The organism is Enterobacter sp. UNJFSC 003 (assembly GCF_036903355.1).
GTDB lineage: Bacteria > Pseudomonadota > Gammaproteobacteria > Enterobacterales > Enterobacteriaceae > Enterobacter.
Genome location: NZ_JBAKHK010000006.1, coordinates 1 through 115343 on the forward strand (window position 1 = coordinate 1; position 115343 = coordinate 115343).

102 protein-coding genes, 1 other RNA gene and 1 pseudogene (1 of these 104 running past the window's edge) are annotated in these 115343 nt (G+C 54.3%); 54 read left to right on the forward strand and 50 right to left on the reverse strand.

Annotation, left to right across the window (positions count from 1 at the left end):
* Positions 1-92 precede the first annotated feature (92 nt).
* The 4 genes from V5P19_RS15080 to V5P19_RS15095 form a co-directional block, all read right to left on the reverse strand.
* Positions 93-2207, reverse strand: coding sequence for a fimbria/pilus outer membrane usher protein (locus V5P19_RS15080; RefSeq protein WP_334404640.1), 2115 nt, complete (start codon positions 2205-2207; stop codon positions 93-95).
* 63 nt (positions 2208-2270) lie between these two features.
* Positions 2271-2699 carry a DUF1090 domain-containing protein gene (locus V5P19_RS15085; RefSeq protein ID WP_334404642.1) on the reverse strand — a complete coding sequence of 143 codons (429 nt, stop codon included), beginning with the start codon at positions 2697-2699 and terminating at the stop codon, positions 2271-2273.
* A gap of 62 nt (positions 2700-2761) precedes the next feature.
* A complete protein-coding gene (locus V5P19_RS15090; RefSeq protein WP_334404644.1) occupies positions 2762-5950 on the reverse strand; it encodes a transporter substrate-binding domain-containing protein in 3189 nt (1062 codons plus the stop codon).
* Complete coding sequence (locus V5P19_RS15095; RefSeq protein ID WP_334404646.1) at positions 5947-6576, reverse strand: response regulator transcription factor; 630 nt, start codon at positions 6574-6576, stop codon at positions 5947-5949. Before V5P19_RS15095 ends, V5P19_RS15090 begins: the two co-directional genes overlap by 4 nt.
* Positions 6577-6909: 333 nt before the next feature.
* On the opposite strand from V5P19_RS15095, the pseudogene V5P19_RS15100 reads away from it, so the two are divergent.
* Positions 6910-7281: pseudogene (locus V5P19_RS15100) on the forward strand (SymE family type I addiction module toxin); the annotation flags it as partial.
* Positions 7282-7326: 45 nt separating this feature from the next.
* Here V5P19_RS15100 and V5P19_RS15105 read toward each other — a convergent pair.
* The 6 genes from V5P19_RS15105 to V5P19_RS15130 all read right to left on the reverse strand — a co-directional run bounded on the left by V5P19_RS15105 (position 7327) and on the right by V5P19_RS15130 (position 21248).
* A complete protein-coding gene (locus tag V5P19_RS15105; RefSeq protein ID WP_334404648.1) occupies positions 7327-7779 on the reverse strand; it encodes a hypothetical protein in 453 nt (150 codons plus the stop codon).
* A 96-nt stretch (positions 7780-7875) separates the two neighbouring features.
* On the reverse strand, positions 7876-8124 hold the full coding sequence (locus V5P19_RS15110) for a hypothetical protein (protein ID WP_334404650.1): 249 nt from the start codon (positions 8122-8124) through the stop codon (positions 7876-7878).
* Between the two features lie 581 nt (positions 8125-8705).
* Positions 8706-9380: a hypothetical protein gene (locus tag V5P19_RS15115; RefSeq protein WP_334404652.1), complete on the reverse strand. Its 675-nt coding sequence runs from the start codon at positions 9378-9380 to the stop codon at positions 8706-8708.
* A 38-nt stretch (positions 9381-9418) separates the two neighbouring features.
* Positions 9419-10063 (reverse strand): hypothetical protein, encoded by a 645-nt coding sequence (locus tag V5P19_RS15120; protein ID WP_334404654.1) that lies wholly within the window; start codon positions 10061-10063, stop codon positions 9419-9421.
* Entirely contained in the window at positions 10053-19583 is a 9531-nt protein-coding gene (locus V5P19_RS15125) for a hemagglutinin repeat-containing protein (RefSeq protein ID WP_334405036.1), read from the reverse strand. Before V5P19_RS15125 ends, V5P19_RS15120 begins: the two co-directional genes overlap by 11 nt.
* 12 nt (positions 19584-19595) lie before the next feature.
* The gene (locus V5P19_RS15130; RefSeq protein ID WP_334405038.1) at positions 19596-21248 is read right to left on the reverse strand and encodes a ShlB/FhaC/HecB family hemolysin secretion/activation protein; all 1653 of its coding nucleotides are present in this window, start codon (positions 21246-21248) and stop codon (positions 19596-19598) included.
* A gap of 285 nt (positions 21249-21533) precedes the next feature.
* Here V5P19_RS15130 and V5P19_RS15135 point away from each other — a divergent pair, with 285 nt between their 5' ends.
* The gene (locus tag V5P19_RS15135; protein ID WP_334404656.1) at positions 21534-22703 is read left to right on the forward strand and encodes a DNA repair protein; all 1170 of its coding nucleotides are present in this window, start codon (positions 21534-21536) and stop codon (positions 22701-22703) included.
* Here the strand turns inward: V5P19_RS15135 and V5P19_RS15140 are convergent, their stop codons facing one another.
* Positions 22704-23468, reverse strand: a complete 765-nt coding sequence (locus V5P19_RS15140; RefSeq protein WP_334404658.1) for a siderophore-interacting protein — start codon at positions 23466-23468, stop codon at positions 22704-22706.
* A gap of 147 nt (positions 23469-23615) precedes the next feature.
* Between V5P19_RS15140 and V5P19_RS15145 the strand changes: the two genes are divergently transcribed.
* Positions 23616-24110 (forward strand): PadR family transcriptional regulator, encoded by a 495-nt coding sequence (locus V5P19_RS15145; RefSeq protein WP_334404660.1) that lies wholly within the window; start codon positions 23616-23618, stop codon positions 24108-24110.
* Here V5P19_RS15145 and V5P19_RS15150 read toward each other — a convergent pair.
* Both V5P19_RS15150 and V5P19_RS15155 read right to left on the reverse strand, forming a co-directional pair.
* The gene (locus tag V5P19_RS15150) at positions 24107-25666 is read right to left on the reverse strand and encodes a methyl-accepting chemotaxis protein (RefSeq protein WP_334404662.1); all 1560 of its coding nucleotides are present in this window, start codon (positions 25664-25666) and stop codon (positions 24107-24109) included. The genes V5P19_RS15145 and V5P19_RS15150 overlap by 4 nt on opposite strands.
* 337 nt (positions 25667-26003) lie before the next feature.
* Positions 26004-27524 carry a methyl-accepting chemotaxis protein gene (locus V5P19_RS15155; protein WP_334404664.1) on the reverse strand — a complete coding sequence of 507 codons (1521 nt, stop codon included), beginning with the start codon at positions 27522-27524 and terminating at the stop codon, positions 26004-26006.
* Between the two features lie 435 nt (positions 27525-27959).
* On the opposite strand from V5P19_RS15155, the gene ygjG reads away from it, so the two are divergent.
* From ygjG to pagP, 9 genes are all read left to right on the forward strand, one after another.
* A complete protein-coding gene (gene ygjG, locus V5P19_RS15160; RefSeq protein WP_334404666.1) occupies positions 27960-29336 on the forward strand; it encodes a putrescine aminotransferase in 1377 nt (458 codons plus the stop codon).
* 259 nt (positions 29337-29595) lie between these two features.
* The gene (locus tag V5P19_RS15165; protein WP_334404668.1) at positions 29596-30192 is read left to right on the forward strand and encodes a winged helix-turn-helix domain-containing protein; all 597 of its coding nucleotides are present in this window, start codon (positions 29596-29598) and stop codon (positions 30190-30192) included.
* A 90-nt stretch (positions 30193-30282) separates the two neighbouring features.
* Entirely contained in the window at positions 30283-30783 is a 501-nt protein-coding gene (locus V5P19_RS15170; protein ID WP_334404670.1) for a hypothetical protein, read from the forward strand.
* A gap of 626 nt (positions 30784-31409) precedes the next feature.
* Positions 31410-32087, forward strand: coding sequence for a winged helix-turn-helix domain-containing protein (locus tag V5P19_RS15175; RefSeq protein WP_334404672.1), 678 nt, complete (start codon positions 31410-31412; stop codon positions 32085-32087).
* Between the two features lie 122 nt (positions 32088-32209).
* Complete coding sequence (locus V5P19_RS15180; RefSeq protein WP_334404674.1) at positions 32210-33649, forward strand: basic amino acid/polyamine antiporter; 1440 nt, start codon at positions 32210-32212, stop codon at positions 33647-33649.
* A 21-nt stretch (positions 33650-33670) separates the two neighbouring features.
* Positions 33671-34930, forward strand: a complete 1260-nt coding sequence (locus V5P19_RS15185; protein WP_334404676.1) for an arginine deiminase — start codon at positions 33671-33673, stop codon at positions 34928-34930.
* Positions 34931-34942: 12 nt separating this feature from the next.
* A complete protein-coding gene (locus V5P19_RS15190; protein WP_334404678.1) occupies positions 34943-35413 on the forward strand; it encodes a glycine zipper 2TM domain-containing protein in 471 nt (156 codons plus the stop codon).
* Positions 35414-35557: 144 nt separating this feature from the next.
* Entirely contained in the window at positions 35558-35926 is a 369-nt protein-coding gene (locus tag V5P19_RS15195; RefSeq protein WP_334404680.1) for a PLDc N-terminal domain-containing protein, read from the forward strand.
* Between the two features lie 229 nt (positions 35927-36155).
* A complete protein-coding gene (gene pagP, locus V5P19_RS15200; RefSeq protein ID WP_334404681.1) occupies positions 36156-36797 on the forward strand; it encodes a lipid IV(A) palmitoyltransferase PagP in 642 nt (213 codons plus the stop codon).
* Between the two features lie 99 nt (positions 36798-36896).
* Here the strand turns inward: pagP and V5P19_RS15205 are convergent, their stop codons facing one another.
* A complete protein-coding gene (locus V5P19_RS15205) occupies positions 36897-37442 on the reverse strand; it encodes a YfaZ family outer membrane protein (protein WP_334404684.1) in 546 nt (181 codons plus the stop codon).
* An 80-nt stretch (positions 37443-37522) separates the two neighbouring features.
* Here V5P19_RS15205 and V5P19_RS15210 point away from each other — a divergent pair, with 80 nt between their 5' ends.
* The 3 genes from V5P19_RS15210 to V5P19_RS15220 all read left to right on the forward strand — a co-directional run bounded on the left by V5P19_RS15210 (position 37523) and on the right by V5P19_RS15220 (position 39826).
* Complete coding sequence (locus V5P19_RS15210) at positions 37523-37948, forward strand: hypothetical protein (RefSeq protein WP_334404686.1); 426 nt, start codon at positions 37523-37525, stop codon at positions 37946-37948.
* Positions 37949-37960: 12 nt separating this feature from the next.
* Positions 37961-38254 (forward strand): hypothetical protein, encoded by a 294-nt coding sequence (locus V5P19_RS15215; RefSeq protein ID WP_334404688.1) that lies wholly within the window; start codon positions 37961-37963, stop codon positions 38252-38254.
* A 123-nt stretch (positions 38255-38377) separates the two neighbouring features.
* The gene (locus tag V5P19_RS15220; RefSeq protein ID WP_334404690.1) at positions 38378-39826 is read left to right on the forward strand and encodes an alpha/beta hydrolase; all 1449 of its coding nucleotides are present in this window, start codon (positions 38378-38380) and stop codon (positions 39824-39826) included.
* Between the two features lie 64 nt (positions 39827-39890).
* Here V5P19_RS15220 and V5P19_RS15225 read toward each other — a convergent pair whose 3' ends face one another.
* On the reverse strand, positions 39891-40493 hold the full coding sequence (locus V5P19_RS15225) for a helix-turn-helix domain-containing protein (protein ID WP_334404692.1): 603 nt from the start codon (positions 40491-40493) through the stop codon (positions 39891-39893).
* Between the two features lie 42 nt (positions 40494-40535).
* Here V5P19_RS15225 and V5P19_RS15230 point away from each other — a divergent pair, with 42 nt between their 5' ends.
* Positions 40536-41225, forward strand: coding sequence for a phenylalanine--tRNA ligase beta subunit-related protein (locus V5P19_RS15230; protein ID WP_334404694.1), 690 nt, complete (start codon positions 40536-40538; stop codon positions 41223-41225).
* A 55-nt stretch (positions 41226-41280) separates the two neighbouring features.
* Here the strand turns inward: V5P19_RS15230 and lsrG are convergent, their stop codons facing one another.
* Genes lsrG through lsrA form a run of 6 tightly spaced genes read right to left on the reverse strand, consistent with a single transcriptional unit; the run spans position 41281 to position 46968 of the window.
* Positions 41281-41574: a (4S)-4-hydroxy-5-phosphonooxypentane-2,3-dione isomerase gene (gene lsrG, locus V5P19_RS15235; RefSeq protein WP_334404696.1), complete on the reverse strand. Its 294-nt coding sequence runs from the start codon at positions 41572-41574 to the stop codon at positions 41281-41283.
* Positions 41571-42458: a 3-hydroxy-5-phosphonooxypentane-2,4-dione thiolase gene (lsrF, locus tag V5P19_RS15240; protein WP_334404698.1), complete on the reverse strand. Its 888-nt coding sequence runs from the start codon at positions 42456-42458 to the stop codon at positions 41571-41573. Before lsrF ends, lsrG begins: the two co-directional genes overlap by 4 nt.
* A 12-nt stretch (positions 42459-42470) precedes the next feature.
* Positions 42471-43472, reverse strand: a complete 1002-nt coding sequence (lsrB, locus tag V5P19_RS15245; RefSeq protein WP_334404701.1) for an autoinducer 2 ABC transporter substrate-binding protein LsrB — start codon at positions 43470-43472, stop codon at positions 42471-42473.
* Positions 43469-44452 (reverse strand): autoinducer 2 ABC transporter permease LsrD, encoded by a 984-nt coding sequence (gene lsrD / locus V5P19_RS15250; RefSeq protein WP_334404703.1) that lies wholly within the window; start codon positions 44450-44452, stop codon positions 43469-43471. The genes lsrB and lsrD overlap by 4 nt, the downstream gene beginning before the upstream one ends.
* Complete coding sequence (lsrC, locus tag V5P19_RS15255) at positions 44453-45484, reverse strand: autoinducer 2 ABC transporter permease LsrC (RefSeq protein WP_334404705.1); 1032 nt, start codon at positions 45482-45484, stop codon at positions 44453-44455.
* On the reverse strand, positions 45481-46968 hold the full coding sequence (gene lsrA / locus V5P19_RS15260; RefSeq protein WP_334405040.1) for an autoinducer 2 ABC transporter ATP-binding protein LsrA: 1488 nt from the start codon (positions 46966-46968) through the stop codon (positions 45481-45483). Before lsrA ends, lsrC begins: the two co-directional genes overlap by 4 nt.
* A gap of 215 nt (positions 46969-47183) precedes the next feature.
* Between lsrA and lsrR the strand changes: the two genes are divergently transcribed.
* The 3 genes from lsrR to V5P19_RS15275 all read left to right on the forward strand — a co-directional run bounded on the left by lsrR (position 47184) and on the right by V5P19_RS15275 (position 51977).
* Positions 47184-48155: a transcriptional regulator LsrR gene (lsrR, locus tag V5P19_RS15265; protein WP_334404707.1), complete on the forward strand. Its 972-nt coding sequence runs from the start codon at positions 47184-47186 to the stop codon at positions 48153-48155.
* Positions 48156-48187: 32 nt separating this feature from the next.
* Positions 48188-49783 (forward strand): autoinducer-2 kinase, encoded by a 1596-nt coding sequence (gene lsrK, locus V5P19_RS15270; protein ID WP_334404709.1) that lies wholly within the window; start codon positions 48188-48190, stop codon positions 49781-49783.
* Positions 49784-49955: 172 nt separating this feature from the next.
* Complete coding sequence (locus V5P19_RS15275; RefSeq protein WP_334404711.1) at positions 49956-51977, forward strand: NADPH-dependent 2,4-dienoyl-CoA reductase; 2022 nt, start codon at positions 49956-49958, stop codon at positions 51975-51977.
* Here the strand turns inward: V5P19_RS15275 and rlmG are convergent.
* Complete coding sequence (gene rlmG / locus V5P19_RS15280) at positions 51974-53110, reverse strand: 23S rRNA (guanine(1835)-N(2))-methyltransferase RlmG (protein ID WP_334404713.1); 1137 nt, start codon at positions 53108-53110, stop codon at positions 51974-51976. The two genes, V5P19_RS15275 and rlmG, sit on opposite strands and share 4 nt — an antisense overlap.
* Positions 53111-53193: 83 nt before the next feature.
* Here rlmG and V5P19_RS15285 point away from each other — a divergent pair, with 83 nt between their 5' ends.
* From V5P19_RS15285 to sstT, 4 genes are all read left to right on the forward strand, one after another.
* Positions 53194-53697 carry a M48 family metallopeptidase gene (locus V5P19_RS15285; RefSeq protein ID WP_334404715.1) on the forward strand — a complete coding sequence of 168 codons (504 nt, stop codon included), beginning with the start codon at positions 53194-53196 and terminating at the stop codon, positions 53695-53697.
* Between the two features lie 70 nt (positions 53698-53767).
* Positions 53768-54766: a Gfo/Idh/MocA family oxidoreductase gene (locus V5P19_RS15290; RefSeq protein ID WP_334404717.1), complete on the forward strand. Its 999-nt coding sequence runs from the start codon at positions 53768-53770 to the stop codon at positions 54764-54766.
* A gap of 251 nt (positions 54767-55017) precedes the next feature.
* The gene (locus V5P19_RS15295) at positions 55018-55986 is read left to right on the forward strand and encodes a TerC family protein (protein ID WP_334404719.1); all 969 of its coding nucleotides are present in this window, start codon (positions 55018-55020) and stop codon (positions 55984-55986) included.
* A gap of 218 nt (positions 55987-56204) precedes the next feature.
* Positions 56205-57446, forward strand: coding sequence for a serine/threonine transporter SstT (gene sstT / locus V5P19_RS15300; protein ID WP_334404720.1), 1242 nt, complete (start codon positions 56205-56207; stop codon positions 57444-57446).
* 55 nt (positions 57447-57501) lie between these two features.
* Here the strand turns inward: sstT and V5P19_RS15305 are convergent, their stop codons facing one another.
* Together V5P19_RS15305 and uxaC are read right to left on the reverse strand one after the other, a co-directional pair.
* The gene (locus V5P19_RS15305; RefSeq protein WP_334404722.1) at positions 57502-58989 is read right to left on the reverse strand and encodes an altronate dehydratase family protein; all 1488 of its coding nucleotides are present in this window, start codon (positions 58987-58989) and stop codon (positions 57502-57504) included.
* Between the two features lie 17 nt (positions 58990-59006).
* The gene (uxaC, locus tag V5P19_RS15310) at positions 59007-60419 is read right to left on the reverse strand and encodes a glucuronate isomerase (protein WP_334404724.1); all 1413 of its coding nucleotides are present in this window, start codon (positions 60417-60419) and stop codon (positions 59007-59009) included.
* 475 nt (positions 60420-60894) lie between these two features.
* On the opposite strand from uxaC, the gene V5P19_RS15315 reads away from it, so the two are divergent.
* The 11 genes from V5P19_RS15315 (at position 60895) to V5P19_RS15365 (ending at position 68181) form a co-directional block, all read left to right on the forward strand.
* Positions 60895-62193: an MFS transporter gene (locus V5P19_RS15315; RefSeq protein WP_334404726.1), complete on the forward strand. Its 1299-nt coding sequence runs from the start codon at positions 60895-60897 to the stop codon at positions 62191-62193.
* 115 nt (positions 62194-62308) lie between these two features.
* The gene (gene exuR, locus V5P19_RS15320; RefSeq protein ID WP_334404728.1) at positions 62309-63085 is read left to right on the forward strand and encodes a transcriptional regulator ExuR; all 777 of its coding nucleotides are present in this window, start codon (positions 62309-62311) and stop codon (positions 63083-63085) included.
* 343 nt (positions 63086-63428) lie between these two features.
* A complete protein-coding gene (gene yqjA / locus V5P19_RS15325) occupies positions 63429-64091 on the forward strand; it encodes a DedA family general envelope maintenance protein YqjA (RefSeq protein ID WP_334404730.1) in 663 nt (220 codons plus the stop codon).
* A 2-nt stretch (positions 64092-64093) separates the two neighbouring features.
* A complete protein-coding gene (gene mzrA / locus V5P19_RS15330) occupies positions 64094-64477 on the forward strand; it encodes an EnvZ/OmpR regulon moderator MzrA (RefSeq protein ID WP_334404732.1) in 384 nt (127 codons plus the stop codon).
* A gap of 143 nt (positions 64478-64620) precedes the next feature.
* On the forward strand, positions 64621-64989 hold the full coding sequence (locus tag V5P19_RS15335; protein ID WP_334404734.1) for a DUF1090 domain-containing protein: 369 nt from the start codon (positions 64621-64623) through the stop codon (positions 64987-64989).
* A 29-nt stretch (positions 64990-65018) separates the two neighbouring features.
* Positions 65019-65324, forward strand: coding sequence for a YqjD family protein (locus V5P19_RS15340; protein ID WP_334404736.1), 306 nt, complete (start codon positions 65019-65021; stop codon positions 65322-65324).
* A 2-nt stretch (positions 65325-65326) separates the two neighbouring features.
* Positions 65327-65725 (forward strand): phage holin family protein, encoded by a 399-nt coding sequence (locus V5P19_RS15345; protein ID WP_334404738.1) that lies wholly within the window; start codon positions 65327-65329, stop codon positions 65723-65725.
* The gene (locus V5P19_RS15350; RefSeq protein WP_334404740.1) at positions 65722-66018 is read left to right on the forward strand and encodes a YqjK-like family protein; all 297 of its coding nucleotides are present in this window, start codon (positions 65722-65724) and stop codon (positions 66016-66018) included. The genes V5P19_RS15345 and V5P19_RS15350 overlap by 4 nt, the downstream gene beginning before the upstream one ends.
* A 239-nt stretch (positions 66019-66257) precedes the next feature.
* Complete coding sequence (locus V5P19_RS15355; protein ID WP_003862651.1) at positions 66258-66650, forward strand: DoxX family protein; 393 nt, start codon at positions 66258-66260, stop codon at positions 66648-66650.
* Positions 66651-66722: 72 nt separating this feature from the next.
* A complete protein-coding gene (locus V5P19_RS15360; RefSeq protein ID WP_334404742.1) occupies positions 66723-67709 on the forward strand; it encodes a glutathione S-transferase family protein in 987 nt (328 codons plus the stop codon).
* A gap of 106 nt (positions 67710-67815) precedes the next feature.
* Complete coding sequence (locus V5P19_RS15365) at positions 67816-68181, forward strand: DUF805 domain-containing protein (RefSeq protein WP_334404744.1); 366 nt, start codon at positions 67816-67818, stop codon at positions 68179-68181.
* A 38-nt stretch (positions 68182-68219) separates the two neighbouring features.
* On the opposite strand, the gene yhaJ is transcribed toward V5P19_RS15365, so the two are convergent.
* On the reverse strand, positions 68220-69122 hold the full coding sequence (gene yhaJ, locus V5P19_RS15370; protein ID WP_334404746.1) for a DNA-binding transcriptional regulator YhaJ: 903 nt from the start codon (positions 69120-69122) through the stop codon (positions 68220-68222).
* 104 nt (positions 69123-69226) lie between these two features.
* On the opposite strand from yhaJ, the gene V5P19_RS15375 reads away from it, so the two are divergent.
* Positions 69227-69928, forward strand: a complete 702-nt coding sequence (locus V5P19_RS15375; RefSeq protein WP_334404748.1) for a pirin family protein — start codon at positions 69227-69229, stop codon at positions 69926-69928.
* Between the two features lie 35 nt (positions 69929-69963).
* Here the strand turns inward: V5P19_RS15375 and V5P19_RS15380 are convergent, their stop codons facing one another.
* From V5P19_RS15380 to V5P19_RS15440, 13 genes are all read right to left on the reverse strand, one after another.
* Entirely contained in the window at positions 69964-71268 is a 1305-nt protein-coding gene (locus tag V5P19_RS15380; protein WP_334404750.1) for a serine dehydratase subunit alpha family protein, read from the reverse strand.
* 20 nt (positions 71269-71288) lie between these two features.
* On the reverse strand, positions 71289-72620 hold the full coding sequence (locus V5P19_RS15385) for a hypothetical protein (protein ID WP_334404752.1): 1332 nt from the start codon (positions 72618-72620) through the stop codon (positions 71289-71291).
* A 261-nt stretch (positions 72621-72881) separates the two neighbouring features.
* Positions 72882-73292, reverse strand: a complete 411-nt coding sequence (locus tag V5P19_RS15390) for a Spy/CpxP family protein refolding chaperone (protein WP_334404754.1) — start codon at positions 73290-73292, stop codon at positions 72882-72884.
* 153 nt (positions 73293-73445) lie between these two features.
* Positions 73446-75740: a formate C-acetyltransferase gene (gene pflB, locus V5P19_RS15395; protein ID WP_334404756.1), complete on the reverse strand. Its 2295-nt coding sequence runs from the start codon at positions 75738-75740 to the stop codon at positions 73446-73448.
* Between the two features lie 15 nt (positions 75741-75755).
* Complete coding sequence (gene tdcD / locus V5P19_RS15400; RefSeq protein WP_334404759.1) at positions 75756-76964, reverse strand: propionate kinase; 1209 nt, start codon at positions 76962-76964, stop codon at positions 75756-75758.
* Between the two features lie 30 nt (positions 76965-76994).
* A complete protein-coding gene (gene tdcC, locus V5P19_RS15405) occupies positions 76995-78326 on the reverse strand; it encodes a threonine/serine transporter TdcC (RefSeq protein ID WP_334404761.1) in 1332 nt (443 codons plus the stop codon).
* 9 nt (positions 78327-78335) lie between these two features.
* Positions 78336-79325, reverse strand: coding sequence for a bifunctional threonine ammonia-lyase/L-serine ammonia-lyase TdcB (gene tdcB / locus V5P19_RS15410; protein ID WP_334404763.1), 990 nt, complete (start codon positions 79323-79325; stop codon positions 78336-78338).
* A gap of 96 nt (positions 79326-79421) precedes the next feature.
* Entirely contained in the window at positions 79422-80342 is a 921-nt protein-coding gene (gene tdcA, locus V5P19_RS15415) for a transcriptional regulator TdcA (RefSeq protein ID WP_334404765.1), read from the reverse strand.
* Positions 80343-81006: 664 nt separating this feature from the next.
* Positions 81007-81385, reverse strand: an RNA gene (rnpB, locus tag V5P19_RS15420) — RNase P RNA component class A.
* A gap of 32 nt (positions 81386-81417) precedes the next feature.
* Entirely contained in the window at positions 81418-82563 is a 1146-nt protein-coding gene (gene garK / locus V5P19_RS15425) for a glycerate 2-kinase (RefSeq protein ID WP_334404766.1), read from the reverse strand.
* A gap of 60 nt (positions 82564-82623) precedes the next feature.
* A complete protein-coding gene (gene garR / locus V5P19_RS15430) occupies positions 82624-83514 on the reverse strand; it encodes a 2-hydroxy-3-oxopropionate reductase (RefSeq protein ID WP_334404768.1) in 891 nt (296 codons plus the stop codon).
* Positions 83515-83534: 20 nt separating this feature from the next.
* On the reverse strand, positions 83535-84305 hold the full coding sequence (gene garL, locus V5P19_RS15435; protein WP_334404770.1) for a 2-dehydro-3-deoxyglucarate aldolase: 771 nt from the start codon (positions 84303-84305) through the stop codon (positions 83535-83537).
* A 15-nt stretch (positions 84306-84320) separates the two neighbouring features.
* Complete coding sequence (locus tag V5P19_RS15440; protein ID WP_334404772.1) at positions 84321-85655, reverse strand: MFS transporter; 1335 nt, start codon at positions 85653-85655, stop codon at positions 84321-84323.
* Between the two features lie 412 nt (positions 85656-86067).
* Between V5P19_RS15440 and garD the strand changes: the two genes are divergently transcribed.
* Positions 86068-87639 (forward strand): galactarate dehydratase, encoded by a 1572-nt coding sequence (garD, locus tag V5P19_RS15445; protein ID WP_334404774.1) that lies wholly within the window; start codon positions 86068-86070, stop codon positions 87637-87639.
* Between the two features lie 33 nt (positions 87640-87672).
* On the opposite strand, the gene V5P19_RS15450 is transcribed toward garD, so the two are convergent.
* Positions 87673-88482, reverse strand: coding sequence for a DeoR family transcriptional regulator (locus tag V5P19_RS15450; RefSeq protein ID WP_334404776.1), 810 nt, complete (start codon positions 88480-88482; stop codon positions 87673-87675).
* Positions 88483-88729: 247 nt separating this feature from the next.
* Here V5P19_RS15450 and kbaZ point away from each other — a divergent pair, with 247 nt between their 5' ends.
* From kbaZ to V5P19_RS15495, 9 genes are all read left to right on the forward strand, one after another.
* The gene (kbaZ, locus tag V5P19_RS15455) at positions 88730-90025 is read left to right on the forward strand and encodes a tagatose-bisphosphate aldolase subunit KbaZ (protein ID WP_334404778.1); all 1296 of its coding nucleotides are present in this window, start codon (positions 88730-88732) and stop codon (positions 90023-90025) included.
* A gap of 20 nt (positions 90026-90045) precedes the next feature.
* Entirely contained in the window at positions 90046-90519 is a 474-nt protein-coding gene (agaV, locus tag V5P19_RS15460) for a PTS N-acetylgalactosamine transporter subunit IIB (RefSeq protein ID WP_334404780.1), read from the forward strand.
* A 10-nt stretch (positions 90520-90529) separates the two neighbouring features.
* Positions 90530-91309 (forward strand): PTS N-acetylgalactosamine transporter subunit IIC, encoded by a 780-nt coding sequence (agaW, locus tag V5P19_RS15465; RefSeq protein WP_334404782.1) that lies wholly within the window; start codon positions 90530-90532, stop codon positions 91307-91309.
* Complete coding sequence (agaE, locus tag V5P19_RS15470) at positions 91299-92177, forward strand: PTS N-acetylgalactosamine transporter subunit IID (protein ID WP_334404785.1); 879 nt, start codon at positions 91299-91301, stop codon at positions 92175-92177. The genes agaW and agaE overlap by 11 nt, the downstream gene beginning before the upstream one ends.
* 16 nt (positions 92178-92193) lie before the next feature.
* Positions 92194-92628, forward strand: a complete 435-nt coding sequence (gene agaF, locus V5P19_RS15475) for a PTS galactosamine/N-acetylgalactosamine transporter subunit IIA (RefSeq protein WP_334404787.1) — start codon at positions 92194-92196, stop codon at positions 92626-92628.
* Positions 92625-93758 carry an N-acetylglucosamine-6-phosphate deacetylase gene (nagA, locus tag V5P19_RS15480; protein ID WP_334404789.1) on the forward strand — a complete coding sequence of 378 codons (1134 nt, stop codon included), beginning with the start codon at positions 92625-92627 and terminating at the stop codon, positions 93756-93758. Before agaF ends, nagA begins: the two co-directional genes overlap by 4 nt.
* A 246-nt stretch (positions 93759-94004) precedes the next feature.
* On the forward strand, positions 94005-95153 hold the full coding sequence (locus tag V5P19_RS15485) for an AgaS family sugar isomerase (RefSeq protein ID WP_334404791.1): 1149 nt from the start codon (positions 94005-94007) through the stop codon (positions 95151-95153).
* 12 nt (positions 95154-95165) lie between these two features.
* Positions 95166-96038, forward strand: a complete 873-nt coding sequence (gene kbaY / locus V5P19_RS15490) for a tagatose-bisphosphate aldolase subunit KbaY (protein ID WP_334404793.1) — start codon at positions 95166-95168, stop codon at positions 96036-96038.
* 20 nt (positions 96039-96058) lie between these two features.
* Complete coding sequence (locus tag V5P19_RS15495; RefSeq protein ID WP_334404795.1) at positions 96059-97948, forward strand: enterotoxin; 1890 nt, start codon at positions 96059-96061, stop codon at positions 97946-97948.
* Positions 97949-97983: 35 nt separating this feature from the next.
* Here the strand turns inward: V5P19_RS15495 and rsmI are convergent, their stop codons facing one another.
* Entirely contained in the window at positions 97984-98844 is an 861-nt protein-coding gene (rsmI, locus tag V5P19_RS15500) for a 16S rRNA (cytidine(1402)-2'-O)-methyltransferase (RefSeq protein WP_334404797.1), read from the reverse strand.
* Between the two features lie 61 nt (positions 98845-98905).
* Here rsmI and V5P19_RS15505 point away from each other — a divergent pair, with 61 nt between their 5' ends.
* From V5P19_RS15505 to dolP, 4 genes are read left to right on the forward strand one after another with little or no spacing between them, the layout of a single operon-like run.
* The gene (locus tag V5P19_RS15505; RefSeq protein WP_334404799.1) at positions 98906-101056 is read left to right on the forward strand and encodes a penicillin-binding protein activator; all 2151 of its coding nucleotides are present in this window, start codon (positions 98906-98908) and stop codon (positions 101054-101056) included.
* Positions 101014-101409 (forward strand): YraN family protein, encoded by a 396-nt coding sequence (locus V5P19_RS15510; protein WP_334404801.1) that lies wholly within the window; start codon positions 101014-101016, stop codon positions 101407-101409. The genes V5P19_RS15505 and V5P19_RS15510 overlap by 43 nt, the downstream gene beginning before the upstream one ends.
* Positions 101410-101429: 20 nt before the next feature.
* Positions 101430-102020 carry a DnaA initiator-associating protein DiaA gene (gene diaA / locus V5P19_RS15515; protein WP_003861754.1) on the forward strand — a complete coding sequence of 197 codons (591 nt, stop codon included), beginning with the start codon at positions 101430-101432 and terminating at the stop codon, positions 102018-102020.
* Positions 102021-102029: 9 nt separating this feature from the next.
* On the forward strand, positions 102030-102605 hold the full coding sequence (dolP, locus tag V5P19_RS15520; RefSeq protein ID WP_334404803.1) for a division/outer membrane stress-associated lipid-binding lipoprotein: 576 nt from the start codon (positions 102030-102032) through the stop codon (positions 102603-102605).
* A gap of 36 nt (positions 102606-102641) precedes the next feature.
* Here dolP and V5P19_RS15525 read toward each other — a convergent pair whose 3' ends face one another.
* Together V5P19_RS15525 and V5P19_RS15530 are read right to left on the reverse strand one after the other, a co-directional pair.
* Positions 102642-103679, reverse strand: a complete 1038-nt coding sequence (locus V5P19_RS15525) for a permease (protein WP_334404805.1) — start codon at positions 103677-103679, stop codon at positions 102642-102644.
* 40 nt (positions 103680-103719) lie between these two features.
* Positions 103720-104364, reverse strand: coding sequence for an NAD(P)H-binding protein (locus V5P19_RS15530; RefSeq protein ID WP_334404807.1), 645 nt, complete (start codon positions 104362-104364; stop codon positions 103720-103722).
* Between the two features lie 128 nt (positions 104365-104492).
* Here V5P19_RS15530 and V5P19_RS15535 point away from each other — a divergent pair, with 128 nt between their 5' ends.
* Positions 104493-105011, forward strand: coding sequence for a type 1 glutamine amidotransferase domain-containing protein (locus V5P19_RS15535; protein WP_334404809.1), 519 nt, complete (start codon positions 104493-104495; stop codon positions 105009-105011).
* On the opposite strand, the gene V5P19_RS15540 is transcribed toward V5P19_RS15535, so the two are convergent.
* Complete coding sequence (locus V5P19_RS15540; RefSeq protein WP_334405042.1) at positions 104991-105425, reverse strand: YhbP family protein; 435 nt, start codon at positions 105423-105425, stop codon at positions 104991-104993. The two genes, V5P19_RS15535 and V5P19_RS15540, sit on opposite strands and share 21 nt — an antisense overlap.
* A gap of 14 nt (positions 105426-105439) precedes the next feature.
* On the opposite strand from V5P19_RS15540, the gene V5P19_RS15545 reads away from it, so the two are divergent.
* A complete protein-coding gene (locus V5P19_RS15545; protein ID WP_334405043.1) occupies positions 105440-105769 on the forward strand; it encodes a GIY-YIG nuclease family protein in 330 nt (109 codons plus the stop codon).
* On the opposite strand, the gene V5P19_RS15550 is transcribed toward V5P19_RS15545, so the two are convergent.
* Both V5P19_RS15550 and V5P19_RS15555 read right to left on the reverse strand, forming a co-directional pair.
* Positions 105756-106259 (reverse strand): N-acetyltransferase, encoded by a 504-nt coding sequence (locus tag V5P19_RS15550; RefSeq protein ID WP_334404811.1) that lies wholly within the window; start codon positions 106257-106259, stop codon positions 105756-105758. The two genes, V5P19_RS15545 and V5P19_RS15550, sit on opposite strands and share 14 nt — an antisense overlap.
* Positions 106253-106777: an SCP2 domain-containing protein gene (locus V5P19_RS15555; RefSeq protein WP_334404812.1), complete on the reverse strand. Its 525-nt coding sequence runs from the start codon at positions 106775-106777 to the stop codon at positions 106253-106255. Before V5P19_RS15555 ends, V5P19_RS15550 begins: the two co-directional genes overlap by 7 nt.
* Before the next feature lie 220 nt (positions 106778-106997).
* Between V5P19_RS15555 and V5P19_RS15560 the strand changes: the two genes are divergently transcribed.
* From V5P19_RS15560 to V5P19_RS15570, 3 genes are all read left to right on the forward strand, one after another.
* Entirely contained in the window at positions 106998-107993 is a 996-nt protein-coding gene (locus V5P19_RS15560; protein WP_088208470.1) for a peptidase U32 family protein, read from the forward strand.
* 7 nt (positions 107994-108000) lie between these two features.
* On the forward strand, positions 108001-108879 hold the full coding sequence (locus V5P19_RS15565) for a U32 family peptidase (RefSeq protein ID WP_334404815.1): 879 nt from the start codon (positions 108001-108003) through the stop codon (positions 108877-108879).
* Positions 108880-108957: 78 nt separating this feature from the next.
* Positions 108958-109959 carry a luciferase-like monooxygenase gene (locus tag V5P19_RS15570; protein WP_334404817.1) on the forward strand — a complete coding sequence of 334 codons (1002 nt, stop codon included), beginning with the start codon at positions 108958-108960 and terminating at the stop codon, positions 109957-109959.
* Between the two features lie 51 nt (positions 109960-110010).
* On the opposite strand, the gene mtr is transcribed toward V5P19_RS15570, so the two are convergent.
* The 5 genes from mtr to pnp form a co-directional block, all read right to left on the reverse strand.
* Positions 110011-111255 (reverse strand): tryptophan permease, encoded by a 1245-nt coding sequence (gene mtr / locus V5P19_RS15575; RefSeq protein WP_334404819.1) that lies wholly within the window; start codon positions 111253-111255, stop codon positions 110011-110013.
* 141 nt (positions 111256-111396) lie between these two features.
* Positions 111397-113295 (reverse strand): DEAD/DEAH family ATP-dependent RNA helicase, encoded by a 1899-nt coding sequence (locus V5P19_RS15580; RefSeq protein ID WP_334404821.1) that lies wholly within the window; start codon positions 113293-113295, stop codon positions 111397-111399.
* Complete coding sequence (gene yrbN, locus V5P19_RS15585; protein ID WP_097397692.1) at positions 113288-113368, reverse strand: protein YrbN; 81 nt, start codon at positions 113366-113368, stop codon at positions 113288-113290. The genes V5P19_RS15580 and yrbN overlap by 8 nt, the downstream gene beginning before the upstream one ends.
* A gap of 107 nt (positions 113369-113475) precedes the next feature.
* Positions 113476-114360: a lipoprotein NlpI gene (gene nlpI, locus V5P19_RS15590; protein WP_334404823.1), complete on the reverse strand. Its 885-nt coding sequence runs from the start codon at positions 114358-114360 to the stop codon at positions 113476-113478.
* Positions 114361-114467: 107 nt separating this feature from the next.
* A protein-coding gene (gene pnp / locus V5P19_RS15595) for a polyribonucleotide nucleotidyltransferase (protein WP_334404825.1) crosses the window boundary here: on the reverse strand, positions 114468-115343 show its end. It continues 1263 nt past the right edge of the window; 876 of the gene's 2139 nt are visible here — the last part of the coding sequence; its start codon lies off the right edge, out of view — the gene reads right to left on this strand; the stop codon is at positions 114468-114470.

Below are 115343 nucleotides of genomic sequence, written 5' to 3' on the forward strand. Positions count from 1 at the left end.
TGGCGAAACAGGAAATATGAAGAAAAACCAACCGACATTACTAACTGAAGGTTGTATCTAATCCTGGGGGCAGGTCACAGTTTGTTTTTATCTCAGTCAGACACAGGTTGAGGAAAGCGCAACAGAACGATCGCACCATCAGTAGGAACAGATTCCAGCTCCGTTACATCCAGCGTTGTGTTCTCCCGCAGGCTCAGACTGTCGACCGTAATCCGGTTCACGCGCCATGGTGTCAGATAGCTCACCAGCAGTTCGCCGTTGGCATTGGTGGTTGAGCCAAACTGGTTATAGAAGCCAATTCCCGGCGAGCCTGGCACGGCCACCAGCGCAGCGGTGCTGCCCAGCTGCTGGCCCAGCGTAACCCCGTCACCGTGTACCAGAATGCTGCCGCTGGTGTCAGCATGATAATCACGGCGTATTCCCCCGCGTACCATGCTGAGATTTAGCTCTCCCGCGTTGTACTGATAGCCCAGGTTCGCAGATAGCTCGTCATTATGGTGCACGGTATGCGTCGCCTTCAGATCGTACCGCAGGCTGTAATCACTTAACGCTGAACCATAGACATTAACCCCATGACTATCTTCCCCCCGGCTTGCTAGTTCGGTGGTATAGCCGACATTACTCGTCGTCCCCCAAAGGGAAAAAGGCACGCTGATGTTGATACCCACGGTGGTTTCGTCCGGGTTTTTGCCATAGCGCTCATATCCGCCGTACAGGCTATAATCCACGCTGTGCAAGGTCGTATTCATACTCAACGTCGCCCCCGTGCTGCCCCCGGCAGATTCGCGTGATTTTAACCCGTACCATGACAGGCTCAGGCTGGTGTCCTCGCCAAGATTTTGGTTAAGCTCCAGCTGCCCGCGAAGCGCCCGCTGGGTAACATCATCGTCCCAGCCATACCTGAGCAAATCCGCCCGCGAGATTTTTTCTTCCAGCGAACGGTAATGCTCGCCGCGCGGATACCACTGGAGCTGTGCAGTGAGGCTGGTTTCGGTCGTAAAGAACGCTTTGGCATAGCGCAGGCGCCACACCTTGCCCCTCAGGCTCGCCTCATTTTGCGTATAGCGAGCCGCGGTGACATCTCCGGAAAACGCGCCCCACAGCCCTAAGTTACCGCCAATACCTACAACCTGGCTGAAATAGTGCTCCCCTTGCTGCAGCCCGGCAAAAACGGTGACCTGCGGTGCAACCCCCCATGAGAATGTACTTTGCCAGAAGCGGTCCTTATCCCTGTCGATACCGTGAAAAGGTTTATAACGCCCGGCCGCCAGTTCGTAGCTAAAAAGTCCCTGATGCACCAGATTCGGCATACTGGAATAGGGCAGCAGGCGGGTACGCTCCGTACCATCGCTCTCCTGGATCGTCATTTCCAGGTTGCCGCTTGGATCCGGCGGATAAAAATCGCGAAGGGTAAAGGGGCCGGGGGGAACGTGTATACGGTAAACACGTACGCCGTTCTGGTGAATAGTCACTTCAGCCTCTGAACGGGCATAGCCGTTGATCCAGGGCGAATACGGCCGCCAGCTATCAGGATACATCGCCTCGTCACTGGCGAGTGATACCCCCCGAAACGTCAGGCTGTCGAACAAATTTGAAGACGTATTACCGTCACCCATGGTCAAACGCGAACGCAGCGGCGTAATGCTACGCCAGAGAGACATCGCGTTGCTGTACGAACCGTGTTGCCCCTCTTTATCACGCCAGACGGTGTTCTGATAACGCAGCCGCCAAGGACCTACGTTAAGGCCGTTGTCCAGGCTCAGCGTAGCCTCGGTGCCGGAATGCTCCCAGTCGTACTGTGCCTGACTGTTATCCGCATCCAGACGATAGTTAATAAACAGCGCGTTGATGCCATCATCCCAACGGCTTGTGCTGACCCCATTCTGCTGCGGGCTAATGGCTTCTTTCGGGAACAGGAGCGTAAGCAGTTGCGCTTCCGGGCGATACCAGTATTTGAGATTAAACTGCTCCGCTGACTGTGGCGTCAGGCAACCTTTGGTATCCCAGACCAGACGCGCAAGCACCGCATGCCGCACGCCCCACTCCTCCATCAACGGCTGGCTGAGGCAAGGACCCGACGCAGAAACATCAAACGAAATCGCCCCTTTGTAGAGGTTGTTGAGGATCACCCACGTCTTTTGGGTGGTCGCGCGACTCTCTGCCAGGGGGAACAACAGCATAAATCCGAGGATACGGAGTAGCGTCATGATGACAGCCAGCGCAAAAAGGTGAAGAGGCAAACGCCTCCTCACCTTTTTTACACATAAACGTTATTTCTGCAGGGCGGCGAGGGCGGCACGAGCACGGTTCAGTTCTTGCTGAATACCGCTCAGATCGCTCTGTTTTTCTGCCAGTTTGCGCTGATATTTCGCCACTTTCTTGCTGTCACCTTTGGCTTTCGCTTCACGCAGATCTGCCTGAACCTCAGCAATATCTTCACGTTTCTCAGCCAGTTTTTTCTCCAGCTTCTTCACATCTTTCTGCGCATCAGCCAGTACGCTTGCCGGGGTGCAATGCGCTTTAACTTCAGCCAGCGCTTTTTTCAGGCCGTTGACTTTATAGGTATTGCCGTACTGCTCGGCGATACGGATCTCTTTTTCCAGCGCGGCTGCTTTAGCGGAGCAGCTTTCTGCAGCCTGTGCGGAGGTGAACATACCTACAGAAGCGATAACGGCCAGTGCGGATACTAATTTTTTCATCGGGATATCTCCTTTATGTGTAAACGTCCTCGAAGGAAAGAGTACCCCGATGGAGGGGAAGATTACGCTGTACGCCCGTCCTCATTCAGCTGTAGGACCGTCTCGCCCGGCTGTAGTCCCGTCTCGCGCCAGTGTCGTAGCGCGTCCCTCAGTGCCAGAATGTCCTCCTCTAGCTGGCGGATACCCTCACTATTGGCAGCCAGCTCCTGCTCAAGGCAGCGCGCTTCCAGCGCTGACAGACCGAGCAGCTGAATTCCCCCACGCAGCCGGTGCAGCGCGTCATTCAGGGGGGTATTGGGATCGTTTCGCCACAGCGCGATACCGCTCAGCGTCTCTTCCAGCACGCTTATCTGGAGATCCAAAAACGTTGCCAGATGCTCACCGTCCAGCAGCGCTGCGGGTAGCGTCAGAGAAAGAGATGAAACAACAGGGGATTTCCTGCCCGGGGTCAGGGAGGAAATCAGGTTTTCCAGCGCCACAAGCGTGACCGGTTTAAAAATACAGTCGCGCATACCCGCTTCCCGCGCCTCATCCCGAACGGATTCACGCGCGTCAGCCGTCATCCCAAACACCACGACATCCGGGTAACGTTCACTCATGATGCGCGATAACGCATAGCCGCTCATTTCGGGCATGTTACAGTCTGTGATCACCGCATCCGGCCGTCGGGTCGCCAGGCTGTCGAGCAGCATTTTCGGGCTGTCATACTGGGTGACACAATGCCCCAACCACTCCAGCTGCTGGGTAAGCAGCATCCGCCCGACCGGATTATCGTCGATTACCATGATGGTCAGCGCAGACCGCTCGGCGGGCGATACGGCAGGATCGACCGCCTTCTCGGGCAGTGCGGCCATAACCGGCAATCTGAGCGTCACCGTGACCGTCGTGCCCTCGCCCGGCACGCTGCTTAACGTCAGGTCTCCCTCCATCATGTCGGCAAGTTGACGACAAATATAGAGCCCCAGCCCGCTCCCCTGAGCCATATTACGGCTCTCTCCCTGACTAAAAGGCTGGAACAGGCGCTGTCGCGTCGCGTCGTCAATCCCCTCCCCCGTGTCCGCTATCGTGAGTTCAAGCAGCATATCGTCGCCGTCCTGCCCTAGCGGCTGCGCGCGCAGCATCACCTGCCCGCTGTCGGTGAATTTAATGGCGTTCCCCAGCAGGTTGGTGACTATCTGGCGAAAACGCATCACGTCAATCAGGACATCCCCCTTCAGGGCCGTATCCATCTCAAGCAACAGTTTCAACGATTTCTGCGCGGCCAGCCCCTCAAACAGGGATACAGTCCCTTCTATCAGGTTTCGAAGCGAGGCGCGCTCGGGACGGAGCACCAGACGGCCGGATTCAATACGCTCCACATCCAGTATGTTACCGATGAGCAGCAACAGCGATTGCGCCGCGTCCCAGGCGACCCGTATCGACTGCTGATTTTGTGGCGCATTGTCGGGGCGTTTCATGACCAGCTCCAGCATGCCGGTGATGGCGCTAATTGGGGTGCGAATTTCATGGCTCATGGTGGCCAGAAAGGCACTTTTTCCACGATGGGCACGCTCTGCGCGATGTTTCGCCGCGCGCAGCGTCCGCATAAGCTGCAGGATGCGCGCCCGCCGTACGCGGTGCCTGCGGTAGATGCACCACGACACGAGCGCCAGCAACGCCGTGCCGGCGACGGTGGATCCCACTATCCACGCTTTCGGCAGCGCCGTTGTCGATACAGATGCAAAAACATTGCCCGTATTGCCGCCGCGCGTCAGGGCATGAAGATCCTCAGGCGGGATGTTGATCAGCGCTTTATTCAGAATGGTGATCAGCGGCCAGGCCTGCCGCGACGCGCCGAAGGCAAAGCGCAACGGTTCGGCATCGATGCTGGCTAAAATTTTCAGCGACGCAAATTCTTTACGGGTAAGCTGAGCATTCGCAATGATAAGCGGCACAACTATCATGTCGTTTTTGTCATTGACCACGCTGTTAAAACCTTGCCACCAGGTATCGACTTTCGCCGTCTGCCCGCTGTTTTGTCTCACAAGCCAGCTTTCTGGCGCTTCACCGCGCAGGCTTACTACTCTGGGCTGTAGCGCCTCCTTTCCCGGGAGCGCGCGTCCCACCATAACCCAGGAGTTGTACAGCCAGGTTCGGGTGGTGAGCAGATCCGCCTGCCAAATCCCTTCCTGACTCACACCGGCAATCAGGTCGGCCTCACCGCGGTTAATTGCCCTGAAGGCCGCGTCCTGGCTGGGGTAACGGCGGATTTCAAAGGTAAATCCGGTGCGCAAACGAAGTGCGGTAAGGAGATCTGCAAGGATGCCGCGCAACTGCCCGCGCGTGTTGAAAAAGGCAATGGGGGCATTATCCTGCGCCACCGCGACGCGGATCCGGGAATGCTCTTTGATCCATTTACGTTCGAGGGAGGTATAACGCGGTGGCTCCTCGCTCAGGGAGAGCGGGATCCCCCCGCTCCAGCGACGGTGGATCTCCACCCCCGCATTCTCCGGCAGCGCCATCAGCATTTTGTCCAGAATCGCGATCCAGACCGCCATCTTCGGCATCGCGGCGAACGAGAATCCTGATACCTCAAACGTGTCCACCACCGGGCGAATGCTGAGATTGCTTAAATTGGACTGACTCGCCAGGTAGCGCGCGGTGATTGCATCGCTGAAGAACAGATCGATTTTGCGAAACGCCAGCGCCTCCAGTGCATGCCGGGTGGAGGAGAAGTTCACAATGTCTGCCCCGGGATAGCGGGCCAGCACGTCGCTGCTGTTGTAGACAGGAGAAACGGCGATCCTTTTCACCGGCTCATCGGGCGAGGCATCAGTGTTGATCACCTCAACCGCAATGTTGTCGCTGTAGGGAACACTCAGTACCAACCCTTGTTTTTGCTGGTTCTTCCCCGCCTGGGGCATAAAATCCGCCTTTCCTGCCCGCAATGCGGCCAGAGCATCGTCATAGGATGGATAACGCACAACCTCGATCTCCACCCCGAGGTTTTCCGCCATCAGCCCGGTGAAATCCGCATTGATACCACCGTAATCGTTCAGCCCTGTGGTGATGTCATAAGGAGGCATCATCGGCTCCCAGACCGCCAGGCGGATTTTGCGATGTTCGCGCACCCATCGCCATTCGCTGGTGCTGAGCCCCGGCTCGATCACCTCTTCATGGCTACGCGCCAGCAAGCGAAGGGATTCCCCCGGTGGAGTGGCGGCGACGGAAAACGTGATACAAAAAAGCAGGATAAGGGAAACGATTCTCACGCGTCTGGCTCTGGTGGGGTAATAAGATCGAACAGGTGTTCAAACTGCTCAACGCCGCTTTTTTTCATCATCCGCGCCTTATAGGTGCTGATGGTTTTATTGCTGAGCGCCAGCCGCTCGGCAACCTCTTTGTTGCTTTTGCCCTGCCTGAGATAGTTCAGTACCGCAATTTCACGATCGGAGAAACTCGCCAGCAGCGTCTGGGGATCATTTTTTACCTCAGCAGCCTCAACAACGTGAGTGAGCGTCTCTTCCGGGAAACAGTGATAGCCATCCAGCAATAGCTGACAAACAGGCTCGACGCGATCCAGCGCCAGACTTTTATTAATGAACCCGCTCGCACCGGCCTTCAGCGTACGCAGCGCGTAGATCCCTGCGGGATGATTGGTATAAACCAGCACCTTGAGCGCGGGGAAGTGGTGCTTGATGCGCGGAAGAAGATCCAGCCCGTCGGCATTTTTGAGTTCAAGGTCGAGGATCAATAGCGACGGCAGCTCCCGGTGCAGCAGTGCCAGCAGGTTCTCCCCGGACGATGTCGTCACGGTAAAATCCGGATTTTTTTCGAGTAACACCTTGAGTGCAAAGCAGATTGCCGGATGGTCATCCACAAGCAGTATTTTCGTCATTGTTGTTTATTCTTCCCTGGGCATTAACGACTTCATTACGCGACATATACCATAGCCTACCACGTGCCGAATCAGGACAAGGTTTGTCTGTTTTGAGAATAATTCAGAATATTCGATGATAATGTGAAATGTTTACCTGGAAGACAGCGTGAAATCACTGATATTGTTATTTACCCGGAAATGCTCATGTAAATTACATTATTCCACCAGCAGGGAAGATGTATCCATACTTATATAGTCACCATAAAGTGTATTTTATTCACATCGGTATAGTTGGCGAAGAGATAATCTCTTTACAGTAAAGGGAGCATTTAAAGTATTGCTGAAAAAAGCGATCTAATAAGTAAAAATGACATCCGTCGTTTGCACGGGAACCGAACCGATACTGCCCCCGTTCATCCCCGAGCGGAAACGCAGGAAGACAGTTCTGCCTGCTGTGAGCTTTATTCACGAGTGGACTGTCGATACCTTCCTCTTAGCGGCAGGTGGCTCGCAAATGCAGGTTTCATTAACGGGATGCCTGTAAAAATCCGGGTGATGAAGGATTGTATTGTCATTACGCCGCAACATACACGTGAGTTATGGGGATGTCTTGAAGGCATGAGTGTGGTGAATATTAATAAAAAGAAAGTGGCGCAGTGGTTAAAGACATTTCCGGGAGCGCTGAATGATTTGGGGGATGTGCCAGTGATTAAGCGGGGGTAAATGACGTTTAAAAAGAAGATCCCGGCGTAAATGCCGGGATCACTATCAGTAAATAATTACCGGATAATCTCCGTGACTGGTAGTAATAACATAAGACTCAAATCCGTTATTTTCAGGATAGATATTTATATACTTTTCATTATCGAAGAAAAGACTCAATATTTCACCATCAAGAACAGAACACCTCCTGACTACTTGGTTAAGCAAGGGAAATAAAAAATTACTGGTCGATAAGTCCTCGCCATGCCCTGTAAGTAAATGCTCTTTTTCCCCACACTGAAATGGGCACTGGATCATTATTCTAGCGCCAGATGAAAACAGCAAAACTAAAGATCCCACACCCACCGTTACTCCGGTAAATATGGATTGTTCAAATTCATGAAGCTCAGCATCAGTAATCATATTGCTCTTACCTTTTTGGCGGCATAGAGTCTGCTCTGGTGGTACATGTGTTTCACCATGTGCCAGTGACATCTGTAGCAGGATGGTTTCCAACACCGACGATCTGCCAATAATCAAGCGCGGGAACGGGCATTGTTGGGAAGCCTGACGATTAAAAACAAGATCCCGGCTCGGTGGTCGGGATCTCTAACATCATGATTCTAATAATCGCAACCAATCATCAAAATCATCAATACCATACAAGTAATCTCGATCTGAGGACGGAAGATCGACAGCACCTAAGCTTTGTATCACTTTCCAGGCAACTTGATCTGTGATTCTAATATCATCCGCATCAATAATTGAAAAAGCCCATTGAACAACATTGGTTCTGTCTAGCGCACCCGATTTTAACTTATTAATTGCGCTAGCAATTTCATAACGCGATGGAAATACGTTCATACTTATCTCCTTCCTTGATAATTACCATCAGCATCAAAAATATGGTGGTTCTTATCATTGGTAACGGGTTTCGGAGCCACACAACGAATATTTCCAGCATGGTCGAGTGTTTCATACCAGGTTCTGGTTTGGCCTGTTTTTGGATCCCACTCTCTAACCTGTCTGGCCTCTGCCATTTACCCAGTTGTTCTGGATGGTGTCATATCACCATAAAAGCGATAATTTCCATTCTCTAGCTCCTTAACTCCAGCCTGCCCATATTTCTCAGCCTGTCGATAGTCTTCTTTTAGTTTCGCCCCTTCCAGGGAACTAACTGCACGGTTTCCACCTTTAGCTATCCCCCCCCTTTCAGCGGATCGCCATCAGCCCCTTCAATACCTATCTTCAGCATCGGGTTTATGTCAAAGATCTTATCCTTACTCAGCGAGTTATTCTCAACAACAACTCTCTCTGACGCGGATTGCAGGAATGAAGTCTATTTTTCCCTGTGCTTTCCGTCTGTTACAGCCGTTTTTGCCTGCTGTACTTTCGGCACTGTAACTTTTTGCCCTGACACGCCTTTTGGCTTCGGACAAACTATATCATTTATCTATGAGGGTGGTACCCAAACTCTTATACAGAGCCTTCATTTTCCTGACATTTTCCTCGTCATAAGCCATGAGATTGTCTGGTGACAGAGAATGGTAAGTAATAAATACTAAATATTTTGTCCCTTCTACGTTAACAAACTTCACATCTTTACTGAGATAACCACCATACTTTTTAGTCTCAACAACATCACTTACTGTTTCGACATCACCTGGTGAAGATTGCCAGACCAAGAAACGTTCGAACAAATTATCCCAGGCAGGCAATAATGCTTTGCTGGTATAACCGTGGTATCCCATACCACCACCTAAATCCGCGGCCAATCTGGCATACTCAGGTGGGTCTTCAATTCTTATCAACGTATTGTAATGATTATGATATTTTAGAGCCAACTCCGGTGTAAGGTTGACATATTCTAGGTCCGTACTGTAAAAATCAAAAGGTTCGATGCGTAACGATTTATAAACGGAATGGCAACTGGTTAGTAAAATTGAAGCCAGAAATACTCCGATAATAACAAAAGAATTTTTTTTCATATTTAACAGCCTGATAAATAACTTTTGGTCAAATATTAAACCAACCTTGCCAGTATGCTTAAAGTTCGGTAATTCCCGAAGCGCTTCTGGCGTGATAATTTTTACCCCGACGTGCCTTTTTCGCCTGAGCACGTTACCGCCCTACAGTGGCATCGGGGGCTACCAACTAATCATCCAGAAAAATCCACTCGCCTTAAAAAATTTATAATTTTAGGTTTAGCTATTACTACTACCTCTGAGGTTCTAAAATCCTCATCTCCTAGCAATATGAATACCACACCATCATCATTCAATACATAATTTATAACCTGAGAATACATTAAACCCTCAATATCGGAAATGAAATCGTTTATATTATAGTTAAGATGAGGAGAACAGAAGAAAAATGATCGTTCTTGATATGACACCTCATGGATGAGAATTTTTAATTCATCCATATCTAACTTAGCTACTCCTTTCATTTTCAGTTGGGTCCCTGAAGTTAAAACACTTTGCGCTTTACAAGATAAAAAATCATATTTTCTTGATTTATATGGTTTTAGGCCCCAATATCCTTTGTGACGATTTATTTTAGTGTCATTAAGCAGAAATGAAAATTCATTGTAATAATATACCTTTTGAGAGTCATCGACATGAATAGTTAGAAAAATCTTCTTTAAAAGATCAAAAAAACCATCCTCTCTATTATCATAATACTTTTCATAACTTATAGCCGCATATCCAGATGGCAGACTCTGAATGTAATCAAAGCAGATCACGTCATTCGTTTTAGTCAGATCATCAGCAACCCTAATTTTATATTCATTAATAGTCATAGTGATTTCCTTTGTCGTCATTGAAATGAGAACCTCTGTTTTGAGAATCATTCGCGCCGAAGAAATGACCTGCCGCATCATCTCGGATTTTTATAGTACTAACAGTACCATTTGGATTCCTAACATCAAATTCATAAGTTATGCCAGGCTGTAAATTACCTCGGCGATCATAATTAGGAGTAACTCTATCTGGCTGCTGAGTTACTGGAATGCCAGACTCTCGCTTTGCTTCGCGGAATGCTCCGTTTCTCCCTGCACCTTCAGGTGACATATTTACAGGCCGGTTACCAATCCCACCACCGCCTTTAAGCAGGTCGCCATTCGCATCTTCGATCCCGATTTTCAGCATCGGATTGATATCGATGATATTGACCGGTAGCTTGCCTTTCTTACTCAGCGAGTTATTCTCAACCGCATTCTTCCCGCCCTGCGCCCCCGCAGCTGCTGAAGCCGTGCTGTCTCCCGCCAACCCTCCGGCCATCCCCGCCGATATTGTCGCCAGCGTGCTGACCGTCTGCTTCTGCTCCTCACTCAGGTCGCTGACCGCTTTACCCGGATACATCGCCGCCATAATGGCACGCGCCGCAAGCTCACCCGTAGCCGCACCGGCCGCCCCCGCCGCTGCACTGTTCCCCTGCAGCGCCGCCACCGCGCCGCCCAGTATCGCGTGCGCTATGGTGTTGACCGCCGGGTTGCCCTCGGTTGATTTCAGCAAATGCGCCAGCTCCGGTGCCGAAGCCCCCGCCAGTGCACCGGCAATATCTCCCCCCGCCAGCCCCTGAAGCGCCGCCGTCGCCGCCTGAATACCACGCTGAATGGTGCTGCCCGTACCAAACTTCGCCTGTTCGTCCCGGTACGTCTGCGTCTCTTTCAGTTGCTCAACTGTCAGGTCAGGATGCTCCTTACGCGCTTCCTCCAGCGCATTTATCTCTCCCTGCGTTCGGGCAATGTCGGCCGCCTGTCCACCGATATCACTGATGGCACTCACCTGCGCAAGACGCTGCTGCTCCTTCTCCTTGTCAAATATCGGGCTGATGCTGTCGTTCGCGCGTTCCGTATCCCGGCTCAGGTTTGCCACATCCTGCTGCTGGTTCGCGGTATCCCGGATGGTGATGTTACCCTCACCCACCGCCGCCTGCGTCGTGCCTTCCGCATGACCGCTGCTGCCCGCTACCGATACCACACCGCCCGGCAGGTTGCCCTTGAATGCGTCGCCGCCAAAATCACCGCCGCCGCTGAGGCTGATACCGCTGTGGCTGACCTTGTAATCCGCCTCGTTGTGGATATCCCGGAAGCCCAGCGTTCCCGTATCGAGGCTGTTTTTATCCGCCGTCGCCGTCGAGGCAATCACCGCGCTGTCAAGCTGCGTGTGGCGTCCCACCGTTACATCAAAGCCGCCGTCACCCGCGAATAAGCCGGTTTGCTCCTGCACCGAGTCATACGTGCTCTTCATTTTGTCCTGGCTGGCGCTGATGTAGCCGGAACCCGTCATGCTGCCGAAGGTGAAGCTGCCGCCTGCCGCCATGCTGTTCTGCGTCGATTTATAATCGTTGCTGTCCTGCTGGCTGCTCATCCACAGGTCACGTCCGATACCCGCAACGATTTTATCGCCACTTACCTGCGCGCCGTTCAGAATGGCGTCCCGACCGCTGGTTATGGAGACCATCCCGCCGCTGTCGAGCGTTGTTTCCGTCCACGCCGTACCGTTGCCCTTTTCACTGCCTTTCGCGGCATTCACATTCGCAAACACGCCGATGCCGTAACCGCTCTTCCCGCCACCAATGCTGACGCCCGCACCACCACCGCTGCTGCTGTTCTTGCCGGTCGTCTGCTGCGTGCTGGCTGCACCGCCCAGCACAATGTCGTTCGCTGCGGCAAGCGTGGTGTCGCCGCCCGCCTTCAGCTGGCTGCCACCGATAAGGATATCGCCGCTGTTCTCCCCCTTCCCTTTTCCGGTCGCGGTAATGGACAGATTATTCCCCGCATTTAGCGTACTGCCCGCAACCGTGTCACTCTGCATGTGCTGCTCGGATTTCGATTTCTGCGAGGAGAGCGAAACGCTTACGCCAATTCCGCTGTTGGGATCGCCGTTAATCTGCGCCATTTCCGCACCCTGCGACGCCTGCACACCTGACAGCGCCGCTTTGGTGGCTTTCAGCGCCGCGAGGCGGTCATCGCTCTCGCCTTTCGCGTCGCGTGCCGTCTGCACCGCGCTGTTCACCGCACTCCCCGCCGCCCCCGACAGCGCCACCGTCAGACCGCTGCTCTTCTGCTCAAACCTCTCATCGCGGGTGCGTTTGTCATGCCCCGGCTCAATCACCACGCTGTCGCCGGTGAGGCTGATATCCTTCTGCGCGATGATATCCGCCCCGCCGATATGCGCCTGTTTGCCCGCGGTAAGGCTGACGTTACCGCCCGTTGAGCCGACAGTGCTGAAGCTCTCGCTCTGCGTCGTGCCCTGCTCGCGAAGGTCGTGGGTGGTTTTGCTGCTGCCGATGGTGAAGCCGATGCCGCCCGTACCCATCAGGCCGGACTTTTTGGTCTCCTTGAAGCGCCATGAGGTGTCGGTGTTGGTCGCCGCCACGATGTCCACGTTATTGCCTGCGGACAGGGCCACGTCGCCGTCTCCGGCGACCGCCGAACCTTTAACCAGTAGGTTGTTCCCTGCCGACACCGTCACGTTGTCGCCGCTCAGCAGCGAGCCTTTCTCCCGCGTCGCGCTGTCTTCCTCGATGGTGTGGGTGGTCTTTTTACTCAGGAAGCCGCTGCTGGTTTTGGTTTTCTCCCGGTAGCGGTAATCGCTCTCCGTCGCCGTCGTCAGGTTCACGTCGCGGCCTGCCGCCACGCCGATATCGCCCTGCGCCGTTACGTCAGCCGCCTGCGCGGTCACGTCGCGCCCGGCGAGGATCGCCGTATTACCCCCGCTGGCAATCTCCGTTCCCTGCTGACGAACAGACTCATCGATGGCGGTTTTTTTCTTCGACTGGCTGCTGGAGCGCTCCGTTGACGCTTCCGCCAGCAGGTTCACATCCCGACCGGCCTGAATGCCCACATCCCCTTCCGCTGCCATCGCCGCCGCACGGGCATTCACGTCGTTACCCGCCTGCAGGGTGAGGTCTTCGCCCGCGCTCAGGGTGCTGCCCTGATGCGTGACCGACGCCGTCTCCGTGGTTGCGCGGTTGCGCCCGGCGCGTCCCTCGCTCGTCGCAATCTCGTTGGCGGTGATGTTGATGTCATTACCCGCCGCCATACCCAGGCTGCCGCCCGCCGACACGTTTGCGCCGGTCACGTTGATATCCTGTCCGGCGCGCATCGTCAGCCCGTCGGTAGCGGTGATGGAGGCGATCCTGCCCACATCCGTGCCGCTAAAACGCACATTGCCCGCATCGACATTCCACTGCTGCGCGCGGGTCATGTTGTTAATGCTGCCCGTGACGCTCTCCAGCCCTACCGTTTTACCGCTGATGGTGGAGCCGATGTTGTTGATGTCCCCCAGCGCGCTCAGGTTCAGCCCGCCGCCTGCACTCAGCAGCCCGGCATTGAGGTTGCTCAGGCTATTGCTGCTGTCGATTGTCAGGCCATTCTGCGCCGCGATCGTACTGCCGCTGTTGATGACGTTACCGCCCGCCAGCTGGACGTTATTACCGCTAATCACGCTGCCGCTGTGAACGGTGACGTCCTTCAGTGAGAGGTAGACTTTCGGGATCATCACCGTCTGACCGTTAATGGTCGCCGCTTCCCACCACAGCAGGCTGTGGTCAAGCGCGGCAACCTGAGCCGCCGTGAGCGCCACGCCGAATTTCAGCCCCAGCGTTTTCTGTTGCGCGGCGGCACTGTCCATCAGGTAGCGCATCTGGTCGAGATCTGAACCGATGCCGTTGATATAGCGGCTGCCGGTCTGGTTCAGAATGGCGTTGCTGACGTAACGGGTATCAAACGCCGCGTCGCCGAGGAACCGGTAGTCGCGGTCCGGATTCAGGCCGAGCCTGTCCAGGAAATACGCCGAGCCGAGGAACTGGTTCCGATCGGTGTACGCGGTGTTGGTTTCACGCGGTGCGTCGCCGGGTTTTATGCCGAGCAGGTCATACAGTCCGTCAAACAGGCTGTCGTCCACGTTGCCGAGGCCATCGAGCTTCGGGTTCACCGTTATCAGATACGGGCTATCGGGATCGGTGGAGGGGACAAAATAGCCGTTGTTGCCGGACGGCAGTGGGTAGTTACCGCTGCTGGCGCTCTGATCGGAAAGTGATGAACTGCCGGAGATATCTTTCAGGGCGTCACTCAACGCATCACGCCATTGCGGCGTGGTGATGTCCTGCGCATCCGCTTCGACAAGGGACTGCGCCTGCTCGCCGTTGGCGATGGACTGGTTGCTGAGTGGGGTCAGCGTTGGGGCGGTAATGGTATTGCTAAAGCCGTCCGTATTCGCGGTGACGAGCGTGTTGCTGATGTCGTTAGTGAAGGTGGCTGAGACATTGCCGCCAGCCTGTATTACTGCCCTAACAACGTTAGCGGTATTTTCTGATTCGACCTCACGCCCAGTCAGAGTATAGGTTATACCACCGGCATTAATGGTTGATGCCGTGTAGACAAGATACTCCGTCTCAGAACTGGCCTGATAGCTTTGGTTGTTGAGTTGCGTACCTTTTAGGCTAATGTCGCTATTAGCAAGTATATTGCTACCGCTATTGTCGAGATAATTTGCAGTGATATTTAGATTATTAGCTGATGCTATGCGCGCTGCGTGGCCAGCACTGCTTACATCAACCTCAGTTCGTTTAATAGCAAAACGTTTAGTTTGACCCGAATTATTAATCCGGTAAGAGGTGGTAAAGAAAGGCTCATCCATCGTGCAGGCACCTGGATAAGTTGGGAAACTCATACAGCTTCCAACCCAGACATCCGTGCGATTTTTTACTGTTGAATAGCTTCCTTCCTCCATATCATCCAGGCTTACAACAAAGGATGAATCACCAACCCAGGAAGGGTTATCCAAATCAATTATCTGAGTATTCGAATTGCTTCCATCCCGCTCATTTAATAAATGGGCTGTAATGATCGTAATATCGCCCTTCTGCGTCTCAATATTCCCGGACGTGTTCACCACTTCACTGTTCGCCGCACCCGCCGCATTTTTCTGCATCCACAGGCTATTCCCTGCCAGAATATCGCCGTAGACGTTATGAATACGGTCGGCAAAGAGCTGCATATTATTGGCGGCATAAATCAATGCGGTATTGAGCAAGGTGCCCGCCGCATTCATCGTCAGGCTACCTGCCGTACCGGTAAAGCCATTTACGGTAATGTCGCTCAGGCTGTTAAACGCCACGTCGCCGCCTGCAGAGAGGCTACCGGCTGCATTGAGCAAAATACGTTGCGCGCTGAACGTGCTGTGACCGTTACCTGCAGTGACCTGTCCGTTATTGGTGAGCACGCCGCCAGCGCTCAGAACGAGGCTGTTTCCCTGCATCGTACCGTTATTGGTAATGTCCCCCTGAGCGGTGAGAGACAGGTTGTTGCTGGCGGCCAGCGTTCCACTGAACTCCAGCGCACTTAACAGGTGAAGCGTGACATCCCCCAGCGCCACAATCTGACCGGCGTTATTCAGCGTGCCGCTGTTGAGGGCGAGATTACCTGCGCTGAACAGCTTCCCGCTGGTACTATTCGCAATCGCATCGCCCTTCACCGTGAGCGCTGACGTACCGAGCGCCGTACCGCCGTTAGTGAGACGTTGATAGTTAATCAGCAGGTCTGCACCCTGCAGCGTGCCGTCGTTGGTAAGCGTCGTTCCCCGCAGCTCGGCGTTGTCGGTCGCAAGTATCCGGCCATTATTCACGGCGTTCACCACATCCAGCAGCAACCTTACCGCCTGAACCAGCCCGCTGCTGCTGTTCTCCAGCTCCGGCGCGGTCAGCATGAGGCTGCCACCAGAGAGCACTTTGCCGTCGTTCTGCATGCGGGTGGTGGCTTTCACCACAGATTCTCCACCGCCCTGTATCGTTCCCTGATTATTCAGCGTGGCAGCCGACACCGTCAGCGCGTTCTCACTCAGCAACACGCCGCTGGCGGTATTGCTCAGAGCCCCGGAGGCATTCAGCGTCAGCGCTTCCCCCTGAAGGCGTCCGCTGTTGATAAGCTGCCCTGTCGTAACCGCGGTCGTTTTCCCCTGGATTTGCCCGGCGTTGGTCGCATTACCCATATCAAGGGCCAGCGCGCCCGCACTCAGCAGTTTTCCTCCGGCCTGGTTATTCATCTGGTTAACGGCAACCGAAAGCGTATCAACGCCGGTGATTTCACCGCTGTTGGTCAGCGTATTCGCCTGTAGCGTGAGGTGCTTTGCAATCCACTGACCGCTGTTCACCAGCGTCAGTGCTGAGAGCGCCAGTTCTCCATTGGAGGTGATTTTGCTCCCCGTGGTGCCGGTAAGGGTGCTGTCGATTTGCGCATCCAGTAAATCTTCTGCCTGGATCGCACCGCCGTTCGTAAGCGCCTGCGCATGAATAAGTACCCGTTTCCCCTGCCATTGCCCTGTATTTCTCAGTTCGCCGCCCGTCACGGACAGGTCGCCTGCCGTCAGCAACGATCCCGACGCGTCATTCACCAGCGTCAGTAACGGCGCCGCCATCTCCAGGCGAGCAGCCAGCGTCAGGGCGGCGATCCCGGTCAGCGTTCCGCTGTTCGTGATGCTGTCCTGATGCGCGGTGACGCGGTTCCCCTGAACCGTGCCGTTGTTACGTAGCGTTTTACCGGTGAGCGAGAGTTCACCTGCCGACAACATGTTGCCGTTGTTAACGGTATTGACCGCATTCAGCGTGCTGTTGCCCTGACTCATCAGATCGCCAGTATTGCTGAGTGTGCCGCTGGTCGAGGCGTTAAGTGAACCGGTCGCGAGTGAACTTCCGCTGTTATTCCAGTCACGCCCCCGGAAGCTGAGGTTCTCTCCCTGTAGCTGTCCTGCGGTGGTCAGCGTGGTGCCTGAAAGGCTGAGCGCCCCACCCGTGAGCGTGCGGGAGCCTGCCAGTAAATCCAGTATTCCAGCGGTCAGGGACAGTGCGCTATCGCCCTGTAACAGACCGGCACTTTCGAGGCGATCGGCATTCAGCGTCAGCGTGTTGCCCACGATGCTACCCGCGCTGGAAACCGACCGCGCCGTGATGCGGTTTGCCCCGTGAGCCAGCAGCAGACCACCCGCGCTGTTACTTAGCGTGTCGTAATCAATAGCCAGTGAGGCACCGCTCAGTTCGCCGCCGTTGGTCAGGGTTGAGCCAGACAGGGAAAGCGCGGCGTCGCTGGTGATAATGCCGGCGTTTTTCAGTTCAGCGAGTGAAAGCGACAGCGCGGCCGGACTGTACAGCACCCCACTGCTGCGGTTATCCAGCAGACGGGTGACCAGTGAAAGCGTTGCTTCGGCGTGGATCAGGCCACTGTTAATGACGTCAGGGCTGTTAGTCGCGAGCGAGGAGGCCGTCAGCGTCCCGCTGTTGCTGAGATGCCCGGTTTCCACCTTAAGCGCTGAGGCTGACGATTTCCCCGCGTGAATGAGGGTGTCATCAGCCTTCAGGACGAGGCTGTCTTTGGCTGCCTGAGTGCCTTCTAGCTTGGCATTTAGCACGTCCAGGCTGATGCCGTTGCCCTGCGTCTGTGCCGTTGCCGTAGTGTTGAGTCTGTTCCCCAGCAGGGTAATCGTGCCACCCGCGCTGGTTTCACCGGCAAGCGTAGTCCAGGTATTGTTAAGCAACAGATCCCCGTCGCTGTGGGTAACTGACTTTTCGCTGGCGGTAAACGTCTCCGCGGTGGTCGCGAGCCCCCGGGCACCAGAAAGCGTACCGCTGTTGACGATCTGCGCCGCGTTCAGCGCCAGCGCGTCATCGCTGATAAGACTGCCGCTGTTGTTCAGGTTACCGCTCGCGATAACGGTGGTTTTGCCTTTCGCGCCAGTGTCGCCGGAGAGGGTGACGTTGCGTGCGCGGATATCCAGCGTGGAGGCGCTGTTCAGCTTGCCGGAGCTGGTGATATCGGTCCCCGAGACGGTCAGGCTGCTGCCCTGAACGGTGCCGGTATTGCTGAATGTCCCGGTGTTAATCCGGGTATCCGCAACGGCTGCAAGCGTGCCCTGGTGAGTGAGGCTGCCTGCGCTGACGGCCAGGGTTCGTCCGGCGGCATTGCTGCCGTTCAGCCGGCTGTGGCCGGACGTGGTGAGCGTGATATTCCCGCTAGCATTGGTTGTGCTGCTGCTCTCCTGAGTCAGCGTCTGACCGCTGAGCGCGATTTCTGAGGCACTGAGATTTCCGCGCTGCACCAGCTCGCCGCCCTGAACTGACAGTTGCTGACCCGCGACGACAGAGCCATTAAGCACCGCGTTTTCCGCACTGTTCACGGTAAGGTGACGACCGGCGACCGCCTGGGCATCTGCACTCTGGATAAAGCTTTTTGCCGCAAGCGCCGCGTCGTTTGCGGCTGTGAACGTACCGCCGTTCTGCGTCAGCGTGCCGCCGGTTGTTAAATGCAGGTTTTTATCGGCGGCGATGTGGGCCTGGTCAAGCGTCAGAGCGTTCTGACCGGAGACGGTTAAACTGCCACCCGCTTTATGGTCGCCGCTTAGCATTACATCCGCGGCAGTAACCGTGGTGCTGCCGCTGGCAAGGGTGTTTTTCAACACCACTTTTCCCGCGCTGCTAAGCGTTATGTCGCCCTGCCGCGCATTCAGGTTGCCCAGGTTTACGCCCAGCCCCTTATCGCTGGAGACCAGACGAATGCGGTTGGCGTACATCCCGCCCAGCGCGCCGGTGTCTACAGCCACCTTCGGGGCTTCACCTTCACCTTTTAACGCACTGACGCTACCGTCCGCCGCGACGCGGTTCGCCCCTGCAACGATACGTAAATCTTTCGCATGCAGTTGCGCATTAATCTCGGTTGCGCGGGAGATGATCGACACCGCATCGCTCTGGCTACCATTCAGCCCTGCGCCTTCGATGGTGACGGCGCCTTTGGTCACATCAAGCGATTGCAGCTTACCGCTGGCATCGAGCACCGGTTTACCCGTGGTGAGAGTCGCATTCGGCGTATTGATAAATCCGCAGCCGTTACAGGTAATTCCGTAAGGGTTCGCCACAATAACGTTTGCCGCCTTGCCCGCCACTTCGGTATAGCCCTGCAACGTCGATCGGTTAGCGCCGGTGACTTCGTTGATGATGCCTTTGGCTTCCTGCCCTGCCTTCAGGTTAGGGTTATTCTGGATCAGGCCGCCAAGCTGGGTCTGGTTGAGCTGCCCGGTCGCGTTATTGAGGATCAGCCCCTCTTTCCCAACGTTGTAATCGTTGTACTTGTTATGGGAAATACCAGATTGATTCGGCGTGGCAATATTCACCACCGGAACGCCGTTGGCCGCCTTGTCCATCTGCGTATTGCCGGACGGGGTGATTGTCGCCGCCACCGCAGGCAATAACGGCTGCGTCGCTAACAGTACGCTCAGTACCGCGCTCAGCGCGCGCTGTGAAAAACGAACCTGATCCTTTTCCATCATCCCTGTCCCTTAGAAAGCCACTGAAATGCGGTAGTTAATCGTGAGGTGATCCGGTGCCAGCCAATCCGGATAATCCACGGGCGTTCCGACGCTGAACTGGCTTGTTAACCATCGGTTAGCCGTGGTGATGCCCAGCGCGGTTCCCCAAAGGGTGCCAGAGGTATAGCGGTCAACGCCGTCCTTCTTCAGCCAGCCGCCATCGATGGCCGCCAGCAGTCCGACATCCCCCAACCAGGGCAGCGTAAAGAGCGAATAATTCAGCTCATTTCGCCAGTAGCCGCCGTTATCGCCGGAGATGTACTGCTCCTTAAAGCCGCGCACGGAGGCTTCACCGCCCAGCGTCAGACGCTCGCTGCCGTACAACCTGTCCGGCGACCACTGAAAGTAGACGCTGGTCAGCCACCACAGTTTGTCGGCAACAGGGCGCTGAAAACTGCCGTTCACGCTCCATTTGCGAAATTCGGCTTTAGGTACATCGCCATGCTTGTCGTTATCATCTTCTGCGCCAAACCACGGTACCCCCTGAGTGAAGGTCGGGTTCAGGGTCGCCACGCCGGAAGCGATTTTTTGCGTGTGGTTAAGGCCCAGTGAGAAACTGGAGAGTTTGCGGCTGCTGGTGGCCAGCAGAACATCGTCGAGATAGTTATGGTTGATGCGGTGCGTGATGCCCGCCGACACGCCGGTTTTGATATCGCCATTGCGGAACAGCACCCAGGAGCCTGTCAGGCGGTGCGTCTCGGTATCCCCCGTCGAACGCCAGAGGTAACCGTTATTATCGATGGTGCTGAGGTAGTTGCTCCAGCTGTAGCTGTAGTCCAGCAAGCCGTAGCCGTAAGGTACGCTGACCCCGGCGGCAAAATTCTGCGCATCCTTGCTATTCGAGAAATCGCTGCTGCGCCCGCCGCTGATAAACCATTTATCCGCCAGCCCCAGCAGGTTATTGCCGTACAGCGCGCCATTGAGTTGCCCGGTCCCGGTGCTCTTTTGCCCGCTGTTATCGAAACTCACTGTTCCGCTGAGCGGGAATTCAGGCGAAGCCGTCAGATTGACGACAGAGTAGCCCTGCCTGTCGCCGGGCAAAATTTCAATTTCTACCGGGGTCTGGCGCACGCGATTGAGTTGCTCCATGCCCTGTTCGAAATCGCGCAGGTTGAGAATTTTTCCTTCGAGGCCGGGGAAGGTCATCTTCAGCGTACGCGCAGGAACGCCCTCAAGGCGGATTTGCTGGAGCCTGCCTTCCAGAACCGCGAGATGAAGTCCCCCTCCCGAGAGATCCTGCTCGGTCAAAAAGGCGCGGCTGGTGATATAGCCCCGGCTGATGTACCAGTCAGAAACGGCGTTTGTCAGGGCGTTGAGGCGGGCGATATCAAGGCACTGATTCACCCATGGCGCGACTAAGCGATGCTTGGCCGACGTTGAAAGCAGTGTGGCTCCCGACAGCTCAATGCGGCTGATGAAGAAACACGGGCCTTGCGGCGAGGAGGTATCGCCTGGCCGGGCAGGATGCGGTAATACCACGCTGCGCTCCAGCGATTCGCGCTGACGCTGGTTCTCATCCAACAGCTGCTGCTGTTGCTGCTGGATAGCGTTGCGGTCAGCCGGTGACAGCGGGGCGGCGAGTGTGATGCCGGGCGCCAGTAACATAATGGCTGCCAGCAGCATGATTGCTGATGTTTTCCCTAACACTGTTTACTCTCCGCTCAAAGTCCGCTTTCAAACTTGACTGTTAAAAAACGCGCAACTTATGTCAAAAAGTAAACAGTGTAAATATCAGTAAAAAGAATAAGGATATTTCTGGCACATTTTCAGATTTTTGCAGGGGTAAATAATGGGCAATATTAAAGAAATCCCCCATCGCGCCGATCATCATCCGTGTGTATTATTTCCTGTAGCGTTAACAACAATTAACCTTAACTCAAATACTTAAGCGCCCAAGCGAAAGGCATCATGAGCACACCGATAAAACGGCTAGAAATCATTAAAAATGCCATCGAACTGGAAGATGACGACATCATCCAGAGCCAGTTGACACGCCTGAAAAATGAAGCGTTTGACGATGAGCTACAGGCAATCGTCGTGGCGCTTGAGAAGAAGAATTACACCGCTGCAATCAGGGCCATCACCGCCTGGCTGCAAAGCCAGCGCGCGATAACGCAGTGGCGCGATCCGCAGGTGGCCGCCAGCAAGCTGGAGCTGAAGGCGCTGGAAGAGCGCCTTCGCGATCTCATCGATCGTCGTAATGCCCGCGTGCAGCAGCTTGATGAATTCAACGATCTCTATTTCTCCCGCCTCGGGCCGCTAATGCAGCAGATCCTCGCCCTGCGTAAAACGCTGGCAGAGCTGAACCTGCGCCGTCAGCAGGCGGAAGCGCGTCGCCGGGAAGAAGATTACCGCCGCTGCCAGCGTTATATGGCGCAGGCGGTTGAAGTGCTTGCCACCCTTACCCAGCGCTGGCGCGACCTGCCTGCGGATTCCGTGCAGGCTGCCGAGGCGCGTAAGCAACTGCAGCAGCAAAGCAATCTGATTGCCAATCTGCTGGCCGAAGCTCAGGAGCTGGAAAGCGGCTTAACGCGCGAAGAAGAGCCCGCGCGACAGGCGCGCGACCAGGCCAACGACGAGTACGAGAAGTATCGTGAGCAACATCACGATGCCGAAGTGCGTCTTCGTAAAGGCAAAGATCTTTCCGAAGAAGATCAAAACGAGCTGAAGCGACTCTGGCGTCAGGCAAGCAAGCTGTGCCATCCAGACCTGGTCGCGGACGATCTTAAAGAAGAAGCCAACACCATGATGGTGCAGCTTAATCAGGCTAAACAGCGCGGCGACGTGAAAGCGATCCGCTCGCTGGTGGCGCGTCTACAGCAGGGCTTTGAACCGCTGATGGCAAGCGACAGGCTGAACGATCTGGAGCGTATTCGCAAAAAAGTGGCGCAGGTGCGCGAGCAAATCGACATTTTAGTGAACGAGCTGGCGGAACTCGAGAAAGAGGAGTCCTGGCTTCTGGTCTCGTCGCTGAGCAATATGGAAGCGTACTTCGCTCAGCAGGAGAAAGCGCTGCACGAGGTCCGCGCCTCGCTCGAACATCAGGTGAACGAAGCGCAGCTGGATTCCGCCGCCTGACTATTTGGCGTGCCAGTATGCACTGGCACGCACCAGTTGTGGATCAATCGCGTCGGTTTCAAACTGACGGCTCAGGCTTTTCACCACCTTCCCTTCCCCGGTCAGCCAGATGAAGTAATCCTTCTCCGGTACGGTCAGCGCAGCCAGATGGTCAGCCACCGCCTGCGCGTTGTGTCCGACAACCCAGGTGATGTTGAACTCGCTCAGGTGTGCCAGATAGTCCTGATAAGCTGCGTCACCCACCGTCACCACCGCATGAATGTCCGGGCGCGCGGAAAGTTTGGCGATACCTTCCAGGCGGCGGCGCAGCGCGGGCATGCCTGACTCATCGCAAACGTACAGCTGCCAGGCGTAATCTTCCGGCACCACCAGCGAACCGCGCGGCCCGCCGATGGTCAGCTTGTCGCCAGCTTTTGCCTCGACCGCCCAGCGGCTGGCAATGCCGCCGTCATGAATGAAGAAATCGAGCACCAGTTCATGGCTGGACTCATCGTACAGCGGCGTATAGTCGCGCGTCTGCGGACGTACGCCGTCGCCCCAGTCGATGCCTTCATCGGTAACCACCGGCGGCACAAACGTTGCCCCGGGCGCCGGGAAAAAGACTTTGGTGTGGTCGTCAAAACCTCGGGAGCTAAAGCCCTCCAGCGCCTCGCCGCCTAAAACAATGCGCTGAAAACCCGCGCTGGCGCGCTCAACGCGGAACACCGTCAGCTCGCGAAAACGCAGGTCATTACGAACACGCTGTGGGTAACGGATAGATGTCATTTTTAGACCCTTCTCTGATGAATACGATATATCTAAATCGATTTTTAAATGATAATGATTACTAATAAGAGAAAATGCAAGTTCTTTTAGATTGCATCTGAATATATCTTAGATATAGTTTAGATATATCAAATTGAAGGGGATGCTATGCGACACGAACACGATGGCGGCGGTCGGCGACCGCGCTTTTTCGGGCACGGCGATCTGCGGCTGGTGATTCTGGATATCCTGACCCGCAGCGCGAGCCACGGCTATGAGCTGATCAAAGAGATCGAGAACCTGACGCAGGGGAATTACACTCCCAGTCCTGGGGTGATCTATCCGACCCTGGATTATCTTCAGGAGCAGACACTTATCACTATTACGGAAGAAGAGAGCGGGCGTAAGCGAATTACGATTACCGCTGCAGGCCAGCAGTGGCTGGATGAAAACCAGGAGCAGCTTGAGCACATACGGGCACGTATCAAAGCGCGCTCCGTCGGGTTCCAGCTGCGCAAAAACCCGCAGATGAAGCGGGCGCTGGAGAACTTTAAAGCGGTGTTAGATCTGAAGGTGAATCAGGGAGAGCTCAGCGACGCGCAGCTTAAGCAGATCGTCGGGGTTATCGACCGCGCGGCGCTGGAGATCTCCCAGCTGGATTAAGCGATCGCGCTATCGCCCACGCGGAAGACGCGGACCAGCGCTTTCAGGTGCATCGCCTGTTCGTTCAGGGACGCGGCTGCCGCCACGGACTCTTCCACCAGCGCCGAGTTCTGCTGCGTGGTGGCATCAATCAGGCCAATCGCGCTGTTAATTTGCGAAATGCCTTCCGTCTGCTCGTGACTGGCCTGGCGGATTTCGCGCAGGATAGCGTCCATCTCCTCCACGTTGCCCACCATTCCGTTAATCAGTCCGCTGGCTTTTTCCACCAGGTTCATGCCGTCCTGGGTCTGGCTGGAGGAGCTTTCAATCAGCTGCCGGATTTCGCTGGCCGAGGACGCACTCTTCTGCGCCAGCTGGCGCACCTCACCCGCAACAACCGCAAAACCACGGCCATGCTCGCCCGCGCGTGCCGCCTCCACCGCCGCGTTCAGCGCCAGAATGTTGGTCTGGAAGGCAATAGCGTCGATCAGGTCGATAATATCGGACATCCGATTCGAGGTTTCGTTAATCAGGCGCATTTTGCTGGTCACCTGCTTCATCATCTCGCCGTTGTTCTTCACCACCGCGGCCGCATCCGCAGACAGCGTGGTGGCTTCACCGGTGTGCGATGCCGTGTTTTTGACCGTCGCCGTGATTTGTTCCATCGACGCCGCCGTCTGCTCTACGGAGCTGGCCTGCTCTTCTGTCCGTGCTGCAAGATCCTGGTTACCCGCCACAATTTGCGCCGCGGCGCTGGAGATGTTTTCCGAGCCAGTTTGCACCTGCTGAACAATCTCCAGCAGCCGCGTTTTCATCTCCATCAGCGCATGCAGCAGCAGTCCCGTTTCGTCTTTCCCGTGCGGCGTGATGCTGCCGGTCAGATCGCCTTCGGCAATGGCCGATGCAAAGCTCACGGCTTCACCCAGTGGACGGGTAATCGAGCGCACGATAAACCAGCCAATCAGGCTGCCCACCGCTACGCTGAAGAGGGTGATGAGGATAAGCAGCAGACGATTGGTTTTGAAGTCGCTGTCCACCTGCGCGCCCGCACCCTGCATCTCGCTGTTTTGAATCGCAATCAGTGCCTGAACCCTGGCCTTATAGGCCTGCTGCAGGCTGAGGGTAGTGGTCATCATCTCCCGGATAGCGCCCTCACGATCCTTATTCTGCACCGCCTGTAAAATGCGGTAACGGGAGTCCAGATACTGCTGGCGCACGCCGCGTATATCCGCCAGCGCCTTCTGCGATTTCTCATCCTGCAGGGCGTTGTTCAACTCACCGAGGATCACCGTGATGCGTTCGCTGATCGCCTTCAGATGTTGCTGTGATTGCGTCGTATACGCTCCCTGTTCATCCAGCAGCATAAGCTGCTGAGTGCTGATAAATTCCTGGAAGTTTTCGATTAACTGATTCGCTTTTACCGTCGTTGGATAATCGTCAATAACGATCGATTGCATTCCGTTATTTGCCCGATTCAGACTTAGCAGGGACAAGCTCGCGCTCACCACCATCAGGGCAATAAGGAATCCAAACGCCAGAAATAATTTCGTGCCGATCTTTACGTCATGTAAGAACATATATACTCCATCGATGTGATTATTTCTCAGACGATCGCTGTTATCGGTAACCATCACGCTAACTTTATGACTTTGATCGTTTTTTTATTTCATAACCCCTAATATAGATAGGTGCAGGCTATTAATTTCGGCACATCGATCGTTAGGCAACCCTTATACGAAGCGTTTATGAAATAGCATCGGGAAAAACAGACTTAGGCAGAGATAAATAACTGAGGCACTTTCTTTAGTTATTTAATGGTGAATTAACAACAAAACATAAAAATGATTACATTCACAAAAGAATAAAGCCGCCTATGCCCGGCGGCACAAGCGGCTTTGCAGAAGCATGACCGGCTCAATGCAGCACGGTAACCGCATCCTCAAGACGCCCGGCGCGGTGCTTCACCATCGCCGAGATCTGCGCGCTTTCTTCTACGAGGTCAGCATTTTTCTGCGTGATGCCGTCCAGTTCGGCCACGGCGCGCGTGAGCTCCGACAGCCCGGTGGCCTGCTCGGACGTCGCGTGGCTGATTTGCGCAATAAGCTGCGTCACGTTCTGCACCTGTTCAACGATGTCGTCCATGGTACGGCCCGCCGCATGTACCTGATCGGAACCGGATTGCACCTTGCTGGCACTGGCATCAATCAGCTTACGGATATCGTTAGCCGCGTTCGCGCTGCGGCTGGCGAGATGGCGTACTTCACCTGCCACCACCGCAAAGCCTTTACCCTGCTCGCCGGCCCTTGCCGCCTCAACCGCCGCATTCAGCGCCAGAATATTGGTCTGAAACGCGATATCGTTGATAAGCGTGGTAATAGAGCCGATGCGCTGGGTGCTGTCCGCGATATCATCCATGGTTTTCACCACCGTTTGCATCGCATTACCGCCCTTGGTCGCCGCGCTGCTGGCAGCCACAGAGAGCTTATCCACTTCGGCGGCAGTTTCTGAATTGCTTTGCACCGAGGCAGCCATCTGGTTCATCGTCGCCACGGTCTGCTGCACGTTAGCCACGGTCTGCCGGGTGCGGTCGTTAAGATCTTCATTACCCTGCGCCAGCCGGTCGCTGCCGTCGCGCACGCTCACCACCTGGCTCGAGACGTCATTGATTAACCAGCGGCACATCAAGCCTAATTGCCCGACTGCGCGCAGGGTCAGCCCCAGCTCGTCGCTGCGGTTCAGATGCTGCACGCTGTTGCGCTCGCCGGTGGCGACCTTTAGCGCCTGACGCGCCACATTCTCTACCGGACGCACAATCTGCTGCTCAAACAGCAGCGTCCCCAACAGCATCACCGCGGCAGTCGCCGCGAAGGATGCCCAAGCAGCCGAGGTTGCCGCAAGCGTTGCCACCATCACCGCAAACAGCACCGCCATTACGCCACGCACCCGCCAGCGCAGCGGTAGCGACGGCACGTTCCCGAGCCAGCCCCTACGTACCACAAGCCCTTTACGGATGCGCTTTTTACACCGCCCCTCGTTGAGGGCCTTATAGAGCGGCTCCACGGTAGCTATCTCGTCTGCCGTCGCCTTGGCGCGAATCGACATATAGCCCGTCACCTGCCCGTTGCGTACCATCGGCACGGCGTTGGCGCGCACCCAGTAGTGATCGCCATTTTTCCGGCGGTTTTTGACAATGCCGCTCCACGGCTCGCCCTTTTGCAGGGTGTACCACATATCAGCAAAGGCGGCTTTTGGCATATCAGGATGACGCACCAAATTATGCGGCTGCCCAAGCAGCTCCTTGAGCGAGTAGCCGCTCACCTGCACAAAGGTGTCGTTAGTGTGGGTCATGTAGCTATGAAGGTCGGTCGTCGACATGAGAGTGGTGTCATCATCCAGAGGATATTCATTCTGGGTGACATAAGAAGGAGAGGACATGGTGGGCATTCCTTGCAGGTTATTCGAATGTTAATTTTGTGGTTTATTGTTTTTTCGGCGATAACGAATTTATCTTTAGTTGTTAAATATGATTGAGATCGCAAATTTCACTTAAACCGCACCTTTTGTGCGCTTTTTTAATTGATTGATTTAAAATACTTTCAGTAAGAAATTACTCACAAAGTGTGATCTGTTAACGCTCGCTTAAGCAGCACGTCTCGCACCACGACGGTGCAACAGACGCAACCCGTCGCAATATCGGTGCTCACTTTCCTGCCGCTTCCTCCCGTTTGGTTTCTATCGGCATGATTAAATATTGTTCAACATAATGTTAACCTGGCGTTTATCCCGATTTTCGTTAAGTCCGCTGAAGTGGCGTAATCCCTGCAATACTTAAATCAGTATCATGTGATACGCGATCCCCGGGAGCATATTTTGAACAGGTTACCTTCCAGCGCCTCGGCTCTTGCCTGTACCGCGCACGCACTGAATCTCATTGAGAAGCGAACGCTTGATCATGAGGAGATGAAACAACTTAACCGAGAGGTCATCGATTACTTTAAAGAGCATGTGAACCCTGGATTTTTGGAGTATCGCAAATCTGTTACCGCCGGCGGGGATTACGGAGCCGTAGAGTGGCAAGCGGGAAGTCTGAATACGCTTGTCGACACCCAGGGACAGGAGTTTATAGATTGCCTGGGTGGTTTTGGCATTTTCAACGTGGGGCACCGTAATCCAGTTGTGGTTTCCGCCGTACAGAATCAACTTGCGAAACAACCTCTTCATAGCCAGGAACTGCTCGACCCGCTTCGCGCGATGCTCGCGAAAACGCTGGCGGCCTTAACGCCCGGCAAACTGAAATACAGCTTCTTTAGCAACAGCGGTACGGAATCGGTCGAAGCAGCACTTAAGCTCGCCAAAGCGTACCAGTCGCCGCGCGGCAAATTCACCTTTGTCGCTACCAGCGGCGCGTTCCACGGTAAATCGCTGGGCGCACTGTCGGCGACCGCCAAATCCACCTTCCGCAAACCCTTTATGCCGCTCCTGCCGGGCTTCCGCCACGTGCCGTTTGGCGACATTAACGCGATGCGCACCGTGCTGAGCGAATGCCGTAAAACCGGCGACGACGTGGCAGCGGTGATCCTGGAGCCGATTCAGGGTGAAGGCGGCGTAATCCTACCCCCGCAGGGCTATCTGCCCGCCGTGCGTCAGCTGTGCGATGAGTTTGGCGCACTGCTGATCTTCGACGAAGTGCAGACCGGCATGGGCCGTACCGGCAAAATGTTTGCCTGCGAGCACGAGAACGTTCAGCCGGACATTCTGTGTCTGGCGAAAGCACTTGGCGGCGGCGTGATGCCGATTGGCGCGACGGTCGCAACCGAAGAGGTGTTCTCGGTGCTGTTCGACAATCCGTTCCTGCACACCACCACCTTCGGCGGCAACCCGCTGGCCTGCGCGGCCGCGCTGGCGACCATCAACGTGTTGCTGGAGCAAAACCTGCCGGCGCAGGCGGAGCAGAAAGGCGACATGCTGCTGGACGGCTTCCGCCAGCTGGGACGTGAATATCCGGACCTGGTGCAGGACGCACGTGGGAAAGGGATGCTGATGGCGATTGAATTTGTTGATAACGAAACCGGCTATAGCTTCGCGAGCGAGATGTTCCGCCAGCGTGTGCTGGTGGCCGGAACGCTCAACAACTCGAAAACCATCCGTGTTGAACCGCCGCTGACGCTGACCATCGAACAGTGCGAGCAGGTGCTGAAAGCGGCGCGTAAAGCACTGGCAGCGCTGCGAATAAGTGTAGATGCGTAATGAATTATTTCCCCTCTTCCGAGGGGAAATATTTTACCTGAATCGACAGTCTGCTTTTCCCGCTATCTATATTCCTGTCAACGCGTAATAATGCGGGCAAAAATGTATCCTCCAGGCTACATTGTAAAATTAAACATCTGCTGTATAACATCAGCGTTTACATCCGTCAAAATCAATCTATCCAGACAAAATCATAATGTTGCATAAGATTAGCACTCAAATTATAATACTTATATTCATCTATGAGGATTTTTAGGCGATGGAGTACCTACTTGACGGTATAGTGCATTATAATAATGATTTACGCACTTTAACCAATAATAAACAAACAGTTGAGCTATCGCTAGCCACTTCACGATTATTAAATGCACTCATTGATGCAAATAACCGGCAAATCAGTCGTACTGAACTACTTGAAAAAGTTTGGGAAGAACATGGACTGGTTGCATCAGATAATAATTTGAACCGAAACATATCGCTGTTGCGGAAAGCATTTCTTGAATTTGCACTTGAGGACAAAATTGAAACAATACCGAAGCAAGGTTTTGTGCTTCACTGTAAATGCACTCCTGTTAATCCCATCAGTAGCCACCCTCGTGAAAAACTAAAGAAAATATACTCCTCGAACAAGAATTTTTACATCAGCACAATAACTTTAACATTCCTGATCCTGGCTACACTCGGTACATTTTATTTAAACCACGCTAATAATAGCAATATGCATAAATATAAATCCGTGGGATTATGCGAGGTCTTTAGTGATATAAATGTAATAAAACAAGAAAATATCGACTCATTTTTTAACACAACACTAGGTCAGAAAATCGCCTTACAGTGCACAAAAAAAACAACATGATATATTTTGATGACAACAGGGCCCCTTTAAAAAGCAAGGTGTACTCCACTCACATTGCCGTATGCGGCAAACTAAATACAGGAAAAGGTCATGAATGCGAAAACTACGTCAATATTAACAATAATTAATATTGCCCTTAGTCTGCTGCTACTCCCATTGCTTGTAGTGGCCATACACAAGCTTGTTGGCATTTATAGCTACTTACCTATGAACTGTATGTCAACCGTGCATATCAACCGTGCAGATGAGAAAAATGCCCTGGATGGCATCAACGGCAATATCAAAATAGTTTTTCATATTACGAATGAAGGTCTCGTAACGGTGAGTGAGTACGGCACCTTGAATTATCATGGTAAAGAGTACCTTGTCGATCGCACAGGAAATATGATGATGGACAAAGATGTTCAAAACGGCTTCCATAAAGTTACAAGAGGTAAATTTGTTTCCAATCTTCAGCATAATGCGCCTTCTGAATTGACTGAAAAACTCACCTCAAGCCAACCTGTTTTGCATTACAAGATAGATAAGCTTGACACCGAAACCTGGCGAATAAGCGATTTACAGCGTTCTATATTTATTTGCCGCAAATGAGTCAGCTGCGTAAGCACATAGCTCGTTATAATAATATTACAAATGCATTATCGATGTGTTAATTGTTAAAACAATAGCACATTCCATGTTTATTCTTTAACAAAAGATAAACTATAGAGCAAATAAACAAACCATATATTCATCTATGCACAAGCCTCCCCTCATAAAATAAAAGAATAAAAACCTTATTAAATCTGACTAAATGTGATTTTATTCTACTGCACCTGCCTTTCACACCACATCCCCTGAACTTCTTTTATTTTGGCATTTATTATTTTGTATTTATTGGTCACCTCTTAAAAGAATTGCCTCGATTTTTTTAGAACGTACTATTTAGCCAACGTTAGATGATGCTGTTTATACCTGAAAAGCATAGAACTCTATTTTATAAAACATCAGTAGCCGCAATAAATGACGCATCAAAAGCGAGGGGTAAAACATGGTCATTTATCTATTGTACGCATTATGTGTCGCTCTGTTTGCAGAGGCGGTGTTAATAATTTTTATAGATAAAGAGTTTTTTGAATTCATAATAAGCTCATCAGATCTATCAAAGGCCTATAAGCGTCTTTACTCGGTAATTATGTAACAAGGTTATCATATTGCATATGAGGTAAGAGGAAGATATGCGTGTTCTAATATTAGATCCTAACATTGTACATCAGCATTTTTTGAAAACACAAATTGAGGAAGCAGGGATATTAACTGATGTATCTTCAAGCATTCAGGAAGTGGAACTATTTATGTTTTCAAATAAAGCTGAACTGCTAATTATGTCATGCGAGTCTCTTTCAACGACCGAGTTACAGGCGATTCGTAAGTGGCGACGCGAAGGGCGTAATATCCGAATTATGATCCTTAACAGCAGTAACGATATTGAACATAAAGTGAAAGCTCTTGAAAGCGGTGCGGATGATTATGTAGTAAGAACATGTCATATTGAAGAAATTATCATTAGAATTTGGGTTTTGGTACGCAGAAATTACCTTACCCCTTCCCAACGTATTTCTGCTGGTAATTTAGAACTCGACTTGAACAGTAAAATACTTTTCATTAATAAAGAAAAAATTAGGCTGACTGGTTTTGAATTCGAGATTATGAAACTATTGATGAAGAACAAAGGTCAAGCCTTGAGCAAACGTAAAATAATGAAACATCTGTATCACGACTGGATTGGGAAAGAAAACAATACTGTCGAGGTTCTTATTGGTCGCTTAAGAAAGAAGCTTGCCCCCTATAACAGCGGACAAATCCGGCATCAGCGAGAAGAAGGTTATTACTACGATCTAAATGGCGCAATCTGAATAGGTGTCAGACACTGTACTGCCTTTTATGGCATAAACGTTAGCTTCATTTAGGAACGGTATATTCAAAGACTCTAAACTTTCATTTCATCAATTACAGCTTTCATTATTAAGATAACTTTATGAGCAAAACTGCGAACAATACGCTATCACTTTGGTCTTTAACGACCCTTGTTGTCGGAGCAATGATCGGGGCGGGTATATTTTCATTACCTGCGACATTCGGACGCGCAACCGGTGGGCTTGGCGCAATGATTGCCTGGGTGATAGCTGGCGGCGGTATGCTGATGCTGGCATTCGTATTTCAGAACCTTGCGGAAAGGAAACCTGAACTCAATGCTGGCGTTTTCAGCTATGCTAAGGCCGGTTTTGGCGAATATCCCGGCTTCATTTCTGCCCTGGGCTTTTGGGCTGGTACATGTATCGGTAACGTATCCTATTTTATTTTAATTAAATCCACATTGGGCGCCTTTTTCCCTTCATTTGGAGAAGGTAACACCTGGCTCGCGATCGCCGTATCATCGATTGTTTTATGGTCATTCCACATCCTTGTTTTACGGGGTATTAAAGAAGCCGCTTTCATCAATACCCTGGCGACGTGTGCCAAAATTATCCCTATTTTTGTGTTTATCGCCATCCTGATAATGGCGTTCAAAAAAGATATGTTTCTGCTTAATTTCTGGGGCGGAGCCGCCGGAGAGCCCCCTCTCCTCAGATCGGTCTTTTCCCAGGTCAGAAGCACCATGCTGGTGACTGTATTTGTATTCCTTGGGATCGAAGGCGCAAGTATTTACTCACGTTATGCGACTAACAGAAAAGACGTCGGCCTGGCCACCGTATTCGGGTTCATCGGGGTTCTGTGCTTATTGATGTTAGTCACCATGCTTTCTTATGGCGTTATGCCTCAAGCCGAACTGGGGGCTTTACGGCAACCCTCTATGGCCGGCGTCCTCGAAAGCCTGGTTGGTCGCTGGGGTGTGATTTTCATCAGCGTGGGGTTAATTATCTCTGTACTCGGAGCATATCTTTCCTGGTCATTACTCGCCGCAGAAGTAATCTATTCCGCAGCATTAAAAAAGAGTATGCCCGCGGTGTTTGCCCGTGAAAACCGTTGGCTTGTACCTTCTTCAGCCGTATGGTTGACCAATATTGCCATACAACTTTTTTTAATCATCACCTTTTTCAGCGATTATGCATTCCAGTTAGCGCTTGAACTTACCAGCGCAATGACGCTTATCCCCTACCTCCTGGTTGCAGCTTATAGCCTGAAACTGGTGATTACACGTGAAACATATGAACATTCTTCTAAAGGATATTATAAAGATCTAGTGGTCTCGTTAATTGCCACCCTCTATGCATCCTTGATGATTTATGCCGGCGGATTAACTTATGTTCTGCTCTCCGCCATCATTTATGCTCCCGGCACGCTTCTTTATTACATAGCCAAGCGTGAGCAAGACAAAAAAATATTCACTCGAACTGAGAAGACATTATTTACTGTCATCTCAATGGCAGCTGTGGCATGTATTTATGGAATTGTAACTGGAAGTATTACCATTTAATTAATCCCTTAAGGAGTCTATATGCAAGACGTACCATTCGGTGTTCACTCTGAGGTCGGCCAATTACGCAAAGTGATGGTGTGCGCCCCAGGGTTAGCACATAGCCGTCTTACACCAGGCAACTGCGACAGACTTTTATTTGATGATGTCATGTGGGTAGAGCGTGCCCGGCACGATCACCTCGACTTTATTAATAAAATGCGCGGATGTGGTGTTGACGTTGTAGAAATGCATGATCTGCTCGCAGAAACGTTGGCTAATCGCCAGGCACGAAACTGGCTTACAGAACAGCAGATCACTGCCGATGAAATCCCATTAGGTTTACTTAATGAAACCCGTTCGTTCCTGGATTCGCTGTCAGCACATCATCTGGCAGAGTTTATGATTGGTGGACTTTCAACAAATGATTTGCTGAATAGACGGAGGGGAGATAAAGAAGAGCTTGAACTCGTCGGAAGAGCGACAGGGCTTCGTGAATATTTGCTTCCGCCGTTACCAAATACGCTTTATACGCGAGATACAACTAGTTGGATTTACAACGGGGTTACGCTTAATCCACTTTACTGGCAGGCACGTCGTGAAGAAACGCTACTGACTACCGCTATTTATAAGTTCCATCCTGATTTCACCCGTCAGACGATTAATACATGGTGGGGGGATCCGACACGTTATCATGGTTCAGCCACCCTTGAGGGCGGTGATGTTATGCCTATTGGCAATAAGGCCGTTTTAATTGGCATGAGCGAAAGAACGTCCTATCAGGCGATTGCACAGCTCGCATCAGCCCTGTTTTCAAACCCGCTTAGCGATGTCGAGCGCGTAATCATTGCAGCGATGCCGAAACTCAGAGCGGCGATGCATCTGGATACGGTATTCACATTTTGTGACCGGGATTTAGTGACGCTCTATCCAGCCATTGTTGATCAAATCGAAGTCTTTTCACTGATAAAAGACGATTCCCCTGGCGGGATGCGTCTGGAGCATTATTCAGAATCGTTAACTGACGTAGTTGCCGGAGCACTTAATTTAGGAAAACTTAGGGTTGTTGAAACTGAAGGTAATGTTTACGACACCGAACGTCAGCAATGGGATAGCGGCAATAATGTGGTCGCCATGTCTCCAGGAGTCGTTATCGCCTATGACCGAAATACGAAAACAAACGATCGATTGCGTAAAGAAGGCGTTGAGGTCATCGAAATCGTTGGAAGTGAATTAGGCCGTGGACGCGGCGGTGGCCACTGTATGACTTGTCCATTAATCCGTGATGCTGTTGATTATTAATAAGGAAGAAAGATGTTTAAACGCTGTGTTTTTATTTTCGCCGGATTGTTGACATTGGTTGGCTGTGCAGAAAAGCCCGTAGGTTCTGCCAATCATGCGAGTGCTGCGCTTTCCGGTCAGGTTATGGCGCTTTCACATGGCACAATAACAGGAGTCAGAAATATTACCATCCAAGGCGACACTGGAAACAGAGCTGCCGGTACGGTCGGAGGGGCTTTGATTGGCGGTGCTGCCGGTAATGCTATTGGCGGCGGAAGCGGCCGTCTGTTAGCGACAGCAGGTGGTACCGTTGCGGGTGCGATGGCAGGACAGTCAATACAACGTGGAATGGCGCGGAATAATGCTGTGGAACTCTTTATTCGTCCTGATAATGGCCCAGAATTCGTCACAGTACAGCCAGCCCGTGAAGGAGAATTGGTCGTAGGGCAACGTGTTAATATTACCTCCCATCGCGGTCAGGTAACTATTTCTCCAGCTCGCTAAATCACTTTATCAGACCTGCCACAACAGGATTAATATACTTTAACTCAGCATCAATATATTTTGCGGCAGGTTTTTTATGTTTTTATCAAAACCTTACCAATCTTTTTTACCTCATGACCATTTATAATTTTTAAAGGGCGCATCATGACCACTTATTTATTACAATTTTGGAATATGGCAGCAACTGCTTTTTCATTATTCTTTTTCGTTGCGTATTTATTTGTTATTTTCCAGATAGTTACTGATTTATTCCGTGATAATACATTGAATGGCTTCTTTAAGTCATTATGGATAATACTTTTGCTTTTCATTCCTCTAATTACCTCAATTTTTTATCTCATTCTAAGAGGAAAGGGAATGGCAAAAAGACAACGTATTTACCGACTTGACACCAATGCTTCAAGTCTGTGTAAATCACCAGCGGAGCAAATATTGGATGCAAAAAAACTGCTGAAGCAAGGAGTTATTAATCAAGAGGAATTCGAAATCCTTAAGGAAAAAGCGATTAATTAAATTGAACTGAACTGAACTGAACTGAACTGAACTGAACTGAACTGAACTGAACTGAACTGAACTGAACTGACTAAGGGGGAGTAAAAACCTGCCTTAGTCAGTTCTTTTTAGGTAATTAACCCTCTCTAAAGCAGTTAACAAATATTACGAAGGTTTGTTAAATAGCTCAGCTTAACCATCATTTTAACAGTTAGTTTTTTACTTAACCATATCAACTGGAGCGTTCGCGATGAAAAGCGCCTCACCCTGTAAACCTTGTAAGGGAAACATCTATTTTATTGGTGGGATTTATCATTTATTTTTGATAACTTGCTCAATTTTGCTATGGTGTGGGCTGATTTTTTTTGCCTCGCGAGCGTATAGCCAGACTCATTCAAATGATGATACAGCGGGCTGGAGTAGCAGAATCGTTTCCGACATCACGCTAACGTGGACAGATTATGACAGTCACGATATCTATCTTCCTTTTATTAGCTGGCATAACCGTTTCATGTACGATAAAGAAAAAACAGACCGCTATAACGAAATGCCCTGGGGCGCTGGGGTTGGTATTTCTCGTCACCATAGCGAGGGCAACTGGAGTGCAATCTATGGGATGGTGTTTAAAGACTCTCATAATGAATGGCAACCGGTGACAGGTTATGCATGGGAGAAGGGATGGTATCCAGACCAACAAAAAGAGTTCAAGTTTGGGTTAGGGGTTACTGCCGGGATAACGGCGCGTAAAGATATGGGTAACTATATCCCTTTGCCTATTGTATTCCCGCTTTTCTCGGTAAGTTATAAAAAAGTGAATCTTCAATTCACCTATATCCCAGGCACTTATAATAATGGAAATGTACTTTTCGGATGGTTACGCTATAACCTGTAAATGCGTATTGACAGGTGCTAATTGAAGATGGATTAACGTTTCTGAAGGTGGATAAATGCAATGACTCACCGCGAGCCTATCGCTCGCGGTGAGTCTATTTTAGAATTTAAGTGAGGCCCCCAGGTAGGCACCATCAAGCAAAGTGTGATTCGGTGTGCTGGATTTACCATGGACGCTAATATGACGGTAACCCGCTTTGAGTTTTACCGAATCTTGCACCTGCCAGGCTAACCCTGCATCAACCTCAACATAATTTTCTACGGCATTGTTCAGGCCGCGCGGCGCCGTGTAACCTTCACCGTATGCATAAAGCTCATCACTAAAATGCAGACGTAAACCGCCACCAATAGGTGCCGCAAACCCGTTATCACCTTTTTTAGGAGCCAGATAGATGGCTTTGGCGCCAGCGTAAAGATCGGCTTTACCCAAAGACACCTGATAGCCCAGGCCAACACCTCCTGAATTACGGCCATCATTATAGTTATTCGCCCAGTTCGCAGTATAAAAAATGCCGGTCTGCTCTGGAGCTATCAGTGCATTTAACTCCGTATGCTGTGTACCTAACTGGGCCCCAATTTCAGCAGCATTAGCGCTGACAGAGAGAGTTGAAAGAATTGCCACTACCGTTAGTGTTTTTTTAAACATCAGTTATCACCTAATCTACATTAAAAAATGGAAGCCAGAGCCTTTCTCAGGGGCTTGCTGGTGACTTACTTTAGGTGAAGATGTTATATGAAGTTCAAACAAAGAAGAGATACCAATCTGCTGAGTTGTCCTTCATCAATAACCTTTTAGTCTTGGGTAAACTCTATAAAAATGAAGTACGTTTAGAATCCATCTATCTTCCCAGAATAGAATGCGTCCTTAATTTCAATGAAATCATAGAGGGAAGCATGTTTCCGGCAGAGAATATCCAACGCAATAAAAAGCCAAGCTTTATTCGATATCTTTTTCTGTTCAACCTGTTATTACTGCCACTATTCATGGTTGTGGCACGCACACTGTGGGGACAAGATTTATTTTCAGTTTCACCAACTGGGGTCTTATTCTGGCCTGGGGCCGTCACGCACGTTTTGATGCTGGGTGGGCTTTGGTTGTTTTTAGATGTCCTGTTTATGATTTGGTTTTATATTAGCAACAAAAAAATCTGAGGAGCGGAAATCATGCTACTATTTATCTCATGGCTTTTTGCATTAATTGGCAGTGAATTACTTTTGTTGCAGATAAATTCCGCAAGCATTATCATACCTGTTTTATATTTATCTATGGGCGTAATGTATTTATACCAAAAAAATAAAATAAGAAATATGTTATGGCTAGATGAAAACTTAAAAAAAAGGCGCGCACTCAATTTAAAAGTGTTGTTTTTAGCTGCGCTTCTTATTATGTTATCAATAGTCGCCCATATCAATTTCGCCATTAACTCATTACTTATCATACAATGGATAAAAGCATAAATGATGCGACGATAAAAGCTGTAACATATACCCAAAGCTAACCAAACCGTCTCTTAAAAAATGACGACAGACTTCTGGTTTAGGTATAACCATATTGCATCCTATCCATAGTTTAGAGAAATCATGCGCAAGAAAACTTTAATTTTAATAAAGCGTTTTATATTTATTTTGGTTGGCGTCATGATTTGCATAATGATAGGCCTGTTTTATTGGGTACAGCGTAGCGGTGAACTCCAGCCATGGCATACTTATGTCCCGAATGAATTACGTGAAAAAGATATCGATCGAGCCGACTGGGATGACTATATCAATGCCGAAAACACCCTCTTCATGGAGGTCCATAAGCATGTCGTCATGAAGCAAACCGATCATGATACAACGACTTTAAATCGTTATAACTCGTTAAGCCCAGTGTATCCAGATAACCTTCCCACGGACTGGAATCGATCCTACATCATGCGGACAAAGACGGAACCGAGAGGTGCTGTCGTGTTATTGCACGGGCTAACGGACTCCCCATACAGCTTGCAGCATATTGCCCGGCTATATCAACAAGCAGGATTTGTCGCAATCGGGATCCGTTTACCTGCCCATGGCACCGTACCAGGTGCTTTAACGGATGTTAAATGGCAGGACTGGCTGGCAGCAACACGTCTTGCCGTGCGCGAGGCGACGAAAATGACAAATGCCGATACGCCTCTGCATATTGTTGGCTTTTCCAATGGTGGGGCTCTGGCCATGAAATATGCCATCGACGCCCTTTACGATAGTAGTTTGAGGAAGCCACAACAAATAATCCTTATTTCCCCCATGATAGGGGTAAGTCGCTTTGCTCGCTTTTCGGGAATGGCAGAATGGACAGCCTTTCTCCCGGCCTTTTCTCGTGCGGCATGGTTAGGTCTGGTACCCGAATTTAATCCTTTTAAATATAATTCTTTTCCCGTGAATGGCGCACGACAGGCTTATCTACTTACCGAGTCATTAAAACGCGAGCTTAACCGGCGCAATTCAAGTTCGCGCTGGAAAGAACTTCCTCACGTACTAACGTTTCAATCCGTTCTGGATTCCACGGTCAGCACCAGAGCGGTATTGGATGTTCTTCATCAAAACCTACCGGATAACGGTAGCGAACTGGTTTTATTTGATATTAATCGCGCGGTCAATTTTCGTGCACTCTTTCGTCACTCTTCCGATCGTGCGCTATCGCATTTGCTGGCAACGCCAGAGCGTAGCTTTACAACGACTATTGTCAAAAACGCCTCTTCAGAGAGTATGAAGATGGTGGCTTCGACACACTTAGCGCATACAACAAAAGCAGACGTTAAGCCACTTAACCTGCTGTATCCGCGAGATGTTTTTTCTTTATCACATGTTGCTCTCCCTTTTCCTGTACATGATTCCTTATATGGCAGTGAACCGTATGAACCGAATCGCTATGGCTTGAGCCTGGGTGTTTTACGTGTCAGAGGCGAGCGTGCTGTGTTGCTCGCCGATATGGACTCTTTAATGCGTATCACGTCAAACCCATTCTTTCCCTATTTGATGGAAAGGATCGCGGGCGTAATAAAATAAAAACCAGACAGGGCCTACGTTGTGTTTATGTAGGCCCGGAACGCTGCGCGCTATCGGTCGGTTGCTATCTGTGAAACTCCGCCACCGTCATGGTGAAGCGAAGCACGGTATCGCCTTCATTGGCATAGCCGTGCGCCGCTTCGGTTTTCGCCACCGCCGATGCCCCGGCAGCAACCTGCGTCACCGTCTCATCGACCGTCAGGGTTAACACACCCTCGTTAACATGCAGTAGCTCGAAGGTTCCCGCCGGGTGTCCTGGAGACGTGAACCGTTCCCCCGGATGCATATCCCACTGCCAGAGTTCAATCATATCCGGGCCAGCGGTACCCGCCAGCAGTCTGGCGCGTCCGCCCTGTGCACCCAGCCACAGTACCGGAATCGCCTCTTCTTCGATAACATGCACCAGCGGCTCGCTGGAGACGTTAACGATATCCGCCACTGAGATACCGAGCGCGGCGGCCAGTTTGCACAAAATGGCGATGCTGGGGTTGGCTGCGCCCTTTTCAATCTCCACCAGCATTCCTTTGCTGACGCTGGCGCGGCGGGACAGCTCATCCAGCGACAGTTTTTTCTCTTTGCGCCAGCTGCGAATCCGGTTCGCCACCGCCAGGCTTACCTGGGCGACATCGGCACCCTGCGCAGTCATTATATTGACTTTATCAGTCATTGGTCACTACCATGGTATAAAACAGTCAATACAGGATTATTTATGTCTCTCGTTACGCCGTCAATAGACTCGCGTCTTGCCGGGATTGCCCCAGGCTTTCGGGCACTGAGCATTCTGGTTGAAGCTGCGCCGATTAACCACCCGGAGGTGGCGGCTGCCGCACTGGCACAGGCCTGCCAGCAGATGCTTAATGATGATGTTCCCTGGGCTGATGCACACCTTTCAGACTGGGATGAGGTGTTTAAAGCCTTCGGCGCGAAACCGAAACGCACGCCCTGCTCCGCCTCTGCCCTGCGTAAGCGGGTAGTGAAGGACGGCACATTGCCGCCGCTCGACCCGGTGGTAGATATCTATAATGCCATCAGCATCCGCTACGCCATTCCGGTTGGCGGGGAGAATCTCGCGGCCTATGTGGGTGCGCCGCGTCTGACCTTTGCCAGCGGTGATGAACCTTTCGATACTCAGAAAGAGGGCCTGCCGGTGGTGGAATATCCGGATGCTGGGGAGGTTATCTGGCGCGACGATCTCGGCGTTACCTGCCGTCGCTGGAACTGGCGTCAGGGGATACGGACTCGTCTGGACAGCAAGGCGCAAACCATGTGGTTTATTCTTGAAAGCCTGCCGTCGATGCCGCTTGCGGCGCTGGAAAAAGCGGGCGCGGAGCTGGTGAATAACCTGCAGCAGCTGATGCCGGGTGCAAAAGCGCAGATTCATCTTCTCGAGCTGGCATGAAAAACGCCGGGAGGCGCTTGCGCTTGCCCGGCCAACATCACCTTTACAGCGTCTTTTATTCCGGCAACAACCCCACAAAACTGCGTTTTTTGCGTGGCTCCGACATCAGTTCCTCGAGCTTATCCACGCAGGCCAGATAGTGCGGGGTTTGCTTATGCGCCAGCACCGCCGCGTCGTCTTTATAGGCTTCGTAGATAAAGAACCGGGTTTTCACCCGCGGGTCCTGCAATACGTCAAATCGCAGGTTTCCCGGCTCCTTGATTGCTCCCTCGTGGTTGGCGCGAAACACCTCCAGAAACTCGTCCACCCGCTCGGGTTTGATGTTGATCTCCACTAGCGTCACATTCATTTTGCTTCTCCCTGTTTCTCTTCCTGCCAGAACTGGAACGCGTCCCGGGCGCTCATGTTCTCGTGTACCACTTTCTTAACCGCTTTTAGCATGGCGAGCGGCGCGCTGGACTGGAAGATATTGCGCCCCATATCCACGCCGGATGCACCCTGATCGATCGCCCGCCAGCACATCTCCAGCGCGTCGTGTTCCGGCAGCTTTTTGCCCCCGGCAATGACGATCGGGACCGGGCAGCTGGCGGTCACCTTTTCAAAGCCCTCGTCGACATAATACGTTTTGACGAACTGCGCCCCCATTTCGGCGGCGATACGGCTGGCAAGCGAGAAATAACGTGCGTCTCGCGCCATCTCTTTGCCGACCCCCGTCACCGCCAGCGTCGGTACCCCGTAGCGCGCGCCCGCGTCCACCAGCTTGATGATGTTGTTGATCGACTGATGCTCAAACTCGCTGCCGATATAGACCTGCGCGGCCACCGCGCAGACGTTGAGGCGAAGCGCGTCCTCCATTGCCACTGCCACGCACTCGTTGGATAGCTCGCCCAGGATCGAGTTACCGCCGGAGGCGCGCAGCACAACCGGTTTATTCGTCGCGGCAGGTACCTGGCTCCTGAGGATGCCGCGGGTACACATCAGCACGTCCGTTTCGCCAAACAGCGGGGCGATAGAGAGATCGATACGCTCAAGGCCAGTGGTCGGCCCCTGAAAGTAGCCGTGGTCAAAGGCCAGCATCACCGTGCGGTTGCTTTGCGGGTTGAAGATGCGCGCCAGCCGGGACTGCATGCCCCAGTCCAGCGAGCCGCAGCCCTTCAGCGTGAACGGCACATTCTGCTGCGGCGTGCCGATGCCAAAATCCTTGCCGTCTTTGATGTCGTCTAAATCAGCCATGTATTCCCCCCGTCAGAAATCGTATTTGTTGATGTTCTCTTTGGTAAACACCACGCGCTCCGGCAGCAGCACGATGCCGTTGCCCTTCGCTTCATACTGATAGCCCTGCACGCTGTTCGGCTCGACCTTCAGCGTCCCGATATCTTTTACGTCTACGCTGTCGCCAACGTTAAGATCGCCTTTTTTCAACAAACGATCGGCGACGTTGACCGCAATTTTGCCCTGCTGCACCACGTCCCACAGGCCAAAGGCTTTTACCGTACCGCGCTCAACGTATGGGCGCATCACGTTCGGCGTGCTGAAACCGACAATCGCCACGCCTTCACGCTTCAGGTTTTCTGCCGCCTGCGCTGCTGCGGGCAAGGCGTTAGCGTCCGGGGCGATGATCGCATCCAGATCCGGATACGCTTTTAAGATCCCTTCGGCGGTTTGCAGAGATTTAGTGGCATCGTTATAGCCAAACTGGGTCGTCACGACCTGCCACTGGGGATGATCTTTCTCGATTTTGGCCTTCGCCTCCTTCACCCACTGGTTCTGGTCGGTGACGGTTGGGCTGGAGTAGAAGAACGCCACTTTGGCATTCGGTTTGGTGACCTGCCTGCCGGCCATCTCCACCAGCAGGCCGCCAAGCTGTTCCGGGGTACCCTGGTTGATATAGATGCTGCGGCACTCTGGTTTGGTGTCGGAATCCCAGGTCAGCACTTTGACGCCGCGCTGCATCGCGCGCTTCAGCGCCGGACAGAGGCCGTCCGGCGACACGGCGGAGACGATGATGGCGTTATAGCCCTGGTTGACGAAGTTATTGATGAGCTGCACCTGGCCGGAGACGCTCGGCTCGGTCGGGCCGTCATAGGTGACGTCCACGCCAAGATCTTTCCCCGCCTCTTTCGCCCCGTTGCCGCCGCTGGTGAAGAAGCCGACGCCCACCAGTTTCGGGATAAAGGCAATGCGGTCTGCCGCCTGCGCCGAGGCAAAGCTGAGGGCCATCGCCAGGACTATCAGTTTTGTTTTCATCTTACGCTCCGGGTAGTTTTCAGTAAGAAATTGCGCACCCATTCACGGTGCAGACTCAGCGAACGTCCCATCACCACCACAACCAGCAGCGCCCCTGACAGCGCGCTCGACACCTGGTTGGGGATGCCGACCATCTGTAAACCCTGTTGCAGGTAGCCCACCAGCAGCGCCGCCAGTGCGGTGCCGACAACCGAACCGGAACCGCCGTAGATATTCGCCCCACCGAGCACCGCGGCGGTGAGCGCAGGCATCAGCAGATCGCGCCCCAGATCCGAACGCGCGGAGCCGAAATAGGAGACCATCACCAACGCGGCAATGGCCGAAGCCACGCCCACCAGGCCGTACAGCGCATAGGGCATGCCGTTCACCGACAGCGCTGCGTAGCGTGCCGCGCGCGGGTTTTGCCCAATCAAAAAAAGATGGCGGCCAAAGCGTCCGCGGTGGGTAATCAGCCAGAAGAAGGCGGTGATGACCGCGAACAGCACCAGCGGGATCGGCAGCCCTAAAACAGTGAGATTAGCGAACGCGGTAAAGCTGTCCGGGAAGCCGCCGATGCCCTCGTAGCCCGTCGCGCCAGCCATGCCGGAGAGCAGCAGCGCCCCGCCGCCGTAGAGGTACAGCGTGCCGAGGGTAATCACCAGGGGGCTGATGCCGGTGTAGTGGATAAGCGCCGCGTTCACCAGCCCGCACAGCAGGCCGAGCAGTAGCGTGAGCGGAATGGCGACCGCCATCGGCCAGCCCGACTGCATCATCACCCCAAGCGCAATGGCGCACAGGCCAATGGTTGAGCCCAGCGAAATGTCGATCCCGCCGCTGATGATCACCAGCGTCAGCGGTAGCGCCACAATGCCGATGCAGATGAAATCGCTGGTGCTGAACAGCAGCATGTTGATGTCGAGCATGCGCGGGTTGATGGCGCCAAAGAGCAGGATCTCCAGCACCAGTAAAACGAGCAGCGCGCTTTCCCAGTTAAGCTTCATTTACGCCACCTCTTTTTTGCGTTTTGAAAACGGGGTGACGTGCTTTCCCCCTTTATTGCCCGGCTGGAAGCGACTGTATTTCAACGCCCGCTGATGGCGAGCCAGCGCCTGGCGCAGACGTCCGTCGAGCACCAGCACGCCCAGCAGCACAAGGCCGGCGATAAAGTCGTTCCACCAGGCCGGAAGCCGGAACAGCACCAGCACGGTGTCGATTTGGGTCAGGAAAAAGGCACCGAGCAATGCACCGATGAGCGTCCCGGTGCCGCCCAGCAGCGAGATGCCGCCCAGCACGCAGGCGGCGATAGCCTTCATCTCCAGCCCGCTGCCGGTCTGGTTCGGTACAAAGCCAATCTGTGAGGCGAAGACGATCCCGGCGCAGGCCGCCAGCATGCCGTTAAGGGTAAAGGCGATCATCCGCGTACGGTTTACCGCCACGCCGAGCTGACGTGCGGCGGCAAGGTTATCGCCTACGGCATAAAAATCCCGGCCAAAGGCGGTGCGCGACAGCGTCCACGCGCCCACGGCGGCGAGCAGCAGCACCATCATGCCAAGGGGGGAAATACCGATGGCGGCAGGTTCAGAAAGCGATTTCAGCCCCGGCGGCAGCCCTTCAATCCACTTGCCGCCCGTCCACAGCAGCATTGCCCCGCGATACAGCCCCAGCGTGCCGAGGGTGGCGACAATCGCCGGAATGCGCAGCCCCACCACCAAAAAACCGTTGAATGCTCCCGCCAGTGCGCCAATCGACAGTGCGAAAAGTATCGATACCGGCAGACTATAGCCGCTGTTCAGCGCCACGCCGACGGCAATGGCAGAAAGCCCCACGGTGGAACCCACAGACACGTCAATATTGCGGGTTAACATCACCAGCGCGGCCCCGAGCGCCAGCAGGATCAAGATTTGTGAGCTGGCGAAAATCATCCCCAGCGTCTGGAGGCTGAAATAGGAGGGATTAAGAGCCACCAGCACGACAAACAGCGCCAGAATGGCGAGAAAAGCGCTCAGCTCGCGGTTTTTCAGCAAGGTCTTCATGATTGCCCTCCGAACGCCAGCGCCATCATTTTGTCGAGGCTGACGGCATGGCGCGGCAGTTCGCCGCTAAGCACGCCCTGATGCATCACCAGCACCCGATCCGCCAGCCCCGGAAACTCATCAAGATCGCTTGAGATCATCAGCACCGCCACGTTCTGCGCCGCCACGCTTTTGATCAGCTGATAGATATCGGCGCGCGCCGAGACATCCACCCCGCGCGTGGGTTCATCGACGATCAGCAGCAGCGGATTGGCCTCCAGACAGCGCGCCAGCAGAACCTTTTGCTGGTTGCCGCCAGAGAGCGTACGCACGGTTTGATCCGCATGGTTGAGCTTGATCCCCAGCGCCCGGTGATAGCGTTCGACAACCGCAGACTCCCGCTTGCGCTGCTGCCAGAGAGACGGCTCGTTCAGGGCGACCGTGTTCCAGCGAACCGGCGCATCCAGGAACAAGCCGGAAACCTGGCGATCCTCCGGCAGGTAAACCAGGCCCTTGTTCAGCCGCGAAGAGACCGGATCGCCGGTGATCTCCTGATTTTCCAACCAGATCCGCCCGCCACGGGTCGGTCGCAGGCCGTAGAGCGTTTCAGCAAATTCTGTTCGCCCGGAGCCGACCAGCCCGGCAAGACCCACGATCTCCCCGGCGTAGATCTCCAGACTGAGATCGATAAACCCTTCTCCAGTGAGCTCGTCCACGCGCAGCACCGGAAAATCCTGCGGCTGAGTTCGACGATTGCCCGGCAGCGCCAGCCACAGTTTTTGCGCGTCGCTTAAGCCTTTATCCCGACTCACGGGCGTCATCGCCGCGATGAGCGCGTTATCGTCGAACTGCGCCGTTTCGCCGCCGAGCACGACGGCACCGTCGCGCATTACCGAGACGTGACTCGCCAGCTGCCGGATTTCAGGCAGTTTATGCGAGATAAAGACAATACCCACGCCGAGCGCCTGCAGCGCGCGGATCTGGCGGAACAGGCGTTCGGTTTCCCCCGGCGTGAGCGACGCCGTGGGTTCATCGAGGATCAGGATCTTCGCGTTGCGCATGAGCCCGCGCAGGATCTCCACCATCTGCTGATCCGCGACTTCCAGCGTGCTGGCGGCAGCATCAAGATTAAGCGGGCACTGCAGCTGATGAAGCTTTTCCGCCAGACGTTTGTCCACGTCACGTTCACGCGGCAGACGGAAGAGGATGTTTTCCCGCACCGTTAAATTTGGGAACAGCAGCGGCTCCTGCGGCACCAGGTAAATGCCTAACCTGTGCGCCTGCGCTGGCGTAAGCCGCGTATAGGGTTGCCCCTCAACCAAAAGTTCACCGCCGTCCGGCGTCTCGACCCCGGCGATGATCTTCATCAGCGTCGATTTACCCGCGCCGTTACCGCCCATCAGCGCATGGACCTGGCCCGCAAGCAGCGTGAAATCAATGCCTTTGAGAACCGGCACACCGGAGAACTGTTTGCAGATATCACGTGCTTCGATAAGTGGGGTCATCATCGCTCCGCTATTGAACAAATGATTTTTAGATTTAATAATGTTCAAAAGCGTAGACGGTGAACTATATTTACAACCGTGCAGGGATCACAGTTTTATCGATTAAGATACAGATAGACCTCAAACAATCTAAAAGATCCGTTTTGTCGCATGGCTCACACTTTCAAGGCGCGCCATCACGAACATATGATCTAAATTTTTATAAGAGTTCAAATATGAGCGATAAACGCACTGTTGAAGAAGGTCGTTTTGCCGGGTTGGCGCTGGCAGAAGAGGAGCTAGTGGCTCGCGTGGCCTGGTGTTACTACCACGATGGGTTAACGCAGAATGACATTGGCGAGCGGCTCGGCCTGCCGCGCCTGAAGATTTCGCGCCTGCTGGAGAAAGGCCGTCAGTCCGGGGTGATCCGGGTGCAAATCAACTCCCGCTATGAGGGATGTCTGGCGCTGGAAACCGAGCTGCAGCAGCGCTTTGGATTAAAGCTGGTACGCGTGATGCCCGCGCTAAATACGCCGCCGATGAACGTGCGGCTAGGCATTGGCGCGGCGCAGTCGCTGATGGGCGTCCTGGAACCCGGCCAGTTACTGGCGGTGGGATTTGGTGAAACCACCATGAGCAGCCTGCAACACTTAAGCGGATTTATTGGCTCACAGCAGATCCGCCTGGTGACGCTCTCCGGCGGCGTTGGGCCTTACATGACGGGGATTGGCCAGCTGGATGCGGCCTGCAGCGTCAGCATGATCCCTGCCCCGCTCCGCGTGTCCTCCGCCTCCGTTGCGGAGATCTTAAAGCGCGAGACCAGCGTACGGGACGTGATCCTCGCCGCAACCGCCGCCGACGTGGCGGTGGTCGGGATTGGTTCAGTGAACCAGCGTCGAGACGCCACCATCCTGCGCTCCGGCTATATCAGCGAAGGTGAACAGCTGATGTACGCCCGCAAAGGCGCGGTGGGCGATATTCTCGGGTATTTCCTCAATGCCGAAGGGGAGTGCGTGGAAGAGCTGGAGATCCACCGCGAATTACTCGGCGTCACCCTCGATGAACTGGCGCAGCTGCCGACCATCGTTGGCGTGGCCGGAGGCGAAGAGAAAGCCGACGCGATTTATGCCGCACTCAAAGGTCGCCGTATCAATGGCCTGGTGACGGAAGAGACAACAGCCCGCGCGGTGCTGGCTCTGGCCGATTAAGAGCCGCCCTGCGCTAACAGCGAGGCAAACTCATGGGTTACCTTTTAGCGTTAGATGCAGGGACCGGCAGCGTCCGCGCCGTAGTGTTCGATTTACTGGGCAACCAAATTGCCGTCGGCCAGGAGGAATGGAAGCACCTGAGCGTGGAAAACGTACCGGGATCGATGGAATTTGATCTTGATACCAACTGGCGGCTGGCCTGTCAGTGCATTCATCAGGCGCTGGATCGCGCCCATCTGAGCGCGGCGGATATTCAGTCCGTCGCCTGCTGTTCAATGCGCGAAGGGATCGTGCTGTACGATCGCAACGGCGAGGCCATCTGGGCCTGCGCAAACGTCGACGCCCGCGCCAGCCGCGAGGTGGCCGAACTCAAAGAGATCCACGATTACCGGTTTGAATCCGAGGTGTACGAGGTCTCCGGGCAAACGCTAGCCCTGAGCGCCATGCCGCGCCTGCTGTGGCTGGCGCATCATCGCCCGGATATCTATCGCAAGGCGGCTACCATCACGATGATCAGCGACTGGCTGGCGGCGAAGCTCTCCGGCGAGCTGGCGGTTGACCCCTCCAATGCGGGCACCACCGGTATGTTAGACCTGTTTTCCCGCGACTGGCGTCCGGCGCTGCTGGACATGGCCGGACTGCGCGCCGATATCCTCTCCCCGGTGAAGGAGACCGGCACCGTGCTGGGTGCTATCACCCATGACGCCGCGCAGCAAAGCGGCCTGCGCGAAGGCACGCCGGTGGTGATGGGCGGCGGCGACGTGCAGTTGGGATGTCTGGGGCTGGGCGTCGTTCGCGCCGGACAAACGGCGGTGCTGGGCGGTACCTTCTGGCAGCAGGTGGTGAACCTGCCGCAGGTGCGGACGGATCCTGACATGAATATCCGCGTCAACCCGCATGTGATCCCGGGTATGGCGCAGGCGGAGTCGATCAGCTTCTTTACCGGGCTGACCATGCGCTGGTTCCGCGATGCCTTCTGCGCAGAGGAAAAGCTGATTGCCGAGAGGATGGGCATGGACACCTACTCCCTGATGGAAGAGATGGCGAGCCGGGTTCCGGCAGGTTCTTACGGCGTGATGCCGATATTCTCTGATGCGATGCACTTCAAGCAGTGGTACCACGCCGCACCGTCGTTTATTAACCTCTCCATCGACCCGGAAAAATGCAATAAAGCCACGCTATTCCGCGCGCTGGAAGAGAACGCGGCGATTGTCTCGGCCTGCAATCTGGCGCAAATTTCACGCTTCTCGGGCGTGACGTTCGAAAGCCTGGTGTTTGCCGGTGGCGGTGCAAAAGGGGCATTGTGGAGCCAGATTTTAAGCGATGTCACCGGGTTACCGGTGCGCGTGCCCGACGTCAAAGAGGCGACAGCGCTGGGCTGCGCGATAGCGGCGGGTACCGGCGCGGGGCTTTTTGCCGATATGGCGGCAACGGGCGAGCGGCTAGTGAAGTGGAGCCGCGAGTTCACACCGAACCCGCAGCACCGCGAGCTGTACGACGGCATGTTGCAGAAGTGGCAGGCGGTGTACGCCGACCAGCTGGGTCTGGTGGACAGCGGGCTGACGACGTCAATGTGGCAGGCGCCGGGGCTGGTGCGGACCTCCCCTTCACCCCGGCCCTCTCCCTAAAGGAGAGGGAGATTAAGTCCCCTCTCCCTGTGGGAGAGGGTGAGGGCATCAGGCCACACCAATATTTGATTCCCATCACAATCACTGCATTCCCCTTTTCCCTTTTACTCCCCACTGGCTAAATTAGTAACTCATCCGACCACATAACAATAATTTTACATTGGAAGAGACTATGAGCCGCTACCCGTCGTTATTCGCCCCCCTCAATCTGGGGTTCACTACGCTCAAAAACCGCGTGTTGATGGGCTCGATGCACACCGGACTGGAGGAGCGCCCGGACGGCGCCGAGCGTCTGGCAGCCTTCTACGCCGAACGCGCACGGCACGGCGTAGCGCTGATCGTCACCGGTGGGGTGGCGCCTTCTCCCTCGGGCGTGGGCATGGAGGGCGGTGCGGTGCTTAACGATGCAGCACAGCTCGCGCATCACCGCATTGTGACCGACGCGGTGCACCAGGAAGGGGGAAAAATCGCTCTGCAGATCCTGCATACCGGCCGTTATAGCTATCAACCGAATTTGGTCGCCCCGTCCCCCCTCCAGGCGCCCATTAACCGCTTCAAACCTCACGCGCTCAGCCACGATGAGATCCTGACGCTGATAGACGACTTCGCCCGCTGCGCTGCGCTGGCGCGTGAAGCGGGCTACGACGGCGTGGAGGTCATGGGTTCCGAAGGCTATTTAATTAACGAATTCCTCGCCGCCCGTACTAACCAGCGAGACGATGAATGGGGTGGCGACTACGCTCGACGCATGCGCTTTGCCGTGGAAGTGGTGCGCGCCGTGCGCGAACGTGCGGGCGCTGATTTTATTATCGTCTTCCGCCTGTCGATGCTCGATTTGGTGGAGGGTGGCGGAACGTTTGACGAAACCGTACAGCTGGCACAGGCCATTGAAACCGCTGGTGCCACCATTATCAACACCGGCATCGGCTGGCACGAGGCGCGGATTCCCACCATCGCGACGCCGGTGCCGCGCGCGGCGTTTAGCTGGGTGACGCGCAGGCTGAAAGGCAAAGTGTCGATCCCCCTGGTCACCACCAACCGCATTAACGACCCTCAGGTGGCGGATGATGTAATTGCTAACGGCGATGCCGATATGGTGTCGATGGCGCGCCCGTTCCTGGCGGATGCGGAGCTGCTTTCGAAAGCACAAAGCGGGCGAGCGGATGAGATCAACACCTGCATCGGCTGTAACCAGGCCTGCCTGGACCAGATCTTCGTCGGTAAGATCACCTCCTGTCTCGTGAATCCGCGCGCCTGCCATGAAACCAAAATGCCGATCGTTCCGGCGCTAAGCAAAAAGCGCCTGGCCGTCGTGGGGGCTGGCCCGGCGGGGCTGGCGTTTGCGGTAAATGCCGCGGGACGCGGGCACAGCGTGACGCTGTTTGATGCCGCAGGCGAGATCGGCGGGCAGTTTAATATCGCGAAGCAGATCCCCGGCAAAGAGGAGTTCTATGAAACCCTGCGCTACTACCGCCGGATGCTTGAGCTGACGCAGGTTGATCTGCGGCTCAACCATTTCGTGAAGGCAGCGGATCTGGTGGATTTCGATGAGGTGATCCTCGCCAGCGGGATCGCGCCGCGCACGCCAACGATCGAGGGTATCGATCATCCTAAGGTATTGAGCTACCTCGACGTCCTGCGCGATAAAGTCCCGGTTGGTGAGAAGGTGGCAATCGTCGGCTGCGGCGGGATTGGTTTCGATACGGCGATGTACTTAAGCCAGCCGGGTGAAGCCACCAGCCAGAACATCGCCGAGTTTTGCGTGGAATGGGGCATTGATACCAGCCTGAGCCAGTCCGGCGGACTGCGTCCGGAAGGACCCCAACTGCCAAAAAGCCCGCGCCAGATTGTGATGCTCCAGCGTAAAGCCAGCAAGCCGGGTGAGGGGCTGGGCAAAACAACGGGCTGGATCCATCGCGCCACCCTGCTCTCGCGCGGCGTGAAGATGATCCCGGCAGTGAGTTATCAGAAGATCGACGATGACGGGCTGCACGTGACGATCGGCGGAGAGCCACAGCTGCTGCGGGTAGATCATGTCATTCTCTGTGCCGGACAGGAGCCGAAGCGCGATCTGGCCGATCCGCTGCGTGAGGCGGGTAAAACGGTGCATTTAATTGGGGGATGCGATGTGGCGACGGAGCTGGATGCACGGCGCGCGATTGCGCAGGGCACCCAGCTTGCGCTGACGATTTAGCGGCGACGACCCAGCTTAACGGCTTTCAGCACCACGAATTTGTTGTTGGTCGCAATCGTGGTGCAGTTGCCGAAAATCTTCTTCAGCTTGTGGAAGTAGTCCAGGTGGCGGTTAGCCACGATGTACAGCTCGCCGTTAACTTTCAGACAGCGGCGCGCATGGTGGAACATCTCCCAGGCGACGTTATCCGTCAGCGCATGCTTCTGGTGGAACGGCGGGTTACACAGCACGGCGTTGAAGCGGAAAGGCTCAACGCCCGACAGCGCGTTGTTGATCATAAACTCGCAGCGATCCAGCGCCTCTGGCATGTTGGTTTCCACATTCAGGCGGCTGGAGGCGACGGCCATCGGCGATTCATCGCTGAAGACAACGCTGGCTTCTGGGTTCTTCGCCAGCAGCGTCAGGCCAATCACGCCGTTACCGCAGCCCAGGTCGACAATTTCGCCTTCCAGGTTTTCCGGCAGATGTTCAATAAAGAAACGTGCGCCGATATCCAGACCCGTGCGCGAGAAAACGTTCGCGTGGTTGTGGATGGTCCAGTCTGTGCCTTCCAGCTTCCAGCTCAGCGTCTCTGGCGCGTCAGCCAGCTCCGGCGCAGTGAAGGTACAGTTGATCAGGCGCGCTTTTTTCCAGGCCAGCGTGGTGGTGGTTGGGCCAAGGACTTTCTCAAACAGCTCCAGCGTCGAGGTGTGAATATCACGCGCTTTGGCACCCGCGATAATGCGCGTTTCTGGCGTAACGACCTTGCGCAGCGCGCGCAGCTGTTGCTCCAGCAGCGCCATCGTTTTCGGCACTTTAATCAGCACCACGCCCGGCGCCTGCGGGTACTCCGCCGTGCTATCGAGAAACTTCACGCTGGATTCGTCGATATCGTTATGGCGCAGGTTTTCACGCGTCGCCAGCTCGCTCAGGTAAGAATCGCCGATGCTGTAAGGCGTGTGTTCAGCCAGCGCACAGCCCAGCGCGCCAAAGGCATCATTCAGGATCAAAACCGGGCCGCGAATTTCAGTCTCATCCAACTGCTGCAGCAGATATTCATCCGCCGCTTCCCACGCCATAAGCGGGTTAACGTCGTCCGTTTCCGGGAAACGTTTAAGGTTGAGTGAACGGAAACCGTTGTCTAAGTGGCTCATCGGCCCTCCTGAATGGTAAAATTTGGCGTATCCCTGAAAAGGGTGCGTGAGTATACCCGTTTTATTGACGATTAGGGGCTTTGATGAACCAACTAACTTATCTCCAGGGCTACCCGGAGAACTTACTGACCCAGGTTCGCAGCTTAATCGCCGAGCAAAAGCTGGGGGCCGTGCTGGAAAAACGCTACCCGGGCACGCATGATTTCGCAACCGACAAGGCGCTTTGGCAGTATACGCAGGATCTTAAAAATCAGTTTCTGCGAAGCGCCCCGCCGATCAACAAAGTGATGTACGACAATAAGATCCACGTGCTGAAAAACGCGCTCGGCCTGCATACCGCCATCTCACGCGTACAGGGCGGCAAGCTGAAAGCCAAGGCCGAAATCCGCGTAGCAACCGTGTTTCGCAACGCGCCGGAAGCGTTTTTACGCATGATTGTGGTTCACGAGCTGGCCCATCTGAAAGAAAAAGAGCATGACAAAGCGTTCTACGCGTTGTGCTGCCACATGGAGCCGCAGTACCACCAGCTTGAGTTTGATACCCGCCTATGGCTTACGCATTTATCGTTAAAGCGTAATGCGGATTAGCGCACGCGAATTGTCATGATGACGTGCTACAGTGGCTAAAGGTTCCCAGCTACGGAGTACGTAAACGTTTATGATACGTTTCGCAGTCATTGGTACGAACTGGATCACGCGCCAGTTCGTCGACGCCGCCCACGAAACCGGCAAATATAAACTCACCGCAGTCTATTCGCGCAGCCTTGAACAGGCACAAGCCTTCGCCAACGATTACCTGGTCGAACATCTGTTCACCTCGCTCGACGAAATGGCGCAAAGCGATGCCATTGACGCGGTTTATATTGCCAGTCCGAACGCCCTGCACTTCCCGCAAACCAAGCTGTTCCTCAGCCATAAAAAACATGTGATTTGCGAGAAGCCGCTGGCGTCGAATAGTCAGGAAGTGGAAGCCGCCATTCAGCTTGCCCGTGAAAACCAGGTGGTATTGTTCGAAGCGTTCAAAACCGCCAGCCTGCCGAACTTCCTGCTGCTGCAGCAATCTCTGCCAAAAATTGGCAAAGTGCGTAAAGCCTTTATTAACTACTGCCAATACTCATCACGCTACCAGCGCTATCTCGACGGCGAAAATCCGAATACCTTTAACCCAGCCTTCTCAAACGGCTCGATCATGGATATCGGTTTTTACTGCCTGGCCTCCGCCGTGGCGCTGTGGGGCGAGCCGCACGGTGTGACGGCCACCGCCAGCCTGCTGGAAAGCGGCGTGGATGCGCACGGCGTCGTGGTGCTCGACTACGGTGATTTCAGCGTGACGCTGCAGCATTCGAAGGTGAGTGACTCCGTGCTGCCGAGTGAAATTCAGGGTGAAGCGGGCTCGCTGGTGATTGAGAAAATATCCGAGTGCCAGAAAGTCAGTATCGTGCCGCGCGGCGGTAAAGCGCAGGAGCTGACGCAGCCTCAGCATATTAACACTATGCTCTATGAGGCAGAGGTCTTTGCGCGTCTGGTAGAAGACAACGAAGTGAATCACCCTGGGCTGGCGGTCAGTCGCACCACGGCGAAACTGCAAACGGAGATCCGCCGCCAGACTGGCGTCGTGTTCCCGGCAGACGGCGTGGGTGCGGAAGCTGTCGCGTAAAGCTGTGTAATGAAACCGTTCGGACCATTGACGAAACCAATGGTCTGACATATTTTGTTACTCGCAAAGGGGAGTAACTTCCTTGCCGGTGGATCGTCATTACGATGCGTGCAATATCGCATCCGGTCGCCGGGCAACCCTCGTGGTTGTAAGTGAGACCTTGCCGGAAGGCGAGGTCTATGCATAAAAAGCTAACGGCTATCGTCTTCTGACCATGGCCGTTTTTGTTTTTTATGTGTAAGGAAAATCGTATGCATTCTGTCGGTACTCCAATGTTGTGGGGCGGATTCGCGGTTGTCGTGCTCATCATGCTGGCGATCGATCTCTTTTTGCAGGGGCGTCGTGGCGCGCACGGCATGTCCATGAAACAGGCTGCGGCCTGGTCATTGGTGTGGATTACCCTCTCCCTGCTCTTCTGTGCTGCCTTCTGGTGGTACCTTGCATCAACCGAAGGCCGCGCGGTGGCCGACCCCCAGGCACTCGCCTTCCTCACGGGTTATCTGATTGAAAAAGCCCTCGCGGTGGATAACGTCTTTGTGTGGCTGATGCTGTTTAGCTACTTTGCCGTCCCTGCTGCTCTGCAGCGTCGCGTATTGGTCTACGGCGTGCTGGGCGCGATTATCCTGCGTACGATCATGATCTTCGCGGGTAGTTGGCTAATCACACAGTTCGAATGGTTGCTGTACGTTTTCGGCGCGTTCCTGCTGTTCACCGGGATCAAAATGGCGCTGGCAAAAGAAGACGGCTCGGCCATTGGCGACCGCCCGCTGGTGAAATGGATCCGCGGGCATCTGCGTATGACGGACAAGATCGAGAGCGAACACTTCTTCGTGCGTAAAAACGGTCTGCTGTTTGCCACTCCGCTGCTGCTGGTGCTGATCCTGGTTGAGCTGAGCGACGTGATTTTCGCGGTAGACAGTATCCCGGCTATCTTCGCGGTCACCACAGACCCGTTCATCGTGTTGACCTCTAACCTGTTCGCTATTCTTGGTCTGCGAGCCATGTACTTCCTGCTGGCAGGCGCGGCGGAGCGCTTCTCAATGCTGAAGTATGGCCTGTCGGTGATTCTGGTGTTTATCGGTATCAAGATGCTGATTGTCGATTTCTACCACATCCCTATCGCCATTTCCCTCGGCGTGGTGTTTGGCATTCTGATCGTGACGCTGATTATCAATACCTGGGTTAACCGCCAGCACGATAAGAAGCAGCAGCCAGAGTAATCCCCTCCTCCTCGCCCTCTCCCACAAGGAGAGGGCGAACGCAATTTTGTAAATAGTTAGTTAAAAACTATGATGCAACACGTAAAATCCAGCATTTTACGCTTCCCTCCGCACGCCCTTTCCCTATACTCAACCAGGCAAACATTTACTTACATCCGGACATAAATGTGACTAAGAGCACATCCGGGATGGAACGCAATTTCACTTAAGGAACACCTATGACTCCATCGTCATCTGGTCTGTTTGCGCGCCTGTCGCGCGGCAGTCTTGTTAAGCAAATACTGGTTGGCCTGGTGCTCGGCGTGGCGCTGGCACTGATCTCTAAACCCGCCGCTGAGGCGACCGGCCTGCTCGGTACGCTGTTCGTCGGCGCCCTGAAAGCGGTGGCGCCGGTACTGGTACTGACCCTGGTGATGGCCTCTATCGCCAACCACCAGCAGGGACAAAAAACCAACATCCGTCCGATTCTGTGGATGTACCTGCTGGGCACCTTCTCAGCCGCACTGACGGCGGTTGTCGTGAGCTTTATCTTCCCTTCCACGCTACAGTTGACCACCGGCGCAACCGACATTACCCCGCCCGCGGGTATCGTTGAGGTGATGCATGGTCTGCTGATGAGCATTGTTGCCAACCCGATTCATGCGCTGATCAACGCCAACTACATTGGCATTCTGGTATGGGCTGTCGGTCTGGGCTTTGCCCTGCGCCACAGCAACGACACCACCAAAAACCTGATCACCGATGTCTCTAATGCGGTGACCTTTATCGTGACGGTTGTGATCCGCTTCGCGCCGATTGGCATATTTGGTCTGGTGGCGTCAACGCTGGCAACAACCGGCTTTGGCGCGCTGTGGGGCTACGCGCAGCTGCTGCTGGTGCTGATTGGTTGTATGGCGGTAGTGGCGCTGGTCATCAACCCGCTGCTGGTCTTCGTACAAACGCGTCGTAACCCGTACCCGCTGGTGCTGATGTGCCTGCGTGAAAGCGGCGTAACCGCCTTCTTCACCCGCAGCTCGGCGGCGAACATTCCCGTGAACATGTCGCTGTGTGAAAAGCTGAATCTGGACAGAGATACCTATTCCGTCTCCATTCCCCTGGGCGCGACGGTCAACATGGCAGGCGCAGCGATCACCATTACGGTACTGACGCTGGCGGCGGTAAATACGCTGGGTATTCCGGTGGATCTGCCAACCGCACTGCTGCTGAGCGTGGTGGCGGCACTTTGTGCCTGTGGCGCGTCCGGCGTGGCGGGGGGATCACTTCTGCTGATCCCGCTGGCCTGTAATATGTTTGGCATCCCGAACGAGATTGCCATGCAGGTGGTCGCCGTTGGTTTCATCATCGGCGTGCTGCAGGATTCCTGTGAAACGGCGATCAACTCCTCTACCGACGTGATGTTTACGGCCGCGGTATGCCAGGCGGAAGATGCGCGACTGGCGAAAAACGCGCTGAGAAATTAAAAAGAAAAGCCCGGTGGCGTTAACGCTCACCGGGCTCAGATCGCTGTCAAAAACCTTACAGCGTCACGCCACTCTTAAAGATCGCCAGCTCGCGGAAGTCGTTCTTCTCGTTACAGGTCTGCTTGCCGTTAGCGAATTCCACAATGCTGTCTACAAACTCCATCAGCAATTCAGGCATCGCTTTGCCGTGGATCAACTGGCCCGCGTCAAAGTCGATCCAGTGTTTTTTCTTCGCAGCCAGCTCGCTGTTCGTCGCGATTTTAACCGTCGGCACAAAACCGCCGTACGGCGTACCGCGCCCGGTGCTGAATAACACCATGTGGCAACCGGCTCCGGCCAGGGCGCTGGTGGCGACCGCATCGTTACCCGGTGCGCTCAGCAGGTTCAGACCGCGGGTTTTAAGGCGTTCACCGTAACGCAGAACGTCCACCACCTGACTGGCGCCCGCTTTTTGGGTGCATCCCAGGGATTTTTCTTCGAGCGTCGTGATCCCACCCGCCTTGTTGCCCGGGGAGGGATTCTCATAAATCGGCTGATTGTGGGCGATGAAGTACTGTTTGAAATCGTTCACCATGGCGACGGTTTTCTCAAACGTCGCTTCGTCGCGGCAGTGGCTCATCAGAATCCGCTCTGCGCCAAACATCTCCGGCACTTCGGTTAGCACAGTCGTACCGCCGTTCGAAATCAGGTAATCCGAGAAACGGCCCAGCATCGGATTGGCGGTGATGCCGGACAGCCCATCAGAACCGCCGCATTCCAGGCCGAACTTAAGCTCGCTCAGTTTGCCCAGCTCGCGTTTGTCGTGACGCATCACCTCATACAGCTGGCGAAGCTGCTCCAGACCCGCTTCGACTTCATCATCCTGATGCTGACACACCATAAAGTGCACGCGCTCGGGGTCGAACTCGCCCAGCGTGTCACGGAAGGCATCCACCTGGTTGTTTTCACACCCCAGGCCAATCACCAACACCGCGCCCGCATTCGGGTGGCGCACCATGTTTTGCAGCATGGTACGGGTATTGATGTGGTCATCACCGAGCTGAGAGCAACCGTAGGTGTGGCTGAAAAGATGCACGCCGTCTGTACCTTCAGCATTGTTGGTCTCTTTGAGGAAACGCGTCTGAATTTGACGCGCGATCCCGTTAACGCAGCCTACGGTCGGGAGGATCCACAGCTCGTTGCGGATCCCCACGTCGCCGTTGGCGCGGCGGTAGATCTGGACGTCACGATCCGCCGCCTGCCCTTCTTCTGTCTGAAAATCCGGTTGATAGCTGTACTCGTCCAGATCGCTGAGATTGGTACGGGTATTGTGAGAATGAATGTATTCACCCGGGGCAATATCCGCCAGCGCATGGCCGATGGGCAAACCGTACTTCACCACGTTTTCCCCTTTTGCGATGGGGATCAGGGCAAATTTATGTCCACGACCAATGTCCTGGCGTAACGTGACGGACTGGTGTCCGAAAGTGACGTCCGTCCCTTCGGTCAGATCGGCCAGCGCTACGGCAACGTTATCCAGCGAATGGATTTTGATGTATTGCATATCAACCTCAAACGGCCTTAGTTCAGTTCAATGGCGAAGTAGTCACGCGCATTGTTAAAGCAGATGTTTCTCACCATTTCGCCCAGCAGTTGAATATCAGCCGGCGCTTCGCCTGCATGCACCCAGCGGCCAATCATTTGGCACAGAATGCGGCGGAAGTATTCGTGGCGAGTGTAGGAGAGGAAGCTGCGGCTGTCGGTCAGCATGCCGACAAAGCGGCTTAACAGACCCAGCTGTGCCAGCTGCGTCATCTGACGCTCCATGCCGTCTTTCTGATCGTTGAACCACCAGCCAGAGCCGAACTGCATCTTGCCCGGCATGCCTTCGCCCTGGAAGTTGCCGATCATGGTGCCCAGCACTTCGTTATCGCGCGGGTTCAGACAGTACAGGATGGTTTTCGGCAGCAGGTTTTGCTCGTTCTGTTTGCTCAGCAGTTTTGACAGTTCTTCCGCCAGCGGGCGATCGTTGATGGAGTCGAAGCCGACATCCGCGCCCAGCAGTTTGAACTGACGCTGGTTGTTATTACGCAGCGCGCCAATGTGATACTGCTGAACCCAGCCGCGACGCGCATATTCCGCACCGAGGAACACCAGCACCGCCGTTTTGAACTGGGCCACTTCATGCTCGCCCAAGGATTCACCGGAGAGACGACGCGCCAGGATACTGTCCAGCTCGGCCTCACTGGCGTCTGCAAACAGCACCACGTCCAGCGCGTGGTCAGACACTTTACAGCCGTGTGCGGCAAAGTGATCCAGACGCTTGGTCAGCGCGGATTGCAGGTCAGTGAAACGACGAATATCGGTATCAGACACCTCGGCAAGCTTAGCCATATAGTCCGCAAAGGTGTCCTGCTCAATATTAAAGGCTTTGTCCGGGCGCCAGCTCGGCAGGACTTTAATATCAAACGAGGTATCTTTGGCGACCACCGCGTGGTGTTCCAGCGAATCGACAGGATCGTCGGTAGTCCCCACCATCTTCACGTTCATCTGCTTCATGATACCGCGTGCAGAGAACTGATCCTGCGCCAGCAATGCATTGCACTGGTCCCAGATTTCATCAGCCGTCGCGGGAGAGAGCAGTTTCCCGGTGATGCCAAACGGTCGGCGCAGCTCAAGATGCGTCCAGTGGTATAACGGGTTGCCGATGGTGTGCGGGACGGTCGCCGCCCACGCGTCAAACTTTTCGCGGTCAGTGGCATCGCCGGTACACAAGCGCTCAGCAACGCCGTTGGTGCGCATGGCGCGCCATTTGTAGTGGTCACCTTTCAGCCAGATATCATACAGGTTTTTGAAACGGTAATTTTCGGCAACCTGCTGCGGCGGCAAGTGGCAGTGGTAGTCGAAAATTGGCTGGTCTTTTGCGTAGTCGTGGTACAGGCGGCGAGCAAATTCGGTATCCAGCAGAAAATCGTCGGTCATAAACGGTGTCATTATCGTCTTCCTCGTAACGAGTGCGTCAGAAAGCTTATGTTCAGATGCTGCAAAGTTATCACACCAATTTCCACTACCCGAAGTTTTTTTCGTGAGTTAGATCAATAAACGCCGACAAATAAATTACCCCAAATGGAGTAAACCCTGTTGCAACCCGCGCCAGTGCTGGCTTCATTAGCGCTGAATAATGTCCCTACAAAGAATCACACTTTTGTGATGTCACTCACCTTTTAAAGTTGTATGACAAGTTATCTTTTTGCCGTCGCAAACACTACGCCGACGGAATGCATTACCGGTGTTGATACATCGGATTTTACGGTACGGAAACCGACTTATGCACGATGACTTATGGCAAGGTTCGGGCCGTTCCGGGACATTATCCCGGTTTCGCCCCTCCCGTTACAAAACCGCTCCCGAACACGGTTGAGAGGTTACCGTGCTCTGGCACGGAAATAACATAACGATGAGGTTTTACATGCGTAAAATTAAAGGGTTACGTTGGTACATGATTGCACTGGTGACGCTTGGCACCGTGCTGGGCTACCTGACACGTAACACCGTGGCAGCAGCGGCGCCAACGTTGATGGAAGAGTTGCATATCTCCACACAGCAATACTCCTACATCATTGCTGCTTATTCCGCGGCTTATACAATCATGCAGCCTGTTGCAGGTTATGTTCTTGATGTTCTCGGTACAAAAATTGGCTATGCCTTCTTCGCCGTTGCCTGGGCTGTATTCTGTGGTGCGACCGCACTGGCAGGCAGCTGGGGTGGCCTGGCGCTGGCGCGCGGTGCAGTAGGTGCAGCGGAAGCCGCAATGATCCCTGCGGGCCTGAAAGCGAGCTCTGAGTGGTTCCCGGCAAAAGAGCGTTCGATTGCTGTAGGTTACTTTAACGTGGGTTCTTCCATCGGTGCGATGATTGCACCACCGCTGGTGGTGTGGGCTATCGTGATGCACAGCTGGCAGATGGCGTTCATCATTTCTGGCGTCCTGAGCTTTGCATGGGCAATGGCGTGGCTGATTTTCTATAAACACCCGCGCGATCAGAAAAAGCTGTCCGAAGAAGAACGTGAATACATCATTGGGGGTCAGGAATCTCAGCATCAGACCAACAATGGCAAAAAAATGACGGTCTGGCAGATTCTGGGCACCCGTCAGTTCTGGGGTATCGCCCTGCCACGTTTCCTGGCAGAACCCGCCTGGGGTACCTTCAACGCCTGGATCCCGCTGTTCATGTTTAAGGTGTACGGCTTTAACCTGAAAGAGATCGCGATGTTCGCCTGGATGCCAATGCTGTTCGCTGACCTTGGCTGCATCGTTGGGGGTTATCTGCCGCCGCTGTTCCAGCGCTGGTTTGGCGTGAACCTGATCGTTTCCCGCAAAATGGTGGTGACCATGGGTGCGCTGCTGATGATTGGCCCAGGTATGATTGGCCTGTTCACCAGCCCATACGTCGCAATTGGCCTGCTGTGTATTGGTGGCTTTGCTCACCAGTCACTTTCCGGTGCGTTGATTACACTCTCTTCTGACGTCTTTGGTCGTAACGAAGTGGCAACCGCAAACGGCCTGACCGGTATGGCTGCCTGGACCGCGAGCACCATGTTTGCTCTGGTGGTCGGCGCGCTGGCCGATACCATCGGCTTCAGCCCTCTGTTCGCAGTACTGGCCATCTTCGACCTGATGGGCGCGGTCGTAATCTGGACGGTGCTGAAAAGCAAATCGGCAGATGAGCTACAGAAGGAGTCCGTCGGGGGACCGGCGACGCAGAGTTAGCAAAAGTCCATGTCACAGAAGCCGCCTTCGGGCGGCTTTTTTGATGGCAAAATCTGGAGACTGGCACGCAAAAGTGGTATAACAAATATTCCGCTGTACCTTGCCTGGAGCGCATATGGAAATCACCGAACCACGTCGTTTATATCAACAACTTGCCGCCGAGCTGAAAGATCGCATCGAGCAAGGTGTCTATCTTGTCGGTGATAAACTCCCCGCTGAGCGCTTCATTGCAGATGAAAAAAGCGTAAGCCGCACCGTAGTGCGCGAAGCCATCATCATGCTTGAAGTGGAAGGCTATGTTGAGGTTCGCAAAGGCTCCGGCATTCACGTCATTTCTAACCAGGCGAAACACTCTCCGGTACCGGACGAAAATCTTGAGTTTGCCAGCTATGGGCCGTTTGAGCTGCTCCAGGCTCGCCAGCTGATTGAAAGCAATATTGCCGAGTTTGCCGCCACTCAGGTGACCAAACAGGACATCATGAAGCTGATGGAGATCCAGGAGAACGCGCGTAAGGAAAAATGCTTCCGCGATTCAGAATGGGATCTGCAGTTCCACGTTCAGGTTGCGCTGGCAACGCAGAATACGGCCCTGGCCGCAATTGTGGAAAAAATGTGGACTCAGCGCGTTCACAACCCGTACTGGAAGAAATTGCACGATCACATTGATTCTCGCACCGTCGATAACTGGTGTGACGACCATGACCAGATTCTTAAGGCGCTGATTCGCAAAGATCCTCATGCCGCTAAACTGGCAATGTGGCAACATCTGGAAAACACCAAGCAGATGCTTTTCAACGAAACCAGCGACGACTTCGAATTCAACGCAGACCGCTATCTCTTTGCAGATAATCCGGTGGTTCACCTCGATACCGCATCCAGTCTGGCAAAATAGCCCCTTTTTCACTGGCAGGCGCTTCGTTGCGCCTTCCGGTAACCCGGGGTAAGCAAAACATATATAGTGTCAGCCTTTGTAAAATCCCTCGCTCCCCTCCAAGGCTTACGCCAAAATCATTTCATCCCTGCAAATTCTGTGACGCAGAACGTTGGGCTTTGTTACAATTGGATTCACTTCGTTATTTTGTAAGTTAGTGCTTGCTAACCAGCCAATTAACAGGGAACAGTGTTGGCCACACGTTACTGTGTCCGCGAGCGACCATAATGAAATCACAACAATGTCGCCGTGCTGTTTTTCCCGGATAACAGGCGTGACGTTAACCGATTTCCAGGAACACTGAATGGAACTTTTGACCCAACTACTGAATGCCCTCTGGGCGCAGGATTTCGAAACGCTGGCCAACCCCTCCATGATTGGCATGCTCTATTTCGTCTTGTTTATGATCCTGTTCCTTGAGAACGGGCTGCTCCCTGCTGCCTTCTTACCTGGCGACAGCCTGCTGGTGCTGGTGGGAGTACTGTGCGCCAAAGGCGCGATGGCATTCCCGCAGACCATCCTGCTATTAACCATTGCGGCCAGCCTCGGCTGCTGGCTGAGCTATATTCAGGGGCGATGGCTTGGCAACACGCGAATCGTGCAGAACTGGCTTTCGCATCTTCCCGCTCATTATCACCAGCGAGCGCACCACCTGTTCCATAAGCATGGGCTTTCCGCGCTGCTGATTGGCCGCTTTATCGCCTTTGTACGCACGCTGCTGCCTACTATTGCAGGCCTGTCCGGATTGAGCAGCGCGCGTTTCCAGTTCTTTAACTGGATGAGTGGCCTGCTGTGGGTACTGATCCTCACTACGCTGGGCTACGCGCTGGGCAAAACGCCGGTGTTCATGAAATATGAAGATCAGCTGATGTCGTGCCTGATGTTGCTGCCTGTTGTCCTGCTGGTCTTTGGTCTGGTGGGTTCGCTGTACGTCTTGCTGAAGAAAAAATACGGAGCCAGAGGTTAACCATGGTTATCTCTCCGCTCTCTCTGCGCCGTTTTTCCTATGCCATGATTGCGTTGGTCATCCTCTGCGCCATGATTCTGGCCTGGACAGCGCTTCAGCAGCAGGAATCCACGCTGGCCATTCGCCCTGTGAATCAGGGAGCCAGCGTGCCTGACGGGTTTTCTGTCTGGCACCACCTGGATGCCAACGGAATTCGCTTTAAGAGCATCACCCCGCAAGACGACGTGCTGCTGATTAAATTTGACTCCAGTGCGCAGAGCGCGGCGGCAAAAGCCGTGCTCGACCGTACGCTGCCGCACGGGTATATCATTGCCCAACAGGAAGATGACGGCCCCTCGGCAACCTGGCTATCGCGGTTGCGCGATACCTCGCATCGGTTCGGATAATTTCCTGGATTCCGAATCTTTTCACTAACTTTGGTGAATCCCCCGTTTACTTACTATGCTTAAGTACGCGGAGCACCCCTCAGATGTTCTCCGCGTTATTTTGGATAACGGCTCGCGCCGTCACACAATGGAAGGTTTCAATAATGAAATACCGCATCACTCTGGCTCTGGCCCTTTTATCTTTAAGCACTGCCTCCTTCGCGAACTCTCTCTGTCAGCAGAAAGAGCAAGAGATCCAACGTGAAATCAGTTATGCCGAGAAGCATAACAATCAGCACCGGATTGAGGGTCTGAAGAAAGCGTTGAGCGAAGTGAAAGACAACTGCACGGACAGCAAGCTGCGTGCCGATCACCAGAAGAAAATCGCTGAACAAAAGGACGAGATAGCTGAGCGCCGTCAAGACCTGCAGGAAGCGAAAGAGAAAGGGGATGCGGAGAAAATTGCCAAACGCGAGAAAAAGCTGCAAGAAGCGCAGGACGATCTGAAAGCGCTGGAAGCTCGCGATTATTGAGTTAACGGAAATCTCAACAGGAGAAAATCATGTCAAAAGATACCACATCAGAACATCTGCGCGCTGAACTGAAGTCCCTGGCTGACACCCTGGAAGAGGTGCTGAACTCCTCGGCCGATAAGTCTAAGGAAGAAGTCAGCAAATTGCGCAGCAAAGCAGAGCATGCGCTGAAAGAGAGCCGCTATCGTCTGGGCGAAACCGGTGATGCGCTGGCGAAGCAAACCCGTGAGGCCGCCGCACGTGCTGATGAATATGTTCGCGATAATCCGTGGACAGGCGTCGGTATTGGTGCCGCAGTCGGTGTGGTGCTGGGTGTTCTGCTCACGCGTCGCTGATTATGGAAGATCCACGTCACGCACAAGGGCCTGCTAATAACGTCCTCGGTATCGGCCAGCGTATTTTAACCACGCTGGTCGGCATTGCCGAAACGCGCGTCCGACTGGCAGTGGTTGAGCTGGAAGAGGAGAAAGCCAATCTCTTCCAGATGCTGCTGATGCTCGGGCTTACCATGCTCTTCGCCGCGTTCGGGCTGATGAGCCTGATGGTGTTAATCATCTGGGCCATCGATCCGCAGTATCGGCTTAACGCGATGATTGCCACCACCGTGGTTCTGCTGGTTGCAGCATTGATTGGCGGCATCTGGACGCTGCGCAAAGCACGCCAGTCCACTTTCCTGCGTCATACGCGTCAGGAATTAGCCAACGATCGTTCGTTGCTGGAGGATGACAAGCCGTGAGCGATAAAGCCGAACGTCAGAAGCGAAAAGCTTACCTGTTAAGTGAGATCCAGCAGCAACGGCTGGATTTGTCTGCCAGCCGTCGCGACTGGATTGACGCGACGCGTCGGTTTGACCGTGGGTGGAGCACCTTCCTGAGCCTGCGTTCCTGGGCGCTGGTCGGGAGCAGCGTGATGGCTATCTGGAGCATCCGTCATCCAAATATGCTCATCCGCTGGGCCCGGCGCGGCTTTGGGGCCTGGAGTGCCTGGCGTCTGGTGAAAACCACGCTGCGCCAGCAGCAGCTACGGTGATAAAAGCAAAACGGTAACGCCTGTTACCGTTTTTTATTTTTGCCCCCTCTCCCGTGGGTGAAACCCCATCGCGCACATCCCCTTACTCAATATCTTTGATGAAGTTTGACAGTTTTCCTTGCTAACAATTGTCATTCGTCACGTTTATGATTCTCTCCATCGACAGCAAAGGCGCGGTATCTACCCGAATTTGCACAAAAATAAAGTTCAGCCGCTGATGTGGTTTCCTGGAGAGTAAAATGAAAAAATTAGAAGATGTTGGTGTACTGGTAGCGCGCATTCTGATGCCAATTCTGTTTATCACTGCAGGTTGGGGAAAAATCACCGGTTATGCGGGTACCCAGCAGTATATGGAAGCCATGGGCGTGCCGGGGTTCCTGCTGCCACTGACCATTCTGCTTGAGTTCGGCGGCGGCCTGGCGGTACTGTTCGGCTTCCTGACCCGTACCACTGCCCTGTTCACCGCAGGCTTCACCCTGCTGACGGCGTTCATCTTCCACAGCAACTTTGCGGAAGGCGTGAACTCCCTGATGTTCATGAAAAACCTGACCATCGCAGGCGGCTTCCTGCTGCTGGCCATCACGGGTCCAGGCGCATACAGCATCGACCGCCTTCTGAATAAGAAGTGGTAAGCACGCTATACTGAATGAACACAAAGCGAGGAGACATCTCCTCGCTTTTGCTATCTGACGGAGGAGAAAAAAATGGGACAACTCGTAGACGGCGTCTGGCAGGATGTCTGGTATGACACCAAATCCACCGGTGGTCGCTTCAAGCGCTCTGTTTCGGCCTTCCGTAACTGGCTGACCGCCGACGGCGCAGCTGGCCCAAGCGGCGAAGGTGGCTTTGCGGCCGAGAAAGACCGTTATCATCTCTATGTTTCACTCGCCTGCCCGTGGGCACACCGCACGCTGATTGTGCGAAAACTTAAAGGCCTGGAATCGCTCATCCCCGTTTCGGTGGTAAACCCGCTGATGCTGGAAAGCGGCTGGACGTTTGACGGTGATTTCCCTGCCGCGACGGGCGACGATCTATATCACCACGATTTCCTTTACCAGCTTTATCTGCGCGCCGACCCGCACTACACCGGACGCGTCACCGTGCCGGTACTGTGGGACAAGAAAAATCAGACAATTGTCAGCAACGAGTCTGCAGAGATCATCCGCATGTTCAACACGGCGTTTGACGCGCACGGTGCCCGCGCCGGGGATTACTATCCCGCCGAGCTGCGCGATAAGATCGATGATCTGAACGGTTGGATTTACGACAACGTGAACAACGGGGTCTATAAAGCGGGTTTCGCCACCAGCCAGGAAGCCTACGACGAAGCGGTCGGAAAAGTGTTTGAATCGCTGGAGCGTCTGGAGCAGATCCTGGGCCAACATCGCTACCTAACGGGCGAACGCCTGACGGAAGCGGACATCCGCCTGTGGACCACGCTGATACGCTTTGACCCGGTGTATGTCACCCACTTCAAGTGCGATAAACATCGCATCAGTGACTACCTGAATCTGTATGGTTTCCTGCGTGACCTCTACCAGACGCCGGGCATTGCGGAAACGGTCGATTTTGACCATATCCGCACCCACTATTATCGCAGCCACAAAACCATCAACCCAACGGGCATTATCTCCATTGGGCCGTGGCAGGATCTAGATGAACCGCACGGGCGCGACGTTCGTTTTGGCTAATTATCCGGGGAATCTATTGATTCCCTTTTTTAATTCACAGTAAGAATCTATCCTTACCTCGATCGCTTAAAAAACAAGTGATTGACTGATTAATGAGGCAAGGAAAATGGACTGGTATTTAAAAGTACTTCGCAACTACGTTGGATTTGGCGGCCGAGCACGGCGCAAAGAGTACTGGATGTTCGTTCTGGTGAACTTCGTCCTTCTCGTGGTGCTGGGCATCATGGATAAAATACTCGGCTGGCAGCGGGCTGGAGGAGAAGGCATTCTCACATCAATTTACGGGATATTTATTCTGTTGCCGTCCTGGGCCGTACAGTTCCGTCGCCTGCACGACACCGATCGTTCAGCCTGGTGGCTAATGCTGCTGCTGATCCCGATTGTTGGCTGGATCGTGATATTGATCTTCAACTGTCAGAGCGGAACGCCTGGCGAAAACCGCTTTGGTCCTGACCCGAAGCTCGGCGCATAGAACACAGCCCGGTAGCTTCGCTTACCGGGCCTGCACGCTTATTTGTTGTAATGAGCAAAGAGTTTGGGTATTTCACGCAAACACCACGATTTGGCCTCGCCCATGCTGTCACGACGCCACGCCATAATGATATCCACTTCACTGGTGTACTCTGGGCTAACCACCCGCAGCCGACCTTCGGCAATGTCTTTCTCGACGAACGGATACGGCATCGTCGCCACCCCCAGTCCTGCCAGTAAAGCCTGACGCTTATCTTCCAGCGACGTTACCGTCAGTCGAGGCTGTTTATCCAGCAGCTGTACCGTGAGTACCGGACGTTCGCGCGCGGTATCCGCTACCGCCACCCCGCGATACTTCACGCGGGTGACTTCAGAGAGCGGCTCCGGTTCCTGATGAATCGGATGATCCGGTGCGGCGACGTAGACGTTCATCACGCTGTAAAGCTTGCGTGAGTTGATTTCCGATGAAGAACGGAAGTGCATGTCCGGCGCAATCACGATATCCGCCCTGCCCGTTTCCAGGCGCTCCCAGGCCCCTGCCAGCACTTCGGTGATGATCGACAATTGGGTGTTGGCTTTACCTGCCAGCCTGTCGACAAGTGGGAACAGCGCTTCGGTCGGCACCAGCGCTTCGGTGACCAGCGTCAGATGGGTTTCCCAACCGCGCGCCAGCGCTTCGGCATCGGTCGTCAGCTTATCTGCTGCCTCGAGCAGTACGCGACCACGCTCCAGCAGCATACGGCCGACATTCGTGAATTTTGTTCGATGACCGGAGCGGTCAAAGAGGACCACATCCAGCTCTTCCTCCAGCTTCTGCATGGTGTAGCTCAGCGCAGACGGAACGCGCCCCAGTTCATCTGCCGCTGCAGCAAAGCTGCCACGCCGGTCTATCGCGTCCATGACGCGAAGCGCCTCAAGCGTCAATGCTCTCTCTTTAGCCATCTCGTTCTCATTCAGGAAATTTGAACATACCGGGCAGAATATCTGGCTAACAATGAAGCGTCCATACCTTTACCATTGTTTTAGTGTAAAGAGAGGTCACGTTTATGATTACGACAAGAACAGCTAAACAGTGCGGACAAGCCGATTTCGGTTGGCTGCAGGCCCGCTACACCTTTTCCTTTGGACACTACTTTGACCCTAAACTCCTCGGTTACGCTTCATTGCGCGTGTTGAATCAGGAAGTGCTCGCCCCGGGCAGTGCCTTCCAGCCGCGTACGTATCCGAAAGTCGATATCCTGAACCTGATCCTGGAAGGCGAGGCAGAATACCGCGATAGCGAGGGCAATCATGTCCAGGCAAAGGCTGGCGAAGCGTTGTTAATTTCAACGCAGCCTGGCATCAGCTACAGCGAGCATAATCTCAGCAAAGATAAGACGCTGACGCGTATGCAGCTGTGGCTGGATGCCTGCCCTGAGCGGGAAAACCCGCTGGTGCAGAAAATAGATCTGAAAAGCGAAAAGCAGCAGTTGATTGCATCACCCGACGGCAGCAAAGGCAGTTTGCAGCTACGTCAGCAGGTGTGGCTGCACCATATCGACCTGAAGAAAGGTGAACAGGCGAGCTTCCAGCTCCACGGCCCGCGCGCTTATCTGCAGTCGATTCACGGCACAGTGCATGCAGTAACGCACACGGAAGAGAAAGAAGCGCTCACCTGCGGGGACGGGGCGTTTATTCGTGATGAAGCGAATATCACGCTGGTGGCCGATACGCCGCTGCGCGCGCTGCTGATTGATTTACCGGTGTAAACATCTCCTCTCCCCTATCGGGGAGAGAAGTCTCGTCAGGACACCTTATTCGCCATAATCTCAATGATCTGCCTGTCCGTCACCTGCATGGCCCGACATGCTAACGCGCACAGGTTCGAGATAGACTGTTCAACATCGTGCGACACAATCCCTTCGTTGCCCGTCACAGCCGAGTCGTCCAGCGCCATCATCACCGCTTTCCAGGCGCTTCCGACGCTGGTTGACACCTTCATCGCGCAGCTATTAGATGCACCGTCGCAGATCATTCCGCTGACGTCACCAATCATGCTGCTGATGGCCATCGCAATCGTCTGATAACCTCCGCCCATCAGCCACACCATTCCTGCGGCAGCCCCCATCCCGGCCGTTGTGGCGGCACACAGCGCTGACAAACGCGGAAGCTGATAATGGATGTAAATGGCCGAAAGATGCGACAGCATCAGCGCCCGCGCAAGCCGTTCGTCATCAGCCTGAACGTGCTCGGCCACCACCACGATCGGCATCGTTGCGGTGATCCCCTGGTTGCCCGATCCCGAGTTGCTCATCGCGGGCAACGTCGCTCCGCCCATACGCGCGTCAGAGGCCGCGCTGGTACGGATAACAATGTCCGAGCCCACATCCTGCGCCATCCATCCCCGCGAACGTTGCTTATGCAGCGTTGCACCGATGTGTAGCCCCCATCTTCCACTTAACCCCTCCCGGGAGAGCGCATCGTTCAGATGCGCGGCCTCAAGAATAAAGCGAATCGCGTCGAACGGCACCTGCTCTACAAAGTCGACAATTTGCGATAGCGTGGCAGATGACAGCACCGCCAACGGATCGTCATGCATTTCGCCTTCCCGATCGTCGAGCACAAAGCGCGTTTCCCCCTGACATACCACCTCCACGACGCGCGTATGACCGCCGGCGATAGTCACCCTTGCCGAGGCTTCACCCGCGTAGACGCAGGCGCGGGAATAGAGGATCTCCTCGCACGGCTCCTGCAGCTTCACCTGTACCTTTCCCGCATTGAGCAGCGCTTTGGCCCGTATCAGTGCGTCGGCTGAGGCACCTTTCAGCACTTCCAGCCCGGCATGGGCATTGCCGCCCGTGGCCCCTAATGCCGCCGCAATGGGTAACCCAACCATGCCGGTGCCGGGCACCGTGACGCCTAGCCCGTTTTTCATCAGGTTTGGCGATACCCATGCCTCGATTCGCGAGACATCACCCGGCAACAGCTCAGCCGCTATCGCACACGCGAGCGCCAGAGAGACGGGCTCGGTACAGCCCAGCGCAGGTTTGACTTCTTCCTGCACGGCGCGAATAAAATGATTCCATAAAGGATGAATTTGCTCAGACATCGTTACGACCTTATTTGCCCTCAGGAAAACGCGAGGAAAGGAGAAACACAAAGCAGTAGTCCAGTGATGATAATAATCACCAGGGATACGCCTTTATATTTATGCAGCGCCGGGACTTTGTAGACCAGCCACGCCGGGATCAGGCAGCCAACCATGCCAAAGATAGGACTACAAATAGAAGTGAAGCTCAGTACCGGGGCGTTCAAAACAATGGCGCTCCAGGCAAGGAGGATGGCGAACAGCATGATGCCGCGCTGTACGGTACGTTCATTGATTTTCTCTGCCGGCATTTTACGGCGCAGGATGTTCATCACAATGCCCTGCGTAGCCTCGCGAAAACCAAGATAGACGCCGAAGAAGGCCGTCATGACGGCAAAGATATTCAGAATAACGCTGACGATTTTGACCCAGCCCGCACCGTCACCGCTAATAAACTGCGCCGCAATCGCCAGAGCCGAAATATTCTGCTCGTAGGCTTTGACCGCCTCGTCGTGCCCCATCGCCAGCGTGAAGGAGACAGCATAGAAAAAGACCGTCACAAACAGTACGCCAAAGGCAATATTCATCGCCCGCAGCGCTTTATGCCGCGCCACCTCGACAGATTTTTCCCGTGAACGGTAAGAGATAACCATCGGGCTAAGCGTCTGAATAAACAGGATCGACGTTAAGGTAAAGGGCAGCGTAATAATGGCGTTTTTAATCAGCAGCCCCATCGGTGGCAGCATGCCGACATTGGCTAAGTGCCAAAGCCCAATCATCGACAGGCCCAGCGCGGCAACCACCAGTAGCTTGGTGAGCACCATCAGGCTGGAGACTTTAAACAGCAGCTTTTCCCCACGCGAGGAGATCGCCACCAAAATACAAATCAAGAATAACCCGTAAAAAGGATTTTCAGAGAGCACGTGGTCGGTCACGCCGAAGGTATGCAAATACGACGCGCTGTCGTTGGTGATCGCCGTGGAATAGACAAACATCCAGATCACCAGCATCACGAAATAGAGCGCGCCTAATAAAATACCCCAGTTTTTCCCAAGGTAGCCGCTGATAACGCTTGGATAATCTTTGCATTCCGGCGATTCCGCCAGCGTATTAATAAACAGACGCTGGAATAAATACATGGCCGGATAACCAATAATGGATGAGAGCAGAAAGACCCACAGCCCCATTAATCCCACCTGCACCGGGAGAAATACAATCCCTGCACCGATGGCCATCCCGATACTCATAATGACCCAGCCCGTGTCGCTGCTGTCGAATTTAATGGCCTCTCGCCATTCGCTTTCACTCATTCCAGCCCGTCTTGCCGCGGGGGAATTATTCACAATCACACTGCTGTTTGTTGCCGTATCCATAAGGCACTCGCTTATTTTGTAGGGTAAACAGTTGTTTTTATAGGTTTCCGATCGCCAGCGATTGCGATTCAGCGTGCTGCAGGTGTGTGTTATTGGTGTGGGAAGATCATATCCGGAGCGAGGGAGAAAATTGTCACAAGTTTTGTGTGGATTTACAGAGTAAGGAGGAAAAAATACTTCTGTGGCGATGAATATAGAAAGTTATTTCTAAAAGTGATGGCGATCAAAGAAATAGAACCCACGCATCGCGCGGGTCCGAAATCAATCCGCCAGCGCGTTAGCCATATCGGTTTTCACCTGTTTACGCTGCTCCGGCGTGAGTACCTGGCTTACGTCAAAATAGTATTTCACGCGATAATAGCGCGCCTGCTCTTCAATTTTGCTGAAGGCAGCCAGCTGGCTTTTCACCGTGCTTTCATCCCATTTCCCTGACTGGAACATATCGACCAATGCGCCGTTTTTCACGCCAGTCATGGGGATCATACTGACGTTTTGTTCCAGTTGCTTGTGGAGATCGTCTATCTTTTTCACCTGCTCATTACTCAGCTTCAGGTGCTGGACCAGCGGATCTTGCGACGGAGAGGGGGCAGCCTCAACGTTGGCGGCCTGTGCCGTAAAACTGCACACCGCCAGTGAAGCCGCGACCAACGCGATACGGGTCATTTTCATCATCTTACTGTCCTTACATTCTGTTAGGGGAAAAAACAGGAACATTGTTTTTCAAGAACGGATGAATATGTGTGAGTAATTATATAAACAATTTTGTATGTTCAGCGGGCAAAAAAAATGCCCCCTGTCTTAAGGGGGCATGGCAACGGGTTGACATCATATCGCCTGGGTAAACGTTCGCGAAATGACATCCTGCTGTTGTTCACGCGTCAGGGCGTTAAATCGCACGGCGTAGCCTGAAACGCGAATGGTCAGGTTCGGATAATTGTCCGGATGCGCAATCGCATCCAGCAGCATTTCCCGGTTCATGACGTTGACGTTCAGATGTTGCCCGCCCTCAATAGTGGCTTCGTGATGGAAATACCCGTCCAGCAGCCCGACAAGGTTGGTTTTGCGCACCCCATCATCTTTCCCTAGCGCCTGCGGGACGATGGAGAACGTATAAGAGATCCCGTCCTTGGCGTAGGTAAACGGCAATTTGGCTACCGAGGTTAACGACGCTACTGCCCCTTTCCTGTCACGCCCGTGCATTGGGTTAGCGCCCGGCGCAAACGGCGTGCCGCCGCGGCGTCCGTCCGGCGTGTTCCCGGTTTTCTCGCCGTACACCACGTTTGAGGTAATGGTCAGGATCGACTGGGTCGGCACCGCGTTGCGATAGGTGGGTAACGCCTGAATCTTCTTCATAAAGCGTTCAACCAGGTCGCAGGCAATGCTGTCCACGCGATCGTCATTATTGCCGTACTGCGGGTAGTCGCCTTCAATCACAAAATCGACCGCCAGGCCGGTGTGGTCGCGCACCGGTTTCACCGTCGCATATTTTATTGCTGCCAGAGAATCTGCCGCCACCGACAGCCCGGCGATGCCGCAAGCCATGGTGCGATAGACGTCCCGGTCATGCAGCGCCATCAACGAGGCTTCATAGCTGTACTTATCGTGCATGTAGTGAATAAGATTCAGCGCGCTGATGTACTGCACCGCCAGCCAGTCCATGAAGTGATCCAGACTCGCCATCACGGTGTCGTAATCCAGCACGTCATCCAGCAGCGGCTCGGTTTTGGGTCCGACCTGGATCTTCAGCTTCTCGTCCACCCCGCCGTTGATCGCGTACAGCAGCGTTTTTGCAAGGTTGGCGCGTGCGCCAAAGAACTGCATCTGCTTGCCGATCACCATCGGGCTGACGCAGCAGGCTATCGCGTAATCGTCGCTGTCGAAGTCAGCGCGCATCAGGTCGTCGTTCTCGTATTGCAGCGACGAAGTGACGATCGATACCTGCGCGGCGTATTTCTTGAACGCGATAGGCAGATGTTCAGACCAGAGGATCGTCAGGTTTGGCTCCGGCGCAGGCCCCATGGTGTGTAGCGTATGCAGGTAGCGGAAGCTGTTTTTGGTCACCAGCGTGCGGCCATCCAGCCCCATTCCGCCGATCACCTCTGTTGCCCAGATCGGATCGCCGGAGAACAGGGTGTCGAATTCCGGCGTACGCAGGAAACGCACCATGCGGATCTTCATGATGAAGTGGTCGATCAGCTCCTGAGCCTGGACCTCATTCAGGCGTCCGGCCTGCATGTCACGCTCAATGTAGATATCGAGGAAAGAGGCCGTACGCCCCAGCGACATCGCGCCGCCGTTCTGGGATTTCACCGCCGCCAGATAAGCAAAGTACACCCACTGCACCGCTTCCTGAGCGGTGATCGCCGGACGTGATATATCGCAGCCATAGCTTGAGGCCATCTGCTGGATCTGCAGCAGCGCGCGCTTATGTTCCGCCAGCTCTTCGCGCAGGCGGATCGTGGCTTCCAGATCGTCACCGCGCTCGAGTTTCCCCTGTAGATCGGCAAACTGCAGCTCACGTTCGCGCACCAGATAGCTAATGCCGTACAGCGCCACGCGGCGGTAGTCGCCGATGATACGCCCGCGCCCGTAGCCGTCCGGCAGACCGGTCAGCACGCCGGATTTACGGCAGCGCATCATTTCCGGAGAATAGACGTCAAAGACGCCCTGGTTATGCGTTTTGCGCAGATCGGTAAACAAATATTCAAACTGCGGATCCATCTCATGACCATAGGCATCGAAGGAGCTGCGGATCATATTGATCCCGCCGTACGGATGCAGCGCGCGCTTGAGCGGTTTATCGGTTTGCAGGCCGACGATCGTTTCCAGATCCTGGTCAATATAGCCCGGCCCATGAGCGGTAATGGTGGTGGCGATGTTAGTGTCAAAATCCACCGGGGCGTGGGTGGCATTCTCCTGACGAATGCCGACCATCACCTTCTGCCACAGCGCCGTCGTTGCTGGCGTCGCCTGCGCGAGGAAAACCTCATCGCCTTCATAAGGGGTGTAGTTATGCTGAATAAAATCGCGCACGTTAACGGCGTCTTTCCATTCTTCACCGCGAAACCCGGCCCATGCGTCGCTGTAAGGCGCGACGCCTGTATCGATTGTTACTTTCATTTCATTCTCGCTTTATCAGGCGTAAGCCGCTGCTGGCGCGACGTTTCCAAGACGGAGGGCATCCAGCGCGATCATTTTTTCTTCGTTAGTGGGGATCACCGCGCAGGCCACGCGGGATGAATCGGTGGTGATCACGCGCTCGCCCGTACTGCCCGGCAGCGCATTTTTGGCGTCATCAAGGACAATGCCAAACACCTTCAGGCGATCGGCCACCAGCGCGCGGACAAGCGTGGAGTTCTCACCAATACCGCCGGTAAACACCACGCCATCCAGCCGGTGAAGAGACGCCGCGTGTCCGGCGATGTGCCGCGCGATGCGGTGGACAAAGGTTTGAATGGCCAGCTGCGCTCGCTCATGCCCCGCATGCCAAGCTTTCTCCAGCGCCCGCAGATCTGAGGAAATGCCGGAGATCCCAAGCAGGCCCGACTCTTTGTTGACCACGCGCTCCAGGTCCTCGAACGACTGGCCGGTCTGCTGGGCAATCCACGCCATCGCGCCGAAGTCCACGTCGCCGCAGCGCGTGCCCATCACCAGCCCTTCCAGCGGCGTCATCCCCATGGAGGTATCCACGCTTTCGCCATTGCGCACCGCACAGAGGGATGCCCCGTTGCCGAGATGGGCAATCACCAGACCGCTGTCATCGGGGGACAGCCCGAGCAGCGCCTGCGCCTGCCCGGCCACGTAGCGGTGAGAGGTGCCGTGGAAGCCGTAGCGACGCACGCCAAGCTCTTCGAAATAGCGGTACGGCAACCCGTACAGATACGCCTGCGGGGGTAGCGTCTGGTGGAAGCTGGTATCAAATACCGCCACCTGCTGTACGCCCGGGAACAGGCGCTCTGCGGCTTCCACGCCGCTTAAGTTGGCGTAGTTATGCAGCGGTGCCAGCGGGGAAACCTGGCGGATCTGCTCAATCACCTCTTCCGTAATCAGGGTCGACTCGCTGAAGAGTTCACCGCCGTGGGCAATACGGTGGCCAATTAAGGCCACGCTGCTCATCAGGTCGCGTTTCTCCAGCGCCAGGGCGATGGCAGCCAACGCCCCTTCGTAGTCCTGGTGAGCCAGTCTGACCGGCTCACCCCCATTCACGGAAATAAAGGCCTTTTCAGTGTTGATGCCGTCTGCAATACCCGTCATCAGGGCATCGCAGCTGCTGGCATCAATGACCGAAAACTTAACCGAGGACGACCCGCAGTTAATAACCAGTACAACCGGAAACTCAATCATGGTTTTACTCCGCTCTTCCTGAGCCTTGGTTTAGAACAGTTTGTAAACGATATTCAGAATGGTCAGCAGGCCGACAATGGTGACGAAGATGTTCTCGGTTTTGCCTTTGTATTTCGCCAACGCCGGCGCTTTTCGGATGGCGTACATCGGCAGCAGGCACAGCAGAGAGGCAATGATTGGCGCACCCATGGCTTCAATCAGGTCGAGAATGTTCGGGTTGGCATAGGCCACAACCCAGGTGGAGCCCATGATAAACACCATGCTGATGGTGTTCAGCTTGCCCACGGAGACCTTCTTCTTATCGCCCTTATAGCCAAACTTGAGGATCAGGCCGTTCAGCCCTTCCAGCGTGCCAAGATAGTGGCCGAAGAAGGATTTGAAGATAGCGACCAGCGCAATGATGGATGCGCCATATTCAAGCACCGTTGCGAAGGTTGACTTGCTCCCTGACATTGATGAGAAGTGGTTCGCCAGGTATGAGAGCACCGGAATGTTCTGCGCCTTGGCGTCCGCCATATTCTGCGGGGAGAGCGTAAACAGGCAGCTAAAGGCGAAGAACATCACCACGGCGACCATCAGCAGGCTGGCGCGGCCGATGATTTTGGAACATTTTTGCTCGGTAAACTCTTTCCCGAACTCAGGTTCGTACTCTTCACGTTTAGAGACGACAAACGAGGAGACAATGGGCGAGAAGTTAAAGGAGAAGACCATGATGGAGATCCCCAACCACACCGTAACCAGGATGCCGTCATGGCCGGTAAAGGCAATATCGCTCAGGTTGACCTGGTCGATCACTGCGGAGTTCCAGTAAGGGATCAGCGACAGAGAAATCAGCACCAGACTGGCGATAAACGGGAACACCAGGAAGCTCATTACCTTCACCATCAGGTCTTTACCAAACCAGATTACAAAGGCCATCAGCAGCAGCAGGAACAGTGCCACAAAGCCGCGGTTGAGCGCTGGCATCTGGAGCTGGTTTTCCCAGAAGGTCATAAAGGTGTTGGTAATGGTAACGCCGTAAATCCACAGTAACGGACAAATGGCAAAGAAGTAGAGGAAGGTGATAACCACCCCACCGGTTTTACCGAAGTGCTCCTCTACCGTCTCGGTGATGTTGCCGGACACATTACTGCCGGACAAACACAGCCGCGCCAGCGCACGGTGGCAGTAAAATGCAATGGGGAACGCGAGAACCAGCATCAGCAGGATGGGGATCAAGCCGCCAAAGCCTGCACGGATTGGGAAGAACAGCACGCCTGCGCCGATGGCGGTTCCAAACAGGCCGAGCGTCCAGGTGGTATCAGACTTACGCCAGGTGGACGTTTTTGTCTGGCCAACGATAATGCTTTCAGTGTTGCTCATAGGTCATCCTTATGCGTCAACGAAGCCGGTAATCTGGGAAACACGGGAGAGATCGATATTGCCGCCGGAAATAATGCAGACGGTTTTACGCCCCTGAATATAGCGATCGAGCTTGCCGCTTAATAACGCCGCACACGCCAGCGCACCGGCACCTTCGGTTACCACTTTATTTCGCTGAATGAGGGCAATCATGCTGTTGCGAATATCGTCTTCACTGACCAGCACAATGTCATCGACAAGTTCACAAACAATTTCGAAGGTTAAATTACCGGGACGCGAGACATCGCAACCATCGGCTAATGTTCCCGTCACACGATGGTTTATAATTTTGCCTGCCTGGTACGATGCCGCCATGCCATGAACGTTTTCAGACTGTACGCCGATAATATTAATGGTCGGGTTGATGGATTTAATCGCGGTTGCAATACCCGCAATTAAACCGCCGCCACCGATGGGGACAATCACGTTATCCACATCGTACAAATCTTCAAGAATTTCCAGGCCGATGGTACCTTGCCCGGCAATGACTTTCGGGTCATCGTAGGGCGGAATAAAAATGCGACCCTCCATCTCCACAATTTCGCTCACCTTAGCGATAGTGTCGTTGAAGTTCTCACCATGGAGCACCACTTCTGCGGAGTAGTCGCGCGTGGCGGCAACCTTGGATGTCGGTGCGCCCATTGGCATCACCACTTTGCCGTCAATACCCAGCATGGCGCACGAGAGCGATACGCCCTGAGCGTGGTTTCCGGCGGAACAGGCCACCACGCCTTTACGTTTTTCAGCATCGGTCAGCGAGCTTAATTTGTTAAATGCGCCGCGAATTTTGAAAGAACCAGTACGCTGCATATTTTCAAACTTCAGGAATATCTCGCCTTTACAGCGTTCACTGAGATAATTTGAGCGCGGCATACCAGTTTTGTATATTTTTCCAGCCAGTCGTTTTCTGGCATCCTGAATATCTTCAATTGTCACCGGGAGATCGTAAGTAATGTGCATAATATCCTCGTTATAATAATTCATTTTCTTCAGGCAAAGTCAGGGTGTCAGAGCGTTTAAAAACGTCGCTCCGGGTGTTTTAAAAATCACTTATTTCTATCGTCGTCTGTCGATATTCATCGACGAATATTGTTTTGCTAGTTCAACTAATACTGACGCCGATTTTTTTATACTGTAATTTTTTGACCATACGGCAGCATAGCGCGCGACAGGTAATTCATCTTCCACCGGCAGGACAATAAACTGGTCAGAACCGAACGGCGCAATCATATCGCGGGGAATAACCGTCAGGTAATCGGCATTCAGGACAAGGTTATAAATGGTCACGACAGAATCGGTCTGGACGATATTTTCAATGCTGATGTGGTTGTCTTGCAGGGTGCTCAGGAGTTCTTTGTAGTAGCCCATATCGGTTTGCGGCATCACCCACTGCTCGTGCGTGAGCGATGCCAGTGTCGTCGAGCCGGTGCACGTTCGTGATTGACTGGCGACCAGCACAAATTCAGATTCAAACAGCGGCTCGACGTGCAGATCCTGAAGCAGCATTTCATCGCTCAGTGTACCAATAGCGAAATCTAGCCGGCCGTCGCGAATCGCGGGCAGGAACGACGAGAGCTGCGCTTCATACATTGAGACACGCGCTTTTGGGAACACTTCCTTGAATTTTTTGATCATCTCAGACAGGAAGGTGAAGCCAATCAGCGACGGGTAACCAAAGGATACGTCCATGACGGTGCTGAAACTGAGGCTATTAATCTCGCTCACCATGTTTTTCATCTCGCGGGTGATCGACTCAGAGTACGACAGCAGAACCTGGCCTGCGGCGGTCAGTTTTACGCCCGTGTTTTTGCGGATCATCACTTCAGTACCGAAGTAAGATTCGATATCACTGATAATTTTGCTGACTGCGGGTTGCGTCAGACCCAGTTGCCTTGCAGCAGAACCTATGGAGCCACTTTTGATGACTTCCTGAAATACCACCAGGTGCTGTGTTTTCGGTAGAATAATAGTGTTCATAATATTCTGCGCTTATTTCCCTATGACGGGATGAATTCTACTCAATAATGTTTAACGGGGTATGTGCTGTTACTCACAATTTGTCTTTTCACACGCCTGACGCAGGTTCCAAAAAGCAAATAAAATCATTTAATATCAAACAGATAAAAGAATACAAACACGCTAATACGCTGATATTGATCAAAAAAAAGAGTGAGGATAAATTTATTTTATGGCGATAACTGCCGTCGTTTTTTTCTATTTATAATTATCAATAAAGACTATCTTTCAGGCAATTAAAGGTTAATAAGTAGTCATTATTCTTTTAAAACATTTTTGTGATTTATCAAATATCCCAATAATGAATACGTGGAATAACCAGAAAGAGTGGAAGACGTCACACATTTACGGGATGAATGTTTTTAATTTCAATATATGCATATCAATTAAGAAAAGATTGGTTACCATCAAAGCAACAACAACAACAAATTCACAACACTACAAAACCATGATTTATTAGCGTGAAATTTTGTGATTGCGATCGATACTGGATGATGAATGGAATCATTCTCCGATAAAACAGTGAAATGTGCTTGATGTCGCAAATATGAGAATTGATGTCGTTTGTGAGACAGGTCAGGGGGCGCAAAAAAACAAAACCCCGCCGAAGCGGGGTTCCAGAAGAAGTTGAAGCTGACCGATAAGCCGGGTTCTGTCGTGGACAGTCATTCATCTAGGCCAGCAATCGCTCACTGGCTCAAGCAGCCTACCCGGGTTCAGTACGGGCCGTACCATGTGAACCCCTATTTGGCCTTGCTCCGGGTGGAGTTTACCGTGCCACGGACTGTTACCAGCCGCGCGGTGCGCTCTTACCGCACCCTTTCACCCTTACCTGATCCCACTTGCGTGGGCCATCGGCGGTTTGCTCTCTGTTGCACTGGTCGTGGGTTTCCCCCCCAGGCGTTACCTGGCACCCTGCCCTATGGAGCCCGGACTTTCCTCCCCTCCGCCCGTCTCCCCCCGAAAGGGGACGACGACGAAGCGGCGACTGTCTGGTCAGCTTCGGCGCGAAGTATAGAGGGTTTGCGCCCTGCTGTCACCCTTGGGTGTGCATCCCCACCAGCAAAGTGGCGGCGATATTGCGCGAAGCGCGATAAATATTGTCATGGGCTGCGCGGAAGGCCTCTTCCAGCGAACCAATACTGGCCAACACGCTGAACACCGCGTCAATGCCGTACTGATGCACCACGCCGACGTCCTGCGTCAGGCTACCGGCAATACCGATCACCGGCTTATGGTATTTTTTAGCCACCTTTGCCACGCCAACCGGGACTTTGCCGTGAATACTCTGGCTGTCGATGCGCCCTTCCCCCGTCAGCACCCAAGTGCAATCATGGATATGCTCTTCGAGATTAAGCGCCTGGGTGACAATCTCAATGCCGCTCTTTAGCTCTGCACCAAGGAATGCCATGAGCGCGGCGCCCATTCCACCGGCAGCCCCCGCGCCCGAAACATGCTTCACGTCGATGTGCAGGGATTTTTTAATGATGTCAGCATAGTGGCTGAGGTTGGCGTCGAGTTCGAGGATCATCCCCTCAGTCGCCCCTTTTTGCGGGCCAAAAATGCGCGAAGCCCCTTTCTCCCCCACCAGCGGGTTTGTAACATCGCACGCGACGCGGATAGTGCAGCCCTTGAGTCGGGCATCAAGCCCGGCGATATCGATATGGTTCAGCGCCATCAGGCTACCGCCGCCGTAACCAATCTCAGTTCCGTTTGCATCGGTAAGCTTCGCCCCGAGCGCCTGCATCATCCCGGCGCCGCCGTCATTGGTTGAACTCCCGCCAATGCCGATAATGATATTGCGCGCGCCTTTATCCAGTGCGCTGAGAATAAGTTCTCCCGTGCCGCGTGAGGTGGTCACCCGCGGATTACGCTGTGCGGGAGGGACAAGTGCCAGACCGCTGGCGGCCGCCATCTCAATAAATGCGGTGCTACCGTCGCCGGACATCCCCCAGCAGGCGTTAACCTTTTCACCCAACGGGCCGGTGACCACAGCATGCTGCTCAGAGCCCTGGGTAGCAGCGATCATCGCTTCGACTGTCCCTTCCCCACCGTCAGCAACAGGTACAGAAACATAAAGTGCATCCGGAAAGATTTCCCGAAATCCTTTTTCTATCGCCTGAGCTACCTCGGTGGCAGAAAGGCTTTCTTTATAAGAGTCTGGCGCGATTACGATTTTCATAGTTGTAGCCTGTTACTGCACTCGGCAAAAATACCGGGCGCGTTCCCGCGCCCGTTTTTATTAGCGAGAGACTTCCACCTTCGCCAGTTTTTCGTAGTAGCACGCAATCGCGCTGTGGTCGGCGGTACCCAGCCCATCTGCACGCAGCGCCTGCATCATCTCCATCACCGCAGCCGTTAGCGGCAGCTGCGCGCCCACGCCGTGAGAGGTATCCAGCGCGTTCGCCAGATCTTTAATGTGCAGATCGATACGGAAGCCAGGCTTGAAGTTACGATCCATCACCATCGGCGCTTTGGCATCCAGCACGGTGCTCCCCGCCAGACCGCCGCGAATGGCCTGATACACCAGGTCCGGATTAACGCCCGCCTTGGTTGCCAGGGTCAGTGCTTCAGACATGGCGGCAATGTTCAACGCCACAATCACCTGATTCGCCAGCTTGGTGACGTTGCCCGCGCCAATTTCACCGGTATGCACCACGGAACCCGCCATGGCTTTCATCAGGTCGTAGTACTTATCAAAAATAGCCTTATCGCCGCCGACCATCACAGACAGCGTGCCGTCGATGGCTTTTGGCTCACCGCCGCTGACCGGCGCATCCAGCATGTCTACGCCTTTCACCTTCAGCGCGTCGCTGATTTCACGGCTTGCCAGAGGCGCGATAGAACTCATATCAATCACCACCAGACCCGGCTTCGCGCCGTCGATAATGCCGCTCTCCCCCAGCGCCACGTCCTTCACGTGCGGGGAATTTGGCAGCATGGTGATAACCACATCGCACTGCTCGGCAACGGCTTTTGCGGTGGCTGCGGCTTCAGCCCCGGCAGAAATCACCTCGGCCACTGCGTCTGAATTACGGTCTAGCACCACCAGCGAGTAGCCTGCTTTAATGAGGTTCTTGCTCATGGGTTTACCCATGATACCCAGGCCGATAAAACCTACTTTCAGCGTCATAATCTTTTCCTCAATGATGGTTATTTTTTAAAAGCGTCGGCTAATTTTTGCGTGGCAGAGCGGAATACGCCAAGGTCGCTGCCTACGGCAACAAAGGTCGCGCCCCATTCCAGGTAGCGGCGTGCATCTGCTTCAACCGGGGCAAGAATGCCGCACGGTTTGCCGTGCGCTTTGGCACGGGCAAAGATGTGCTGAATAGCGCGCTGCACTTCAGGATGACCGGCATTCCCCAGGTGGCCGAACGCGGCAGCCAGATCGCTTGGGCCAACGAAGATGCCGTCGACGCCTTCGGTCGCGGCGATAGCATCGACGTTGTCGACGCCCTGCTGGCTCTCAATCTGAACCAGGATGGTGATGTTCTTGTTGGACTGCACGAAGTAGTCCGGCACAGTGCCGAACATGTTGGCGCGGTGGGAGACAGACACACCACGGATGCCTTCCGGCGGATAGCGTGTAGACGCCACGGCCTGCACAGCCTCTTCCTCAGTCTCCACAAACGGGATCAGGAAGTTATAGAAGCCGATATCCAGTAGACGCTTGATGATGACCGGCTCATTGGTTGGGACACGCACTACCGGCGCGCTATGGCTGCCTTTCAGTGCCATTAGCTGCGGAATAAAGGTGCTGATATCGTTTGGCGCATGTTCGCCGTCGAGCACCAGCCAGTCGAAACCGGCCAGGCCTAATACTTCAGTGCTGATAGGGTTTGCCAGTGCAGACCAGCAGCCAATCTGAATCTGGTTCGCCGCGAGGGCTGCTTTAAACTTGTTTGGGAAGATATCGTTACTCATCGCTTATACCTTTGCTTATTTCTGCAATTCCATACGTTTGATGTCGCCTACCACGAACAGGTAGCAGAACATCGCCATCAACGCTGAACAGCCAACAAATACCAGTGCCGCGTTGAACGAATGCAGTTCACTGACCAGATAACCAATTACCAGTGGCGTCGCGATAGACGCTACGTTGCCAAAGACGTTAAACACCCCGCCGCACAGGCCAACAATCTCTTTTGGCGCCGTGTCAGAAATAACCGGCCAGCCCAGGGCCCCAAATCCCTTGCCGAAGAAGGCCAGCGCCATTAGCGCCACCACCAGAACGGTGTTATCGGTGTAATTACACAGGATGATGGATGAAGCCAGCAGCATACCGAGCACAATAGGCAGCTTGCGTGCCAGGGTGATCGTCTTGCCCTGCTTAATCAGATAATCCGAGAATACGCCGCCCAGCACGCCACCGGCAAAACCGCACAGCGCCGGAATGGACGCAACCAGACCCACCTTCAGAATCGACATCCCTTTTTCCTGCACCAGATAAATCGGGAACCAGGTGAGGAAGAACCAGGTAATGGTGTTGATAAAGTATTGACCAAAAAAGACGCCCAGCATCATGCGGTTAGTCAATAACTGTTTGATGTAATGGAGCTTAGGACCGCCTGCAACCTGCGCGCCCGTCTTTTTGTGGTCCATGTCCACCACCGCGCCGCCTTCAGAGATAAACTTCAGTTCCTGCTCGGACATCCGCGGGTGATCGGTCGGGTTATGGATGTACTTGACCCATACGCCGGTCAGCACAAAGCCAATCACGCCCATCACGGTAAAGACATGTTCCCAGCCCCAGGCGAAGGTCAGCCAGCCAAGCAGCGGAGAGAAAATTGCCAACGAAAAGTATTGCGCCGCGTTAAAGAGGGCTGAAGCCGTACCGCGTTCTTTAGTCGGGAACCAGGCTGCCACAATACGGGCATTCGCCGGAAATGATGGCGCTTCTGAGAAGCCAAGCATAAAACGCATGATGAACATCGACACGCCAGCCCAAGCCAGCGGAAAGATATCCACAAAGCCCTGCATGAAGGTGAAGAGCGACCAGAAGAACAGGCTATACGTGTACACTTTTTTGGAGCCGAACTTATCGAGCAGCCAGCCACCGGGAATTTGCATCAGCAGGTAAGCCCAGCCGAACGCGGAGAAGATGTAGCCCATCGATACGGCACTTAACTGCAGCTCCTTTGCCACTTCAGTACCGGCAATCGACAGCGTCGCACGGTCAGCATAATTAATGGCCGTAACGATAAATATAATCAGCAGAATTAAATATCGGGTGGGCACACCCTTTTTAGCTTCTACGGTGGTATCCAGTATCATGTTTATTTCCTCTGGCACATCGATAGTTATATTTATAATGGTAAGAAAAAGTCTTTCCTGATTATTTATCGATAGCAGGCAATATCAGGTAATTAACCAGACGCAATGAAATCGTGATTCAGTATAAACATCACCCGGCTACCGCACATTGTCTTAATGCTCAATTATCACGATATGATTGGACAATATTTTGAGCATATGCCCAAAGCACTGGGCGCTGATGCACAGAATCACGGATTATCGCCCGGATGGCGCTACTCCTCGCTTTATTGAGTGATCCTGATCACATTCTTGAGCCAGAAGTCCTGACATTCTTTATTTAAGAAAGCAGCGTTTTTATTTCGATAATAAGAAAGTAAATACCCTTATAGCTGCATTTATTATCAGACACTTTGCCGGAGAATACTGAACAATGGCCGATATTGAAATTCGACAAGCATCGCCGACTGCGTTCTATATAAAAGTTCACGATACGGATAACGTGGCGATTATTGTCAACGACAACGGCTTAAAAGCAGGTACCCGTTTCCCCGATGGGCTGGAGCTGATTGAGCATATTCCGCAGGGCCACAAAGTTGCGCTGGTGGATATCCCGGCTCACGGCGAAATCGTGCGTTACGGTGAAGTGATTGGTTATGCCGTTCGCGCCATTGTGCAGGGGAGTTGGATTGAGGAGTCGCTGGTCGAGCTGCCAAAAGCACCGCCGCTGAACACCCTGCCGCTTGCCACCCGCGTGCCTGAACCGCTGCCGCCTCTGGAAGGCTACACCTTTGAAGGTTACCGCTACGCTGACGGCAGCGTTGGCACCAAGAACCTGCTCGGCATTACCACCAGCGTGCACTGCGTGGCGGGCGTGGTGGATTACGTCGTAAAAATCATCGAGCGCGATCTGCTGCCGAAATACCCGAACGTCGACGGCGTGGTCGGTCTGAATCACCTTTACGGCTGCGGCGTGGCGATCAACGCGCCAGCCGCCGTGGTGCCGATCCGCACCCTTCACAATATCGCCCTGAACCCTAACTTCGGCGGCGAAGTGATGGTGATTGGTCTGGGCTGTGAAAAGCTGCAGCCAGAACGCCTGCTGCAGGGCACCGAGGATGTAAAAGCCATTCCGGTTGATAGTGCCAGCATCGTCCGCCTGCAGGATGAACATCACGTTGGCTTTAAATCGATGGTCGACGATATCCTTCAGGTGGCCGAGCGCCATCTGGACAAACTGAACAAACGCCAGCGGGAAACCTGCCCGGCGTCTGAGCTGGTGGTAGGAACACAGTGCGGCGGCAGCGATGCGTTTTCCGGCGTAACCGCCAACCCGGCGGTGGGCTATGCGTCTGACCTGTTCGTACGCTGCGGTGCCACGGTGATGTTCTCTGAAGTGACCGAAGTGCGGGATGCTATTCATCTGCTGACGCCCCGCGCCATTGACGAAGACGTTGGCAAACGCCTGCTGGAAGAGATGGCCTGGTACGATAATTATCTCGACATGGGGCAAACCGACCGCAGTGCTAATCCGTCTCCGGGTAACAAAAAAGGCGGCCTGGCTAACGTGGTGGAAAAAGCCCTTGGCTCAATTGCTAAATCCGGCCAGAGCGCGATTGTGGAAGTGCTTTCGCCGGGACAGCGCCCAACCAAACGTGGTCTTATCTATGCGGCAACCCCTGCCAGCGACTTCGTCTGCGGTACACAGCAGGTGGCGTCCGGTATTACGGTACAGGTCTTTACCACCGGGCGCGGTACGCCGTATGGCCTGATGGCGGTACCGGTTATTAAGATGGCGACCCGCACCGAGCTGGCAAACCGCTGGTATGACTTAATGGATATCAACGCGGGGACCATTGCCACAGGCGAAGAGAGCATTGAGGATGTGGGCTGGAAGCTGTTCCACTTCATTCTTGATGTGGCGAGCGGGCGGAAAAAAACCTTCTCCGACCAATGGGGACTGCATAATCAACTGGCGGTGTTTAACCCCGCGCCAGTGACCTGAGTTTACCCCCTCTCCCCTTTGGGGAGAGGGTCTTTACCCCTTCACCAGCACCACATCAATGCCGCTTTTACGTAACCCTTCCAGACTCTCTGCCGGGATACCATCGTCGACAATAATCATATCAATCCTTTGGGTATCAATGATTTTATGCAGGCTGGAGCGGTTAAATTTGCTGGAGTCGGTCACCACAATAATGCGCTCGGCAACCTCACACATTTTGCGATTCAGACGGGCTTCATCTTCGTTGTGGGTACTCACACCGCGATCGAGATCGATGGCGTCGACGCCTAGAAACAGCAGGTCAAAGTGATAATTCTGTAAGGACTGCTCCGCCTGGTCGCCATAGAAGGATTGCGACTGACGGCGCAAATGCCCGCCGGTCATCAGCAGCTCTACCCCTTCCGCTTCCAGTAAAGCGTTTGCAACGTTCATCCCGTTGGTCATGGCAATCACGTCCGTATGCTGGCGTAGCATTCGCGCGATCTCGAAGGTCGTTGTACCAGAGTCGAGAATAATGCGATGCCCCGGCTTCACCAAATCTGCCGCCACCTGAGCAATACTGCGTTTCACGGCCGTATTGAGCGAGCTTTTGTCTTCCACAGAAGGCTCAACGCCCGGCGCATTGCCTTCGCAAATTAACGCGCCACCATACGCACGTACCGCAATACCTTGTTTTTCAAGGAATGCCAGATCGTTGCGGATCGTTACCGTCGACACGCCATATAAATGAGAAAGATCGTTCACCTGCACGCTTCCCTGCGCCCGCAACCGCTGAATGATTTGCTCTCGCCTTTCACTTGTACCGGTGATGCGCTTCTCCGCGGATGAATCGGTGCTGCTCATACGAGTTCCTTAATAAACTTTCGTTTCATTTCGTTTTATCTATTAACGCCTTTCTTTTATGCGAATGCAAGCCCTCTCACACGCTCAATCGCGCGCTACCTCACCACTGAAACCTTTCATTATGTTTCTTTTGTGAAACAGATCGGAAAACTATTATCTTTCGTTTTATTTTTATACCACCATGATGCAGGATTAAGTGAAACAAAACGAAAGACAACTAGCCGTACCATCGTAAATGGAGAGGAAAGTGAAACATTTAACAGACAGGGTGCATCAACATAAACGAGGCAATGCAAACGGGATTTATGCCGTCTGTTCTGCCCATCCGCTGGTACTTGAAGCTGCCATTCGTTATGCACATTTGCATCAGACACCGCTGTTGATTGAAGCGACCTCCAATCAGGTGGATCAGTTTGGCGGCTATACCGGCATGACGCCCGCTGATTTTCACGGATTTGTCTGCAAGCTGGCGGAGTCTCTAGGCTTTGCGACATCACAGCTGATACTCGGTGGCGATCATTTAGGTCCTAACCGCTGGCAAAACTCGCCTGCTGTTGACGCTATGGCCCACGCCGACGACCTGATCAAAAGCTATGTTGCCGCCGGATTTAAAAAAATCCACCTCGACTGCAGCATGCCATGCCAGGACGATCCGGTTCCTTTAACCGATGCGATCGTCGCGGAACGCGCGGCGCGTCTGGCGAAAATAGCCGAAGCGACCTGCCGTGAACAATTTGGTGCATCTGACCTGGTCTATGTTATCGGCACGGAAGTTCCCGTGCCCGGCGGCGCTCATGACACGCTGACCGAACTGGCCGTCACCACGCCTGATGCCGCACGCGCTACGCTTGAGGCCCACCGCCACGCGTTCGAGAAGGAGGGGTTAAACGATATTTGGCCACGCATTATTGGCTTAGTCGTACAGCCTGGCGTCGAATTTGACCACGCACATGTCTGCGACTATCAGCCGCACAAAGCGGTCGCGCTGAGTGAAATGGTTGAAGCCTACGACACGCTGGTATTTGAAGCGCATTCAACGGATTACCAGACACCGCAGGCGCTTCGCCAACTGGTGAAAGACCATTTTGCGATCCTCAAAGTCGGTCCGGCACTCACTTTCGCCCTTCGTGAAGCGCTTTTTTCCCTGGCTGCCATTGAAGAGGAGCTGCTGACTGCAAAAGCCAGCTCGGGCCTGCGTCACGTGCTGGAAAACGTCATGCTCGATCGCCCCGAATACTGGCAAAGCCACTATCACGGTGATGGCAATGCCAGACGTCTTGCGCGCGGCTACAGCTACTCTGACCGCGTGCGCTATTACTGGCCGGATAGCCAAATTGACGACGCGTTTGAGCGGCTGGTTCGCAACCTGGCGGATGACCCTATCCCGCTGCCGCTGATCAGCCAGTACCTGCCGCTGCAATACAGCAAAGTTCGCGAGGGGGTTCTCAAGTCCACACCGCGTGAACTCATCATCAGCCACATTCAGGACATACTTCAGCAGTACCACACCGCCTGCGAAGGCGTAACGACTCAACACGCATAATTAAAAAAGAGGAAAACGCTATGCCAAACATTGTCTTATGCCGCATCGATGAACGTTTGATTCACGGTCAGGTGGGCGTGCAGTGGGTGGGGTTTGCGGGGGCAAACCTCGTACTGGTCGCGAATGACGAGGTTGCAGAGGATCCGGTTCAACAAAACCTGATGGAAATGGTGCTCGCGGAAGGGATTGCCGTGCGGTTCTGGTCACTGCAAAAGGTGATTGACACCATTCACCGCGCCGCTGACCGCCAGAAAATCCTTCTGGTCTGCAAATCACCCGCTGATTTTTTGAAGCTGGTTGAGGGTGGCGTACCCATTACCCGTATCAACGTCGGAAACATGCACTATGCCAATGGCAAACAACAAATTGCCAAAACGGTATCTGTAGACGCGAACGATATCGCCGCGTTCAACGGCCTGAAGGCGGCCGGAGTAGAATGCTTCGTTCAGGGCGTTCCAACAGAAACTGCTTTGGATCTCTTTAAACTGCTCTGAGGGATTCACAATGGAAATCAGTCTGTTGCAGGCTTTTGCGCTGGGCATTCTCGCCTTTATCGCCGGTCTGGATATGTTTAACGGCTTAACGCACATGCACCGTCCGGTCGTTCTCGGGCCATTGGTCGGCCTGATCCTGGGCGATCTGCATACCGGTATTTTGACCGGCGGGACGTTAGAGCTGGTCTGGATGGGTCTGGCCCCCTTAGCGGGTGCCCAGCCGCCAAACGTGATTATCGGCACTATCGTCGGCACCGCGTTTGCTATTAGTACCGGCGTAAAGCCAGACGTTGCCGTGGGCGTCGCCGTTCCCTTTGCCGTCGCGGTGCAGATGGGGATCACGTTCCTGTTCTCCGTCATGTCCGGCGTGATGTCTCGCTGCGATCGTATGGCAGCCAATGCGGACACGCGCGGCATTGAGCGTGTTAACTATCTGGCGCTGCTGGCGCTCGGTATCTTCTATTTCCTGTGCGCGTTCTTGCCAATCTACTTCGGTGCGGAGCACGCAAAAACCGCCATCGATGTTCTGCCGGAGCGTCTGATTGACGGCCTTGGCGTCGCGGGCGGCATCATGCCAGCTATCGGCTTCGCCGTGCTGCTGAAGATCATGATGAAAAACGTCTACATCCCCTACTTCATTATCGGTTTCGTTGCCGCGGCCTGGCTCAAGCTTCCGGTGCTGGCCATTGCCGCTGCGGCCCTGGCAATGGCGCTGATCGACCTGATGCGCAAATCACCGGAACCAACGGCTCCCGCGGCTCAGAAAGAGGAATTCGAAGATGGTATCTAATCAAACAACGTTACCGGGCGTGTCTGAAACTGAAGAGACCCTGCTGACCGGCGTCAACGAAAACGTCTACGAAGACCAAAGCATCGGCGCAGAACTGACGAGAAAAGATATTAACCGCGTGGCCTGGCGTTCCATGCTGCTGCAGGCCTCTTTCAACTACGAACGTATGCAGGCATCCGGCTGGCTTTATGGATTATTACCTGCACTGAAAAAGATCCACACCAACAAGCGGGATCTGGCGCGGGCGATGAAAGGCCATATGGGCTTCTTTAATACCCACCCGTTCCTCGTGACCTTTGTTATCGGCATTATTCTGGCGATGGAGCGCTCCAAACAGGATGTGAACAGCATCCAGAGCACCAAAATTGCCGTCGGTGCACCGCTCGGCGGCATTGGTGACGCCATGTTCTGGCTAACCCTTCTGCCCATCTGCGGCGGTATCGGTGCCAGCCTGGCGCTGCAAGGATCAATTCTGGGCGCGGTGGTCTTTATCGTGCTGTTTAACGTTGTGCACCTCGGCCTGCGTTTTGGTCTGGCGCACTACGCTTACCGGATGGGCGTTGCGGCCATTCCTCTGATCAAAGCCAACACCAAAAAGGTCGGCCATGCGGCCTCCATCGTCGGGATGACGGTGATCGGCGCGCTGGTGGCAACCTATGTCCGTCTCAATACCACGCTCGAAATCAAAGCCGGGGATGCGGTCGTCAAACTCCAGGCCGACGTTATCGACAAGCTGATGCCCGCGTTTCTGCCGCTGGTTTACACCCTGACCATGTTCTGGCTGGTGCGCCGGGGCTGGAGCCCGCTGCGGCTGATTGGTATCACCGTGGTGCTGGGCGTTGTCGGTAAATTCTGTCACTTCCTGTAAAAGCAAAGAGGTTGCGATGTTAGGCATTATTTTGACGGGGCACGGCGGCTTCGCCAGCGGGCTGGAACAGGCGATGAAGCAAATCCTTGGCGAGCAGCCGCAGTTTATCGCCATCGATTTTCCTGAAGCCTCGACGACTGCGCGACTGACCGCTCAGATCGAGCAAGCGGTTAACGAGCTGGATGCACAACACGACATTGTGTTTCTTACCGATCTGCTGGGCGGCACGCCATTTCGCGTGGCCTCGACGCTCGCGATGCAAAGACCGGGCAGCGAAGTGATTACCGGTACCAACCTGCAGCTCTTGCTGGAGATGGTGCTGGAGCGAGAGGGGTTAAGCAGTGAAGCGTTTCGCTTGCAGGCGCTTGAGTGTGGCCACCGGGGTCTGACTAGCCTGGTTGATGAGCTCGGACGCTGTCGCGAGGAAGCACCTGCAGAGGAAGGGATATGAGCCAGGTGCTGCGGGCACATCGTCTTCTAACCGAACAGGGCTGGCTAGACAACCACCAGCTGCGCATTGAAGACGACGTCATTGCGTCAATTGAGCCGATTCCGGCAGGCATTAGCGTCCGCGAGGCGGAATGGCTTTGCCCGGCGTATATCGACACTCACGTTCACGGCGGGGCGGGCGTGGACGTCATGGATGACGCACCTGATGTGCTGGATGCTTTAGCCCTCCATAAAGCGCGTGAAGGGGTTGGCGCTTTTTTGCCTACTACCGTCACCGCACCGCTGGAGGCCATTCACGGCGTTCTCGCGCGAATCGCCCGACGCTGTCGGTCGGGCGGCCCCGGCGCGCAGATTCTGGGCAGCTACCTGGAAGGCCCGTACTTCACCCCGCAGAACAAAGGGGCACACCCGTCGGCGCTGTTTCGGGAGCTGGATATTGCCGAGCTGGACGAGCTGATCACGCTCTCGCACAACACGCTCAAGGTAGTGGCACTGGCACCCGAAAAACCCGGCGCGCTGCAGGCAATCCGCTATCTCAAACAGAAGGGTGTACGCGTCATGCTGGGCCACAGCGCTGCCACCTACGAACACACTCTCGCCGCCTTTGACGCTGGCGCAGACGGGCTGGTGCACTGCTACAACGGTATGACGGGGCTGCATCACAGAGAGCCCGGTATGGTCGGTGCAGGGCTTACTGACCAACGGGCGTGGCTGGAGCTTATCGCCGACGGCCACCATGTTCATCCTGGAGCCCTGCGTTTATGCAGTTGCTGTGCGAAAGAGAGGGTGGTGCTGATTACCGATGCCATGCAGGCGGCAGGTATGCCGGATGGGCGGTATACGCTCTGTGGCGAAGAGGTCACGATGCACCACGGCGTGGTGAAAACCGCCTCCGGCGGACTCGCGGGCAGCACGCTGTCGCTGGATGCCGCAGTCAGGAATATGGTGGAGCACGCGGGCGTCACCGCTGAAGACGCTATTCATATGGCCTCGCTGCACCCTGCCCGCCTGCTGGGCATCGATCGTCAGCTCGGATCCTTAACGCCGGGAAAACGCGCCAATATGATTGCGCTGGACGGTGGTTTACACCTTCAGCAAATCTGGATTCAGGGCCAGGCTCTCCCCCTTTAGCCCTTTCATTGTGTATCTCATTGGCCTTGCGGCTAAAAATCGTAAGGCCTTTCTTTTCCTTTCCTTAATTCTGTCCTTTCCTTTCATGATCACACTTTTCGTTTTATTTCTTTTCTTCCATTGAAGTTTCGATTTCTTTTCTATAGATTTTATTTAACTGCTTAAGTGAACAAGTGAAATGAAACGAAAGATAGCGACACATTTGCCAGCGTCTGATGTGGAATTCACACGACTAAGGACTGAGTTATGCAAGAAACTACACCCGCCATCACAACCGGCACATGGACCGAAGAAGAGATCCGTCAGCAACCCGCCAGTTGGATCCGCTCGCTCACAAACATTGATAACTTGCGATCGTCGATCGACGGTTTCCTGACGCCGTTGCTGCGCAAACACGATCTGCGGATCGTGCTAACCGGTGCGGGCACATCGGCCTTTATCGGCGACATCATTGCACCGTGGCTTGCCAGCCACACCGGGAAAAACATTACCGCCATTCCCACAACCGATCTGGTCACAAACCCGATGGACTACTTCAGCCCCACTCATCCGCTGCTGCTGGTCTCCTTTGCTCGCTCGGGAAACAGCCCGGAAAGCGTGGCTGCCGTTGAGTTAGCCAACCAGTTTGTGCCGGAGTGCTACCACCTGTCGATTACCTGTAACGAGGCGGGAAGCCTGTATCAGAACGCCGTTGACAGCGATAACGCCTATGCCCTGCTGATGCCTGCAGAAACGCACGATCGCGGGTTCGCGATGACCAGCAGTATCACCACCATGTTGGCGAGCTGCCTGGCGGTATTTGTCCCGGAGACGATCAACAGCAAAATGTTCCGGGACGTGGCCGATCGCTGCCAGACAATCCTCCTCTCGCTCGGTGATTTCAGGCGCGGCGTTTTCGGTAACGAGCCGTGGAAACGGATCGTGTATCTGGGCAGCGGAGGGCTACAGGGCGCAGCGCGTGAATCCGCGCTGAAGGTGCTGGAACTGACAGCAGGCAAGCTGGCGGCATTCTACGACTCCCCAACCGGTTTCCGTCATGGGCCTAAGTCACTGGTGGATAACGAAACGCTGGTGGTGGTGTTTATTTCCAGCCATCCGTATACGCGTCAGTACGATCTGGATCTGCTGGCAGAGCTGCGCCGGGATCGCCAGGCCATGCGTGTGGTCGCTATCGCCGCTAACAGCGATCCCGTTATCGAAGCCGGCCCGCACCTCCTGCTGCCGCCTTCCCGCCACTTTATCGATATGGAACAGGCGTTCTGCTTCCTGATGTACGCCCAGACCTTTGCGCTGTCCCAGTCTCTGAATGTCGGCAACACACCCGATACGCCTTCTGCCAGCGGTACGGTCAACCGTGTGGTTCAGGGCGTCGTTATTCATCCGTGGCAGGCTTAAGAGGATCGCAGCATGAGCATCATTTCCACCAAATATCTTCTGCAGGACGCGCAGGCAAAAGGCTACGCCGTACCGGCGTTTAACATCCACAACGCAGAGACGATCCAGGCGATCCTCGAAGTTTGTAGCGAAATGCGATCGCCGGTGATCCTCGCAGGCACGCCGGGGACCTTTAAGCACATCGCGCTCGAAGAGATCTACGCTCTGTGTAACGCTTACTCCCTCACTTATGACATGCCGCTGGCGCTGCATCTCGATCACCACGAATCGCTGGATGACATTCGTCGCAAGGTCAATGCTGGCGTGCGCAGCGCGATGATCGACGGCAGTCATTACCCGTTTGAACAAAACGTGAAGCTGGTGAAATCCGTGGTTGATTTTTGCCACCTCAACGACTGCAGCGTTGAGGCCGAGCTGGGCCGCCTGGGCGGCGTGGAAGATGACATGAGCGTGGACGCCGAAAGCGCGTTTCTCACCGATCCGCAGGAGGCGAAACGCTTTGTCGAGCTGACCTGTGTCGACAGCCTGGCCGTCGCTATCGGTACCGCGCACGGTCTTTATACCAAACGTCCTAAAATCGATTTCCAGCGGTTAGCCGAAATTCGTGAAGTGGTAACGGTGCCGCTGGTACTGCACGGCGCGAGCGATGTGCCAGATGAGTATGTTCGTCGCACCATCGAGTTGGGGGTGTGCAAAGTCAACGTGGCTACCGAGCTGAAAATTGCCTTCTCAGACGCGGTTAAAGCCTGGTTTGCCGAAAACCCTCAGGGAAACGATCCGCGCTTCTATATGCGGGTCGGCATGGATGCCATGAAAGACGTGGTCAGAAGCAAAATCACGGTGTGCGGCTCGGCAAACCGATTGCTGCTTCCGACTGAAGCCTGATTAAAAAGGAGTTTACGCTGATGAAAAAAATCCTCGCACTTTCTGTGCTTACCCTGTGCATTGCCCATAGCGCGGTAGCCGCGAACTACACGATCAATAACGACAATATTGCCCTGTCATTTGATGATGCAAACTCGACGGTAGTGGTTAAGGACAGCAAAGCTAACCATCCGCTCACGCCGCAGGAGCTGTTCTTTCTGACGCTGCCGGACGAGACTAAAATCCACACGGCGGATTTTAAAATCAAGCATGTCGAAAAGCAGGACAGCGGGATGGTTATCGATTTCATCCATCCGGAATTTAACGTGACGGTGAAGCTGAACCTGGTGAAGGGCAAATACGCCAGCATCGACTACACCATAGCCGCCGTAGGTCAGCCCCGGGATGTGGCTAAAATCACCTTCTTCCCAACTAAAAAGCAGGCTCAGGCACCTTACGTAGACGGGGCAATTCACAGCTCGCCGATCGTCGCAGACTCGTTTTTTATTCTGCCGGATAAACCCGTCGTTAACACTTACGCCTATGAAGGGACGACCAACCTTAACGTAGAGCTGAAAACCCCTATTCAGCCAGCAACCCCGGTCAGCTACACCACCTATTTCGGCACTTTCCCGGAAACAAACCAGCTGCGCCGCAGCGTGAACCAGTTCATCGATGCCGTCCGTCCGCGTCCGTATAAGCCTTATTTACACTACAACAGCTGGATGGATATCGGCTTCTTTACACCGTACTCCGAGCAGGACGTGCTGGAGCGGATGGATGAATGGAATAAGGAATTTATCACCGGGCGCGGCGTGGCGCTGGATGCGTTCCTGCTTGACGATGGCTGGGATGACCTGACCGGACGCTGGCTGTTTGGTCCGGCTTTCAGCAAGGGTTTTGGCAAGGTACGGGAGAAAGCTGACAGCCTGCACAGCTCCGTCGGCCTGTGGCTCTCGCCGTGGGGCGGATATAACAAACCGCGCGATACTCGCGTCTCGCATGCAAAAGAGTACGGTTTCGAAACGGTAGACGGGAAGCTGGCGCTGTCAGGCCCGAACTATTTTAAAAACTTTAATGAGCAGATCGTTAAGCTTATCAAAAACGAGCACATCACCTCGTTCAAGCTCGACGGGATGGGTAATGCCAATTCACATATTAAGGGCAGCCCGTTCGCCTCGGATTTTGACGCCTCTATCGCTCTGCTGCATAACATGCGCAGCGCAAATCCGAATCTGTTTATTAACCTGACGACCGGTACCAACGCCAGCCCATCCTGGCTGTTCTACGCCGATTCCATCTGGCGCCAGGGAGATGATATCAACCTGTACGGCCCCGGCACGCCGGTGCAGCGGTGGATGACCTACCGCGATGCGGAAACGTATCGCTCCATAGTGCGTAAAGGTCCGCTGTTCCCGCTGAACTCCCTGATGTATCACGGGATCGTCAGCGCGGAGAATGCGTATTACGGTCTGGAGAAGGTGCAAACGGACAGCGATTTTGCCGACCAGGTCTGGAGCTACTTCGCCACCGGCACCCAGTTGCAGGAGCTGTATATCACCCCATCCATGCTCAACAAGGCGAAGTGGGATACCCTGGCACAGGCCGCGAAGTGGTCCCGGGATAACGCCAGCGTGCTGGTGGATACCCACTGGATTGGCGGTGATCCAACCGCGCTGCAGGTTTACGGCTGGGCATCCTGGAGCAAGGACAAAGCGATTATCGGCTTGCGTAACCCGTCGGATAAGCCACAAAGCTACTATCTGGACCTGACAAGAGACTTTGAGATCCCGACAGACGGCACGACACAATTTGGTTTGAAGGCGGTGTACGGCAATAACGATAGCGTACCGGAGGAGTATAAAAACGCGGTGGTGATTACCCTGAAACCGCTGGAAACGCTGGTGTTTGAGGCGATGCCTGCGAAGTAAAACAAACCGGCCCGACCTCATCGTCGGGCCGTACATTAATCCTGCTGTTCAAGCGCATACTTATACAGCGCGTTCTTCTTCACACCGTGGATCTCCGCTGCCAGCGCGGCCGCCTTCTTCAGCGGCAGTTCAGCCTGCAGCAGCGCCAGAGTGCGCAACGCGTCGGCAGGCAGCGCATCGTCCTGGGCTTTATGGCCTTCGACAATCAGCACCATCTCCCCCTTGCGGCGGTTTTCATCTTCCTTCACCCATGCCAGCAGTTCACCCACCGGCGCGCCGTGGATGTTCTCCCAGGTTTTGGTCAGCTCGCGCGCCAGCACCACGTAGCGGGATTCGCCCCAGACGGTGACCATATCCTCCAGGCTTTCCAGCAGACGGTGAGTAGATTCATAGAAAATCAGCGTGCGCGGTTCCGCTTCCAGATCTTTTAAAACATCACGACGACCTTTGGATTTGGCCGGCAGGAAACCTTCATAGCAGAAGCGGTCTGACGGCAGGCCCGCCGCGCTTAACGCAGCAATGGCGGCGCACGGTCCAGGCAGTGGCACAACGCGGATGCCTGCTTCACGGCACGTACGCACCAGATGATAGCCAGGATCGTTGATCAGCGGCGTACCGGCGTCGGAAACCAATGCGATGTTTTGACCCTCTTTCAGCTTCGCCACCAGCGTGTCGGCTTTTTGTTGCTCATTGTGATCGTGAAGGGCAAACATTCGGGCGTTAATCGCAAAGTGCTGCAGCAGTAAACCGGTATGTCGGGTATCTTCTGCAGCAATTAAATCAACAGCTTGCAATACGGTTAGTGCACGTTGGGTAATATCAGACAAATTCCCGATAGGAGTAGGTACAATATAAAGCTGGCCTTGAGAATTATCTGCCGTTTCGTGTTGTTTCATTGTTTAGTCCGTATTGCCGATTTAATATTGAGCATTGCGTAAAAAAATCACTGGATACAGTATGGTACCCTTAACGTTTCTTCGAACAAAAGCCACGCGCAGCGTGCCTCTCCTGCTGGCAGCCCTGATTTTCGCAGGCTGTGGCACCCAGGCACCCGACCAGAGCACTGCCCATATGCAGGGTTCCGTACAGGCTGATTCTGGTTTTTATCTGCAACAAATGTCGCAGAGCTCAAATGATACCAAGACCAACTGGCAATTACTCGCCATTCGTGCACTGCTGAAAGAGGGAAAAACCCAGCAGGCTGCCGAACTGTTTAACCAACTGCCGCAAAATCTTAACGATACCCAGCGCCGGGAGCAGGCTCTTGTGTCTGCGGAGCTGAAGGTTGCGCTAAAAGATTATGCGTCCGCGAAAAAGATCCTCGGTGACATCGACGTCAGCGCGCTGGATAAAAACCAGCAGGCGCGGTTCTGGCAGGCTGGAATCGCCGCTGAGCAGGGACGCCCTTCCCTGACGCTGCTGCGTGCGCTGATTGCACAAGAGCCGCTTCTCGCCGACGCAGACAAACAGAAAAATATCGATGCGACCTGGCAGGCGCTCGCCTCCATGACCCAGGATCAGGCGCAGGCGCTGGTGATCAATGCAGATGAAAATGTCCTGCAGGGTTGGCTGGATCTGCAGCAGATGTGGTTTAACAACCGCAGCGACCCTAACATGCTGAAAGCCGGGATCGCCGACTGGCAGACACGCTATCCGCAAAACCCCGGCGCGAAAATGCTGCCAACCCAGCTGGTGAACGTGCAGAACTTTAAGCCGGCCTCCACCAGCAAAATTGCCCTGCTCCTGCCTTTGAATGGGCAGGCGGCCGTGTTTGGTCGTGCCATCCAGCAAGGTTTTGAAGCCGCGAAGAACGGCACCCCTGCGGTGACGGGCAGTGCCGTTCCGGTTCAGGCAGCGCAGGCGGCAAACGTGAATGACGTTGTCAGCCCTTCCACCGCGGAGACCAGCGACCTGACCACGGCGCAAACGCCAGCTCAGGGCACAATGCAGAACCCTGTGACGGCGCCGACGACACCACCAGTCGCGGCGCCTGCCGCTCAGACGCCAACGCCGACTCACCCTCAGGCAGCACCCGCGACCGAGGCCGCCGCAACGCAGCCTCAGCAGGAAACGATACAACCCGCAGCACAGCCTGCCACACAGCCTCAGGCCGTAGCCACTACCAGCGCCAATCCAGGTGCTGAGCTGAAAATCTATGACACCAGCGCGCAGCCGCTTAACCAGGTACTGGCCCAGGTTCAGCAAGACGGTGCGAGCATCGTGGTCGGCCCACTGCTGAAAAACAACGTGGAAGAACTGATGAAGAGCAACACCACGCTGAACGTGCTGGCGCTTAACCAGCCAGAGCAGGTCCAGAACCGCGCTAACATTTGCTACTTCGCGCTGTCTCCGGAAGACGAAGCCCGTGATGCAGCACGTCATATCCACGAGCAGGGTAAACAAGCACCGCTGTTGCTGATCCCGCGCAGCGCGCTGGGCGATCGCGTGGCGAATGCGTTTGCTCAGGAGTGGCAGACGCTGGGTGGCGGCGTGGTGCTGGAGCAGAAATTCGGCTCAGCCTCTGAACTAAGGGCTGGCGTCAACGGCGGCGCGGGGATTGCCCTTAACGGCAGCCCGGTATCCGCCAGCCTGCCGCAGCAGCAAAGCGTCACCATTGGTGGTCTGACGATCCCTGCTCCACCCACCGACGCGCAAATCAGCGGTGGCGGTAAAGTGGACGCTGCTTACATCGTTGCCACACCGGAAGAGATTGCCTTTATTAAACCGATGATTGCGATGCGTAACGGCAGCCAGAGCGGAGCAACGCTTTACGCCAGCTCCCGCAGCGCACAAGGCACCGCGGGCCCGGACTTCCGCCTCGAAATGGAAGGACTGCAGTACAGCGAAATCCCCATGCTGGCAGGCAGTAACCCTTCATTGATGCAGCAAGCGTTAAGCAGCGTACATAACGATTACTCGCTGGCACGTCTGTACGCCATGGGCGCCGATGCATGGGCGCTGGCGAACCACTTTACCCAGATGCGTCAGGTGCCAGGCTTTGAGCTGAACGGCAATACCGGCGATCTGACCGCCACTCAGGACTGCGTGATCAACAGGAAGTTATCATGGCTCAAATACCAGCAGGGGCAAATCGTCCCGGCCAGTTAAGTCGTAAAGAGACCGGCGATGCGTGGGAGTTAAAAGCGCGTCGCTGGCTTGAAGGCAAAGGACTGCGCTTTATCGCCGCTAACGTGCGTGGACGCGGCGGCGAAATTGACCTGATCATGAAAGACGGCCAGGTCATCGTGTTTGTTGAAGTGCGCTATCGACAGTCGTCTCGCTTTGGCGGTGCGGCCGCCAGCGTGACGCTCGCTAAACAACATAAATTATTACAGACTGCCCACTTGTGGCTTGCCCGCCATAATGGGAGCTTTGATACTGTGGATTGCCGGTTCGATGTGATAGCCTTCACCGGAAATGAGATCGACTGGCTTAAAAACGCTTTTGGCGAAGACGCATAATTAAGATGTAAAGGGATACCGTGCTCGAAAGAATTAAAGTGTGCTTCACAGAAAGCATCCAGACTCAGATTGCCGCGGCGGAAGCCCTTCCGGACGCGATATCTCGCGCAGCGATGACGCTGGTACAGTCTCTGTTAAACGGCAACAAAATCCTCTGTTGTGGCAATGGCACATCGGCCGCCAACGCACAGCATTTTGCTGCCAGCATGATCAATCGTTTTGAAACAGAACGTCCTAGTTTACCTGCCATTGCACTTAATACCGATAATGTGGTCTTAACAGCGATTGCTAACGATCGCCTGCATGACGAGATTTACGCAAAGCAGGTGCGCGCCCTGGGTCATGCCGGAGATGTGCTGCTGGCGATCTCCACGCGTGGTAATAGCCGGGACATCGTCAAAGCCGTCGAAGCTGCAGTCACCCGCGACATGACCATCGTTGCCTTAACCGGCTATGACGGCGGTGAGCTGGCGGGTTTGTTAGGGCCGCAGGATGTCGAAATCCGTATCCCGTCTCACCGTAGCGCGCGTATTCAGGAAATGCATATGCTGACAGTAAACTGCCTATGCGATCTGATCGATAACACGCTTTTCCCTCACCAGGATGATTAAGGAGTACTAATGAAGGCTTTATCGACCCTCGCAGTCCTTATGTCTGCACTGCTACTTCAGGGATGTATTGCTGCGGCCGTTGTGGGTACCGCAGCCGTGGGTACCAAAGCGGCAACCGATCCGCGTACTGTGGGTACGCAGGTCGATGACGGTACGCTGGAACTGCGCGTCAACAGTGCGCTGTCGAAAGACGAACAAATTAAGAAAGAAGCCCGTATCAACGTGACGGCTTATCAGGGCAAAGTGCTACTGGCAGGCCAGGCGCCAAATATGGAGCTCGCCTCACGAGCAAAACAGATTGCGATGGGCGTAGAGGGTACGTCGGAAGTGTTTAACGAAGTGCGTCAGGGCCAGCCTATTGGTCTGGGCACCGCCTCTTCCGATACCTGGATCACCACCAAAGTGCGTTCCCAGCTGTTGGGCACCGACCAGGTGAAATCCTCAAACGTGAAAGTGACGACCGAAAACGGCGAAGTGTTCCTGCTGGGTCTGGTCACCGATCGTGAAGGTAAAGCGGCGGCAGATATCGCCAGCCGGGTGAGCGGCGTTAAACACGTCACCACCGCGTTTACCTACATCAAGTAACAAACAATACCCGGCAATGCCGGGTATTTTTTGGTCTTAAACCAGCGCAATACTCCCCACCATCACTCCACTCAACGCCACCAGGCCCGCAGTCAGCCACAGCGCTTTTGCCGGGAATGACTTACGCAGCATGATGAGCGACGGCAGGCTGATTGCCGGCAGGGTGATAAGCAGCGCCAGCGCAGGCGCGGAGCCCATCCCGGCAAGCATCATGGTCTGAACAATGGGAATTTCAGCGGCCGTAGGGATAACAAACAAGCAGCCAGCAACGGCCATCGCAATGACCCACATTAGCGTGTTATCGATAGCACCATCCGCATGCGGGAACAGCCAGACGCGCGCCGCCCCCAGCACCAGTACCGCCAGAATATAGACCGGGATGGTGCTCCAGAAAAGTTGCCAGAGCGCCCTGCCCCAGCGTGCAAAGAAACCACCCTGCGGCTCGCTGATGTCCAGCTCAACTGGCTCAGACTCTGCGACGTTATCTTTCACGAGGTATTGCACCAGCGTCGCCACCACCAACACCGTCGCGACTCCCGCGATCAGGCGGATAGCAGCAAAATGCCAGCCAAGCACAAAGCCCATAAACACCAGCGTTGCCGGGTTAAGCAGCGGATTACCCATCCAGAAGGCAAGCGCACCGCCCATCGACACCCGCTGGCGGCGCATTCCTGCGGCTACTGGCGCGGCGCAGCAGGAGCACATCATGCCTGGCAGGGAGAAAATCGTTCCCAGCAACGTGCCCTGGAAACGGGGTTGCCCCAGCGTTTTCACCAGCCAATTACGGGGGATCAATACCTGAATGAGCGAGCCCAGAATCACCCCTAAAACGGCGGCTTTCCAGACGGCAAGGAAGTAGACCATTGCGTAATCCCACGCCGCCTGTAGCGGGCTGGAATCAGCCTGCGCGAGAATGGATTTACCGATGCTGTGCGTTTCGGCGGCAGTAAAGGCTTTACCGTAGTACGGCTGCCATTTCACGTACCAGAGGCCAACAATGACCACGAGAAAGAAGAGTGCGGGCTTCCACCATTGAACAGGTGTTGCCGCCTGAGATGAAGACTGACCAGTCATAGCATTCCCCGGAGAGTGTTATTTAATTCGCCGGGGGAGTTTACGCCTCGCCCTGCGCGATTTCACGCAGTTTTGCCGACGGGGTAATATTCACCCCTTCCTGCGACGGGGTAAGCGCTTCTTTGAGCATTGCACGCGCTACATCGCGCGCCTCGATCGATTTCCAGTTCCCCGGCAGGATTCGGAACAGCGGGGCAAAAATCGACTCGTTGAAGCGACGTTCGTCGCGGTGCCCAAGCAGCATCGACGGGCGAACTATCGTCAGGTGTTCCCACTTCTGCGCAATCAGAGCCTCTTCCATTTTGCCCTTTACCTTGTTGTAGAAAAACGGCGAGCGGGCATTAGCCCCCATTGAGCTGACCACCAGAAAATGTTTTGCCCCCAGCTTTTTCGCGGTCAGCGCGGTATCAACCACCAGCGTGTAGTCGGCATGGACAAAGGCTTCTTTGCTGCCGGCTTCACGCCGCGTGGTCCCCAGGCAACAAAAAGCGATATCAATTGGGTCCTGAACCTGGGCCAGGGCATCGGTTAGCTGAGGATCGTGGGGGTTGAAGACGCCGGGGATGTCCGCCAGCGGGCGACGCGTCGGGGCGGCAATGTAGTTCACCTTACGCTCCTGAATCAGCAACCGCAGTAGATGGTCGCCAATTAATCCTGTCGCGCCCGTAATCAGTACCTGACTCATTTTATCCCCTTTACAGAATTGTCCGTTTGCGAACTCAGCGTGGTCGACCACACTTAGAAGTCTGTTACCGGTAAGTATTTACCACAAACGGGAAAATAACAGTCTGAACCCAAAACAACGGAGGAAACATGGGCAAGAAAATCGCAGTCTTGATCACCGACGAGTTTGAAGATTCAGAATTCACCTCGCCTGCAGAGGCATTTCGCAAGGCGGGGCATGAGGTTATCACCATTGAGAAGCAGGCGGGTAAAACCGTGAAAGGCCATAAGGGCGAGGCCAGCGTCACTATTGATGAGTCTATCGATAACGTCAGCCCATCAGACTTTGATGCGCTGTTGTTACCCGGCGGACATTCACCGGATTCCCTACGCGGGGATGAGCGCTTTGTCACATTCACCCGGGATTTCGTGGGCACCGGTAAACCGGTCTTCGCGATCTGTCACGGCCCGCAGTTGCTTATCAGCGCGGAAGTGGTGCGCGGACGTAAGCTCACCGCCGTGAAGCCGATCGTTATCGATCTGAAAAACGCGGGTGCCGAGTTTTACGATCAGGAGGTGGTCAATGACAAAGACCAGCTGATCACCAGCCGAACCCCGGACGATTTGCCCGCCTTTAACCGTGAGGCGCTACGCCTGCTCGGCGCGTAACCAGTGCATCTTCTTGCCAAAGCCCAGGGTGTTGTCGGTAAATTTCAGCTCATCGAGGCGAATTTCCCACACCGGGGCTTTTAACGCTGCCGCAATCGGAAAGCGACGTGTGTATCGCCCACGCTGCGCGTCGCTTTCTTCCCCCTCCAGACGGCGGATTTCACCTTTAAACTGTACCCCACGGATCAACGCGACGGTTTTCGGCTGGCCATTTACCGTGCCCGCCACAGTTGCCCGTTGCCCCGTCATCTGCGCATGACGCGTTTTGTCTTCACTCAGCACATAAAAAGCAACGCGCTCAGGATCGTAGTAGTAAAACGCATTCGCGCACCACATTTCGCCTTCATCATAGACGCACCAGGTGACGACATGCTGTTTCGCCAGCCAGCGGTTAATGGCGGCCAGTGTTTCCATTTTCATTCTCTCTCATGCTATGGTGCGTTCACCTTAACATACTGAATCTGTTTACCGTGTGCTGGTTTCTCTATCTTGTCCGAACCGCTGATAACGCACTCTACACCGGGATCACCACCGATGTGGCGCGGCGTTTTCTACAACATCAAACGGGGAAAGGGGCAAAAGCGCTGCGGGGGAAAGGGGAATTGCAGCTCGCCTTTTCAGCGCCGGTTGGCGACAGATCGCTAGCACTCCGGGTGGAATACCGCATAAAGCAGCTGACGAAGCGCCAGAAAGAGCGCCTCGTCGCCGGAGACGGCTCCTTCGAGGCGCTATGCCAAAGCCTGATTAAAACCGACTGAAGTAGTCGTGGTATTCCACCAGACCATTGACGCCGTTTAGCGCATCATCCGCCAGACGATGTAGCTGGAAGGCGGATTCGGTACCCGGCCAGCGGCAGCGCAGATCGTAATGGGCCGCTTGCTCGAAGCCCAGGCGGCCGTAAAACGCCGGATCGCCCAGCGCGACAACCGCCGCATAGCCGAACTCATTCAGCGAATCCAGCCCTTCGTAGACCAGTTGACGCGCCAGCCCCTGGCCGCGATAGTTTTCATCAACCGCCAGCGGAGCCATACCAACCCACTGTAAATCTTCGCCCTGAACCATCACCGGGCTGAAGGCGACATAGCCGACTACCTGACCTTCATCGTCAGTGGCAACCAACCCCAAGGTGATGAGGCCGTCTTCACGGAGATCGTGGACCAGCTGGGCTTCTGCATCGCTTGCAAAAGAACGGCGTAACAACGCATCGATACCCGGTGCATCAATCCCAATTTCGACTCGAATCAGCATGGCTCACCTACTGAAGTGTGTTTACTGTCTGGCGGGGCTTTAAGCCCGGCCTCAACAAAATCTGCCATTTGCATCAACATCACGCGCAGCGCTTTTGGCATCTGCTCCAGCTCAATGGCATCCATTAAATTCTTCACGTACAGACCGAGCTCCGTATCTCCTTCAATCACCAGACGGCGCTGGAAGAAGAGCGTATCGGGATCCTGCTTACGCGCGGCGATCATCAGCAGATCGCTGGCATCGGCACTAAAGCTCACGTCCGCGTCAGCGGACTCTCGAACGATCAACCGATCGTTCTCAACTGAGGTAAACCAGCGCAGCCCGATATCACGAACTTCAATACACAACCAGCGCCCCTCCAGGAACTCCAGCTCACCGTCCTGCAACGCCTGGCGGAACTGCCAGCTCAGCACCTGCTCCAGCACCTGGCGTTTAAGCGCGAACGGCGCCAGTTTTACCGGCACGCTCAGCATTGATGGACCAAATTGTACGAGACGTGAACGCAGTTTCTCCAGCACGAGCTTTACTCCCTGATATCTATAGTCCTGCTATTTTGCCATATCCAGAGGACAACATAGCGGCGTAAATCAACAAACCCTCTACCGGTGAACCTCATTATTGGTGTCATCAATACGCCATTAGCTGCCTTAAATCAAAAATTGTCGCGTATGGGTTAATTAAAATCCCAGCTCGTTAACAATTTTGCGATCCCTGCGATCGACAACATCAGGATAAATTATGGAGCTGCTCTGCCCAGCCGGAAACCTTCCGGCGCTTAAGGCGGCCATCGAAAATGGGGCCGATGCGGTCTATATCGGGCTTAAGGATGATACCAACGCCCGCCATTTTGCTGGCCTCAACTTTACGGAGAAGAAGCTTCAGGAAGCCGTTAACTTCGTCCACCAGCACCGGCGCAAGCTGCATATTGCGATTAACACCTTTGCCCATCCTGACGGCTACGCCCGCTGGCAGCGGGCAGTCGATATGGCAGCACAGCTGGGGGCCGATGCGCTGATCCTGGCAGACCTCGCCATGCTTGAGTATGCGGCAGAACGCTATCCTCATATTGAGCGCCACGTCTCCGTTCAGGCATCCGCCACTAACGAAGAGGCCGTACGTTTTTATCATCGTCATTTTGACGTTGCCCGCGTAGTCTTGCCGCGCGTGCTCTCTATTCATCAGGTCAAGCAACTCGCCCGCGTGACGCCAGTCCCGCTGGAGGTTTTTGCCTTTGGCAGCCTGTGTATCATGGCGGAGGGTCGATGCTACCTCTCCTCCTATTTAACCGGCGAATCGCCAAATACCGTCGGTGCCTGCTCACCCGCTCGCTTTGTTCGCTGGCAGCAAACGCCGCAGGGGCTGGAGTCTCGCCTGAATGAAGTGCTGATTGACCGCTATCAGGACGGTGAAAATGCGGGCTACCCGACGTTGTGTAAAGGTCGTTATCTGGTCGATGGCGAGCGCTACCACGCGCTGGAAGAACCCACTAGCCTCAACACGCTGGAGCTGCTGCCGGAACTGCTGGCCGCCAATATTGCCTCGGTGAAAATTGAGGGCCGCCAGCGCAGCCCGGCCTACGTAAGCCAGGTGGCGAAAGTCTGGCGTCAGGCGATCGACCGCTGCATGGCCGATCCGCAAAACTACGCGGCACAACCGGCCTGGATGGAGACGCTCGGCTCGATGTCTGAGGGTACACAAACCACGCTAGGCGCGTATCACCGTAAATGGCAGTGAGAAAACCATGAAATATTCATTAGGGCCCGTACTTTACTACTGGTCAAAAGAGACGCTGGAAGATTTTTACCTTCAGGCTGCGACCAGCAGCGCCGATGTGATTTACCTCGGCGAAGCGGTATGCAGCAAGCGCCGCGCCACGAAAGTGGGAGATTGGCTGGATATGGCGAAAAGCCTGGCCGGAAGCGGTAAACAGGTCGTGCTTTCAACGCTCGCGCTGGTTCAGGCCTCTTCCGAACTGGGGGAGCTGAAACGCTACGTCGAGAACGGCGAATTCCTGCTGGAGGCAAGCGATCTCGGCGTGGTGAACATGTGCGCTGAACGCAAGCTACCGTTTGTCGCGGGCCATGCGCTGAACTGCTACAACGCGGTGACCCTGCGCCTGCTGCTCAAACAGGGTATGACCCGCTGGTGTATGCCGGTAGAGCTCTCCCGCGACTGGCTGGCAAACCTGCTGACACAGTGCGAAGAGCTGGGCATTCGTCATCAGTTTGAGGTGGAAGTACTGAGCTATGGTCATCTGCCGCTAGCCTATTCCGCCCGCTGCTTCACCGCCCGCTCGGAAGATCGCCCAAAAGACGAATGCGAAACCTGCTGCATCAAATACCCAAATGGGCGCAGCATGCTGTCACAGGAGAATCAGCAAGTGTTTGTCCTGAACGGCATTCAGACGATGAGCGGCTATGTGTATAACCTTGGCAACGAACTGGCATCAATGAACGGGCTGGTGGACATGGTGCGCTTATCCCCGATGGATACCGACGTGTTTGCGATGCTGGATGCCTTCCGCGCTAACGAAAACGGTTCGTCTCCGCTGCCGCTGACCGCTAACAGTGACTGCAATGGTTACTGGAAGCGTCTCGCCGGCCTGGAACTTCAGGCCTAAAAAAGGCTCACTTTGTTAACAGCGGTGACTAAACTTTGATGCAGTATTAAAGATTCACCGTCGACAAAGTGAGCTGTTATGACCGCTAAAACCCTTCCATTTTCGGTGCTGGACCTGGCGCCGATCCCTCAAGGCTACTCCGCGAGAGAAGCCTTTTCGCACTCACTTGCTCTTGCTCAACTGGCCGAGAAACGTGGCTATCACCGCTACTGGCTGGCTGAGCATCACAACATGGTTGGCATCGCCAGCGCCGCTACCTCAGTGCTGATCGGTTATCTGGCGGCGAACACCACGACTCTGCACCTCGGTTCCGGCGGCGTGATGCTGCCTAACCATGCCCCGCTGGTGATTGCCGAGCAGTTTGGCACGCTGAATACCCTCTATCCCGGCCGAATTGATTTAGGGCTTGGCCGCGCGCCTGGCAGCGATCAGCCAACTATGCGCGCTCTGCGCCGCCATATGAGCGGCGACATTGATAACTTCCCACGTGACGTGGCTGAGCTGGTGGACTGGTTTGATGCGCGTGACCCAAACCCGCACGTGCGTCCGGTACCGGGCTACGGCGAAAAGATCCCGGTATGGCTGCTGGGGTCGAGCCTTTACAGCGCACAGCTCGCCGCGCAGCTTGGGCTGCCTTTCGCCTTTGCCTCACACTTCGCGCCGGATATGCTGCACCAGGCACTGCATCTCTACCGTACGAACTTTAAACCGTCCGAACGTCTTGAGAAACCATACGCGATGGTGTGTATCAATATCATTGCCGCTGACAGCAACCGCGACGCGGAATTCCTGTTCACCTCTATGCAGCAGGCCTTTGTGAAGCTGCGTCGTGGCGAAACGGGCCAACTACCGCCGCCGGTGGAGAATATGCATCAGCTGTGGTCGGCATCCGAGCAATATGGCGTACAGCAGGCGTTAAGCATGTCTTTGGTGGGCGACAAGACCAAAGTGCGTCATGGGCTGGAGGCAGTGCTGCGGGAAACGCAGGCGGATGAGATTATGGTCAATGGCCAGATTTTCGATCATCAGGCGCGGCTGCACTCGTTTGAGCTGGCGATGCAGGTAAAAGAAGAATTGTAATTAAGTGCGGTTTGTTACCCTCTCCCATTGGGAGAGGGTGAAAAGCAGTGTTTACTGATAGACCGGTAGCACATCGAAGCTCGACAGAACGTGCACCAGGGCATTGCCCACGCCGAACACCAGAATCAGTGCAATCATCGGCTTGCCGCCCCAAACGCGGAATGTCGGGCTGCCAAAACGCTTGCGAGATTTACGAGCCAGCAGCGCGGGAACAATCGCCGCCCAGATAGTTGCTGCCAGTCCTGCATAACCGATGGCATACAGGAAGCCGTTCGGCCACAGCAGTCCACCGACAATCGGTGGCAAGAAGGTGAGCAGCGCGGTTTTGAATCGTCCCATCGCGGAGTCATCAAAGCCAAACAGATCCGCCAGATAGTCAAATAACCCCAGCGTCACCCCAAGGAAAGAACTCGCTACCGCAAAGTTAGAGAACACGACCAACAGCAGATCCAGACTGCGGCTGTTCAGTACGCCGCTCAGCGCCTGTACCAGCACGTCGATATTACCGCCCTTCTGCGCAATGCCGATAAACTCCGGGCGCGGGATGTTGCCCATCGTCCCCAGGAGCCAAATCGCATACAGCCCCAGCGCCAGCAGCGTGCCGTAGACCAGACACTTCACAATCGTGCGTGGATCTTTGCCGTAGTATTTCATCAGGCTGGGTACGTTACCGTGATAGCCAAACGATGCCAGACAGAATGGCAAGGTCATCAGCAGGTAAGGCGTATAGGAGGTATTCACTTCCGCGACGTTAAAGAGCGTCGCCGGGGTGACGTGTCCTAAGAGGCTACCGAAGGTCAGAAAGAAGGTAATCACCTTCGCGCCTAACACAATTGCCGTCATGCGGCTCACGGCTTTAGTGCTCATCCAGACGATAAACGCCACGGTTAACGCGAAACACAGCCCTGCCAGACGTGCCGGCACGTTTAACGACAACGCTGAGAAGGTGTGATGCAGAATCGAGCCGCTGGCTGAAATGTACGCATAGGTCAGAATATAGAGCACAAAAGCGATGGAGAGGCCGTTGACCAGATTCCAGCCTTTGCCAAGCAGATCTTTAGTAATGGTGTCAAAGCTGGAGCCAATGCGGTAATTCAGGTTTGCTTCGAGGATCATCAACCCGGAATGCAGCATGCAGAACCAGGTGAAAACCAGCGCCGCCAGCGACCAGAAAAACCACGCACCGGACATGACCACAGGCAGGGAGAACATCCCAGCACCAATAATGGTTCCGCCGATGATCACCACGCCGCCAAGCAGCGAAGGTGACGTTTGGGTGGTGGTTAGTGTCGCCATACAGCCTTATCTCCAGTCAAAAATGTGGTTTGCATTTTAATGTGCAGCACTGTACCAGTACAAGAGTACAAAAGGAATAAAAAAAGCCCCGATAATCATTATCGGGGCTGTATATTTTACTTTACGTCAGTAGCATAAGGCTTACGCGTCACGGCGACGGCTTGCGCCTTCATCACGACGTGGGCCACGGTTTTCACGGCGTTCACCGGAAAAACGACGACCTTCACCCGCGCGACCTTCTGGACGAGCACCTTCACGACGTTCGCCACCAAAGCTGCGACCACCGCCACGACGTTCGCCGCCACGGTCAGTGCGAGGTACTGCATCGCCCATCAGCTGCATATTCATCGGCTTGTTCAGGATGCGGGTGCGAGTAAAGTGCTGCAGAACTTCGCCCGGCATACCTTTTGGCAGTTCGATGGTGGAGTGCGTACCGAACAGCTTGATGTTACCGATGTAACGGCTGCTGATGTCGCCTTCGTTAGCGATCGCGCCAACGATGTGACGAACTTCAACGCCATCATCACGGCCCACTTCAATGCGATACAGTTCCATTTCGCCAGCGTCACGACGCTCACGACGTGGACGGTCTTCACCACCACGCTCTGGGCGGTCAGCACGCGGACCACGGTCATTACGATCGTTACGGTCGCCACGACGTTCGAAACGCTCGTCACGGTCACGGAATTCACGCTTAGGACGCATCGGTGCATCTGGTGGAACGATCAGAGTACGTTCGCCCTGTGCCATTTTCAGCAGCGCTGCAGCCAGTGACTCGATATCCAGCTCTTCGCCTTCAGCGGTTGGCTGAATCTGTGCCAGCAGCGCACGGTACTGATCCAGATCGCTGCTTTCCAGCTGCTGCTGAACTTTCGCGGCGAATTTTTCCAGGCGGCGTTTGCCCAGCAGGTCTGCGTTTGGCAGCTCAGCTTCTGGAATGGTCAGCTTCATGGTGCGTTCGATGTTACGCAGCAGACGGCGTTCACGGTTCTCAACGAACAGCAGCGCACGACCCGCACGACCCGCACGACCGGTACGACCGATACGGTGAACGTAAGACTCGGAATCCATTGGGATGTCGTAGTTAACAACCAGGCTGATACGTTCAACGTCCAGACCACGTGCTGCCACGTCGGTTGCAATCAGGATATCCAGACGACCGTCCTTCAGACGTTCCAGAGTCTGCTCACGCAGAGCCTGGTTCATGTCGCCATTCAGCGCTGCGCTGTTATAGCCGCTACGTTCCAGAGCTTCAGCCACTTCCAGAGTCGCGTTTTTGGTACGAACGAAGATGATCGCCGCATCAAAATCTTCTGCTTCCAGGAAGCGTACCAGCGCTTCGTTTTTGCGCATGCCGTACACAGACCAGTAACTCTGGCTGATGTCCGGGCGAGTGGTTACGCTGGACTGAATACGCACTTCCTGCGGATCTTTCATGAAACGACGGGTAATGCGACGGATTGCTTCTGGCATTGTTGCAGAGAACAGAGCGGTCTGATGACCTTCTGGGATCTGCGCCATAATGGTTTCTACGTCTTCGATGAAGCCCATACGCAGCATTTCATCTGCTTCATCCAGTACCAGACCGCTCAGTTTAGAGAGGTCCAAAGTACCGCGCTTCAGGTGATCCAGCAGACGGCCCGGCGTACCGACGACAATCTGTGGACCCTGGCGCAGGGCGCGTAACTGCACGTCATAACGCTGGCCGCCGTACAGGGCTACCACGTTTACGCCGCGCATATGTTTAGAGAATTCCGTCATTGCTTCAGCAACCTGAACAGCCAGTTCACGGGTTGGAGCCAGGACGAGGATCTGCGGTGCACGCAGGTCCGGATCGATGTTGTGCAGCAGCGGCAGTGAGAATGCTGCAGTTTTACCGCTACCAGTCTGGGCCATGCCCAGCACGTCACGACCAGAGAGCAGATGTGGGATACATTCTGCCTGGATCGGAGATGGTTTTTCGTAACCCAGATCGTTAAGGGCTTCAAGGATAGGAGCCTTCAGGCCCAGATCTGCAAAAGTGGTTTCGAATTCAGCCATGTAGTACAAGTGCCTCGATATTAATGGCGGCCAGTCTACTTAGCTCATCGTGAAAATGATTAGCAATTTTCATTGAAAAGTGTGAACCGGCTCAAAGTAGGTGTATTGACGAACAACAACGCCCTCACCCGTTAAGGTGATGGCAATCAAAAGATTACGGGCTGATGTTTATGTCGTCAGCTATTGCTGGTCCGATTCTGCCAGGTCATCTTGCTCCTGGCCCAAGAGCGATAATTCCAACAATGCATAACGGTGCTCAACGAAGTTGTGTACGTTGTTAGCAACCGCTAATTTGAACAGTGCCGTAGCGCTGTCCATATCCCCCAGACTTAGGTAGTACTTACCTAAATAGAAGTTGGTTTCACTGAGATGCTCAGCGAGCGAGGTGTTATCCGTTGCGTCCGCCTTGAGGCGTTCCATCAGCGTTGCTTCGCTAATGTTCCCCAGGTAGAACTCGACAATGTTCCATCCCCATTGTTCCTTGTCCGAATTATCGAAGCGCTGTTTCAGTGCTTCTTTGGCCTGCTTTTCATCAAGCTTACGCTCAACGATGTAAAGCCACAGGCTACGGAAAGGATCATTAGGATCGTCATGATAAAACGCCAGCAGATCATCTTGCGCTAACTTATCACGACCGCCGTAGTACAATGCGATACCGCGATTCAAGTGCGCGTAGTTGTAAGTTGGATCAAGCTCAAGTACAGAATCAAACGCTTCATAGGCAGCATCAAAATTGCCTGCCTGCGTTAAATATATGCCTAAGTAATTGAATACTTCAGGCATATCAGGTCGAATTGCCAGCGCTTGTGAAAAATCATTTCGCGCTAATGCCCTCAGACCGAGACTATCATACAACACTCCGCGCTCATATAAAAGCTGTGCGCGTTCATCATCGGTTAAAGCCCGACTGGCAAGAATTTGTTCCATGCGTGCCAGAATCACTTCCTGTTGCAAAGTCGGTTGCAATGGCACTGCGAGGACTTCGCTCTTACGCCAGGAAGAGTTGCTGCATCCTGCCAGCGTTAAAGCTGTCGCAACGAAACACCAGCGCAAAAAAGGCTTCATTTCCCACTCCCGAAGACAACTATTGGATGAACGTCCTGTCCCCCGGCGGCTTAACAAGGCGTCCTGCCTGATAATAAGCCCTCCGCAAAGCGGAGGGCATGGCAACCTTACTCGCCTTGCTGTTCTGCTGCTGGCGCTTCTGGCGCAGCTGCAGGCTGAGACTGCTCGGTGGCTTCTTTAATGCTCAGACGGATACGGCCCTGGCGGTCAACTTCCAGAACTTTAACCGGGACTTCCTGGCCCATCTGCAGATAATCGGTCACTTTCTCAACACGCTTGTCAGCGATCTGAGAGATGTGAACCAGACCTTCTTTACCGCCACCGATGGCAACGAACGCGCCAAAGTCAACGATACGGGTCACTTTACCTGCATAGACACGACCCACTTCGATTTCTGCGGTGATCTCTTCGATGCGACGGATTGCGAATTTCGCTTTCTCGCCGTCGGTTGCTGCAATCTTCACAGTACCGTCATCTTCGATTTCGATCGTGGTGCCGGTTTCTTCGGTCAGCGCACGGATTACGGAACCGCCTTTACCGATAACATCTTTGATCTTGTCTGGATTGATCTTGATGGTGTGAATACGTGGAGCGAACTGAGAAATATCGCCACGCGGCGCGTTAATCGCCTGTTCCATCACGCCCAGGATGTGCAGACGAGCACCTTTAGCCTGGTTCAGAGCAACCTGCATGATCTCTTTGGTGATACCTTCAATTTTGATATCCATCTGCAGTGCAGAGATACCGTCGCGGGAACCCGCAACTTTGAAGTCCATATCGCCCAGGTGGTCTTCGTCGCCCAAAATGTCAGACAGCACAACAAAGTTGTCGCCTTCTTTCACCAGACCCATTGCGATACCCGCAACAGCCGCTTTGATTGGCACGCCGGCATCCATCAACGCCAGAGATGCACCACACACGGAAGCCATGGATGAAGAACCGTTGGATTCGGTGATTTCAGAAACCACACGCACGGTGTACGG

Bases quoted from the DNA above. Each gene is read 5' to 3' on its own strand.
- uxaC (WP_334404724.1), bottom strand. From the start codon at position 60,419: ATGACACCGTTTATGACCGACGATTTTCTGCTGGATACCGAATTTGCT.
- lsrD (WP_334404703.1), bottom strand. From the start codon at position 44,452: ATGAAGCTTAACTGGGAAAGCGCGCTGCTCGTTTTACTGGTGCTGGAG.
- V5P19_RS15215 (WP_334404688.1), top strand. From the start codon at position 37,961: ATGCTACTATTTATCTCATGGCTTTTTGCATTAATTGGCAGTGAATTA.
- V5P19_RS15580 (WP_334404821.1), bottom strand. From the start codon at position 113,295: ATGGCTGAATTCGAAACCACTTTTGCAGATCTGGGCCTGAAGGCTCCT.
- rsmI (WP_334404797.1), bottom strand. From the start codon at position 98,844: ATGAAACAACACGAAACGGCAGATAATTCTCAAGGCCAGCTTTATATT.
- dolP (WP_334404803.1), top strand. From the start codon at position 102,030: ATGAAGGCTTTATCGACCCTCGCAGTCCTTATGTCTGCACTGCTACTT.
- rlmG (WP_334404713.1), bottom strand. From the start codon at position 53,110: ATGAGCCACTTAGACAACGGTTTCCGTTCACTCAACCTTAAACGTTTC.
- lsrG (WP_334404696.1), bottom strand. From the start codon at position 41,574: ATGAATGTGACGCTAGTGGAGATCAACATCAAACCCGAGCGGGTGGAC.
- V5P19_RS15440 (WP_334404772.1), bottom strand. From the start codon at position 85,655: ATGATACTGGATACCACCGTAGAAGCTAAAAAGGGTGTGCCCACCCGA.
- V5P19_RS15180 (WP_334404674.1), top strand. From the start codon at position 32,210: ATGAGCAAAACTGCGAACAATACGCTATCACTTTGGTCTTTAACGACC.
- V5P19_RS15205 (WP_334404684.1), bottom strand. From the start codon at position 37,442: ATGTTTAAAAAAACACTAACGGTAGTGGCAATTCTTTCAACTCTCTCT.
- exuR (WP_334404728.1), top strand. From the start codon at position 62,309: ATGGAAATCACCGAACCACGTCGTTTATATCAACAACTTGCCGCCGAG.
- V5P19_RS15525 (WP_334404805.1), bottom strand. From the start codon at position 103,679: ATGACTGGTCAGTCTTCATCTCAGGCGGCAACACCTGTTCAATGGTGG.
- V5P19_RS15210 (WP_334404686.1), top strand. From the start codon at position 37,523: ATGTTATATGAAGTTCAAACAAAGAAGAGATACCAATCTGCTGAGTTG.
- garL (WP_334404770.1), bottom strand. From the start codon at position 84,305: ATGAGTAACGATATCTTCCCAAACAAGTTTAAAGCAGCCCTCGCGGCG.
- V5P19_RS15560 (WP_088208470.1), top strand. From the start codon at position 106,998: ATGGAGCTGCTCTGCCCAGCCGGAAACCTTCCGGCGCTTAAGGCGGCC.
- V5P19_RS15195 (WP_334404680.1), top strand. From the start codon at position 35,558: ATGACCACTTATTTATTACAATTTTGGAATATGGCAGCAACTGCTTTT.
- V5P19_RS15565 (WP_334404815.1), top strand. From the start codon at position 108,001: ATGAAATATTCATTAGGGCCCGTACTTTACTACTGGTCAAAAGAGACG.
- V5P19_RS15545 (WP_334405043.1), top strand. From the start codon at position 105,440: ATGCTATGGTGCGTTCACCTTAACATACTGAATCTGTTTACCGTGTGC.
- V5P19_RS15345 (WP_334404738.1), top strand. From the start codon at position 65,327: ATGGAAGATCCACGTCACGCACAAGGGCCTGCTAATAACGTCCTCGGT.
- yhaJ (WP_334404746.1), bottom strand. From the start codon at position 69,122: ATGGCTAAAGAGAGAGCATTGACGCTTGAGGCGCTTCGCGTCATGGAC.
- yrbN (WP_097397692.1), bottom strand. From the start codon at position 113,368: ATGAAAATTGCTAATCATTTTCACGATGAGCTAAGTAGACTGGCCGCC.
- lsrR (WP_334404707.1), top strand. From the start codon at position 47,184: ATGAGCGATAAACGCACTGTTGAAGAAGGTCGTTTTGCCGGGTTGGCG.
- V5P19_RS15530 (WP_334404807.1), bottom strand. From the start codon at position 104,364: ATGAGTCAGGTACTGATTACGGGCGCGACAGGATTAATTGGCGACCAT.
- V5P19_RS15120 (WP_334404654.1), bottom strand. From the start codon at position 10,063: ATGACTATTAATGAATATAAAATTAGGGTTGCTGATGATCTGACTAAA.
- V5P19_RS15150 (WP_334404662.1), bottom strand. From the start codon at position 25,666: ATGTTCTTACATGACGTAAAGATCGGCACGAAATTATTTCTGGCGTTT.
- pagP (WP_334404681.1), top strand. From the start codon at position 36,156: ATGAAAAGCGCCTCACCCTGTAAACCTTGTAAGGGAAACATCTATTTT.
- V5P19_RS15550 (WP_334404811.1), bottom strand. From the start codon at position 106,259: ATGCTGATTCGAGTCGAAATTGGGATTGATGCACCGGGTATCGATGCG.
- V5P19_RS15095 (WP_334404646.1), bottom strand. From the start codon at position 6,576: ATGACGAAAATACTGCTTGTGGATGACCATCCGGCAATCTGCTTTGCA.
- tdcD (WP_334404759.1), bottom strand. From the start codon at position 76,964: ATGATTGAGTTTCCGGTTGTACTGGTTATTAACTGCGGGTCGTCCTCG.
- V5P19_RS15360 (WP_334404742.1), top strand. From the start codon at position 66,723: ATGGGACAACTCGTAGACGGCGTCTGGCAGGATGTCTGGTATGACACC.
- mzrA (WP_334404732.1), top strand. From the start codon at position 64,094: ATGGTTATCTCTCCGCTCTCTCTGCGCCGTTTTTCCTATGCCATGATT.
- V5P19_RS15305 (WP_334404722.1), bottom strand. From the start codon at position 58,989: ATGCAATACATCAAAATCCATTCGCTGGATAACGTTGCCGTAGCGCTG.
- V5P19_RS15450 (WP_334404776.1), bottom strand. From the start codon at position 88,482: ATGAGCAGCACCGATTCATCCGCGGAGAAGCGCATCACCGGTACAAGT.
- V5P19_RS15145 (WP_334404660.1), top strand. From the start codon at position 23,616: ATGCGACACGAACACGATGGCGGCGGTCGGCGACCGCGCTTTTTCGGG.
- V5P19_RS15140 (WP_334404658.1), bottom strand. From the start codon at position 23,468: ATGACATCTATCCGTTACCCACAGCGTGTTCGTAATGACCTGCGTTTT.
- V5P19_RS15495 (WP_334404795.1), top strand. From the start codon at position 96,059: ATGAAAAAAATCCTCGCACTTTCTGTGCTTACCCTGTGCATTGCCCAT.
- agaW (WP_334404782.1), top strand. From the start codon at position 90,530: ATGGAAATCAGTCTGTTGCAGGCTTTTGCGCTGGGCATTCTCGCCTTT.
- tdcA (WP_334404765.1), bottom strand. From the start codon at position 80,342: ATGAACACTATTATTCTACCGAAAACACAGCACCTGGTGGTATTTCAG.
- V5P19_RS15175 (WP_334404672.1), top strand. From the start codon at position 31,410: ATGCGTGTTCTAATATTAGATCCTAACATTGTACATCAGCATTTTTTG.
- V5P19_RS15225 (WP_334404692.1), bottom strand. From the start codon at position 40,493: ATGACTGATAAAGTCAATATAATGACTGCGCAGGGTGCCGATGTCGCC.
- V5P19_RS15220 (WP_334404690.1), top strand. From the start codon at position 38,378: ATGCGCAAGAAAACTTTAATTTTAATAAAGCGTTTTATATTTATTTTG.
- pflB (WP_334404756.1), bottom strand. From the start codon at position 75,740: ATGAAAGTAACAATCGATACAGGCGTCGCGCCTTACAGCGACGCATGG.
- V5P19_RS15110 (WP_334404650.1), bottom strand. From the start codon at position 8,124: ATGAACGTATTTCCATCGCGTTATGAAATTGCTAGCGCAATTAATAAG.
- nlpI (WP_334404823.1), bottom strand. From the start codon at position 114,360: ATGAAGCCTTTTTTGCGCTGGTGTTTCGTTGCGACAGCTTTAACGCTG.
- tdcB (WP_334404763.1), bottom strand. From the start codon at position 79,325: ATGCACATTACTTACGATCTCCCGGTGACAATTGAAGATATTCAGGAT.
- lsrC (WP_334404705.1), bottom strand. From the start codon at position 45,484: ATGAAGACCTTGCTGAAAAACCGCGAGCTGAGCGCTTTTCTCGCCATT.
- V5P19_RS15135 (WP_334404656.1), top strand. From the start codon at position 21,534: ATGAGCACACCGATAAAACGGCTAGAAATCATTAAAAATGCCATCGAA.
- V5P19_RS15295 (WP_334404719.1), top strand. From the start codon at position 55,018: ATGCATTCTGTCGGTACTCCAATGTTGTGGGGCGGATTCGCGGTTGTC.
- V5P19_RS15185 (WP_334404676.1), top strand. From the start codon at position 33,671: ATGCAAGACGTACCATTCGGTGTTCACTCTGAGGTCGGCCAATTACGC.
- V5P19_RS15155 (WP_334404664.1), bottom strand. From the start codon at position 27,524: ATGTCCTCTCCTTCTTATGTCACCCAGAATGAATATCCTCTGGATGAT.
- V5P19_RS15190 (WP_334404678.1), top strand. From the start codon at position 34,943: ATGTTTAAACGCTGTGTTTTTATTTTCGCCGGATTGTTGACATTGGTT.
- V5P19_RS15380 (WP_334404750.1), bottom strand. From the start codon at position 71,268: ATGTCTGAGCAAATTCATCCTTTATGGAATCATTTTATTCGCGCCGTG.
- V5P19_RS15535 (WP_334404809.1), top strand. From the start codon at position 104,493: ATGGGCAAGAAAATCGCAGTCTTGATCACCGACGAGTTTGAAGATTCA.
- V5P19_RS15080 (WP_334404640.1), bottom strand. From the start codon at position 2,207: ATGACGCTACTCCGTATCCTCGGATTTATGCTGTTGTTCCCCCTGGCA.
- agaV (WP_334404780.1), top strand. From the start codon at position 90,046: ATGCCAAACATTGTCTTATGCCGCATCGATGAACGTTTGATTCACGGT.
- V5P19_RS15390 (WP_334404754.1), bottom strand. From the start codon at position 73,292: ATGATGAAAATGACCCGTATCGCGTTGGTCGCGGCTTCACTGGCGGTG.
- V5P19_RS15385 (WP_334404752.1), bottom strand. From the start codon at position 72,620: ATGGATACGGCAACAAACAGCAGTGTGATTGTGAATAATTCCCCCGCG.
- V5P19_RS15165 (WP_334404668.1), top strand. From the start codon at position 29,596: ATGGAGTACCTACTTGACGGTATAGTGCATTATAATAATGATTTACGC.
- V5P19_RS15230 (WP_334404694.1), top strand. From the start codon at position 40,536: ATGTCTCTCGTTACGCCGTCAATAGACTCGCGTCTTGCCGGGATTGCC.
- lsrA (WP_334405040.1), bottom strand. From the start codon at position 46,968: ATGACCCCACTTATCGAAGCACGTGATATCTGCAAACAGTTCTCCGGT.
- V5P19_RS15365 (WP_334404744.1), top strand. From the start codon at position 67,816: ATGGACTGGTATTTAAAAGTACTTCGCAACTACGTTGGATTTGGCGGC.
- V5P19_RS15285 (WP_334404715.1), top strand. From the start codon at position 53,194: ATGAACCAACTAACTTATCTCCAGGGCTACCCGGAGAACTTACTGACC.
- mtr (WP_334404819.1), bottom strand. From the start codon at position 111,255: ATGGCGACACTAACCACCACCCAAACGTCACCTTCGCTGCTTGGCGGC.
- V5P19_RS15275 (WP_334404711.1), top strand. From the start codon at position 49,956: ATGAGCCGCTACCCGTCGTTATTCGCCCCCCTCAATCTGGGGTTCACT.
- V5P19_RS15125 (WP_334405036.1), bottom strand. From the start codon at position 19,583: ATGGAAAAGGATCAGGTTCGTTTTTCACAGCGCGCGCTGAGCGCGGTA.
- V5P19_RS15340 (WP_334404736.1), top strand. From the start codon at position 65,019: ATGTCAAAAGATACCACATCAGAACATCTGCGCGCTGAACTGAAGTCC.
- lsrK (WP_334404709.1), top strand. From the start codon at position 48,188: ATGGGTTACCTTTTAGCGTTAGATGCAGGGACCGGCAGCGTCCGCGCC.
- V5P19_RS15570 (WP_334404817.1), top strand. From the start codon at position 108,958: ATGACCGCTAAAACCCTTCCATTTTCGGTGCTGGACCTGGCGCCGATC.
- V5P19_RS15085 (WP_334404642.1), bottom strand. From the start codon at position 2,699: ATGAAAAAATTAGTATCCGCACTGGCCGTTATCGCTTCTGTAGGTATG.
- garD (WP_334404774.1), top strand. From the start codon at position 86,068: ATGGCCGATATTGAAATTCGACAAGCATCGCCGACTGCGTTCTATATA.
- nagA (WP_334404789.1), top strand. From the start codon at position 92,625: ATGAGCCAGGTGCTGCGGGCACATCGTCTTCTAACCGAACAGGGCTGG.
- V5P19_RS15505 (WP_334404799.1), top strand. From the start codon at position 98,906: ATGGTACCCTTAACGTTTCTTCGAACAAAAGCCACGCGCAGCGTGCCT.
- yqjA (WP_334404730.1), top strand. From the start codon at position 63,429: ATGGAACTTTTGACCCAACTACTGAATGCCCTCTGGGCGCAGGATTTC.
- V5P19_RS15130 (WP_334405038.1), bottom strand. From the start codon at position 21,248: ATGCTGCTGGCAGCCATTATGTTACTGGCGCCCGGCATCACACTCGCC.
- V5P19_RS15355 (WP_003862651.1), top strand. From the start codon at position 66,258: ATGAAAAAATTAGAAGATGTTGGTGTACTGGTAGCGCGCATTCTGATG.
- V5P19_RS15485 (WP_334404791.1), top strand. From the start codon at position 94,005: ATGCAAGAAACTACACCCGCCATCACAACCGGCACATGGACCGAAGAA.
- V5P19_RS15290 (WP_334404717.1), top strand. From the start codon at position 53,768: ATGATACGTTTCGCAGTCATTGGTACGAACTGGATCACGCGCCAGTTC.
- lsrF (WP_334404698.1), bottom strand. From the start codon at position 42,458: ATGGCTGATTTAGACGACATCAAAGACGGCAAGGATTTTGGCATCGGC.
- sstT (WP_334404720.1), top strand. From the start codon at position 56,205: ATGACTCCATCGTCATCTGGTCTGTTTGCGCGCCTGTCGCGCGGCAGT.
- kbaY (WP_334404793.1), top strand. From the start codon at position 95,166: ATGAGCATCATTTCCACCAAATATCTTCTGCAGGACGCGCAGGCAAAA.
- V5P19_RS15315 (WP_334404726.1), top strand. From the start codon at position 60,895: ATGCGTAAAATTAAAGGGTTACGTTGGTACATGATTGCACTGGTGACG.
- V5P19_RS15510 (WP_334404801.1), top strand. From the start codon at position 101,014: ATGGCTCAAATACCAGCAGGGGCAAATCGTCCCGGCCAGTTAAGTCGT.
- garK (WP_334404766.1), bottom strand. From the start codon at position 82,563: ATGAAAATCGTAATCGCGCCAGACTCTTATAAAGAAAGCCTTTCTGCC.
- tdcC (WP_334404761.1), bottom strand. From the start codon at position 78,326: ATGAGCAACACTGAAAGCATTATCGTTGGCCAGACAAAAACGTCCACC.
- V5P19_RS15335 (WP_334404734.1), top strand. From the start codon at position 64,621: ATGAAATACCGCATCACTCTGGCTCTGGCCCTTTTATCTTTAAGCACT.
- V5P19_RS15170 (WP_334404670.1), top strand. From the start codon at position 30,283: ATGAATGCGAAAACTACGTCAATATTAACAATAATTAATATTGCCCTT.
- V5P19_RS15540 (WP_334405042.1), bottom strand. From the start codon at position 105,425: ATGGAAACACTGGCCGCCATTAACCGCTGGCTGGCGAAACAGCATGTC.
- agaF (WP_334404787.1), top strand. From the start codon at position 92,194: ATGTTAGGCATTATTTTGACGGGGCACGGCGGCTTCGCCAGCGGGCTG.
- V5P19_RS15375 (WP_334404748.1), top strand. From the start codon at position 69,227: ATGATTACGACAAGAACAGCTAAACAGTGCGGACAAGCCGATTTCGGT.
- garR (WP_334404768.1), bottom strand. From the start codon at position 83,514: ATGACGCTGAAAGTAGGTTTTATCGGCCTGGGTATCATGGGTAAACCC.
- agaE (WP_334404785.1), top strand. From the start codon at position 91,299: ATGGTATCTAATCAAACAACGTTACCGGGCGTGTCTGAAACTGAAGAG.
- lsrB (WP_334404701.1), bottom strand. From the start codon at position 43,472: ATGAAAACAAAACTGATAGTCCTGGCGATGGCCCTCAGCTTTGCCTCG.